The 115,343-nt window shown below is 48.7% G+C and carries 99 protein-coding genes, 3 pseudogenes, 1 riboswitch and 1 other annotated feature (1 of these 104 running past the window's edge); of the genes and pseudogenes, 92 read left to right on the plus strand and 10 right to left on the minus strand.

What is annotated here, in order from left to right; translation table 11 throughout:
* The first annotated feature begins 24 nt into the window (after positions 1 to 24).
* From V8Q34_RS16150 to V8Q34_RS16200, 11 genes are all read left to right on the plus strand, one after another.
* A complete protein-coding gene (locus tag V8Q34_RS16150) occupies positions 25 to 1,401 on the plus strand; it encodes a cobyrinate a,c-diamide synthase (protein WP_335835910.1) in 1,377 nt (458 codons plus the stop codon).
* A gap of 89 nt (positions 1,402 to 1,490) precedes the next feature.
* Positions 1,491 to 2,540, plus strand: a complete 1,050-nt coding sequence (gene cobT, locus V8Q34_RS16155) for a nicotinate-nucleotide--dimethylbenzimidazole phosphoribosyltransferase (protein ID WP_033141818.1) — start codon at positions 1,491 to 1,493, stop codon at positions 2,538 to 2,540.
* A gap of 18 nt (positions 2,541 to 2,558) precedes the next feature.
* Positions 2,559 to 3,122, plus strand: coding sequence for a bifunctional adenosylcobinamide kinase/adenosylcobinamide-phosphate guanylyltransferase (locus V8Q34_RS16160; RefSeq protein ID WP_335835911.1), 564 nt, complete (start codon positions 2,559 to 2,561; stop codon positions 3,120 to 3,122).
* Positions 3,109 to 3,897 carry an adenosylcobinamide-GDP ribazoletransferase gene (gene cobS, locus V8Q34_RS16165; protein ID WP_335835912.1) on the plus strand — a complete coding sequence of 263 codons (789 nt, stop codon included), beginning with the start codon at positions 3,109 to 3,111 and terminating at the stop codon, positions 3,895 to 3,897. The genes V8Q34_RS16160 and cobS overlap by 14 nt, the downstream gene beginning before the upstream one ends.
* Before the next feature lie 93 nt (positions 3,898 to 3,990).
* Entirely contained in the window at positions 3,991 to 4,377 is a 387-nt protein-coding gene (locus V8Q34_RS16170) for a bifunctional adenosylcobinamide kinase/adenosylcobinamide-phosphate guanylyltransferase (protein WP_054351243.1), read from the plus strand.
* On the plus strand, positions 4,370 to 4,987 hold the full coding sequence (locus V8Q34_RS16175) for a histidine phosphatase family protein (RefSeq protein ID WP_103732490.1): 618 nt from the start codon (positions 4,370 to 4,372) through the stop codon (positions 4,985 to 4,987). Before V8Q34_RS16170 ends, V8Q34_RS16175 begins: the two co-directional genes overlap by 8 nt.
* Positions 4,981 to 5,952, plus strand: coding sequence for an adenosylcobinamide-phosphate synthase CbiB (cbiB, locus tag V8Q34_RS16180; protein WP_103732489.1), 972 nt, complete (start codon positions 4,981 to 4,983; stop codon positions 5,950 to 5,952). Before V8Q34_RS16175 ends, cbiB begins: the two co-directional genes overlap by 7 nt.
* 11 nt (positions 5,953 to 5,963) lie before the next feature.
* Positions 5,964 to 7,019 carry a threonine-phosphate decarboxylase CobD gene (gene cobD / locus V8Q34_RS16185; RefSeq protein ID WP_033141812.1) on the plus strand — a complete coding sequence of 352 codons (1,056 nt, stop codon included), beginning with the start codon at positions 5,964 to 5,966 and terminating at the stop codon, positions 7,017 to 7,019.
* 38 nt (positions 7,020 to 7,057) lie between these two features.
* Positions 7,058 to 8,566, plus strand: coding sequence for a cobyric acid synthase (locus V8Q34_RS16190; RefSeq protein ID WP_335835913.1), 1,509 nt, complete (start codon positions 7,058 to 7,060; stop codon positions 8,564 to 8,566).
* A gap of 51 nt (positions 8,567 to 8,617) precedes the next feature.
* Positions 8,618 to 9,268, plus strand: coding sequence for a precorrin-8X methylmutase (locus V8Q34_RS16195; RefSeq protein ID WP_256139844.1), 651 nt, complete (start codon positions 8,618 to 8,620; stop codon positions 9,266 to 9,268).
* 100 nt (positions 9,269 to 9,368) lie between these two features.
* Positions 9,369 to 10,871 carry an NADase-type glycan-binding domain-containing protein gene (locus tag V8Q34_RS16200; protein ID WP_256139845.1) on the plus strand — a complete coding sequence of 501 codons (1,503 nt, stop codon included), beginning with the start codon at positions 9,369 to 9,371 and terminating at the stop codon, positions 10,869 to 10,871.
* 94 nt (positions 10,872 to 10,965) lie between these two features.
* Here V8Q34_RS16200 and V8Q34_RS16205 read toward each other — a convergent pair whose 3' ends face one another.
* The 5 genes and pseudogenes from V8Q34_RS16205 to V8Q34_RS16225 all read right to left on the minus strand — a co-directional run bounded on the left by V8Q34_RS16205 (position 10,966) and on the right by V8Q34_RS16225 (position 14,480).
* Positions 10,966 to 11,754 (minus strand): sirohydrochlorin cobaltochelatase, encoded by a 789-nt coding sequence (locus tag V8Q34_RS16205; protein ID WP_225305384.1) that lies wholly within the window; start codon positions 11,752 to 11,754, stop codon positions 10,966 to 10,968.
* A gap of 273 nt (positions 11,755 to 12,027) precedes the next feature.
* Positions 12,028 to 12,630: pseudogene (locus V8Q34_RS16210) on the minus strand (energy-coupling factor ABC transporter ATP-binding protein); the annotation flags it as partial.
* A complete protein-coding gene (gene cbiQ, locus V8Q34_RS16215; protein ID WP_033141808.1) occupies positions 12,627 to 13,403 on the minus strand; it encodes a cobalt ECF transporter T component CbiQ in 777 nt (258 codons plus the stop codon). The pseudogene V8Q34_RS16210 and the gene cbiQ, both read right to left, overlap by 4 nt.
* Positions 13,404 to 13,432: 29 nt before the next feature.
* A complete protein-coding gene (locus V8Q34_RS16220; protein WP_244806781.1) occupies positions 13,433 to 13,732 on the minus strand; it encodes an energy-coupling factor ABC transporter substrate-binding protein in 300 nt (99 codons plus the stop codon).
* 1 nt (position 13,733) lies between these two features.
* Positions 13,734 to 14,480, minus strand: coding sequence for an energy-coupling factor ABC transporter permease (locus V8Q34_RS16225; RefSeq protein ID WP_244806780.1), 747 nt, complete (start codon positions 14,478 to 14,480; stop codon positions 13,734 to 13,736).
* 198 nt (positions 14,481 to 14,678) lie between these two features.
* A riboswitch (cobalamin riboswitch) is annotated at positions 14,679 to 14,859 on the minus strand.
* A 233-nt stretch (positions 14,860 to 15,092) separates the two neighbouring features.
* Here V8Q34_RS16225 and hemA point away from each other — a divergent pair.
* The 8 genes and pseudogenes from hemA to rnhA all read left to right on the plus strand — a co-directional run bounded on the left by hemA (position 15,093) and on the right by rnhA (position 23,744).
* A complete protein-coding gene (hemA, locus tag V8Q34_RS16230) occupies positions 15,093 to 16,322 on the plus strand; it encodes a glutamyl-tRNA reductase (RefSeq protein WP_033141805.1) in 1,230 nt (409 codons plus the stop codon).
* Complete coding sequence (locus V8Q34_RS16235; protein ID WP_335835914.1) at positions 16,312 to 16,788, plus strand: precorrin-2 dehydrogenase/sirohydrochlorin ferrochelatase family protein; 477 nt, start codon at positions 16,312 to 16,314, stop codon at positions 16,786 to 16,788. Before hemA ends, V8Q34_RS16235 begins: the two co-directional genes overlap by 11 nt.
* Positions 16,785 to 17,648, plus strand: a pseudogene (gene hemC / locus V8Q34_RS16240) (hydroxymethylbilane synthase); the annotation flags it as partial. The gene V8Q34_RS16235 and the pseudogene hemC, both read left to right, overlap by 4 nt.
* Positions 17,649 to 17,678: 30 nt before the next feature.
* On the plus strand, positions 17,679 to 19,220 hold the full coding sequence (gene cobA / locus V8Q34_RS16245; protein WP_225305385.1) for a uroporphyrinogen-III C-methyltransferase: 1,542 nt from the start codon (positions 17,679 to 17,681) through the stop codon (positions 19,218 to 19,220).
* A gap of 25 nt (positions 19,221 to 19,245) precedes the next feature.
* Complete coding sequence (gene hemB / locus V8Q34_RS16250) at positions 19,246 to 20,229, plus strand: porphobilinogen synthase (protein WP_081960389.1); 984 nt, start codon at positions 19,246 to 19,248, stop codon at positions 20,227 to 20,229.
* A complete protein-coding gene (gene hemL, locus V8Q34_RS16255) occupies positions 20,229 to 21,506 on the plus strand; it encodes a glutamate-1-semialdehyde 2,1-aminomutase (RefSeq protein ID WP_335835915.1) in 1,278 nt (425 codons plus the stop codon). The genes hemB and hemL overlap by 1 nt, the downstream gene beginning before the upstream one ends.
* 62 nt (positions 21,507 to 21,568) lie before the next feature.
* A complete protein-coding gene (locus V8Q34_RS16260; RefSeq protein ID WP_335835916.1) occupies positions 21,569 to 23,281 on the plus strand; it encodes a MutS-related protein in 1,713 nt (570 codons plus the stop codon).
* Complete coding sequence (gene rnhA / locus V8Q34_RS16265; protein WP_033141800.1) at positions 23,271 to 23,744, plus strand: ribonuclease HI; 474 nt, start codon at positions 23,271 to 23,273, stop codon at positions 23,742 to 23,744. The genes V8Q34_RS16260 and rnhA overlap by 11 nt, the downstream gene beginning before the upstream one ends.
* Positions 23,745 to 23,817: 73 nt before the next feature.
* Here rnhA and V8Q34_RS16270 read toward each other — a convergent pair whose 3' ends face one another.
* Together V8Q34_RS16270 and V8Q34_RS16275 are read right to left on the minus strand one after the other, a co-directional pair.
* Positions 23,818 to 25,242 carry an MFS transporter gene (locus tag V8Q34_RS16270; RefSeq protein WP_033141851.1) on the minus strand — a complete coding sequence of 475 codons (1,425 nt, stop codon included), beginning with the start codon at positions 25,240 to 25,242 and terminating at the stop codon, positions 23,818 to 23,820.
* Positions 25,243 to 25,509: 267 nt separating this feature from the next.
* A complete protein-coding gene (locus tag V8Q34_RS16275; protein WP_256139850.1) occupies positions 25,510 to 26,430 on the minus strand; it encodes an AraC family transcriptional regulator in 921 nt (306 codons plus the stop codon).
* Between the two features lie 137 nt (positions 26,431 to 26,567).
* Between V8Q34_RS16275 and V8Q34_RS16280 the strand changes: the two genes are divergently transcribed.
* From V8Q34_RS16280 to V8Q34_RS16300, 5 genes are all read left to right on the plus strand, one after another.
* Positions 26,568 to 27,197 (plus strand): YczE/YyaS/YitT family protein, encoded by a 630-nt coding sequence (locus tag V8Q34_RS16280; RefSeq protein ID WP_103732857.1) that lies wholly within the window; start codon positions 26,568 to 26,570, stop codon positions 27,195 to 27,197.
* A gap of 87 nt (positions 27,198 to 27,284) precedes the next feature.
* Positions 27,285 to 29,924, plus strand: a complete 2,640-nt coding sequence (gene alaS / locus V8Q34_RS16285; RefSeq protein WP_103732858.1) for an alanine--tRNA ligase — start codon at positions 27,285 to 27,287, stop codon at positions 29,922 to 29,924.
* Positions 29,925 to 30,069: 145 nt separating this feature from the next.
* Complete coding sequence (gene rpsU / locus V8Q34_RS16290; protein ID WP_004222305.1) at positions 30,070 to 30,246, plus strand: 30S ribosomal protein S21; 177 nt, start codon at positions 30,070 to 30,072, stop codon at positions 30,244 to 30,246.
* Positions 30,247 to 30,321: 75 nt separating this feature from the next.
* Entirely contained in the window at positions 30,322 to 31,857 is a 1,536-nt protein-coding gene (gene cls / locus V8Q34_RS16295; RefSeq protein ID WP_033141796.1) for a cardiolipin synthase, read from the plus strand.
* A 137-nt stretch (positions 31,858 to 31,994) separates the two neighbouring features.
* Complete coding sequence (locus V8Q34_RS16300) at positions 31,995 to 32,591, plus strand: putative ABC transporter permease (protein ID WP_181014550.1); 597 nt, start codon at positions 31,995 to 31,997, stop codon at positions 32,589 to 32,591.
* A gap of 164 nt (positions 32,592 to 32,755) precedes the next feature.
* Here V8Q34_RS16300 and V8Q34_RS16305 read toward each other — a convergent pair whose 3' ends face one another.
* Positions 32,756 to 33,067, minus strand: coding sequence for a hypothetical protein (locus tag V8Q34_RS16305; protein WP_052099523.1), 312 nt, complete (start codon positions 33,065 to 33,067; stop codon positions 32,756 to 32,758).
* Positions 33,068 to 33,243: 176 nt separating this feature from the next.
* Positions 33,244 to 34,068: a GNAT family N-acetyltransferase gene (locus V8Q34_RS16310; protein ID WP_335835917.1), complete on the minus strand. Its 825-nt coding sequence runs from the start codon at positions 34,066 to 34,068 to the stop codon at positions 33,244 to 33,246.
* A gap of 302 nt (positions 34,069 to 34,370) precedes the next feature.
* Here V8Q34_RS16310 and V8Q34_RS16315 point away from each other — a divergent pair, with 302 nt between their 5' ends.
* The 48 genes from V8Q34_RS16315 (at position 34,371) to rpsA (ending at position 95,010) form a co-directional block, all read left to right on the plus strand.
* On the plus strand, positions 34,371 to 35,213 hold the full coding sequence (locus V8Q34_RS16315; protein ID WP_335835918.1) for a hypothetical protein: 843 nt from the start codon (positions 34,371 to 34,373) through the stop codon (positions 35,211 to 35,213).
* 94 nt (positions 35,214 to 35,307) lie between these two features.
* Positions 35,308 to 36,471, plus strand: a complete 1,164-nt coding sequence (locus V8Q34_RS16320; RefSeq protein WP_227211083.1) for a D-alanyl-D-alanine carboxypeptidase family protein — start codon at positions 35,308 to 35,310, stop codon at positions 36,469 to 36,471.
* A 189-nt stretch (positions 36,472 to 36,660) separates the two neighbouring features.
* Positions 36,661 to 38,019, plus strand: coding sequence for an MATE family efflux transporter (locus tag V8Q34_RS16325; RefSeq protein ID WP_033141792.1), 1,359 nt, complete (start codon positions 36,661 to 36,663; stop codon positions 38,017 to 38,019).
* A 67-nt stretch (positions 38,020 to 38,086) separates the two neighbouring features.
* A complete protein-coding gene (locus V8Q34_RS16330) occupies positions 38,087 to 38,938 on the plus strand; it encodes a metallophosphoesterase (protein ID WP_227211084.1) in 852 nt (283 codons plus the stop codon).
* Position 38,939: 1 nt separating this feature from the next.
* A complete protein-coding gene (locus tag V8Q34_RS16335) occupies positions 38,940 to 39,890 on the plus strand; it encodes an AAA family ATPase (RefSeq protein ID WP_033141790.1) in 951 nt (316 codons plus the stop codon).
* A complete protein-coding gene (locus V8Q34_RS16340; protein WP_033141789.1) occupies positions 39,887 to 41,011 on the plus strand; it encodes a DUF58 domain-containing protein in 1,125 nt (374 codons plus the stop codon). Before V8Q34_RS16335 ends, V8Q34_RS16340 begins: the two co-directional genes overlap by 4 nt.
* Positions 41,008 to 42,216, plus strand: coding sequence for a hypothetical protein (locus V8Q34_RS16345; RefSeq protein WP_335835919.1), 1,209 nt, complete (start codon positions 41,008 to 41,010; stop codon positions 42,214 to 42,216). The genes V8Q34_RS16340 and V8Q34_RS16345 overlap by 4 nt, the downstream gene beginning before the upstream one ends.
* 122 nt (positions 42,217 to 42,338) lie before the next feature.
* Positions 42,339 to 43,103 carry a segregation and condensation protein A gene (locus V8Q34_RS16350; protein WP_033141787.1) on the plus strand — a complete coding sequence of 255 codons (765 nt, stop codon included), beginning with the start codon at positions 42,339 to 42,341 and terminating at the stop codon, positions 43,101 to 43,103.
* Positions 43,093 to 43,662, plus strand: a complete 570-nt coding sequence (gene scpB, locus V8Q34_RS16355) for an SMC-Scp complex subunit ScpB (RefSeq protein WP_033141786.1) — start codon at positions 43,093 to 43,095, stop codon at positions 43,660 to 43,662. Before V8Q34_RS16350 ends, scpB begins: the two co-directional genes overlap by 11 nt.
* Before the next feature lie 15 nt (positions 43,663 to 43,677).
* Positions 43,678 to 44,466, plus strand: a complete 789-nt coding sequence (locus V8Q34_RS16360) for a zinc dependent phospholipase C family protein (protein WP_052099522.1) — start codon at positions 43,678 to 43,680, stop codon at positions 44,464 to 44,466.
* A 16-nt stretch (positions 44,467 to 44,482) separates the two neighbouring features.
* Positions 44,483 to 45,724, plus strand: a complete 1,242-nt coding sequence (locus tag V8Q34_RS16365; protein ID WP_033141785.1) for an MFS transporter — start codon at positions 44,483 to 44,485, stop codon at positions 45,722 to 45,724.
* A gap of 116 nt (positions 45,725 to 45,840) precedes the next feature.
* Positions 45,841 to 47,076 carry a D-alanyl-D-alanine carboxypeptidase family protein gene (locus V8Q34_RS16370; RefSeq protein WP_335835920.1) on the plus strand — a complete coding sequence of 412 codons (1,236 nt, stop codon included), beginning with the start codon at positions 45,841 to 45,843 and terminating at the stop codon, positions 47,074 to 47,076.
* Positions 47,077 to 47,143: 67 nt separating this feature from the next.
* Positions 47,144 to 47,659, plus strand: coding sequence for a nitroreductase family protein (locus tag V8Q34_RS16375; protein ID WP_033141783.1), 516 nt, complete (start codon positions 47,144 to 47,146; stop codon positions 47,657 to 47,659).
* A 69-nt stretch (positions 47,660 to 47,728) separates the two neighbouring features.
* Positions 47,729 to 49,033 (plus strand): 4Fe-4S dicluster domain-containing protein, encoded by a 1,305-nt coding sequence (locus tag V8Q34_RS16380; protein ID WP_103731097.1) that lies wholly within the window; start codon positions 47,729 to 47,731, stop codon positions 49,031 to 49,033.
* Positions 49,034 to 49,274: 241 nt separating this feature from the next.
* The gene (locus V8Q34_RS16385) at positions 49,275 to 49,727 is read left to right on the plus strand and encodes an Hsp20/alpha crystallin family protein (RefSeq protein WP_081960386.1); all 453 of its coding nucleotides are present in this window, start codon (positions 49,275 to 49,277) and stop codon (positions 49,725 to 49,727) included.
* Between the two features lie 144 nt (positions 49,728 to 49,871).
* Positions 49,872 to 50,657 carry an arginase family protein gene (locus tag V8Q34_RS16390; protein WP_054351265.1) on the plus strand — a complete coding sequence of 262 codons (786 nt, stop codon included), beginning with the start codon at positions 49,872 to 49,874 and terminating at the stop codon, positions 50,655 to 50,657.
* A gap of 200 nt (positions 50,658 to 50,857) precedes the next feature.
* Positions 50,858 to 58,243: a non-ribosomal peptide synthetase gene (locus V8Q34_RS16395; protein ID WP_335835921.1), complete on the plus strand. Its 7,386-nt coding sequence runs from the start codon at positions 50,858 to 50,860 to the stop codon at positions 58,241 to 58,243.
* Positions 58,244 to 58,263: 20 nt separating this feature from the next.
* Positions 58,264 to 60,084: a histidine kinase N-terminal 7TM domain-containing protein gene (locus V8Q34_RS16400; RefSeq protein WP_103731096.1), complete on the plus strand. Its 1,821-nt coding sequence runs from the start codon at positions 58,264 to 58,266 to the stop codon at positions 60,082 to 60,084.
* 29 nt (positions 60,085 to 60,113) lie between these two features.
* The gene (locus V8Q34_RS16405) at positions 60,114 to 61,628 is read left to right on the plus strand and encodes an HD domain-containing response regulator (protein ID WP_227210645.1); all 1,515 of its coding nucleotides are present in this window, start codon (positions 60,114 to 60,116) and stop codon (positions 61,626 to 61,628) included.
* Positions 61,625 to 63,274: an AMP-binding protein gene (locus V8Q34_RS16410; protein ID WP_033141779.1), complete on the plus strand. Its 1,650-nt coding sequence runs from the start codon at positions 61,625 to 61,627 to the stop codon at positions 63,272 to 63,274. Before V8Q34_RS16405 ends, V8Q34_RS16410 begins: the two co-directional genes overlap by 4 nt.
* Positions 63,274 to 63,525: an acyl carrier protein gene (locus V8Q34_RS16415; RefSeq protein ID WP_033141778.1), complete on the plus strand. Its 252-nt coding sequence runs from the start codon at positions 63,274 to 63,276 to the stop codon at positions 63,523 to 63,525. The genes V8Q34_RS16410 and V8Q34_RS16415 overlap by 1 nt, the downstream gene beginning before the upstream one ends.
* Before the next feature lie 57 nt (positions 63,526 to 63,582).
* Positions 63,583 to 64,449 (plus strand): NAD(P)-dependent oxidoreductase, encoded by an 867-nt coding sequence (locus V8Q34_RS16420; RefSeq protein ID WP_103731093.1) that lies wholly within the window; start codon positions 63,583 to 63,585, stop codon positions 64,447 to 64,449.
* Entirely contained in the window at positions 64,436 to 64,789 is a 354-nt protein-coding gene (locus V8Q34_RS16425; RefSeq protein WP_033141776.1) for a hypothetical protein, read from the plus strand. The genes V8Q34_RS16420 and V8Q34_RS16425 overlap by 14 nt, the downstream gene beginning before the upstream one ends.
* The gene (locus V8Q34_RS16430) at positions 64,786 to 66,075 is read left to right on the plus strand and encodes a vWA domain-containing protein (RefSeq protein WP_244806774.1); all 1,290 of its coding nucleotides are present in this window, start codon (positions 64,786 to 64,788) and stop codon (positions 66,073 to 66,075) included. The genes V8Q34_RS16425 and V8Q34_RS16430 overlap by 4 nt, the downstream gene beginning before the upstream one ends.
* Positions 66,072 to 67,625, plus strand: coding sequence for an ATP-binding protein (locus V8Q34_RS16435; RefSeq protein ID WP_054351269.1), 1,554 nt, complete (start codon positions 66,072 to 66,074; stop codon positions 67,623 to 67,625). The genes V8Q34_RS16430 and V8Q34_RS16435 overlap by 4 nt, the downstream gene beginning before the upstream one ends.
* An 89-nt stretch (positions 67,626 to 67,714) precedes the next feature.
* Positions 67,715 to 69,130, plus strand: coding sequence for an alanine/glycine:cation symporter family protein (locus V8Q34_RS16440; RefSeq protein ID WP_033141844.1), 1,416 nt, complete (start codon positions 67,715 to 67,717; stop codon positions 69,128 to 69,130).
* Between the two features lie 406 nt (positions 69,131 to 69,536).
* Positions 69,537 to 71,420 carry an anaerobic carbon-monoxide dehydrogenase catalytic subunit gene (gene cooS, locus V8Q34_RS16445; RefSeq protein WP_033141773.1) on the plus strand — a complete coding sequence of 628 codons (1,884 nt, stop codon included), beginning with the start codon at positions 69,537 to 69,539 and terminating at the stop codon, positions 71,418 to 71,420.
* Positions 71,421 to 71,438: 18 nt separating this feature from the next.
* Entirely contained in the window at positions 71,439 to 71,885 is a 447-nt protein-coding gene (locus V8Q34_RS16450; protein WP_033141772.1) for a 4Fe-4S dicluster domain-containing protein, read from the plus strand.
* A 1-nt stretch (position 71,886) separates the two neighbouring features.
* The gene (locus tag V8Q34_RS16455) at positions 71,887 to 73,113 is read left to right on the plus strand and encodes an NAD(P)/FAD-dependent oxidoreductase (RefSeq protein ID WP_335835922.1); all 1,227 of its coding nucleotides are present in this window, start codon (positions 71,887 to 71,889) and stop codon (positions 73,111 to 73,113) included.
* A 454-nt stretch (positions 73,114 to 73,567) separates the two neighbouring features.
* Positions 73,568 to 74,791, plus strand: coding sequence for a tyrosine--tRNA ligase (tyrS, locus tag V8Q34_RS16460; RefSeq protein WP_033141770.1), 1,224 nt, complete (start codon positions 73,568 to 73,570; stop codon positions 74,789 to 74,791).
* 367 nt (positions 74,792 to 75,158) lie between these two features.
* The gene (locus V8Q34_RS16465) at positions 75,159 to 76,475 is read left to right on the plus strand and encodes a hypothetical protein (protein ID WP_033141769.1); all 1,317 of its coding nucleotides are present in this window, start codon (positions 75,159 to 75,161) and stop codon (positions 76,473 to 76,475) included.
* A gap of 190 nt (positions 76,476 to 76,665) precedes the next feature.
* Positions 76,666 to 77,331 carry a hypothetical protein gene (locus V8Q34_RS16470; protein ID WP_335835923.1) on the plus strand — a complete coding sequence of 222 codons (666 nt, stop codon included), beginning with the start codon at positions 76,666 to 76,668 and terminating at the stop codon, positions 77,329 to 77,331.
* Between the two features lie 147 nt (positions 77,332 to 77,478).
* Positions 77,479 to 77,767: a binding site (T-box leader), on the plus strand.
* A 75-nt stretch (positions 77,768 to 77,842) separates the two neighbouring features.
* Positions 77,843 to 79,309, plus strand: a complete 1,467-nt coding sequence (gene trpE / locus V8Q34_RS16475) for an anthranilate synthase component I (protein WP_335835924.1) — start codon at positions 77,843 to 77,845, stop codon at positions 79,307 to 79,309.
* Positions 79,306 to 80,910, plus strand: a complete 1,605-nt coding sequence (locus V8Q34_RS16480) for a bifunctional anthranilate synthase component II/anthranilate phosphoribosyltransferase (RefSeq protein WP_227210656.1) — start codon at positions 79,306 to 79,308, stop codon at positions 80,908 to 80,910. Before trpE ends, V8Q34_RS16480 begins: the two co-directional genes overlap by 4 nt.
* 16 nt (positions 80,911 to 80,926) lie before the next feature.
* Entirely contained in the window at positions 80,927 to 81,724 is a 798-nt protein-coding gene (trpC, locus tag V8Q34_RS16485; RefSeq protein ID WP_103732926.1) for an indole-3-glycerol phosphate synthase TrpC, read from the plus strand.
* Positions 81,714 to 82,373, plus strand: coding sequence for a phosphoribosylanthranilate isomerase (locus V8Q34_RS16490; protein ID WP_335835925.1), 660 nt, complete (start codon positions 81,714 to 81,716; stop codon positions 82,371 to 82,373). The genes trpC and V8Q34_RS16490 overlap by 11 nt, the downstream gene beginning before the upstream one ends.
* A 60-nt stretch (positions 82,374 to 82,433) precedes the next feature.
* Positions 82,434 to 83,618: a tryptophan synthase subunit beta gene (gene trpB, locus V8Q34_RS16495; RefSeq protein ID WP_335835926.1), complete on the plus strand. Its 1,185-nt coding sequence runs from the start codon at positions 82,434 to 82,436 to the stop codon at positions 83,616 to 83,618.
* Positions 83,611 to 84,393 carry a tryptophan synthase subunit alpha gene (gene trpA, locus V8Q34_RS16500; RefSeq protein WP_033141765.1) on the plus strand — a complete coding sequence of 261 codons (783 nt, stop codon included), beginning with the start codon at positions 83,611 to 83,613 and terminating at the stop codon, positions 84,391 to 84,393. The genes trpB and trpA overlap by 8 nt, the downstream gene beginning before the upstream one ends.
* A 298-nt stretch (positions 84,394 to 84,691) precedes the next feature.
* A complete protein-coding gene (locus tag V8Q34_RS16505; RefSeq protein WP_227210657.1) occupies positions 84,692 to 86,128 on the plus strand; it encodes an acyl-CoA carboxylase subunit beta in 1,437 nt (478 codons plus the stop codon).
* 14 nt (positions 86,129 to 86,142) lie between these two features.
* Positions 86,143 to 86,910 (plus strand): OadG family transporter subunit, encoded by a 768-nt coding sequence (locus V8Q34_RS16510; protein ID WP_033141763.1) that lies wholly within the window; start codon positions 86,143 to 86,145, stop codon positions 86,908 to 86,910.
* A gap of 18 nt (positions 86,911 to 86,928) precedes the next feature.
* The gene (locus V8Q34_RS16515) at positions 86,929 to 87,300 is read left to right on the plus strand and encodes a biotin/lipoyl-binding carrier protein (protein ID WP_033141762.1); all 372 of its coding nucleotides are present in this window, start codon (positions 86,929 to 86,931) and stop codon (positions 87,298 to 87,300) included.
* Positions 87,301 to 87,416: 116 nt separating this feature from the next.
* Entirely contained in the window at positions 87,417 to 88,574 is a 1,158-nt protein-coding gene (locus V8Q34_RS16520) for a sodium ion-translocating decarboxylase subunit beta (protein ID WP_033141761.1), read from the plus strand.
* Positions 88,575 to 88,615: 41 nt separating this feature from the next.
* Positions 88,616 to 90,028, plus strand: a complete 1,413-nt coding sequence (locus V8Q34_RS16525; protein ID WP_033141760.1) for an oxaloacetate decarboxylase subunit alpha — start codon at positions 88,616 to 88,618, stop codon at positions 90,026 to 90,028.
* Positions 90,029 to 90,195: 167 nt separating this feature from the next.
* The gene (locus tag V8Q34_RS16530; RefSeq protein ID WP_033141759.1) at positions 90,196 to 91,119 is read left to right on the plus strand and encodes a MurR/RpiR family transcriptional regulator; all 924 of its coding nucleotides are present in this window, start codon (positions 90,196 to 90,198) and stop codon (positions 91,117 to 91,119) included.
* 24 nt (positions 91,120 to 91,143) lie between these two features.
* Complete coding sequence (locus V8Q34_RS16535) at positions 91,144 to 92,382, plus strand: NAD(P)/FAD-dependent oxidoreductase (protein ID WP_335835927.1); 1,239 nt, start codon at positions 91,144 to 91,146, stop codon at positions 92,380 to 92,382.
* Positions 92,383 to 92,403: 21 nt separating this feature from the next.
* Positions 92,404 to 93,072, plus strand: a complete 669-nt coding sequence (cmk, locus tag V8Q34_RS16540; RefSeq protein ID WP_335835928.1) for a (d)CMP kinase — start codon at positions 92,404 to 92,406, stop codon at positions 93,070 to 93,072.
* A gap of 11 nt (positions 93,073 to 93,083) precedes the next feature.
* Positions 93,084 to 93,935, plus strand: a complete 852-nt coding sequence (ispH, locus tag V8Q34_RS16545; protein ID WP_335835929.1) for a 4-hydroxy-3-methylbut-2-enyl diphosphate reductase — start codon at positions 93,084 to 93,086, stop codon at positions 93,933 to 93,935.
* Entirely contained in the window at positions 93,916 to 95,010 is a 1,095-nt protein-coding gene (gene rpsA, locus V8Q34_RS16550) for a 30S ribosomal protein S1 (protein WP_033141755.1), read from the plus strand. Before ispH ends, rpsA begins: the two co-directional genes overlap by 20 nt.
* 104 nt (positions 95,011 to 95,114) lie before the next feature.
* Here the strand turns inward: rpsA and V8Q34_RS16555 are convergent, their stop codons facing one another.
* Complete coding sequence (locus V8Q34_RS16555) at positions 95,115 to 96,230, minus strand: ribonuclease H-like domain-containing protein (protein WP_335835930.1); 1,116 nt, start codon at positions 96,228 to 96,230, stop codon at positions 95,115 to 95,117.
* Positions 96,231 to 96,405: 175 nt separating this feature from the next.
* On the opposite strand from V8Q34_RS16555, the gene V8Q34_RS16560 reads away from it, so the two are divergent.
* The 20 genes and pseudogenes from V8Q34_RS16560 to V8Q34_RS16655 all read left to right on the plus strand — a co-directional run.
* Positions 96,406 to 97,305, plus strand: a complete 900-nt coding sequence (locus tag V8Q34_RS16560; RefSeq protein WP_033141754.1) for a putative ABC transporter permease — start codon at positions 96,406 to 96,408, stop codon at positions 97,303 to 97,305.
* 38 nt (positions 97,306 to 97,343) lie between these two features.
* Entirely contained in the window at positions 97,344 to 98,666 is a 1,323-nt protein-coding gene (gene rsxC, locus V8Q34_RS16565; protein WP_033141753.1) for an electron transport complex subunit RsxC, read from the plus strand.
* Positions 98,667 to 98,678: 12 nt separating this feature from the next.
* A complete protein-coding gene (locus V8Q34_RS16570) occupies positions 98,679 to 99,638 on the plus strand; it encodes an RnfABCDGE type electron transport complex subunit D (RefSeq protein ID WP_033141752.1) in 960 nt (319 codons plus the stop codon).
* Entirely contained in the window at positions 99,635 to 100,249 is a 615-nt protein-coding gene (locus tag V8Q34_RS16575) for an RnfABCDGE type electron transport complex subunit G (protein WP_033141751.1), read from the plus strand. The genes V8Q34_RS16570 and V8Q34_RS16575 overlap by 4 nt, the downstream gene beginning before the upstream one ends.
* 1 nt (position 100,250) lies before the next feature.
* A complete protein-coding gene (rsxE, locus tag V8Q34_RS16580; RefSeq protein WP_033141750.1) occupies positions 100,251 to 100,952 on the plus strand; it encodes an electron transport complex subunit RsxE in 702 nt (233 codons plus the stop codon).
* A gap of 12 nt (positions 100,953 to 100,964) precedes the next feature.
* On the plus strand, positions 100,965 to 101,546 hold the full coding sequence (locus V8Q34_RS16585) for an electron transport complex protein RnfA (protein WP_033141749.1): 582 nt from the start codon (positions 100,965 to 100,967) through the stop codon (positions 101,544 to 101,546).
* A 13-nt stretch (positions 101,547 to 101,559) separates the two neighbouring features.
* Positions 101,560 to 102,348 (plus strand): RnfABCDGE type electron transport complex subunit B, encoded by a 789-nt coding sequence (locus tag V8Q34_RS16590; RefSeq protein ID WP_033141748.1) that lies wholly within the window; start codon positions 101,560 to 101,562, stop codon positions 102,346 to 102,348.
* Positions 102,348 to 103,355, plus strand: a complete 1,008-nt coding sequence (locus V8Q34_RS16595) for an FAD:protein FMN transferase (RefSeq protein WP_335835931.1) — start codon at positions 102,348 to 102,350, stop codon at positions 103,353 to 103,355. Before V8Q34_RS16590 ends, V8Q34_RS16595 begins: the two co-directional genes overlap by 1 nt.
* 101 nt (positions 103,356 to 103,456) lie before the next feature.
* The gene (locus tag V8Q34_RS16600; protein WP_335835932.1) at positions 103,457 to 103,828 is read left to right on the plus strand and encodes a NusG domain II-containing protein; all 372 of its coding nucleotides are present in this window, start codon (positions 103,457 to 103,459) and stop codon (positions 103,826 to 103,828) included.
* A 61-nt stretch (positions 103,829 to 103,889) separates the two neighbouring features.
* Positions 103,890 to 104,381, plus strand: coding sequence for a Gx transporter family protein (locus V8Q34_RS16605; protein WP_033141838.1), 492 nt, complete (start codon positions 103,890 to 103,892; stop codon positions 104,379 to 104,381).
* Entirely contained in the window at positions 104,378 to 104,995 is a 618-nt protein-coding gene (gene ruvA / locus V8Q34_RS16610; RefSeq protein ID WP_033141746.1) for a Holliday junction branch migration protein RuvA, read from the plus strand. The genes V8Q34_RS16605 and ruvA overlap by 4 nt, the downstream gene beginning before the upstream one ends.
* 12 nt (positions 104,996 to 105,007) lie before the next feature.
* Complete coding sequence (gene ruvB / locus V8Q34_RS16615) at positions 105,008 to 106,012, plus strand: Holliday junction branch migration DNA helicase RuvB (RefSeq protein WP_033141745.1); 1,005 nt, start codon at positions 105,008 to 105,010, stop codon at positions 106,010 to 106,012.
* 122 nt (positions 106,013 to 106,134) lie between these two features.
* Positions 106,135 to 106,545 carry a cell division protein ZapA gene (locus V8Q34_RS16620; RefSeq protein ID WP_033141744.1) on the plus strand — a complete coding sequence of 137 codons (411 nt, stop codon included), beginning with the start codon at positions 106,135 to 106,137 and terminating at the stop codon, positions 106,543 to 106,545.
* A gap of 102 nt (positions 106,546 to 106,647) precedes the next feature.
* Positions 106,648 to 108,861 (plus strand): U32 family peptidase, encoded by a 2,214-nt coding sequence (locus V8Q34_RS16625; RefSeq protein WP_335835933.1) that lies wholly within the window; start codon positions 106,648 to 106,650, stop codon positions 108,859 to 108,861.
* A gap of 8 nt (positions 108,862 to 108,869) precedes the next feature.
* On the plus strand, positions 108,870 to 110,261 hold the full coding sequence (locus V8Q34_RS16630; protein ID WP_033141742.1) for an FtsW/RodA/SpoVE family cell cycle protein: 1,392 nt from the start codon (positions 108,870 to 108,872) through the stop codon (positions 110,259 to 110,261).
* Entirely contained in the window at positions 110,173 to 111,669 is a 1,497-nt protein-coding gene (locus V8Q34_RS16635; RefSeq protein WP_148392725.1) for a peptidoglycan D,D-transpeptidase FtsI family protein, read from the plus strand. Before V8Q34_RS16630 ends, V8Q34_RS16635 begins: the two co-directional genes overlap by 89 nt.
* Before the next feature lie 279 nt (positions 111,670 to 111,948).
* Positions 111,949 to 112,400 (plus strand): annotated as a pseudogene (locus V8Q34_RS16640) (NUDIX hydrolase).
* A 118-nt stretch (positions 112,401 to 112,518) separates the two neighbouring features.
* Entirely contained in the window at positions 112,519 to 114,045 is a 1,527-nt protein-coding gene (pap, locus tag V8Q34_RS16645) for a polyphosphate:AMP phosphotransferase (RefSeq protein ID WP_103732087.1), read from the plus strand.
* Positions 114,046 to 114,105: 60 nt separating this feature from the next.
* Positions 114,106 to 114,444, plus strand: coding sequence for a hypothetical protein (locus tag V8Q34_RS16650; protein ID WP_033141738.1), 339 nt, complete (start codon positions 114,106 to 114,108; stop codon positions 114,442 to 114,444).
* Between the two features lie 14 nt (positions 114,445 to 114,458).
* On the plus strand, positions 114,459 to 115,343 hold the 5' portion of the coding sequence (locus V8Q34_RS16655) for a hypothetical protein (RefSeq protein WP_335835934.1). 159 nt of this gene lie beyond the right edge of the window; 885 of the gene's 1,044 nt are visible here — the first part of the coding sequence; it begins with the start codon at positions 114,459 to 114,461; the stop codon falls past the right edge of the window.

Here is a 115,343-nt window from a genome sequence, read left to right on the forward strand (position 1 = left end):
GACATCAGATAGGAGAGATATTATATGAAAATACCGCGCATACTTCTTTGTGCCGGTGCCAGCGGCAGCGGCAAAACTCTGCTCACCTGCGGCATTCTTCAGGTATTGAAAAACCGCGGGCTGAAAGTGGCATCCTTCAAGTGCGGGCCGGATTATATTGATCCCATGTTCCACACAAAAGTCATTGGGACAAAATCCAGAAACCTGGACACCTTTTTCACTGACAGGGATATGGTGCGGTATCTGCTTGCAAAAAACAGCCGCTGCATGGATGTTGCAGTTATGGAAGGCGTCATGGGATATTATGACGGGGTCGGAGGGACCACCAGCAGGGCCAGTGCCTATGAGCTGGCAAATGTGACGGAGACGCCGGCAATTCTCATTGTGAACTGCCGGGGCATGAGTGTGTCTGTGCTCCCCTATATCAAGGGATTTGCGGAGTATAAAAAGGACAGCCGGATCGCCGGCGTGATTCTGAATCAAATGACAGCCATGCTGTATCCGAGAGTCCGGAAAATGATAGAGGAGGAGCTTTCCATCCCCGTTCTGGGATATGTGCCGAAGGTGGAGGACTGTGTGCTGGAGAGCCGCCATCTGGGACTTGTAATGCCTGAAGAGGTGGAGGGATTCCGGGAAAAACTCATGAAACTTGCAGGGATACTGGAGCAGACGCTCTGCGTAGACAAAATCCTGGAGATCGCGGAGAGTGCCCCGGAAATCCCGGAGGAAAAGCCCTGGAAGGAGGACAGCGCGTATGCATTTTCCCTACCCGAAAAAGTCAGAATCGGAGTTGCCAGGGATGAGGCGTTCTGCTTTGTCTATGAGGACAACTTAAAGCTGCTGGAGCAGATGGGGGCAGAGATTGTATATTTTTCACCTGTCCATGACAAAAGGCTTCCGGAAGGGGTCTGCGGCCTGATCTTTTACGGCGGTTATCCGGAGCTTTTGGGGAAAGAGCTGGAGGATAATTACCCGATCCGCCGTGCCATTCTGGCAGAATATCAGAGGGGGATTCCTATTCTGGCAGAGTGCGGCGGTTTTATGTATCTGCATGAATCCATGGAGGATATGGATAAAAATCCGTGCGACGGTGTGGGAATCATACCGGGACATGCCTACAGAACGGAAAAACTGGGACGATTTGGATATGTGACACTTACCCAGAGGGAGGGAACCGTATTCGGAAAAAATATTGGGAAAAGTCCTGCCCATGAGTTCCATTATTTCGAGTCCACATCCTGCGGCCATGAATTTTTGGCGGAGAAGCCAATGAGCAGCAGGACATGGAACTGTCTGCATGCATCGGAGCATCTGCTGGCAGGTTTTCCGCATTTTTATTACTATGGAAATCCCAGGCTTCCCCAGGCATTTCTGGAAAAATGCCTGGAATATAAAAAATGAGATATCTATTCAGACGTTCTGCGCAGGGAATGCACTGATCTGCTGATTTGTTACCACAAAATACAGAAAGAGGAAGAGAGGAAAGAAACATGAAACTGGAAGAGGCTTTGAAAAGAATTGAACCGGTCAATGAGGAAGTGATGGAGGAGAGCAAAAAACGCTGGGACAGTATAGCGCATCCCCTTCACAGCCTGGGCAAGCTGGAGGACCTGCTGGTACAGATCACAGGTATCACAGGCTGTCTGGATATCCATCTGGAAAAGAAAGCACTGGTTCCCATGTGTGCGGACAACGGCGTGGTCGAGGAGGGTGTGACCCAGACCGGGCAGGAGATCACAGCTCTGGTGGCAGAGAATTTCCTGCAGACAAAAGCTGTCTCCAGCATCATGTGTAAAACCGTCGGAGCGGAGATCTTCCCTGTTGACGTGGGCGTGGCAAAAGATGTCAGTATCTTAAACCGCAAGATCGCCTATGGAACAAAGAACATGACAAAAGAACCTGCCATGACAAGAGAGCAGGCGGTAAGAGCCATCGAGACAGGCATTGAGATGGTGGAAATGCTGAAAGAGAAAGGATACGGCATCATTGCCACCGGTGAGATGGGCATCGGAAATACCACAACCAGCAGTGCTGTGGCATCCGTGCTCCTGGATATGCCTGTGGAGAATATGACAGGCCGCGGCGCAGGTCTTTCCAGTGAGGGCTTAAACCGTAAGATCAATGCCATCAAAAAAGCGGTGGAGGTGAACAAACCGGATAAAAACGATGCCATCGATGTGGTTGCCAAAGTGGGAGGATTTGATATTGCTGCTATTGCAGGTCTGTTTTTGGGCGGTGCTGCCCTTAAGATCCCCGTTGTCATTGACGGCGTCATTTCAGCCACCGGAGCCCTGGTTGCAGCCGGTATCTGTCCCACTGCAAAACAGTATATGATCGCCAGCCATGTGTCAAAAGAGCCTGCAGGACATCTGCTTTTAGAAGCCCTTGGCAAGGAAGCTTGCCTGCACTGTGATATGTGCCTGGGAGAGGGAACAGGAGCCGTGGCTTTCTTCCCGCTCTTAGACATTGCCACAGCAGTATTTTACGGAATGAGCGATTTCGGCGGTATCGGCATGGATGCTTATGTGCCGTTAGATTAAGGAAAGCGGAGCGAAATTATGATAACTTTGGTGATGGGGGGAAGCGGGAGCGGAAAATCCGCCTATGCGGAGGATGTGCTCACTGGATTTGGCAGTTGTGAAAGGATTTACATTGCCACCATGTACCCCTTTGATGAGGAGAGCAAAAAGCGTGTGGAGCGCCACAGGCGTATGCGCGCCGAGAAGAATTTCACAACTATAGAGTGTTATACAGGACTGAAACATGTGCAGGTGCCAAAAGGCGCCTGTGTGCTTCTGGAGTGTATGTCCAATCTGACCGCCAATGAGATGTTTCAGGAGGACGGCGCAAAGGAGAGGACCGTGGAGGCAGTGCTGGAAGGGATTGAGGCTCTGGATGCGCAGGCAGCGGAGCTGGTGATCGTGACCAACGAAATTTTTTCCGACGGCATAGAGTATGAGGAGGAGACCAGACGGTACCAGAAATACCTGGGTGAGATCAACCGGGAGACAGCACGCCGGGCCTGTCAGGTGACAGAGGTGGTGTATGGCATTCCCCTCACATACAAGAACAGGACAGAGAAAACAGACAGGACGGGGGAAATATCGGATGAGACAGAGTAAAGCGGCACAGTTTTGGAACAGTTTTAAGATTGCATTTTCCATGTATTCCAAGATTCCCATGCCTCAGAGTGAATGGACGAAGGAAAACATGCGGTATGTCATGTGCTTTTTTCCATTGATCGGCGTGGTGATCGGCGGGCTTTCCTGGCTTTGGGGTACATATGCCGGCAGTTTTCTGGACAGCCGTATCTTTATCACCATTGTGCTTCTTCTGATTCCTGTTGCGGTAAGCGGCGGAATCCATCTGGACGGCCTTCTGGACACCTCAGATGCCCTGAATTCCTATCAGCCCAGGGAGAAGAAACTGGAAATTTTAAAGGATTCCAATGCAGGAGCCTTTGCCATTATCGTGGGAATCTGCTATTTCCTTCTGTATTTTGGCGTGTACAGTGAGCTGACCGAAGCGGGGCTTCCGATTGTGTGTATGGGATTTGTACTCTCCAGAGGGATGGGGGCATTTTCAATCGCGTCCTTTCCCATGGCTAAGAATACCGGACTGGCAGCCACTTTTTCAGACGGTGCGCAGAAAAACGCGGTGAGAGTGGTCTCTGTACTTTTTTCACTGGCAGCGGCTGTGCTGATGGTTTTCTATCAGCCGGTGATCGGTGGGTTTGCCATACTGGGTGCGGCGTTGGAATATCTGTATTATTACCGTATGTCCATGAAACAGTTCGGAGGGATCACAGGTGACCTGGCCGGTTTTCATATGCAGATCTGTGAGCTTGTCATTGCCCTGTTCACAGTGATCGGTGAGGTGGTTGTGCGCTGCCTGTAGAAGAAAAGTGACCAAATGCAGCCGGCAGTCAGGCTGAATTCCACAGACAAAGGACTGTGAGGGGACAAAGGAAACAGAATGGAGGAAAGGTATATGCAGCTGATTATTGGCGGAGCATTTCAGGGAAAAAAGGAATATGTAAAAACCATGCAGGGATTTGAGGAGAAAGAGATGACAGACGGGGCAGATGCCTCCTATGAAGATATTTTCTCCTGCGGATGCCTGTATCATTTCCATGAGTGGATACGGGCGAGACTTTTGGAGGGCAGGGACCTGGATGATCTGGAAAAGGAATTATCCGTGAGAAATCCGGACATTGTGCTGGTCTCCAATGAACTGGGGTATGGTGTGGTCCCTGTGGATGCCTTTGACCGAAAATACCGGGAGGCTGTGGGCAGGATCTGCACAAGGATGGCAGCCGCGGCGAAACGTGTAGTCCGGGTGACCTGCGGAATCGGGACGGTGATAAAAGATGCTTAAGATTCTATTGATCCGCCATTCCATGACGGCGGGGAACAGACTGGGGCGTTATATTGGCTCCCGCACGGATGAACCTCTCTGCGAGGAGGGAATCCTTCTTCTTGGTAAGTTTTCCTACCCGCCTGTCCAGCGGGTTTTTGTAAGCCCCATGCGCAGGTGTCTGGAGACAGCCGGGATTCTGTTTCCGGGAACGGAGAAAGAAGAGGAAGTGCTTTTAAAAGAATGCGACTTCGGCATTTTTGAAAATAAGAATTACCAGGAGCTGTCAGGAAATCCGGAGTATCAGGCATGGATCGACAGCAGCGGAACCCTGCCTTTTCCTGAGGGGGAAAGCCAGGAAATGTTTCAGAAGCGGTGCGTCCGGGGATTTGCCCGCTGTGTGGAGCAGTGTCTGAAGGATGGCCTGCACACAGCAGCCCTTGTGGTGCACGGGGGAACGATCATGAGTATCCTTGGCGCTTGTGCAGACGCGGACAGGAGCTATTTTGACTGGCAGGTGAAGAATGCCCAGGGATACGAGGTACTGGTGGAAGAAAAGAAGTGGAGAGAGAGCCAGAAGATACAGGTGGCCGGCAAATATACACAGGAAGGATTTGACAAGACATGGTAAAATGGACAGCACTGGCCCTGATACTGGGCTTTTTGATAGATCTGCTTCTGGGGGATCCCAGATGGCTGTACCATCCGGTCCGTATCATCGGAAATGGTATCTCACTGCTGGAAAAAATACTCAGGCGTATGTTTCCAAAAACCCCCGGGGGGGAGAAGACAGCCGGATTTTTTCTTGTTCTGCTTATCTGTATAGGAAGCGGAGGAGTTCCGTTTCTGCTTCTGTATCTGGCTTACCATATCCACACGGTTCTGGGGATCGCCCTGGAAACCTTCATGTGCTATCAGATGCTGGCAGTGAAGTCTCTGAAGGCGGAAAGTATGCGTGTGTATGAGGCGCTGAAAAAGCCGGACCTGCCGGGTGCAAGAACCGCGGTTTCCATGATCGTGGGAAGAGATACCCGGAGCTTATCCGCAGCCGGTGTGACAAAGGCAGCGGTGGAGACCATTGCGGAAAATACATCTGACGGCATCATTGCACCCCTTTTTTATATGGCTATTGGGGGACCTGCCCTCATGTTTTTGTATAAGGGGATCAATACCATGGATTCCATGGTGGGGTATAAAAATGAAAAATACCTGCATTTCGGAAGATATGCAGCAAAGCTTGATGATATCGCCAATTACATACCGGCCAGGATCAGCGCCTGGCTGATGATACTGGCCTCCTTTTTTGCGGGATTTGACTGGAAAAACGCGAAGAAAATCTTTCTGAGGGACCGCTACAATCATGCAAGCCCAAACTCTGCCCAGACAGAGGCTGTCATGGCAGGTGCTCTGGACATCCAGCTTGCGGGAAATGCTTTTTATTTCGGAAAATTATATGAAAAACCCACCATTGGAGACGCGGTAAGAGAGGTGGAAACAGAGGATATTAAAAGAGCAAACCGCCTGCTGTATGCAAGCGCTGCCCTGGGGACTCTTTTCTTTGCCCTGATCCGTATGGGGATTTTCATGTTACTGTAAGGAGAAAATAGATGAAAAGTTACCACACCCATGGCGGGGATGTCTACCGCCATCAGAATGTGACGGATTTTTCCGCCAACTGTAATCCCTTCGGCACGCCCGAATCTGTAAAGGAGGCTGTAGCCAGAGCCATGGATCAGGTCTGCCATTATCCGGATGTGGAGTGTGAGCGGTTGAGAGAGGCAATCAGCCGGTATGAGGAGACTCCGCAGGAGCAGATCATCTGCGGAAACGGCGCAGCGGATCTGATCTTTGCCCTGGTGCTGGCCCTGAAACCAAAAAAGGCATTGCTTCCCGCCCCTACATTTGCGGAATACGAACAGGCTCTGGAGGCGGTGGACTGTGAGATCAAACGGTACACGCTGAAGGAGGAATGCGGATTTTTGGTGGGAAGGGAGTTTTTGGAGTGCATCACAGAAGAACTGGATATGGTTTTTCTGTGCAACCCAAATAACCCTACCGGTGTGCTTATGGAGCAGGATTTTTTACAGGATGTGCTGCGCCGCTGTGAGAAATCCGGTTGTATCCTTATGCTGGATGAATGCTTTGTGGATTTTGTGGAACATCCAAATGTGCATACCATGAAGCCGTATTTGGCAGAGAGTGAAAATCTTTTTATACTCAAGGCATTTACAAAGCGCTATGCCATGGCAGGTGTCAGACTGGGATATGCCCTGTGCGCAGACAGAGAACTGCTTGAAAAAATGCGGATGGTGACCCAGCCGTGGAATGTGTCCATTCTGGCCCAGGAAGCCGGTATTGCGGCACTTTCAGAGCGGGAATATGTGGAGGAATCCATGAAAGCCATACACAGGGAGCGCATCTGGCTTTTGGATGGCATGAAGCGCCTGGGGTATCAGACCTATGCCTCAAGTGCCAATTACATATTTTTTAAAGGACCCGAAGACCTTTACCGGCAATGTCTGGAAAGAGGGATTTTAATCCGGGACTGCAGCAATTACTACGGACTTTCCAGGGGGTACTACAGGATTGCTGTAAGGCTCAGGGAAGAGAATACAAAACTCCTGCATGTGCTTGAAGAGATTCGGGCGCTGCAGGCAGTCTGAATAGAGAAATACACCGGGAGAAAGGAAGGGAACAGGAAATGGCAAAAGCAATAATGGTGCAGGGGACCATGTCTAATGCGGGGAAAAGTCTTCTGACGGCTGGCCTGTGCCGTATATTTAAACAGGACGGATACAAGGTGGCCCCTTTTAAATCGCAGAACATGGCACTCAACTCTTTTATAACAGAGGAGGGTCTGGAGATGGGCCGGGCGCAGGTGATGCAGGCTGAGGCAGCAGGAATCGCGCCCTCTGTCTACATGAATCCAATTTTGTTAAAACCCACCAATGAGACGGGCAGCCAGGTGATTGTAAACGGAGAGGTTCTGGGAACCATGAGCGCAAGGGAATATTTTGCCTACAAAAAGAACCTGATACCGGAAGTTAAGAAAGCTTATGACAAACTGGCATCGGAATATGATATTGTAGTGATCGAAGGCGCAGGCAGTCCTGCGGAGATCAACCTGAAACAGGAAGATATCGTAAATATGGGAATGGCGAAAATAGCAGAAGCGCCGGTGCTTTTGGTAGGCGATATTGACCGTGGCGGTGTGTTCGCACAGTTGATCGGCACGGTGATGCTTCTTGAGGAGGACGAGAAAGAAATCGTCAAGGGTATGATCATCAACAAGTTCCGGGGTGATAAGACCATTCTGGACCCGGGGATTGCAATGCTGGAAGAAAAGAGCGGCATTCCTGTGGTGGGTGTAGCCCCTTATCTGAACATTGAGGTGGAAGATGAAGACAGCCTGACAGAGCGGTTTGACGGGAAACAGGAAGTGGATCTGATCGATATTGCAGTGATCCGCACCCCGCGTATCTCCAACTTTACGGATTTTAATGCGCTGGAGGTGATTCCGGGCGTGTCTGTGCGTTATGTGAAAACCGTACGGGAGCTGAAAAATCCCGATATGATCGTGCTTCCGGGTTCTAAAAACACCATGGAGGATCTTCTCTGGCTGCGCCAGAACGGTCTGGAGGCTGCTGTCTTAAAAAAGGCGGCAGAGGGAAAAATCATTTTCGGTGTATGCGGCGGTTATCAGATGCTGGGAGAAACACTGTCTGATCCGGATCATGTGGAAGCAGGCGGACAGTTAAAGGGCATGGGGCTTCTTCCAATGGATACCATATTCCAGGGCGCCAAGACAAGGACCAGAGTGCAGGGAAGCTTTCCAAAGGTGGAAGGCGTATTAAAAGGCCTGACAGGCGTTAAGCTGGAGGGCTATGAAATCCATATGGGAGTGACAACCCTGAAAGAAGGAGCCAGCCCCTTTGTGAACATCACGGATACGGTGAAGGGCACATCCAAGGAGGACGGAGCCTGTGCAGGAAATGTCTATGGTTCTTATGTGCACGGTATTTTTGACAAAGAGGAAGTGGCCAGGAAGATAGTGGAAGCCATAGGGGAAATAAAAGGCCTGGATGTAAGCCAGATGACAGGTGTGGAATTTGCAGAGTTTAAGGAGACACAGTACGATATTCTGGCAAGTGAGCTGAGAAAGCATCTGGATATGAAAAAGATATATGAAATCCTGGAAGCCGGCATATAGAAAGGTAACAGTTCAGATAAGCTGAACTGTTATATAGAAAGGGCAGATGAGATGAAGACAGAATTAGAAAATGTAAAACCAAAAGAGATTGAAACAAGAAGCTTTGAGATCATTACAGAGGAGCTGGGAGACAGAAAACTGGTTCCGGGTACAGAGCTGGTCGTAAAACGCTGTATTCATACAAGCGCTGATTTCGATTATGCGGAGAATCTCTGCTTTTCCGAGCATGCAGTGGAGAAAGCCATCGACGCCATTAAGAACGGTGCCTGTATTGTGACAGATACACAGATGGCAAAAGCGGGCATTAACAAGAAAGCGCTGGCAAAGTACGGCGGGGAGGTTTTCTGTTTTATGTCTGACGAGGATGTGGCTTTTGCGGCAAAGAGCCAGGGGACGACACGTGCGGTGGCAAGTATGGACAAAGCCGCTTCCATGGGAAAGCCTCTTATATTCGCCATCGGCAATGCGCCCACAGCCCTGGTCCGTCTGTATGAACTGATCAGGGAGGGAAAAATTTCTCCATATCTCATAATAGGGGTTCCCGTAGGCTTTGTAAATGTGGTACAATCTAAGGAAATGATCATGGAAACAGAAGTTCCCTACATTGTGGCAAAGGGAAGAAAGGGCGGCAGCAACATCGCAGCCTGTATCTGCAATGCGCTTCTCTATATGATTGATAATGAGAGGGACTACTGGAAATAAAATTTCTGTTCACTCTGTGTTATGCAGCACAAACTGCGATACACAGAAAAGAGCACTGCAAAACACATCAGAGTGAAATGGCAGAAAGGGGAAGTATAATATGAAGTGTGAAAGATGCGGCCATGAGCTGGACAACGATGATTTATTCTGCTCAAAGTGCGGAAAAGCGGTGTTCGAGGAATACATGGATGAGGACGACATCTGGGAGTTTTATAAAAGCGACGAAGAGCTGAAGGCCATGAAGACGGAGGCTGCCGCAGCAGCGGATAAGGATACAGAGGATTCCGCTCACAACGTTGCAGCAGCCGCGGCAGCAGGGTATGAAAAGTCTGATAAAGCCTATGTTTCCGAGAATCAGAGGGAGGGGAATGGTTCCGGGAATGTGGATGCGAAAGCAGCAGATGCGGTAAAAGCTGATTATGATGCAGGTGCTAAAGCGGCAGACGTGGTACAAGCAGACTATGATGCAGATTCTAAAGCGGCAGATACGCCAAAAGCTGATTATGATGCAGATGTTAAAGCAGCGGATGCTGTAATAGCAGACCATAATATAGATGGCAGCGCAGCAGATTCCGAAAATACGGATCATGAGGAGACAGATTACAAAGCAGCGGACCCCGTAAGCACAGAGGATTCTGACGCAGAATACAGTGATGCAGATATTATGGATTCAGACTCTGCAGATACAGAGGAACTTCCTTTTGAAAATCTGGTCAGTCAGGCACAGAAATCTGCTGCGAACAAGCCAAAAAAAGAAAAACATCGGGGAGAGCCTGAGAAAAAGAGTCCCATCTGGCTCATATCCGGTTGTATTTTGATCGTATGTCTTCTGATCGGCATTCTGTGGGGGGTGCGCACCATGCAGCAGATGGATGAGGAGAAGAAGGCATACTATGCCAAGATAGAGCCGGAGGACAAAACGTCCGGTGCGCAGGCGCAGAATACAGAGAATAAGCAGGATGCAGCCAACAAGGACACAGACAGCGGCGAAGAGGCAGATAAAGATGCCGGCAAGAAGGACAGCGGTGCTGCAGATGCTGACAAGAAAGATAAGGACAAAGAGCCGGAGAAGGAAGAAAAGCCTAAGGAAGAAAAAAAGGAAGAGAAGAAAGAGGAAAAGAAACAGGAATATTTTAAACAGGTGGATGCAGACAGCATTGACTTTTCAAAATTCCAGAAGGTTTCCATTGCGTCCGCTGACCAGAATTCCCAGCAGTCCTCCGAAAAATATGATTACAGTGCAGCCAGCGCTGTGGATGGTGACACTGCTTCCTCCTGGCAGGAGGGAGAAGACGGACTGGGCGAAGGTACCGGCATCCGGCTGGATTTTGACAAAGCCCGCAAAGTGCGGTACATGGTGCTTTACCTGGGCAACTGGAGAAGTGAAAACATGTGGGAGGCAAATGCCAGACCCGCGTCCCTGACCATCAGCGTGGGCGATTCCCAGAAAAAGGATGTGGAGTTCTCTGATGAGATGAAAGCGTTCTGCCTGTCCTTTGATGAACCCGTGGAAGCTTCCTATGTATCCCTTTATATCAAAAGCGGATATGAAGGAGACAGATGGAATGACAACTGTATCTCCGAAGTTGAGATATATGAATAACAATATAAAAAGGCCATGGAGCAGAAGAGCAACTTTCTGCTTCATGGCCTTTTTGGCAACAGCTCCGATGCCTGAATGGCTGTCGGAGACATATTTATCTGTCAATCGCACGGATGTGGTCAATAAAGAGACTGCGTATGCCTTCATATTCACCGAGACCTTTTAACACGGTCTTCACTTCATATCCCTCGTCTTTAAACTGGCTGTACCAGGATTCCGGGTCATCTCCTGCCATATCATTTTTCGCGTGGTCCCCTGCCACGATCATAAAGGGAGCCAGAACTACTTCCTTTGGCCGGTAAGCCTTCACCATTTTTTTCAGGCTTTCCATGGAAGGATAGGCTTCCACGGTCCCAAGGAAGAAATTGTGGTAGCCTTTATCCTTGAACGTGTAATCAAGAGCCGCATAGATGGAGTTGGCAAAATGTGTGGTGCCGTGTCCCATGAATACCAGTGCCTGATCCTTTGTAATATGGGAAAATTCCCGGGCGATGGCAGCGATCACTTTATGGCTGTCATCCTCTGTGGTGAGCAGCGGATCTCCGAAAGAAATGGAGTGGAAGGAATCCCGGAAGGAGAGGGCGTCCTCCTTCATTCGGTCATTTTCAATGCCGTTGATCACATGGGTGGGCTGTACCAGCACATCCGTGATGCCGTCGGCTGCCATCTGCTCCATGGCCTCCTTTACTGTGGGGACAATAATGTTGTCACGGTTTTTCAGCTTCCGTATGATCATTTTGCTGGTCCATGCCCGGTAGACAGGGTATTCGGGAAATGCCTGTCTCATGGAATCTTCAATGGCGTCAATGGTGACCTTTCTGGTGTCCTCATGGCTGGTGCCGAAGCTGACTGCCAGGATTGCTTTCTTTGTCTCTGTGTTCACTGGTGATATTCCTCCGTAATGTGTAGTATTCATATTGACATCTGCGATGTATTTTTCCAGAGTCTTCAGATTTTTGGGGACAGGCAGTGTGGGTTTTAAAATGCCCTTCATACACAGACTGTCAAACAGCTCCAGAACAGCAGGCGGTTCCAGGTTCGTCCGGGCGAGGACTGCCTTGTTGCTGAATACATCAGCGGGGGTGCCGTGCATGAGAACCTTTCCCTCATGAAAAAGCATGATCTCATCTGCCCACTCATAGGCATAATTCACATCATGGGTGGCCATGAGAACGGTGATCCCGGCCTCTGTCAGACGATTGACGATGTGGTTGACCATGGTGGTGTGTTTGGGGTCCAGAGCCGCTGCCGGTTCATCTAAAATGATAATATCCGGATGCATAACAAGGATGTCTGCAATCGAGACCTGTTTTTTCTGCCCTCCGCTTAGGGAGTGGGTAGGCTTGTGGCGGAAAGGTGTGATCTCCAGATGATCAATAACCTCCTCCACCTCTTTTTTTGCATCCTCCTCGGACACACCCAGATTCAGGATGCCAAAGGAGATTTCCTGGTATACACTGGCTGAGAAGAGCTGGTTGTCAGGGTCCTGGAATACGATTCCTACCTTGCTGCGCAGTTTTAAGAGTCCCTTCTTGTCATAGGTGACCGGTTCTCCGTCAAAGTACAGGGTACCGGAGGAGGGACGGTGAATGCCGTTGCAGCATAAAAAGAAAGTGGATTTTCCGGAACCGTTGGAACCCATAAACGCAACTTTTTGTCCGCGTTTGATTTCCAGACTGAGACCGTTTAACGAATGGGAATTTTCATCGTCATAAGAAAAATATAAATTCTCTGCTTTCAGTATAATGTCATTGTTCATGTGAAGAACCTCCTCCAGATCATGATGGAAAATAAAAAGATTTCAAATAAAACAATCCACACAATCACTTTTTTCTTAGGAGGATAGGTTTCATTCAAAACATGGATGGTGCCGTCATAGCAGCGTGCTTCCATGGCACTGTAGAGGGCATTGGAGCGCTTTACTGCCCGAATCATCAAAACAGAGCCAAGGGAGCCGAAGGACTTTAAGCTTGTCCTGTAATCCCTGTTTCCAAGGCGGCTGTTCTGTGATGTGGAAATATAATACGCAGTGTCCAGCAGCACGAAGATGAACCGGTAGATGAGCAGCATAAGCTCGATCATCAGTTTGGGACAGTGGAGCTTTCCCAGTACATTTAAGATGTCCGGCATAGGTGTTGTCATGGACAGAAAATACAGGCAGGAGACTGCGGAAAGTGCCGTCAGGATCAACTGCAGAGCGTAGAGCAGGGCATCCAGACTTCCTGTGAGATATAAGCTCCCGATTGGGATGGCAAACAGGTCCAGCGGTTCGTGCTTTACATTCAGAACAATGGCAATGGTGCTCAGAATCAAGAAAGCCAGCGGCACAGTCATAAAGTGCAGATAGCGGGAAAAAGGGATTCCCCCCTTATAAACGGTGAGAATCCCTGTAACTGCTAAAACAATGCATGCGACCACGATGGAACGACTCATTACACAAAAAAGAAGTGTAATCATCGCAAACGCAAACTTTTCACCGGCATTTTCATATCTAAGCTTGGAAGTATAGCAAAGCTTATCAATGGTTATCATAAGTTACTCCTTTCGCCGGATGAAAAGTATCATTCGCCTTTTCCCAGCTTCTTTCTTTCTACAAAACGTCCCATAAAGAAGGCCAGAATGCCCACTCCGATGGAAGACTGTACGCAGAACAGAAGACTTTCCACTTCGCCCGGAAGCTCGCGGCCAAGCATTTTTTCAAGGAGCGGTTCCGCGATGGGCTGGAATCCGGAATCCACTTCCTCAACTATTTGGCTGCCGGCATCATCAGAGCCGCCGAAATCCGCATCCTTTAATGCAAAAAGCGGAACAAACGCAATTAAGAGAATCACAACTATTAATCCAATCACTGTTTTTTTCATATTACTTTGCCCCCTTTAAAAACCCGATGGTACGAAGTTCCGGTTTCGCATAGGTTTCAAGACCCATGATAATGAGAACTGTGATGACGCCTTCGATAATTGCCAGAGATAACTGTGTGGGTGCAAACATCAGCAGGAATTTTCCCATGGCTCCCATGATCGTGGTATCTGCATGATGAGCCAGAGCCAGCTGAACAGCAGTAACGCAGTATGTAAATAAATCGCCCAGGGTTGCTGCAAGGAAAATGGAAATATGCTTGTTTACCTTGCATTTTTTACATACGAAGAAAATTCCGTAGGATACAAAAGGTCCTGCAATCGCCATGGAAAAAGTATTGGCGCCCAGTGTGGTGAGTCCGCCGTGTGCCAGCAGGATCGCCTGGAAGAGCAGTACGATGATACCCAGAATGGAAACTGCGCTGGGACCGAAAAGGATAGCACCCAGTCCGGTTCCTGTCATATGGGAACAGCTTCCTGTTACAGACGGGATTTTCAGGGATGAAATAACGAACACGAATGCTCCTGACATTGCCAGCAGAGTGATCAGGTTTCTGTGTTCATTCAGGGTTTTCTTGATGGACATGAATCCTGCGATCAGGAATGGTACGCAGATGACACCCCATGCGATGCAGAACCCTCCGGGAAGATAACCTTCCATGATGTGCATGGCGCTGACGTTGGGCACGATACCAAAGGTCAGTGCGAACATGCTTGCCAGTACAATGATTTTTTTCTGTTTCTTACTCATTTTGTCTTTTCCTCCTTCTGATCGAGTAATAAAGCCTTACCCTTTAACCGGCAAAAGGCCAAAAAGGGTATAAAAAAACCTGGCGGCAGAAATACCGACAGGCCATCAGAAGAACAAACGCGGGGCAGGTGACTTTATACAAAGAATAAATGCCGTATCCGCCTGTTCTTACACAAGGCCATCGTTCGTAACCATTGTGTAAATCGTTTGTGACAGGCAGGTCTTCTGACTCGGGCCTCATCGCTGCATTTTGCCTTCCCAGTTTCCCAGTGACATTATAAAATGCAGCTCTTCCCTCACAGCGGCGTGACCGTGTGAGCTTTTAACTCAACTTTCCTATTCTTCCGCAAAAGCGGACACCTGTGCACACTCAATTCTGTGATTATTGTATCTCCCCGGAAGTTTTTTGTCAATTGAATTCGACAAGAAAAATCAGAAAACTATTATGGCACCAGATCTTCCTGCCGGGTATACGGGGAACAAGATGTTGCACCCGTTTTCATTCTGTGCTAATATGAAAAAACAGCAGGTGCCGTATAAGATTTGGAACAGTCATATTTTATGACCGCGGCATCTAAAAAACGGAAACGAAAGATATGGAGTGTAGGAACTATGAGTATTTCCATGATTGGAATTGATCACAGCAGAGCATCCGTAGATGTCCGGGCCAGATTTTCTTTCACCAAAAAAAATGCGGTGAGCGCTATGGAGCGTCTGAAAGAAGACAGGGACATCTTAGGGTGTATTATTTTGTCGACCTGCAACCGGATGGAGATCTGGGCCAGTGTGCAGGAAGACTGGGAGGGGTCCCTTCTTAGCTTTTTATGCAGAGAAAAAGAAGTTCCCGAGGAGGAATACCGGGAGTATTTTATCACAAGGGAAGGAAGGGAGGCTGTGGAGCATCTGTTTTATCTGACCAGCGGCCTGAAATCCCAGATTCTGGCGGAGGACCAGATCATTACCCAGGTGAAGGACGCACTGACTCTTTCCAGGGATGCCTACTGTACGGACGGTGTGCTGGAGGTGCTTTTTCGGATGGCAGTGACGGCGGCGAAGAAGGTTAAGACAGAAGTGGTATTTTCAAGGGCCAATACCTCTGTCATCCATCAGGCCATTGACAGGCTGGAAAACCAGGGATTTTCCATTCAGGGAAAAACCTGCATGGTCATCGGCAACGGGGAGATGGGAAAGGTGACAGCACTGGCTCTGAAAGAAGCAGGCGCTGATGTGACCGTGACCGTCCGTCAGTACCGGAGCGGCATTGTGACCATTCCCCAGGGGTGTGAGCGTATCAACTACGGCGACAGAATGGAACTGCTGCCAAAATGTGATCTGGTGGTATCCGCCACAGCCAGCCCGAACTGCACCATAACAAAAGAGCTTTTTGAAAACGCAGAGGTTCCCCATCATGTGATACTGATCGACCTGGCTGTGCCAAGAGATATTGACCCGGAGGTGGGAGAGCTGCAGAATGTGACGCTTTATGACATTGACAGCTTCAAGATCGATGCTGCCTCCCCAAGACTCCGGGCCAGCATGCAGAAGGCGGGGGCCATTTTGGATGAGCAGATGTCGGAATTTTATAATTGGTTTTCAGGGCGCGATGTATTTCCGAGAATCCAGGATATCAAGACAGAGGCAGTGGAGGATCTGAACGCGCGGATTCTGAAAATCTTAAAAAAGACGCCCATGGAGGACAGTGACAGGGAAAAACTCCTGAAAGCCATTGACACGGCAGCCGGAAAAGTGGTGAACAAAATGATCTTCGGCCTGCGGGATTCCCTGGAACAGGACGCGTTTATGGAGTGCGTGGCCGGATTGGAGAAGGTTTATGAAGACTGAGAAAAAACTGTTTCCCCTGTATACAGACCTGACACAGAAAAAAGCCGTGGTCATCGGCGGAGGAAAGATCGCTGCCAGAAGGATCAAAAGCCTTCTGGGATTTGTGGGGGAGCTGGTGGTGATCGCTCCTTTTGTACAGCCGGAGATCCGGGAGCTTGCAGAGAAGGGGGAGCTTATCTGGAAACAGAAAGAATACCGGCGGGAAGATCTGTACGACGCGGATTTGGCTCTGGCAGCCACAGATGACAGCAGAGTAAATGATGATATTTACAGTGCCTGCAAGTGTCTGGGCATACTGGTGAATACAGCCAGTGACCAGAACAAGTGTGATTTTCATTTCCCGGGACTTATCTGCCATGATGGCGTGGTCATTGGATTTAACGCGGCGGGAAAAGATCATAAAAAGACAAGACAGATGCGGGAAAAAGTGGAAGAATTTTTGAAAACGCCGGGAGGTAGAGCATGAACAGCAGGACAGTGGTAATCGGCAGCCGGGAGAGCCGGCTTGCTGTGATACAGAGCGAAATGGTGAAGGACTACATAGAGAAGAACAATGAGGGACTGAAGGCGGAGCTTCTCACCATGAAGACAACAGGGGATATCATTCTGGACCGAACCCTTGACAAAGTGGGGGGAAAGGGACTGTTTGTAAAAGAACTGGACCGGGCGCTTCTGGACGGAAGAAGTGAACTTTCCGTGCACAGCCTGAAGGATATGCCCATGGAGGTTCCGGATGAACTGCCTCTTCTGGCCTTTTCAAAAAGAGAGGACCCCAGAGATGCGCTGGTGCTCCCGGAGGGAGTGACCGAGCTTGACAGGACAAAGCCCATCGGCTGTTCCAGTCTCAGGCGTACCCTGCAGCTTCGGGAATTATTCCCGGATATGGAGTGCAGGAGTGTCAGAGGAAATGTGCAGACGCGGCTTCGGAAACTGGACAGCGGGGAATACAGCGCGCTGGTGCTGGCAGCGGCGGGCCTTAAAAGGCTGGGGCTTACCCACAGGATTTCCAGATATTTTGAGCCGGAGGAGATGCTTCCGGCAGCAGGACAGGGCATTTTGACCGTGCAGGGCAGAAAAGGGAAGGATTACTCTTATCTGGACGGCTACGGGGACGCGGACAGTACCTGTGCGGCTTTGGCAGAGCGCTCTTTTGTAAGGTTTTTGGACGGCGGATGTTCCTCGCCGGTGGCTGCCCACGCGGTGGTGGTCCGGGATGAAATCCTGCTTACCGGACTCTATTACGAGGAAGAGACAGGCGCTTATAAAAAGGGCAGTCTGAAAGGGAAAAGAGAGGAAGCAGAGGAGCTGGGCGTGCGTCTTGCACAGAAACTGAGAGAGGAGTGCAGAAGAGAGAATATGACAGCCAGTGAACAGGAAACAGACAATAGATACTGCAAAGGAAAGGTCTGGCTTGTGGGCGCCGGCCCGGGCGACATCGGACTTTTTACCCTGAAGGGCATGGAGACCTTGAAAAACGCACAGGTGGTAGTATATGACAGCCTGGTGGGGCAGGGGGTATTATCCCGGATTCCGGCCGGCGTGCGCCTGATCAACGTGGGAAAACGTGCCTCCCACCATATTATGCCCCAGGAACAGATCAACCAGGTTCTTGTGGATGAGGCAAAAAAAGGTTACCGGGTGGTGCGTCTAAAGGGCGGGGACCCGTTCCTCTTCGGAAGAGGCGGGGAGGAGCTGGAGCTTCTTACAAAAGAGGGAATCCCCTACGAAGTGGTGCCCGGAGTGACCTCACCTTTGGCAGTCCCTGCGTACAACGGGATTCCCGTGACACACAGGAATTACTGTTCCTCCCTGCACATTATCACAGGCCACAAAAAGCAGGGGGAGGCCTATGACATAGATTTTGACGCGCTTGTGCGCACGAAGGGCACTCTGGTATTTCTTATGGGCGTCACCGCGCTTCCGGATATCTGTAACTCTCTGCTGCAGGCGGGTATGCAAAAAGAGATGCCGGCTGCCATTTTACAGAAGGGAACCACAGCGGGGCAGAAGCGGATCGTGGCCACAGTTGCCACACTTGAGGAGGAAGTAAAGCGCCGGGGAATCGAGACACCGGCGATCATTGTAGTGGGTGAGGTGTGTTCCCTTGCGGATACCTTCGGATGGTATGAAAAGCTGCCTCTTGCAGGGTATAAAGTGCTGGTCACAAGACCCAGGGAAACCATTTCCACCATGTCACAAAAACTGCGTCTGATGGGTGCTGAGGTGCTGGAGCTTCCGGCTATCCGCACAGCTCCCCTTGCAGACCAGAGTGCGCTTCATAACGCATTCGGACAGCTTCACACCTATGACTGGCTGGCATTTACAAGTCCTATCGGTGTAAACGTGTTCTTTGAGGAGATGAAAAAAGCCGGGACAGATGTCCGCAGACTAGGCCGCGCGAAGATTGCCGCCATCGGAAAGGGCACGAAAAAGGCACTGGAAGAGAGAGGTCTGTTCGTGGATCTCATGCCTGAAGTGTTTGACGGGGAATCTCTGGGGAAAGCTCTGTGCAGTGTTTGCAGCGGGAATGAGAAGATCCTTCTTCCGAGAGCCAAGATCGGCGGAAAAGAGATCATCCAGGAGCTGGAGAAAAAGCCGGGACTTTTCATCTGTGATGTGCCCACTTATGACACTTTCTATGAAAAACAGGAAGTGATCGATGAGAAAAAAGCTTTTGAGAGCGGAGAGATCAACTGTGCGGTTTTCACAAGCGCATCCACGGTAAGAGGATTTGCGGAGGCGGTAAAAGGGCTTGACTTTACAAAAGTAACGGCTGCCTGCATTGGAAAACAGACGAAAGCCGCGGCGGATGCCCTGGGTATGAAGACATTTATGGCGAAACAGGCCACCATTGACAGTGTGGTGGATTTGGTTGTAGACTTAAAAAATAGCAGATAACAGAGGATAAAAGGAGTGTAGCAACATGGAAATGACAGTCAGACCGAGAAGGCTTCGGAAAAACGATACCCTGCGCAGAATGGTGCGTGAGACCAGGATGGACAAAAGTTCTCTGATCTATCCCATTTTTGTCCGTGAGGGAGAAAATATGGAGGAGGAAATCCCCTCCATGGAAGGACAGTTCCGATACAGCATTGACAGGCTGCCTTATGCCCTGGAAGGACTTATGAAGGCAGGCGTGGATAAAGTGATGTTCTTCGGGATTCCGGATGAAAAGGACGAGGTGGGAAGCCAGGCGTATGCGGAGGACGGAATTGTACAGAGGGCGCTTCGGGAAGCCAGAAAACAGTTCCCGGAAATGTATCTGATCACAGATGTCTGCATGTGTGAGTACACATCCCACGGCCACTGCGGCGTGCTGTGCGGTCATGATGTGGAAAATGACGCGACACTGGAGCTTTTGGCAAAGACAGCCCTTTCCCACGTGGAGGCAGGAGCCGATATGGTAGCACCCTCAGATATGATGGACGGCAGAGTCAGAGCGATCCGTGAGATCCTGGATACCCATCAGCACAAGGACATACCGATCATGTCCTACGCGGTAAAATATGCCTCTGCCTTTTACGGTCCATTCAGGGAAGCAGCAGGTTCTGCCCCTTCTTTCGGAGACAGAAAGAGCTATCAGATGGATTTTCACAACAAGAGGGAAGGTCTGAAGGAGGCGCTTCTGGATGTACAGGAGGGCGCGGATATCATTATGGTGAAACCGGCGCTTTCCTACCTGGATGTGATCAGTGAGGTGAAACAGAGTATACATCTGCCTGTGGCCGCCTATTCTGTCAGCGGCGAATATGCCATGGTGAAGGCAGGGGCAAAGCTTGGCTACATTGACGAGGAGAAGATCATCTGTGAGATGGCAGTGAGCACCTACCGTGCGGGAGCTGACATTTACCTGACTTATTTTGCAAAAGAGCTGGCCGGATATATGGACGAAGGGAGAATCGGGTAATGACAAGATCAGAAGAATTATTTGAGCGCGCCGTAAAACGGATTCCCGGAGGGGTGAACAGCCCCGTAAGGGCTTACGGTGCCATTGGGGAGACCCCGCGCTTTATACAGGGTGCAGTGGGAAGTAAAATATTCGATGTGGACGGCAATTCCTACACGGATTATATCGGGTCCTGGGGACCTATGATCCTGGGACACAACCATCCTGCTATTCGTGAGGCAGTGATCAAAGCCAGTGAAAATGGTCTGAGCTTTGGCTGTGCAACTGCAAAAGAGGTGGAGATGGCTGAATTCATCTGCGAGAGGATTCCCCATGTGGAGATGATCCGTATGGTAAATTCCGGAACAGAGGCCGTCATGAGCGCCATCCGCGTGGCCAGAGGCTTTACGGGGAAAGATAAGATCATCAAATTTGCAGGATGCTATCACGGCCACACGGATGCCATGCTGGTGAGTGCAGGCAGCGGAGTCATGACCAGCGGTGTGCCGGACAGCGCCGGCGTGCCCAAGGGCTGTACGCAGGATACCATGATCGCAGTGTATAATGATCTTGAAAGTGTGGAAGAACTTCTGACAGAGAGCAAAGACCAGGTGGCTGCTGTGATCGTGGAGCCAGTGGGCGCCAATATGGGCGTGGTCCCTCCTGCTGACGGTTTCCTTCAGGGGCTTTGGACCCTTTGTGATGCGCATGGGGCACTGCTTATCTTTGATGAAGTGATCACCGGTTTTCGGCTTAAATTTGACGGAGCCGCGGGATTCTACGGAGTGACACCGGACCTTGTCACCTATGGTAAGATCATCGGCGCCGGAATGCCTGTGGGCGCTTACGGCGGAAGAAAGGAAATCATGGAAAAGGTTTCCCCGGCAGGTCCTGTATACCAGGCAGGTACCTTAAGCGGCAATCCCATCGCCATGGCAGCAGGCCTTGCGCAGCTTAAGATCCTGTATGAAGATCCGGAGATCTATACAAGGCTGTACCAGAAAGGGGAGATGATGTTTGAGGGAATCCGCAGGATTTTCCTTGAGAACAATATTCTTTATCAGGTAAACAGTGTGGCATCTCTGGGATGTATCTTCTTTACAGAAAATAAGGTGACAGACTATGCCTCTGCCAAGACATCGGATACAGATGCCTTTGCAAAATATTTTAAATATATGCTGAACCACGGCGTACATCTGGCACCTTCACAGTTTGAGGCCATGTTCCTGTCAGATGCCCATACAAATGAGGATATAGAAGCAGCACTGAAGCTGATAAAAGATTATTTCTGCGCATGAGCGTGTCATAAGATTGCTTTACGGATACGCTCATAACTGGTAAAAGAAAACGGAGGACAGCTATGAGTGAGACAACCTTGTGGACAGGACTGATCATCATTTTTGTGGCAGTCGTATTTGTGACCATGTTTCAGGAAAACAGGAGAAGACAGCGGGAATTTCTCCAGAAAATAAAAAAGGGCTGGGGACAGATTCCGGATCGGGAATACACCTGGGATAAGCTGGAACAGATCGGGGAGTATTTTCGCAGGAGGAAGGACGGGCGGTTTGTCATTGACGATATTACCTGGAATGATCTGGATATGGACCGTGTGTTTATGCTTATGAACCAGACAATATCCTCACCGGGGGAGGACTATCTGTACTATCTTCTCCGTACTCCTGAATATCAGGAGGAAAAGCTTGCGGAGAGGGAACGGCTGTACACATTTTTTCGGGAACATGAGAAAGAACGCCAGAAGGTCCAGGAGATCCTGGCACACATCAGAAAGCCGCCTTCATCGTCTGTTTACCAGGCTATTCATGTGACAAAAGAGTATGACGCGGGAAAACCGTGGAAGCAGATTCTCATGTGCCTGGCTTTTGTGCTTTCTATTGCTGCGTTCATAGTGGTTCCAAGGTACGGCGTCTTTGCCTTTCTGCTTGTGACCTGTATCAATATGGGAACGTATCTGAAAGATAAGGAGGTCATACAGGTATATCTGACCGGATTTAAGTGCATGCTCCAGCTTATAAACTGTGCAGGTGCTCTGGACAAACTGAAGATAGAGGAACTTCACAGGTATACGGAGCGTCTGAATGTCTGTGAAAAAGGTTTTTCCGGCTTCCGAAACGGGGCAAATCTGGTTTTGGACCGGGATGGATTTGCCAGCGGACCGGAATCCTTTATTCTGGATTATATCAGAATGATGACCCATATCGATCTGATCAAGTTCAATTCCATGATGAAGGCCATGAAGGAGCATAAAGCGGAAGCGGAGGAGATGCTGGAGATATACGGACTTCTGGACGCCTGTATTTCCATTGCATCGTTTCGGGAGGCCATGCCGTATTACTGTGTGCCGGATTTTACGAGGTATCAAAAGGGAAGTGATGTGCGGATGAAGGTGGAAAATCTGTACCATCCGCTGATTCATGAACCTGTGGCAAACAGTATTGATGCGTCCGGCGGCATCCTGGTGACCGGCTCTAATGCCTCCGGAAAATCCACTTTCTTAAAAAATGTGGCGATGAATGCCATTCTCGCGCAGACCGTGTATACCTGTACTGCCACAGAATACGCCGCTCCGTTTTTTAAGATACAGACTTCCATGGCACTTCGGGATGACCTGGAGAGCAAGGAGAGCTACTACATTGTGGAGATCAAGTCCCTGAAGAGAATCCTGGAGGAATCCAAGGAGGAAGCCCCCCTTCTGTGCATCATTGATGAGGTGCTCCGGGGAACAAATACCATTGAGAGAATCGCGGCTTCCTCCAATATTCTGGCGCATTTGAAAAAGCCCCATGTGCTTCCCTTTGCGGCGACACATGATATTGAGCTGTCTTATATGCTGGAGGGAGCGTATACCAACTATCACTTTGAGGAGGAATTCAGGGAGGATGACGTGGAATTCAATTATCTGCTGAAAAAGGGCAGGGTTACCACAAGGAATGCCATCCGCCTGCTCTCCATGGTAGGGTACGACAGAGAAATTGTAGAAGAGTCGGAAGCTGCGGTGGCTGATTTTGAAACCACCGGAATCTGGAAAAAGGTAGGAAATGAAAATGCTTGTTAAAATATATACAGATGGTTCTGCCAGGGGAAACCCGGACGGACCGGGAGGATACGGCTGTGTCCTCCACTATACGGACGCAAAAGGAACGCTGCATGAGCGTGAGTTTTCTCAGGGATATGTGCGCACCACCAACAACCGCATGGAGCTTATGGCAGCCATTGTGGGAATGGAAGCGCTGACAAAGCCGTGTGAGGTGGAGCTGTATTCAGATTCCAAGTATCTGGTGGATGCCTTTAATCAGCACTGGATTGACGGCTGGCTGAAAAAGGGCTGGAAACGGGGAAAAAATGAACCGGTTAAGAATGTGGATCTATGGAAACGGCTCTTGAAGGCAAAAGAGCCGCATAAAGTGACATTTATCTGGGTGAAAGGGCACGACGGACACGAAATGAATGAACGCTGTGACTATCTGGCTACCAGTGCGGCGGATGGTGAAGACCTGCTGGTGGACCCCGGTGTGTAACTGCTTCATTTCAAAAGGGACTGCTGCCCGGCTGAATGGTTTCAGTCGGTGCAGCAGTCTCTTTTCTGTGTGGTTATCTGTTTTGTTTTCTCTTCTCGATTTCTGCAGAATATCCCTCGATATCCTTGCTTGACAGCTTATACCCGAATATCAGAATAAGCGCGCCGATTCCTACTGCAATAGCCGGAATTACGGTAAATCCCATACTGATTCCCCTTGCCAGCTTTTCCGTGACCTCATTGGACTGTACCACTGCAAGTGAAAAACCTGCCATGGCAAGACATGCATTGATCAGGATTCCACGGCTCACTACACCGATCTTCAGGGGGATATTACTCAGTCCCATGATCATACCGGTGGCATTTGTGCCTGTCTTATACTCGCTGTAAATTGCACAGTCTGCGTAGAGTGCCGGTCCGCAGGCGTTGGTCATGGTACAGAAAAACTGTGCAATGCTCACCATGATAAGGACCACCCAGGTACTGTTGTAGAAAAGGAAGCCAAGTACCAGCACCACGACCATACTCAGATAAGCGATGATAACGGTGTTTCTGGCCGAAAATTTTCCGGCTGCCTTTTTCGAGAGATAAGAAGCAGCGACGCCCAGCAGATTGGAAATGAGAATAAAGGTGGCGGTCAGACCGGCATTACCGGCAACATAGGTAAAGTAGTAAACGGCAATACCATTTGCTACAAACATGTAGACATATTTTGCCAGATCCGCAACGATCAGACCCAGAAGATAGGGATTTGATGTGAGGGATTTCAGCATTCCATGTCCTTTTTCTGCATGCTGGTCCTGTTTTGCCTTTTTCTCTCTCTGGAGTCTGGCAATCTCCTCTGCGCCGGTTTCTTCATATCCTTCAAACATTTTGAAATGTGCAAAGTATCCGGCTGCCATCAGAGCACCGAATACGAATGCTGCCGCACCGTATGAATTTTTGGCTCCCACAACGGCAGCCAGTATGGATACGGCACCCGGTCCCACGTAAGAATAAAGAACCATGCCCAGTGCGCCCCATAAAGCTCTCGTTGAGGAGAGGGCCATCCTGTCATCCGGTGTTTTGGAGGCAATATTGATCATTGAAATATTGGCCACAAAAGGAATATTCCAGGCAATATGACTGGTGATCGTAGCCACAATGATTACAACAATACCTGCCGCCCCGTCATTCAGCTTGATGAACTGAAATGCATACAAAAACGGCACCAGCCAGGGAATGACTGCCAGCCAGGAGCGGTAACGTCCCCATTTCATAGGTTTCATGGTATTGAGCAGAACACCGTACACCCAGGACAAGGCCGCGTCCACAAGACTTGTCAGTGTGGCTATCAGAGTTACAACAGGTATTGTATATTTTGCAATATCTGTCAGGAAAAACTGGAAATAATAGGTTTCAATATTCGTCATAAGATTGAAACCAAAATCTCCTACGCCAAAAAAGCGTTTTAACGATTTACTGATTTCCTTGCGCTCATTACTACTGTGATCTTCCATAATCCTTCCTCCCGTGCTGTCCGCCAAAAAAGCGGACTTTGTCATTGGTTACACGTTTTGGCACCTCCTGTCCATTTTTATTTTATGTATTCCGTACATAAGTTTCTGATAGTATTGAGGAGTATTTCTCACAGTTTCAGTTGGAATTTTGTTTTGTATACAAATATAGGCAATCATCGGATTCTTTTTGAGATAATTATACTGCGGCTGTAAGGTTTATACAATGTTTTGAGGACAAAAATTGAATCTTTGTGACATTTTACAATTTTAGCTGCCGCTTATCAGACTGCGCCTGAACGCGGAAGGAGTGATTCCCTTTACACTTTTAAAAGTTTCCGCATAATAGCTGGAGCCGGAAAAGCCGTGTTTCAGTGCGATTTCCGTGATGGACAGATCTTTTTTCAGAAGATCCGGAATGCTTTGTTCCACGCGGTAGGCGTTCAGATATTCAAAGGGTGTCTGATGCAGGAGACGTTTGCAGATACGTCCGCATTCCCCGGTGCTCAGGGCTGCGGCGCCTGCAATGTCTGCCAGGGAAATTTTCTGTGTATAGTGGTTCCGGATGAATTCCAGAATGGATTTTGCCTTACCTGCAGCCTCCCGGCTCCTGGCAGTAGTTTTCCGGTCAGTGCCTTTTTCCGTGAATACGGCAAAAAGAGCACCCCAGCAGGAGAGAAGACTGGCCTTTACATGCAGCTCCCAGGCCAGGTTCTTTTCCTCATACAGATGCATGCACTGAAGCAGAAGCCCGGGTATGATGCGGCTCGCATCCCTGTTTTCCGACTTCAGAGGATAAGCGGAGAAGGCGGCGCTGTCCAGAATAGGGGAGATGTATTTTTCCCGGATCAGGCTGTCCTCATACCCGTACAGAAAACGGGGATGGAAAATGACAGATAAGGTGGAAGCCTGTTCACTGACTGCGGTACCCATATGCAGGCAGTTGGAGTTGATAAAAAGTCCCTCGCCCTCCTTAATATCATAGACTGTCTCATTGACCTGATAACGCATGGAGCCGGAGAGGACGATCATCAGTTCCGATTCGGGATGCCAGTGGCAGACAAAATAGGAGGGCGCGCCCGTTCCCTCTGCCTGGAAAACTTCACTGTGCACATCCACCGGAAACGCATAATTTCCGTGGGATATCTGTTCCTTTAAATTTTTGTCCACCGCAACAACAGATGATTTCATAAAAACTGCCTCCAAAATAGAAAATGATGATATTGTTATAAAATCTGCCGTAATTCTGATAGAAAATACCGCTTTTTGTCATTATACTAGAGTTCGGAAACAAGTACAAGCTACATAAAGCTTCAGGAGGAACGAAAATGGAAAGAAAAAATAAAAGAATCGGAATGGCATTCATCGGCATTATTCTGACAGCTGTCAGCGTGGGAATCTTCCGCTATGCGGATTTCGGAGTTGACCCTTACTGCGTACTGCTGACAGGGCTGGCAAAAATCTTTCATACCAGCTTTACCATGGCGGCAAATGTGACGTGTGCCCTGCTGCTTCTTTTCGCATGGAAAATGAAAAAAAGCCTGGTGGGGGTATCCACACTATTAAATCTGCTCATATACGGTGTGGTGGCAGATGCGGTATTTGCAGCGCTGAAAAGCGTGTATGAGACACCATCCCTTATTGTCAGGATCGTATGTCTTGTCAGCGCCCTTTTCCTGCTGGCCTTTTCAGGAGCCATGTATTACACGGCAGATCTGGGAGTATCCACATATGATGCCATTGCCCTGATCATGGATGACAGAAAGATCGGAAAGTTCAAATACTGCCGAATCGCTGCTGACCTTACCTGTCTGATCGCCGGTATCCTGGCAGGAGGGGAAATCGGGATCGCAACGGTTATCATTGCCCTGACAGTGGGTCCCCTTATCCAGTATTTCCGCACTAATTTGGCAGAACCTTTCCTGGAAGGCCGCAAAATTCCCGCTTTTCTTTCTTGAAACCTGACAATTCCTGTGCTATTATTAAAAACAGTAATTTATAGCGGCAGCATTCGCGTGCTGCCCAATCATCAGGAGGTATGAACCGTGCAGAAATACGGAGTGAACGAACTTCGGAAAATGTTTTTGGAGTTCTTTGAAGGAAAAGGCCATCTGGCTATGAAGAGTTTTTCTCTTGTTCCCCATAATGATAAGAGTCTATTGTTGATCAATTCCGGTATGGCGCCGCTGAAACCATATTTTACAGGCGCTGAGGTGCCGCCCAGAAAAAGGGTGACGACCTGTCAGAAGTGTATCCGTACCGGTGATATTGAAAATGTAGGTAAGACAGCCCGTCACGGCACATTTTTTGAAATGCTGGGCAATTTCTCCTTTGGAGATTATTTTAAGAAAGAGGCAATCCGCTGGTCATGGGAATTTCTGACCGAGGTGGTAGGACTTGACGCGGACCGTCTGTATCCTTCTGTCTATCTTGACGATGATGAGGCATTTGATATCTGGAATAAAGAGATTGGAATTCCGGCTGACCGTATTTTCCGTTTTGGGAAAGAGGACAACTTCTGGGAGCACGGCGCAGGCCCATGCGGACCATGCTCTGAGATCTATTATGACAGAGGTGAGCGCTATGGATGCGGAGAACCGGGCTGTACTGTGGGCTGTGAATGTGACCGCTACATGGAAGTGTGGAATAATGTATTTACCCAGTTTGAAAATGACGGGGAAGGCCACTATGAGGAACTGCAGCAGAAGAACATCGACACAGGCATGGGCCTGGAGCGTCTGGCTGTAGCTGTGCAGGATGTGGATTCCATTTTTGATATTGACACGATTTGTGCCCTCAGAAACAAAGTCTGTGAGCTGACTCACACAGAATATAAAAAAGATGAAAATGTGGACGTATCTATCCGTCTGATCACAGACCATATCCGTTCCGCTACCTTTATGATCTCTGACGGTATTATGCCCACCAATGAAGGCAGAGGCTATGTACTGCGCCGTCTGATCCGCCGCGCTGCCCGTCACGGACGTCTTCTGGGAGTAAAAGGAAATTTCCTTGCCGCACTCAGCAATACTGTCATTGAGGGCTCCAGAGACGGTTATCCGGAATTGGAAGAGAAGAAAGACTTTATCTTCAATGTACTGACAAAGGAAGAGGAACAGTTCAGCAAGACCATTGACCAGGGACTGCATATTCTGGAAGAGATGGAGGCAGAGATGAAGGCTGCCGGAAGCAGCCAGCTTTCCGGTGAAAATGCATTTAAGTTATATGATACTTACGGATTCCCTCTGGATCTGACCAAGGAAATCCTGGAAGATAAGGGAATCTCCATTGACGAGGCCGGTTTCAAGGCAGCCATGGAAGAGCAGAGAGAAAAGGCCAGGATAGCCCGCGGAGTGACAAACTATATGGGGGCTGACGCCACGGTATATGATGAGATAGACCCGAAAATCACCACAGAGTTTGTGGGATATGACAATCTGTCCCATCCGTCCAGAATCACGGTCCTCACCACAGAGAACGAGATCGTGGATGCCCTGACAGAGGATGAGAAGGGAACCGTATTTGTGGAGGAAACTCCGTTCTATGCTACCATGGGCGGACAGGAAGGCGACAAAGGCGTGATCGAGCTGGGGGATGCCCAGTTCGTTGTGGAGGACACCATTAAGCTGCGCGGCGGCAAAGTGGGTCATGTGGGCAGACTGACAAAAGGCATGTTAAAGACAGGCGATGTGGTAACACTGAAAGTCAGCGCAAAGGACAGGGCAGACACCTGTAAGAACCACAGCGCTACCCATCTTCTGCAGAAAGCCCTGAAGACCGTTCTGGGTTCCCATGTAGAGCAGAAGGGTTCCCTGGTAACTCCGGACAGGCTCCGCTTTGACTTTGCCCATTTCCAGGCCATGACTCAGGAGGAGCTGGATCAGGTGGAAGCAATGGTCAACGAAGAGATCCAGGCAGCGCTTCCTGTGGTAACAGAGATCATGAGTATTGAGGATGCCAAGAAGACAGGAGCCATGGCTCTTTTTGGTGAGAAATACGGGGACAGTGTGCGTGTGGTTTCCATGGGAGACTTTTCCAAGGAGCTGTGCGGCGGTACGCATGTATCCAATACAGGAGTGATCACAACCTTTAAAATCGTATCCGAAGCAGGCATTGCAGCCGGGGTACGCCGGATCGAGGCACTGACCGGTGACGGCGTGTTCAAATACTACAAAGAGATGGAGCAGAAACTGGCCCATATTGCAGCACTTTTAAAAACTACCCCGGCAGAAGCAGCGGACAAGATCGTTCATCTGCAGGCAGAGGTAAAAGAGCTTCACGGAGAAAATGAGTCCCTGAAAGCCAAACTGGCACAAGAGGCAGTGGGCGATGTGATGAACCAGGTAAAAGAGGTGAAAGGCACTAAGCTGCTGGCTGTATCTGTAGCAGATGTGGATATGAACGGACTGCGCGACCTGGGCGACCAGTTAAAAGAAAAACTGGGTGAAGGTGTGGTAGTTCTCGCCAGCGTTAACGGCGGCAAAGTAAACCTGCTGGCCATGGTGACTGACAGTGCCATGAAAGCCGGTGCCCATGCAGGGAATCTTGTAAAAGGCATGGCTGCAGTAGTAGGCGGAGGCGGCGGCGGACGTCCGAACATGGCTCAGGCCGGCGGAAAAAACCCGGAAAAAGTGCCCGAAGCCCTGGAAAAAGCGGCAGAATTGCTGGAAGGTCAGTTAAAATAAAATTTAAATAAAATATTTTAAAGAAAATAAGTCAAAATAGTTGACGTACGGCAAAAATCTGATATAATATTTGATGTGCAGTAAAAATACCCAGACAGTTGTATTATGCACAATCTACAACTGGAGGGAGGTTAGGTGTGAGACTATGTCAAATGTAATCGTAAAAGAAAACGAAACTTTGGATAGCGCTTTACGTCGTTTCAAGCGTAGCTGTGCAAAAGCAGGCATTCAGCAGGAAATCCGTAAAAGAGAGCATTACGAGAAACCAAGCGTTCGTCGTAAGAAAAAATCTGAAGCAGCTAGAAAACGTAAATATAATTAATGTGCAGTAAAAGCCTCTGGACAATACCAGGGGCTTTTTTACGACTCCGGAGCCAAAAGAGAGGATGGTGAGAAGATGAAAAAGATTATCGATCTGGTGTCCAGCCGGATCTTTGTATTTGTGCTGGCTGTACTGCTGCAGCTTGTGTGGCTGGTGGCGCTGGCCTGGGGTATGAGAAATATTTCCACCACTGTGGGATGGATCATGGATATTTTAAGTCTGTTTCTGGTATTATGGCTGGTCAATAAGAAAATCAATCCCTCTTACAAGCTCGCCTGGACGATTCTGATTCTTGTCATTCCCGTTTTCGGCGCAATTGTGTACCTGCTGTTCGGCGAATCCCGTGTGGCTAAGAAGATGACAAGGGAATCCGAGGCAGTCCTCAATGAAATCGGCAATTATTTCAAAGAAGATCCCAGGACAAGAACAGAACTTCAGGATATGGACCGGGGAGTATCCATCCAGTCTGCCTACATCCGGGATTACGCCGGTTTTCCCCTCCATAAGAATACCACCACAAAGTATTATCCGGTAGGGGATACCATGTTCGTGGATATGCTGGAGGAGATTAAGAAAGCGGAGCATTTTATTTTCCTGGAATATTTTATTATACATGACGGAAGAATGTGGAGAGAAATCCTTCAGGTGCTGGAGGAAAAGGTAAAGGAGGGCGTGGATGTACGCCTGATTTACGATGATATGGGATGTGTGACCACCCTGCCCCACAGATATTATAAAGAACTGCAGAAAAAAGGCATCAAGTGTGCGGCGTTCAATCCGGTGCGGCCTGTGCTGAACATTATCCTCAACAACCGGGACCATAGAAAAATTCTGGTAATCGACGGGCATACAGGGTTCACGGGCGGCATTAATCTTGCCGATGAATATATCAATGAGGATGTGCGGTTTGGGCATTGGAAGGATACCGGTGTCATGCTGCACGGTGAGGGTGTATGGAACCTGACGGTGATGTTTCTGCAGATGTGGGCAGTGATCACCCACACCAGAAGCCATCTGCCGGCGTACGGACCTTATATCTATCACCCGGAAGAGTTTGAAAATGACGGGTTTGTACAGCCCTATGGGGACAGTCCTCTGGACAATGAGATCGTGGGGGAGAATGTCTATCTGAATATCATCAACCAGGCGAAGCGGTATGTGTACATCTGCACACCATATCTGATCATAGACAATGAGATGATGACAGCCCTGTGCCTGGCCTCCAAAAAGGGTGTGGACGTGCGGATCGTGACGCCGGGAATCCCTGACAAGAAGATGGTGTTCCTTCTCACCCAGTCTTACTATGAGCAGCTTCTGGAGGCAGGGGTGAGGATCTTTGAGTACACGCCGGGATTCATCCACTCCAAATCCTTTGTCTGTGACGATGAAATTGCCTCTGTGGGAACCATCAACCTGGATTACAGAAGCCTGTATCTGCATTTTGAGTGTGCAGTCTGGATGTACCGAAGCAGGGCTGTGATGCAGGTGAAGGAGGACATGGAGGATACCTTCCCAAAATGCAGGGAAATTTGTATGAAATTCTGCCGCAGCAGAAATATCTTTGTGCGTATGGCGCAGAGTATTCTGAGACTTTTCGCCCCCATGCTTTAGGAAAAATAATAAAAGCGGCTATGTGTACAGGATTTTTTCTTTACAAGCCGGGGGCTCCCATGATAGAATGGGCACATAAAACTTACTATGAAGACACATGTTACGAGATGCGCCAATGATATAAGGGGAGATTAAGTATGATTTGGACAAAGAGTATGTTTGGTATAGATCTCTACCATGTCACCCAGTGGTTTTTGGTTTACAGTATCCTGGGATGGGTGGTGGAATCTATATACATGTCAATCTGTAACAGGCGGCTTACCAACAGGGGATTTGTGAGAGGGCCATTCTGCCCTATTTACGGAGTGGGAGCGTTGTCTGTGTTTTTTCTGCTGAGGCCGTTCTGCGGCAACCTTCTGCTGTTATATGTGCTGGGCTGTGTATTTCCCACACTGCTTGAGTATGTGACAGCCAGGGTTATGCTGGCATTGTTCGGTGAAGTATGGTGGGATTATTCGGAGAAACCTTTTAATTACAAAGGTATCCTCTGTCTGGAAAGTACCATTGCCTGGGGGTTCTATACATTGGGCCTGTTTCTGTTTCTCCATGAAGGCGTGGAGCGTTTTGTGGACAGTTATCCGTTTACCGTGGGATACCGGGCCGGATCGCTGATGATCGCATTGTTTACAGCAGATTTTTTACATACCTTATACGAAAAGAAAAAAGACAGTCTGCCTGCCTCCTTGGGTGAGGTGAGAGAAGGGATACGCGCCCTGATTTACGGTAGATTTTAATGTTGAGGGACGCCTGAGGGCGTCCTTTTTAGTTGGTCTTGCGGGAGAAGATTTATGGCAGAGATTTGATCACAGTTCCTCGTGGGAAACGGAGGGAGGATTCGACGTAAATAAAAAAAGTGCAAAGCCATGATAATTCAGCGGGCTTCACACTTATATGGACATTATGCTATTTTGTTTTTCAGTTCGGCAATTTCTTTTTTGAGCTTTTCAACGTCTTCCATCAGATAATTGACTTTAATTTGATAGGCTATTTGCTGGTCAGTAATACTGTTGTTAGCATTGAGTTTTTTGACAAGATTACTGTAATTTTCTGCGAGAAGGGATATGTTTTTGTCACTTACATTTTCAAGATGGAGTCTTATGTCTGTTACCTGATCATCCATGCTGGACATCTTCTCTTCAATTCTCTCAAGATGTGAGTCTGCAGCGGTTACTTTTTGCAGCAACAAGTCAAGCTTTTCATCAACGGTCATTGTATTAACCTCCCTGCTTTATAGTGTATGTATTATACCATATGTATTAGTGTGAAGTCTATGTAAACATTGTTTCACTATTTCCTGATAGTATATATAGTAAGGTATATATCAGCACGGGCAGATTTTCGGTTAGATTTTATCAGGAAAAGGATTCCAGATTGCCTTCTCTAGGATCATAAGGGGAGTCTGTATAATGAATATGTATGGTCCAGATAAAATCCCAGTTTTTCTGCCAGTGACCTTGAAGCGGTATTAGTAAACATACAATCCCAATAAGGCTCGCAGCCATCTTCTAATAATTTAGAAACAAATGATTCTGTAGCCATTTGTGAAAACCCTCTTCTTCTGTGATGTTCTAAGGTTTCAATTCCTATGGTATAAGTATTCTGATATACAAAATTGGTGATACAATAACTTACAATCTTTTTATTTTCTATAACACAAAATCCAAAAGCCTGTTCAAAAAAATAATCTAATGAATCCCACCAGCGCAAAATCTCTGATTCAACAAATTCCGGATTAAGTATCTCTGCTGATTGTATTAAATTCAAATCTATTTTTCGTATATCAGTATCTTTACACAGCCCGTTTGTTTTATGGTATTTCCATTTGTCAAAATCTAACTGATAGACGCATTGTCTGGATTTGATTAGTTCTTTGAAATTAAAGATTTTTTCCAGCACGGAATCCCATATAATACAATCGCCGCTAAATTCAAAATGATTCAGTCCGCTTTGTATTATACGGAATCTCAGGTGATTAATAATAAATTCTATTATTTCGGCATTGAATGTATGATTATCTGGATTGCCAATAAAATAAAACCCTTCAATTCCTTTAGACCATAAAAGTACAGTGGCGGGGGTTTCCAATGAATCTACAAACACCCATCCCGTATTTATACCGCTTAATACAGCCATTATTTCGATATTGTCCCATTGTTTGTGGACTATATCTTTTATACTGTCAAATCGCTCTTTTTTTAGTTCATAAATCATAGGATTCCTCTCTGCTGTTTTAGAAAATAATAATTACATGTCCTTCTCCAGGCTTTTTATTTGTTATTGTATCATGTGGCTCTATGCATGTCTACTTTAGAAAATAATATATCATCTATCTCATCTCCATCAAATAAAAAGTGCATGGGATTGAAAATTTGACTTTGCATTTTAAGGCGCTTTTTATAAGCCGCCTTATATAAATAAAACGAGAAGAGAAGATGATGCAACATTTCGGTCTTTGATTGACACAGTTATATTAGCATAGAGCATTTTACTGTTGAAAAAGGGGGAATTGTTAAATGAGAGTAAGGAAAACAGGAAAAATATTTGTTATATTGGGGAGTCTGCTGCTATTATGCATATTATTTTTATCTGCCAGCGAACAAAAACGGAATGGGTATTTCCAAGGAGAGGAAGAGGATGAGAATACAATTACCGGAAAGATTATAGAAGTCCGTGATACTTCGATTCTTTTATTACATGAGGGAGATGTGAACGAAGGACTCATGGAAGCAGAAATAAAAAATGTCAAAATATATAGTCAAAATAAACAAGAAATAAAAGCAGATACACTGAAACCCGGAATGTATATTCGATTGTCAATTCAGGAAGGCAGTACGGTTATAGAGCGTTATCCCTTGCTGATCAGTGGTGCGCAGGAAATTCATGTTCTGGAACAGGGGAATGATTACATAGGTTTGTATCTGGATATAATAGAGGAGATTTATGGCAGAGATTCCGCCCTAAACGATGGAATGCGGGTTATGGCCCTGGACTTGACTCAGGTGAGAAATCTTTCTGACAGTGAAAAAGAGGCAATCCGGTATTTGCTTGAGCCACTTCTTGAGACCTGGCAAAAAGACAGTATCGGCAGCCCGGGAACTGTGAAGTGTCCGAATCCGAATGTGATTCTTGTAGCGGAGGAGGATTTGATGGAACAAGGGCTGTTAAGTGAAGATGGTTCATATTTTCCGGAGGGAATATTGATTAAAATAAGGACAGTAAGAAACAGAAAAAACAGTTTTACTTTTTCAGCTAAAAAATGGAGTTCCGGTCTTGGGGCAAATGGATATGATGACTGTAAAGCTTCTTTTAAGGAGGGAGCAGGGACATACAAGCTGAATTTTACATGGATTTCCTGAAGATAGCAGCGATAATGAGAAAGAGGCTTTCCGTATTCTATTTTTTATCCCGGTGTAATACAATTCTATAAGAGCATTTCTACGGGAGAGCGGTATGTTTCGGAAAGCATCTGTTTTTCTGGTCTTATTTTCCCTTATTGTCAATATAGCCCTGCCGGTTACGGTGCACGCGGAGGGGGAGGATTTGATCACCGCACCTCATGGGGTTCTGATGGAGGCTTCCACAGGGACCATAATCTACGAGAAGGACAAAGACACCAAGGTCTACCCGGCAAGTATTACGAAAATCATGACCCTGGTGCTGATATTTGACGAGATTGCCAAGGGCACCCTACATATGGAGGATGAAGTGACTACAAGTGCCTACGCCAAGTCCATGGGCGGTTCCCAGGTCTATCTGGAGGAGGGCGAGAAGCAGACAGTGGAGACCATGATCAAGTGTATTGTCATTGCCTCCGGAAATGATGCCAGCGTCGCCATGGCGGAACATATAGCCGGAAGCGAAGCGGAGTTTGTCAAACGTATGAATGAGAGGGCAGCGGGACTTAACATGACAGGAACTCATTTTGAGGACTGCTGCGGACTGACGGAGTCCACCAACCATTATACCACCGCATATGACGTAGCCCTTATGTCCAGGGAGCTGGTGACAAAATATCCCAAGGTTCTGGATTTTTCCTCTATCTGGATGGAAAATATCACCCATAACACGGCAAAGGGGAGCAGTGAGTTCGGCCTTACCAATACAAACAAGCTGCTGCGAAGCTATGACGGCTGTGTGGGCTTAAAGACAGGGAGTACCAGCCTGGCAAAATACTGCGTCTCCGAGGTGGCAAAGAGAAACGGGATCACTCTGATAAGCGTGGTGATGACAGCACCTGACTATAAAGTACGGTTTAAAGATGCTGCGGCGATGCTGAATCTGGGTTTTGGCGCCTGTAACCTTTATGTGGATGAAAACAAAGACAGCCTGCCGAAGGTTCCGGTGAAGGGAGCCATTCAGGATAAGGCGTCTGTATCCTATGAAGAGGATTTCCGTTATCTGGATACAAAAGGGGAGGCTCTTGATAATGTGCAGAAGAAAATTAACCTGAAGAAGAGCACAGATGCCCCGGTGAAGAAAGGCAGTAAAGCCGGGACCGCGGATTATTATCTGAACGGGAAGAAAATAGGCAGTGTGAATCTGCTTTTTAGTGAAAAAGTGGAGAAGGCCGGCTATATGGACTATGTGAAAAAAGTATTCAAAACATTTTTCTGAAAAAATAAAATTAGGGTATTGCAGGATAGAAATGTTTGCATTATAATAGCCCGGTAACAAAAAGACGGAGGGTGCCCGCTGGCACCTTCCTTTTTCGTGAAAAAATGACTTGATGGCAGGAAGAAGGCAGAGCCTGCGCCCTTTTGCCTGCCGGCGGACACATTGTTTACAGAGAGAATGAGGAGAGGCATGCAGAAAGATATGACGGCCGGCAGCCCGGCAAAAGCGATTGTAGGATTTACAATTCCGGTATTTATCGGAAATATTTTTCAGCAGTTTTACAGTATGGTGGACACCATCATCGTAGGAAAATTCGTGGGTACAAAAGCACTGGCAGCAGTGGGTAGTGTGGGTACCATTAACTTTTTGATTATAGGCTTTATGCTGGGACTGACCGCGGGATTTACGGTACTGACTGCCCAGAGATACGGTGCGGGGGATATGAAGAATATGAGACGGACCGTGGGGTCGGCAGCCGTGCTGTCCCTGATCGTTACTATTGTCATGACTCTGGTGAGTATGCTGGGAATGCATGGGCTGCTGGAATTTATGCATACTCCGGAGGATATTTTCGGTGATGCGTACCGGTATATTATGATCATCTGCGGCGGTATATTTGCTACGGTGCTGTATAATCTGCTGGCAAGTGTCTTGAGGGCGCTGGGAAACAGCCAGGTGCCGCTGTATTTTCTGATCTTGTCGGCACTGCTGAATGTGGTGCTGGACCTGCTGTTTATCATTGTATTTCATTGGGGAGCAGCGGGTGCAGCCTATGCCACTGTGATCTCCCAGGGTGTTTCCGGTGTTCTCTGCTTGGTGTATATAGCGAAGAAAATGCCGGAACTGCGGCTTCAGAAGGAGGATTTTCGTCTGTCAGCCCATATTGTGAAGATGCAGGTGGGAATCGGCATTCCCATGGCGCTCCAGTTTTCCATCACCGCCATTGGTACTATGATGGTGCAGTCCGCGCTGAATATGCTGGGCTCCATGGCTGTAGCTGCCTTTACAGCGGCCAGCAAGGTGGAGCAGATTGCCACACAGGCTTATGTGGCTCTGGGAACCACCATGGCAACCTACTGTGCCCAGAACATGGGTGCAGGCAGAATTGACAGGATCCGTATGGGCTTCCGGGCATCTACCTGGATGGGTGTGGTTTACTCCCTGGTGTTTGGACTTCTGACCGCTTTCTTTGGAAAGTACCTGACCTATCTCTTTGTGTCAAGCGATGTGCAGACACTGATGGGGCAGGTGGATATCTACCTGAAATGCGCCTCCCTGTTTTTCATTGCCCTGAATATTGTAAATGTATACCGAAACGGCATTCAGGGCATGGGATATGGTATACTGCCCATGATGGCAGGCGTGGCGGAGCTTTTTGGCCGCGGTATCGTGGCTCTGGCGGCAGGGCTGAACAGGAGCTACCTGCTTGCCTGCCTGGCAAGTCCGGTTGCCTGGGTATTTGCAGGTGTGCTGCTGCTTTTCATGTACCGTCTGGTTATGAAGCAGCAGGAAAAGGTTTTCGGCAGCAGTTTCAAAAAAAGCAGATAGTCTTACTTTTCTTTTTTCTCTTTATGGGGTAAAATAGAGAGAAAAGAGAGAAGAGCAGGGAATATTTGTGAAGAAATTTGTGACGACTACTTACAGGATAACAACAGATAAGATAAAAAGACATCCGCTGAGATTCGTGATGATTAGTGACCTCCACAATGTGGTGTTCGGGGAAAGAAATGATCCGGTTTTTGAAAAGATCAGGGCTCTTAACCCGGATGCCATATTGATAGCCGGAGACCTGGTGCTGGGAAAAGAAGACGCGTCCCTGAAACCGGCTGCGGCATTTTTAAGCGAGGCCGTTAAACTGGCACCCGTATTATACGGGCCGGGCAATCACGAGCAGCGGATGAAATTATTCACAGAGGAATACGGGGGCCGATTCTCTGCGTTTGAAAAGAAAATGAAACAGATGGGTGTCTCCTATCTGGAAAATGAGCGTGTCGTTTGGCAGATAAAGGGGGAAACCGTGGCGGTGACCGGGCTGGATCTGCCTATTGAATATTATAACAGAGGGCCTCAGAAGGGACCGGGAAGAAAAGAACTGGAAGGGCTGATCGGAAGGCCCGACAAAGATGTATATGAGATCCTGCTTGCCCATACACCCAGGTTTGGGGATGACTATTTTGCATGGGGGGCGGATTTGATTCTGTCCGGGCATTACCACGGGGGAATCATGCGGCTTCCGTTTTTAGGCAGTGTTATCAGCCCTGATTTTCGTCTGTTTCCCCGCTATGCTTACGGGGAATACAGAAAGAAAGACAATACGCCTGCAAAAAGGGCGGGAAGAAGACAAAGAGTAACAGGAAAGGAACAGATCATGATTACAGGTGCGGGACTGGGTGAGCACACACTGCCTCTTCGGATCAACAATCCGAGAGAACTGGTGGTGCTGGAATGTCTGCCGAAAGAGGTGTGAAATGGAAGAGAAAAACGGTATGGTAAAAATACGTGAAAATGTGGGGAAGGTGATTGTGGGAAAAGAAAAGGTGCTGGAGCTTCTTCTCACTGCCCTGACTGCCGGAGGCCATGTCCTTTTGGAGGACGTGCCCGGAACAGGCAAGACGATGATGGCGAAATCCCTGGCCCGCTCCATGGACGGGAAATTCTCCCGCATTCAGTTTACGCCGGATCTGCTGCCCTCTGATGTGACGGGGCTAAATTATTATAACCAGAAGGCAGGTGAGTTTCTATTCAAAGAAGGACCTGCTTTCTGCAACATTCTGCTGGCTGATGAGATCAACCGTGCCACGCCGAGGACTCAGTCAAGCCTTCTGGAGTGTATGGAGGAGCACCAGATTACCATTGACGGGGAAACCAGGACACTTCAGGAGCCTTTTTTTGTCATTGCCACTCAGAATCCGGTGGAGACCACAGGCACATTTCCGCTTCCGGAAGCGCAGATGGACCGTTTTTTTATGCGCCTTTCCATGGGGCTGCCGGACAAGGAGGAGGAGCTGGCCATCCTGGACCGTTTTGAGGACAGACAGCCTCTTTTTGAGCTTTCCTGTGTGTGTACAAAGGAAGAACTTCTAAATGCAAGAGAGGCATACAAAAAGGTATATGTGCACCCGGATCTGAAGTCCTATCTGGTGGAGGTGGTGCAGGCCACCCGAACAGCAGGAGATGTGATCGCAGGTGTAAGTCCAAGGGGTACCCTGGCTCTTTTTAACGGCGCGAAAGCTTATGCCTATGTAAAGGGCAGGGATTATGTGGTGCCGGAGGATATAAAAACCGTGGCGGTTCCCATTCTGGCCCACAGAATGATCATGACCTCCGGATACGGACAGGAGGAGAGCGGCAGCCAGGCAATTCAGCGGATCCTGAATCAGGTCCCTGTACCCACAGAGGAGTGGAAGAGAAAAACATGACAATTTTTTTGCTTTTGCTGGGAGCCGTCCTGCTGCAGTTTTTGGCGGAGTGGTTCTACCGAAAGAATTGGGACAGGCATCTGGAGGTAAATGTAAAATTCCAGGAACAGCCCGTCCACGAAGGGGAGAAGGCATACCTGACGGAAACCATTGAAAACAGAAAATGGCTCCTTCTTCCCATGCTGCAGGCAGCCTTTCGGGTACATAGAAACCTCTTCTTTGAGGAGGAGGAAAATACCAGTATCTCCGACTATACCTATAAAAGAGATATCTTCTCCGTACTGTTTTACCAGAAAATAGAGCGGGAAATCACATTTCTGGCAAGGAAAAGGGGATACTACGAGATTGAGCAGGCAGAGATTCTCACAAGAGGCCTTCTTATGAACCGTGAGATGTATCGGACCATGCCTCTTTCCACCCATCTGTATGTATATCCGAGAACGATTCCCGTCTCCCGCATGGAAATTCCCTTTAAAAAGCTTATGGGACAGGTCTTGGTACGGCAGCGGATGTATGAGGACCCTTTTTCCTTCCGCGGCCTGCGGGAATACCAGCCGGGGGACCCTATGAATAAAATCAACTGGAAGGCCTCCGCAAAAGAAGGCGGTCTTATGGTAAATCTGCTGGATTCCACATCCAGTGCCCAGGTCCTCATCTATCTGGATGTGGAGGATGAGACCATATGGAAATACGAAGAGATCCACGAGGCAGGCATTTCCCTGGCCGTCTCCTTAGCAGAACAGCTTCTGCAGAGAGGCATTGCCACAGGCCTTGTCACCAACGGCAGGGATCACATCACAGAGGCACCCATCGCCGTTTTGCCCGGCACGGGAAGAGGACAGCTTGTAAAACTGTATCAGAATCTGGCAAGACTGGATCTGGACCTTCCCGCCGGAAAGTTTCCCGAACTTTTAAGTGCGCAGCGCCGTCTTTTGTCAGAAGGCCGGGGTATCCCTGTTCTTATTTCCAAAAATCAGGGCCAGCCTCTTTTTACAGAGATGGAAACACTTGCGAAGGCCGGGGGCAGCGCCCTGTGGATTTCCACCCTGTACAAGGATATGGAGTGGAAGCTTCCGTGCTCGCCCCACATGGAGATCATACGCTGGGAGGTGCCGAGATGAAAATAGATCTGCTGGTTGTATACCGCTTTTTTCATACATTTCTTCTGACGGACAGTCTGGCACTTTTGATCCTGTCTTTCGGCGGGGATATCATGCCGATTCAGATGATGAAAAGCCTGCTGCTGTTTGTCCCCATACTGCTCTTATACTGGATACAGCGCCGCTTTCAGAGTCTGCTTCTTTTTGCAGTGTCAGGTGCAGTAAGCCTGGCAGTTCTGTATACTGCCTCTCAAACGGTGTGGGAGAGAGCAGCGTTCATGGTCTGCGGAGCTCTTCTTGTGCTTCTGTACTTCTTTGAGCGGGCGGGAAGCGGAGAGAGCCTTCTTGTGCGGCCTTCCTACGCGGGGCTTCTGATTTTTGCAGGTATCTATATCTATACACTGGCATACCATAAGAGCACTCTGGGAACGGTCATCTGTCTTTTCACAGGGGCTTATTGGCTGCTCACCATTCTTTCGGAAAACCGGCGCTCCCTTCTGAAGCTGTATGCACAGAATGAGAAGCTCCACAGATTCCCGAAAAACAGAATCGCGGAGGGGAACAGGATCGCCCTGGGCGGTTTCTGTGTTCTTGTCACTGCGGGAATGATATTTCTGCCCATGTCCGGCTTTGACAAGGTCTTACAAAGAATTGGGCACCTGCTGGTACGTCTGCTTCGGAGACTTCTGGCAGGTCTTGGCGGGGCGGAGGAGCTGATCCAGGAGGAGCCGGAGATGGCGGAACAGATGCCGTTTTTTCCGGGAGAATTTAAGGAGGCTTCCCCTTTCTGGCAGGCGCTTTTTCAAATACTGGAAAAAGTGTTTGTTTTACTGTTTCTGGCAGCAGTTGTTTATCTTGTCTGCCGTATCCTTTATGATTTATATAAAAAATACCATGAAACCGTTCTTACGGACGGGGACCGCGTGGAGTTTCTTTCCCCCGTGAAGGGAGACCGGAAAGAGGGATTGAAAAAGAGAAAGAGAAGCGGCAGCCTTTTCTCTGCCCGCTCCGCAAATGAGATGATCCGCAGATATTATAAAAAGAAGATAGAGAGCACTGCAAAAAAGACCATCCCTGTGTCATTGGCCCCGGAGGAGATTGAGGAGACAGCAGGGCTGTCGGGTGCCGAGGGGATGGAAGAATTCCATGAGATATATGAGAAGGCAAGATACGGGAAAGAAAGATGCGGACAGGATGAGGTTTTGAGGATGAGAGAGCTGAGGTGACAGTTTGGCCGGTCCGGACCAGACCGGGGAAGATGATGCAAGGAATATTCTGGACTTTTTACTGAAAATAGTGTAGAATGTCGTAAGCGGTATGCCCGATACCATGGAAAGGATGAGAATAAATGGGAATCCCGGTAAAGCTTCCGGTGTTTGAGGGGCCTTTAGACCTGCTTTTACACCTGATTGAGAAGAATAAAGTAAATATTTACGACATTCCCATTGTGGAGATAACGGATCAGTACATGGAGTATATTCACCAGATGGAGAGGGAAGATCTGAATATCATGAGCGAGTTCATGGTCATGGCGGCAACCCTCATTTCTATCAAATGCAGGATGCTTCTCCCAAAAGAAGTCAATGAGGACGGTGAGGAAGAAGATCCCAGAGACGAACTGGTGCGTCAGCTTCTGGAGTATAAGATGTATAAATATATGTCCTATGAACTCAGGGACCGGATGGCAGAAGCGGCAAAAAGTATCTATAAGCTCCCCACCCTTCCAAGGGAAGTGGAGGACTACAGGGAGCCTGTGGATACCAGCGAGCTTCTGGACGGGCTGACACTGGGACGTCTTCACAAAATTTTCCAGGATGTATTAAAACGCCAGGAGGATAAAAAGGACCCCATCCGAAGCAATTTCGGCAAGATTGAGCAGGAGGAGGTCAGTCTTCCGGAGAAAATGACCGACGTGGAGGAGTACGCCAGAAGACACCGGCGTTTCAGCTTTCGTGACCTTCTGGGAAAACAGGCCAGCAAATTCCAGGTGGTGGTTACATTTCTGGCGATCCTGGAGCTGATGAAGACAGGAAAGATATCTATCAGGCAGGAGCATATTTTTGACGATATTCAGATTGAGAGCAAGGAGGCAGGGGACCCGTATGGAAATTGAACATCTGGAAGGCGCTGTTGAGGCGCTTTTGTTTGCTATGGGGGAATCCGTAGAGGTTTCCGCCATTGCCAAGGCTATAGGACATGATACGGAAACCACCAGAAAGATCATTCGGAATATGATGCTGAAATATAATGCCGGGGACCGGGGAATCAAGATCATAGAGCTGGAAAATGCATATCAGATGTGCACAAAGGAAGAGTATTATGACTATCTGGTCAAGCTTGCCCTGCAGCCGAAAAAGGCGGTGCTGACAGACGTTATGCTGGAGACACTCTCCATCATTGCCTATAAACAGCCGGTCACAAAACTTGAAATAGAGAAGATACGCGGTGTCAAGTCTGACCATGCGGTGAACAAACTCATGGAATATAATCTGGTACAGGAGGTCGGCCGTCTGGACGCACCGGGAAGGCCGCTGCTCTTTGGAACCACGGAGGAGTTTTTAAGAAACTTCGGGGTTCAGGGGCTGGATGAGCTGCCGGAGCTGGACCCGGTACAGATAGAAGATTTCAAGGCAGAAGCAGAAGAAGAAATTCAGCTTAAGCTGGATGTATAAACGGGGGAAAGAGACATGCCAACAACTTACACACATGACATTTTCGGCAAGGAGGTATATAAAAGACTTCCTTCTGAGATAAAAGAGGCAATCAGGGAATCCAAAAGTATGTATCTGATCGGCCTGCACGGACCTGATATTTTGTTTTACTATCAGCCCCTGATGAAAAACAGGGTGAGCGGGCTGGGACACCAGGTTCACCAGAGAGAGGCCGCAGAATTTTTCTGCCAGGCTGTTGTAAAATACCAGGAGGAGCCGACTGCGCAGATGTTATCCTATCTGCTGGGATTTGGATGCCACTACATTTTGGACAGCACCTGTCATCCCTATGTACGGCGGTTTGAAAAGGAAACCGGTGCGTCCCATTCAGAGATTGAATCTGAGCTTGACCGGTACTATATGCTGCGTGAGGGAAAGGACCCGTTTACCTACAGACCTGCCGTAAATATCTTCCCCACAATGGAGGGCTGCAGGACCATAAGCAGGGCCTTTGGGAAGATCACAGTGAAGCAGGCGGCAAAAGCACTTCACGGTATGAGATTTTACACCGGAGCCCTTGTCTGCAGCAGCAGCCTGAAGAGAAAGGGACTGCTGGGAATCATGAAGCTGTTTGGATGCCGGGACACTCTGGGAGGCCATATCATACCGGCAAAGCCGGACAGAAGATGTGATATGGCAACAGATGTACTGCGTCATCTGTATGAGGAGGCATTGGATGAGGCGGTGGAAGCACTTACAAATCTGTACGGCTGCATGGTAAAGGAAGAGCGGCTGTCGCAGCGCTTCGGCAGAAATTTCGGCTGAGAAGAACGGGGGGCATATGAAGGGATTAACCAAACTGGAGAAACAGTGGGTACTGTATGATGTGGGGAACTCAGCGTTCGTCATGCTGTGTACCACGATCATTCCCATTTATTTTAAGAATATAGCCACAGCGGAGGGGATTTCCCTGGCGGATTCCACAGCGTATCTAAGCTATGCACTGTCTGTGTGTACCATCCTGGTAGCGCTCATGGGTCCGGTGTTCGGAACCCTGGCGGACACAAAAGGGTATAAGAAACCCATGTTCGCCACTTTTTTTGTGATCGGCGTAGTCGGGTGTCTTTCTCTTGCCATACCCAAGGAATGGCTGGCTTTTCTGGTGGTACTGGTGATCGCCAAGACCACATATAGTATGAGCCTGATCTTCTATGATTCCATGCTGGCAGATGTGACTGTGGATGAGAGGATGGACATGGTTTCCTCCCATGGCTATGCGTGGGGGTATATCGGGAGCTGTATTCCCTTTATCGCCTGTCTGCTCCTCATACTTTTTGCAGAGAAGCTGGGTATCTCAGGCGTTACGGCAACCATGATCTCTTTTGGGATCACAGGGATCTGGTGGTTTGCAGTCACGATTCCCCTATTGAAAAATTATAATCAGAAGCATTGGGTGGAGGTAAAGGGCAGCCCGGTAAAGGAGAGCTTTTCCAGACTGAAAAAAGTGCTCTTTAAGATCAATAAGGACAAAAAGGTGCTTTATTTTCTGGGCGCGTTTTTCTTCTATATTGACGGCGTTTACACCATCATCGACCTGGCTACCTCCTACGGAAAGGACGTGGGAATTGATGACACGCATCTTCTTCTGGCACTGCTGCTGACACAGATTGTAGCGTTTCCCTGTTCTCTTTTGTTTGGAAAGTTCTCGGCAAGATTTAAGAGTGAGAAGCTGATCAAAGTATGTATACTGGGATATTTGGGAATCGCACTGTTTGCCCTTCAGCTTGACAGGGCATGGGAATTCTGGTTCTTAGCAGTCTGCGTGGCTGTATTTCAGGGGGCCATCCAGGCGCTTTCCAGATCTTATTTTGCAAGGATCATTCCCAAGGAAAACTCCAGCGAGTATTTCGGGTTTTATGATATATTCGGAAAGGGAGCGGCGTTCATGGGAACCATGCTCATGGGCATTTCCACACAGTTGAGCGGAAGTTCAAGGACAGGAGTGGGAATGCTGGCGGTGATGTTTATCATCGGATTTTTCCTGTTCGGAAAGACAGAGAAAATCAGCCGCAGCGCTGCATGACAAAGAACGGAAGCTGTACTGTAACCGGGGCGGACCGGTTTGGTACAGCTTTTTGTTATAATCCTCCCGGGACAGGCATATAATGTATAAGAAATTTTGTGTGCAGGGATGGAAGCATGAAAAAAATTATAAGTTGGATTTTGGTATGCGCAGTGATAACCGGGTGCTTCGTGGTACATAGAGATACCGTCTGGGCAGAGGAAAATGGACAGGGTGTTGGCAGCCTGTACGCCACCTCAGCGGTACTTATGGATGCGGACTCGGGGAGGATACTCTATGAAAAAAACGGGTTTGAGAAAAGGCCCATGGCCAGTACCACTAAGATCATGACCTGTATTCTGGCTCTGGAGAAGGGCAACGCGGAGGATATTGTGACAGCATCCGCCTATGCGGCATCCAGGCCGAAAGTACATCTGGGAGTGACAGAGGGAGAAACCTTCCGTTTTGGAGACCTTTTGTATTCCCTGATGCTGGAGAGCCACAATGATGCGGCTGTGATGATCGCGGAACATCTGGGAGGAAGTGTGGAGGGATTCGCGGATATGATGAACGCCAAGGCCGGAGAACTGGGGTGTGAGGATACTTGTTTTATCACACCCAACGGCCTGGATGCCGCTGTCACAGTGGGGGAGGAACAGAAGGTGCATTCCACAACAGCGGCAGACCTGGCACGTATCATGAAGTATTGTATCAAAGAATCTCCCTGCAGGGAGGAATTTCTTAACGTGACAAGGACGGCCTCCTACAGTTTCTCGGACGCGGAGGGAAAGCGGAGCTTTTCCTGCAACAACCACAATGCTTTTCTGAACATGATGGAGGGTGCCCTCACCGGAAAAACCGGGTTTACGGCAAATGCCGGTTACTGCTATGTAGGTGCCCTCACCAGGGACGGCAGAACATTCATTGTTGCCCTTCTGGCATGCGGATGGCCGAATAACAAGACCTACAAATGGAAGGATACCACAAAACTTATGAATTACGGGCTGGAAAATTACAGTTACCGTTCCTTTTCTGACGCGGCACTTCCCGATATACCGGCAGCCATACCGGTTCAGAACGGACAGAGTGAAACCCTGGGAGATACAGCCCTTACTGAGGTGGAGGCTGAGACAGCTAAGGACTTCGGTATGCTGATGCGCCGGGATGAGGAAATTGAAGTGAGTTATGAGGGAAAAGAGACTTTGAAAGCACCGGTCAAAGCGGGAACGCAGGTGGGAACCATCACTTACCGGGTGGGAGGCCAGACATTTCTCACCTGTCCGGTGAAGATCAGGCAGTCTGTCAAGAAGATAGATTTTCCCTGGTGTCTGGAAAAGACCATGGACAAATGGGCATTCGGCGCAGCGGGCTGATCGCGGGGCACTTTACAATTTTTGACGTTGTGATAAAATAAAAGAAAAAACAAGGAGGAATCAGAACATGAATGCAGTGATGGAAAATATTTTGACCAGAAGAAGTATCCGGGCATTTCAGAATAAGGAAATTCCACGAGAAGAGCTGGAACAGATCATCCGGGCCGGACTCTATGCGCCCAGCGGACAGAACCGTCAGACATGGAAATTTACCGTGGTGACAGACCGGGAGCAGATCGGGAAGCTGGCGGAAGTCATAGGAAGGAAACTGGGAAGAGACGGGTATGACATGTACAGCCCTCAGGTTCTGATCATTCCGTCCAATGAAAAGGAAAATCAGCATTCCATGGAGGACAATGCCTGTGCTCTGGAAAATATGTTTCTGGCGGCTCATTCCTTTGGGATTGGTTCTGTCTGGATCAACCAGATGCGGGATATCTGCGATGAGCCTGAGGTGCGGGAGATGTTAAGGAGCTGGGAGATACCGGATTCCCACAGGGTATTCGGCATGGCTGCCCTTGGATATGCTGCGGCATCAGAGAAAAAAGAAGTGAAAAAAACAGGAGAGGTACATTTTGTGTAACAGCCAGGCAGGTATCCGCATTTTCCGTGCGGACCGTAAGTTACCATATTGTATGACAGGACATTTAGCATGGGACATATAACATCAAAAGACGCATATAAAAATCTGGAAGAAAGAATCAACTGGTTTACCCAGGGAGCGCCGCCTTCGGAGACTTTTTATAAGATCCTCCAGGTGCTCTACACGGAGAAGGAGGCAAAATGGGTGGCACTTCTGCCGGTACGCCCCTTCACTTTGAAAAAGGCTGCCCGTATCTGGGGGACCACGGAGGCAAAGGCGGAAAAAGTGCTGGACCATCTGTGTGAGAAGGCGCTGCTGGTGGATTCCACCTACAGGGGAGTCCGCCGTTTTGTCATGCCGCCGCCCATGGCCGGGTTTATTGAATTTGCCCTGATGAGGACCAGAGGGGATATTGACCAGAAGTATCTCAGCGAACTGTATTATCAGTATATGAATGTGGAGGAGGACTTTGTAAAAGACCTTTTCTATGCCACGGAGACAAAGCTGGGCCGTGTCTACGTGCAGGAACCGGTGCTTACCACGGAAAATACCCTGCATATCCTGGACCATGAGCGGGCCAGCCACATTGTGGAGGAGGCAGAGTACATTGGCCTGGGAACCTGTTACTGCAGACATAAGGCATATCACGCGGGGCATCCCTGTGAGATTGATGCTCCCTGGGATGTATGCCTGACTTTCGGCAATGTGGCCCGCTCCCTGGCAGAGCACGGCGGACATGCCCGGCTTATCTCCAAGGAAGAAGCCATGGACGCTCTGGAACGCTCCTACGATGCGGGACTGGTGCAGATCGGGGAGAATGTCAGAGAGGACCCGGCGTTTATCTGTAACTGCTGCGGATGCTGTTGTGAGGCTCTGCAGGCTGCCAGAAAATTCTCTCCCATGCAGCCGGTGGCAACCACCAATTATATCCCGTCGGTGGAGGAGAAGACCTGTATCGGATGCGGAAAGTGTGAGAAGGCATGTCCCATTTTTGCCATTTCCATGGAGACGGTCCCGGAGGACGGGAAAAAGAAAAGACGTCCCGTGGTGGATACGGATATCTGCCTGGGCTGCGGTGTGTGCGCATCCAGATGTCCCAACGGTTCCCTGAAACTGGAGCGGCGTCCGGTACAGGTGATAACGCCTGTGAACAGTACGCACAGGTTTGTGCTCCAGGCCATAGAAAAAGGAACGCTTCAGAACCTCGTATTCGACAATCAGGCATTTGCCAACCACAGAGCCATGGCTGCCGTGTTTGGAGTGATCTTAAATCTGCCTCCGCTGAAACAGGCACTGGCAAGTAAGCAGTTTAAATCTGTATATCTGGATAAACTTTTGTCAAGTGCTGTGAATAAAAGCAGGAATAAAAAATAAACGGAAAAAGGATCTTTCGCTATCTTGCGCTGCATAAGGCCGCGGTGCATAGAAAACGGAAGATTCTTTTTTTGATATATCAAACAACGAAGGTAAAATGTGAAAAAAGTGTGAAATTAGCACTCACCTATTGACAGTGCTAATAATGCGTGCTATATTACAATTAGAACAAGGGAAAAGAAAGTATCCCCTGCCAAATGTAACAATTCATTGATTGATATATAGGAAAGGAGAATGACTTATGAGAATGATGCCCAGTATTTTTGGAGAAGATTTATTTGATGAATGGATGGATTTTCCTTTTGAGAAGGAGTTCTTCGGAAGGAAGAATCCGCTGTACGGAAAGAATGAGAAGAATCTGATGAAGACCGACGTAAAAGAGACGGAAGATTCCTTTGAAATTGACATTGACCTGCCGGGCTTCAAGAAAGAGAATGTAACGGCCAGACTGGAGAACGGATATCTCACCATCCAGGCATCCAAAGGACTTGACAAGGATAAAGAGGATAAGGAAGGAAAATATATCCGCAGAGAACGCTACGCGGGAAGCTGCTCCAGAAGCTTCTATATCGGCGAAGGCGTTACCCAGGATGAGATTCGGGCCAGATTTGAGGACGGAATCCTTCGTCTCACGGTACCTAAGAAAGACAAAAAACAGGTAGAAGAAAATAAATATATCTCCATTGAAGGATAAGCTTCTTTGTTACCCCTCCTTTGAGGACCGCCGCTTCGTCTGTAAGCGGCGGTCCTTTTTGGCTTGCCGGGAGACAGACAGCAGCAGTTTACAAGATCTGTCTCTCTGTGCTATGGTAAGAGAAAAAACAGGAGATATTTTAGGATGAAGACAGTTATCATGAATTTTTCCGGTGTGTACCCGGAGGAAGATTTTTATAGACAAAAGGCCGGTGATTATGAGATGGTGGATTTTACCCATGCGGAAGGGGTCAATTGTTACTGTACCTCGGAGGCAGAACAGGAGATAAAGGAAAGGATTCGGGCATATGGCCCCTGCGGCATCCATTTTCTGGATTCCGGCAATTATCACTATTTATCAAAATTTTGGATGGAGATGATTGACACTCCTTTTTCCCTTCTTCTTTTTGACAATCACACAGACATGCAGGAATCCGCATTCTTTGGCCTTCTGTCCTGCGGAAGCTGGGTGAGAGAAGCTATGCTGTCCAATCCCCTGCTGAAAAGTGTGTGTATCATAGGGCCAAAAGAGGCAGATTTTCAAAGGGATATACCGTCAAAACAGGTGACCTGGGTATCTGCCGAGGATCTGCAGGAGGGCAGACTACAGAAGTTCAGAGAATTTTTGGAGGGGGAATCCTGTCCCTTATATCTCTCTGTGGACAAGGATATTCTCCGGGGCAGGGATGCAGTCACAAACTGGGACCAGGGAGAGATGAAACTGGACTGCCTTCTGGGCCTGATCGAGGAGGCGGCAGCGGCAAGGAAATGTATCGGAGGGGACATCTGTGGGGAAAATCCACCCGAGAGTGGTTTCTGTGAAAATAGGGAATTACACATAAACAGTCAGACAAATGAAAGATTAAAAGAGGTAATGGCTAAAGTGATGGTAAATTCTACCAATAATAGTAATTCTTATCAGAAAGATTGACACGGGGAATTGTATGCCTGTATAATAAAAAACAAATTGCAAATGTCGAAATATGTAGAACAGGAAAAGGAAATCTGAGGGGAGAAAGAGACGCGAAAAGTCATGGGACGGGAATGCCGTGGAAGTCTGCACATATGTGCGGAAGGCCGGGCAGTTCGGGGCCTGTGTTTTATTATGTATACGGAGGAAAAAGGGAAAGAATGGAAGAGAGAGCACAAGAGACAAAAGACATCAGGGAATTTCTGCCATTGTCAAACAGCCAGCAGAACATATGGAATTTGGAGATGGCCCATCCGGGTACGCCGATCAATACCATATGCACCGTACTGCGCATTGACGGTAATTTTCATGTGGAGTATCTGCAGGAATGTATCAGGCTTTGTTATGAGGACTATCCTGTTCTGCGCACCAGGATCACACTTCGGGAGGGAGAGGTGTGCCAGTATATTGATCCGCATATACAAAGAAATGTTCCGTTTCTGGATTTTTCCAGGACAAACAAAAAGGGCGCGGATATCTGGGATGTTTCCGTGGCACGGGAGCATATTACGCTTCTGGATTCCCCCCTGTGTCAGATGATACTTTTTAAGAGGGCGGAAAATACAGGCGGAATTCTGACAAAAGTGCATCATATCATAGCGGATGCCTGGTCCCAGACGGTTGTGACCAACCGGATCATTCACAACTATTTCCGCATGTTAAAGGGGGAGGCGCCGGACAGAGAGCCTATGCCGGACTATGCGCTGCATATTGCGCTTGAGAATAAGTATCTCGCCTCAAAAAGCTTTGAACGTGACAGGGAATACTGGAAGTCCATGCTGAAGGATATACAGCCGGCAGCAGCAAAAGAACACCCCTACGCCCAGGTCAGCCCTGTGGGAATCCGCAGGTCTTTTGCAGTCTCCAACCGGATGAACCGTATGATCGCAGGCTTCTGCAGGGAAAAGAAGGTATCCCCTTTTGCCGTGTTTTATATGGCTTTGGCGATCTATCTGCGCAGGATCAAAGGGCAGGAGCGGTTCTGCATCGGTGTCCCCACAATCAACCGTCTGAATTTCAAGGAAAAACAGATGGCAGGCATGTTTGTAAATACTCTGCCCTTTGTCAATGAGCTGGATGCATCCATTTCCTTTCAGGAATTTAATGAAAAGCTGCAGACAGACTGGTACCAGCTTCTCTATCACCAGAGAATGCCGTTTTCGGAGATAAAAAAGCTGGCTGCCCGGAATCAAGAGGGAGCCGCACCGGATCAGCTCTTCGGAATTGTACTGTCCTACCAGAACGGGCAGATCCACCATCTGCAGGGCGCCCAGGTGACCCTGGAAGGGCGCTGGCTCTACAGTGGCTACCAGGCAGAACCTCTGTGTATTCATTTGAGCAGCAGAGATGAGGATAACCGGTTTCAGGTGGATTATGATTATCAGACACAGCTTTTTTCCGAGCGTGAGATCACGACTCTGCATCAGCATTTGATGGACATTCTGCACAGTGCCCTGCTGCATCCCAAGACACCCATAAAAGAACTGTCTGTCATCAGTGAGGAGGAGGAAGAGCGCCTCATCTTTGACTTTAACCAGACAGATACCTGGTATCCGAGAAAACAGAATATAGCCGACCATCTGCGGGAACAGGCAGTCATGAATCCAAAAAGGGCAGCTGTCATATTCAGAAATGAGAGGCTTACCTATGAAAGATTCATAAGGGAGGCAGAGCAGCTTGCAGGGAAAATTGCCTGTTTCTGTCCTGAAGGAGGAAGAAATGTAGCTGTCCTAATGGAGCGCAGTGACAGGCTTCTGGTTGTTATGGCCGCTGTGGCGTTTTCCGGTAATGCATGGCTGCTTATAGACTGCCGCCAGCCGGCTGCGCGTATCAGCGAACTGCTGGAGGGAAGTGAGGCGGTTCTTGTTGTCTCGGACGGGACAGCGGAGATTTTAAATCCCGCCGTACCGGTCTTAACGGAGGAAATGCTTGCAAAGGGAAAGAGTGCCGCCTGTGTTGCTGCAGGACCTGATGACCTGGCCTATCTTGTCTATACATCCGGAAGTACGGGAACACCGAAGGCTGTGGAGGTGGAGCAGCACAGTGTGCTGAATCTGGCGGCTGCCATGGCACCTCTTTATCCCAAAGGGGCGGTTCTGTCCATCTGCAATGTGGGTTTTGATGCCTTTTTGCTGGAGAGCATCAGCGCGCTGTTAAACGGCAGGACCATTGTGATGGCGGAGGAGGCCGTTTGTAACCGGCCTGCAGGTCTGGCAGATCTCATTAACGGTTACGACGCCGGATTTATGGCTTTAACGCCCTCCAGGCTTCTGGAATATCTGAAGGACCCGGCATTTGGAAAGGCCATGTCTCATATAGAATGCGTTGTATGCGGAGGAGAAAGCATGCCTCCGGAGCTTTACCATGCTCTGCGTTTCTGTTCTTCTGTTCAATTATATAACCAATACGGTCCGTCTGAGGCCACTGTGGCAGTGAGTCACAGCGCGGTTACCGGCAATGAGATGATTTCCATCGGGAAACCTCTCGGCAACTGCAGAATTTATATACTGGACGAATCCATGCGTCCCCTGCCTGTGGGTGCTACCGGTGAGCTTTATATCGGCGGGGACTGCCTGGCCAGGGGGTATCATGGAGATGAGGAACTCACCAGGAAAAAGTTCGTGGAGGACCCCTATATTCCCGGTGAACGTCTGTACCGGACAGGTGATATGGGATACTGGACGCAGGACGGTGAGATCATATTTACGGGCAGGAAAGACGGACAGTTAAAAATCCTGGGGCACAGAATGGAGCCTGCGGAGATTGAGGAAAAACTGGTGTCGCATCCAAAAGTAAATATGGCTGCAGTGAAAGCTTTTGACAATCTTCTGATTGCCTATTATACCTCCGGGGAAGGGCTTGAGGGAGAAGAACTTCTCTCTTACGCGGCATTTTATCTGCCAAGATATCAGGTGCCTGCAATGGCGGTGCTTCTGGAAGAAATGCCGGTCACTGCCAGCGGAAAAGTGGATTATAAAAAGCTTCCGAAACCGTATATGCCTGATGTACAGGAGGCACCTGCCGACGAACTGGAAGAAAAACTGCTGGAAATATGGAGGAAATCCCTGCAGCAGCCCGGGCTGAGCATTCATTCCGATTATTTTCTAAGCGGCGGGGATTCCCTGAACGCGGTTGCCATGCTGACGGAAGTGGAACGGGAGTTTTCTGTCCTTCCTGAGCTGACCAGCCTGTATGCCTGCCGGACTGTACGGCGCTTTGCCAATCTGCTGCGCGGCAGCAAGGCAGATGCGTCCTCTTACCACACAGAGATACCAAAGGCCCCTGACGGTGATACATATCCGCTGACGGCTGCCCAGAGAAGCTTTTATGTGCTGGAGCAGACAGATGAGACAAAGACAGGCTATCACATGCCCGGGATTTTTCTCGTGGAGGGTAATCTGGACAGGGAAACACTGACTCGTGCGTTTCACAGAATCATAGAGGAGGATGAGACCTTCAGGACAGGATTTGAGATATCCGGTTCCAGCGTACAGGCCCGTGTACACAGGCAGGTGGAGTTTGAGCTGGAGGAAGTGCAGGGGCGGAATATAAAAGAGGCGGCCGCCGGTTTTATACGGCCGTTTTCCCTTGACAGACCGCCGCTTATGCGGGCCGGATTTTTCACGGAGGGGGAAAAGAAATATCTGCTTCTGGATATACATCACCTGATCTCCGATGGCATGAGCAGCCAGCTTGTTTTTGAACGGCTTCACAGAGCGTGCCTGGGGGAAGAGACGGAAATGCCGAATACTACTTACAGGGATTATGCCTGGTGGGTGGATAAAAGACCGGAAAAACTGCAGAAACGCCAGGAGGATTACTGGAGGGCCAGGCTTTTAGAAGACCGGGAGGAGCTTCGTCTTCCCACAGACAGGATACGCCCCGGTGTGTTTGACGGGCGGGGGGCCAGATATTATTTCCATATGCCGCATGAGATGGAGGAAGCGGGAAGAAAATTTTGTGCCCAGCAGCAGGTGACCCCTTACATGCTGCTTCTGTCCGCATTCGGCATATTGCTCTTCGGCGTGTGCGGACAGGAAAAAATCGTGGTGGGGACTCCTGTTTCAGGCCGGCGCCACGGGGATCTGAGCCGGGTGACAGGTGTGTTCGTGAATACCCTTCCTGTATTTTTGGAGCCGGAGAGAAAGAAAAACTATCTGGAATATCTGCATCAGGTGCGGGAACGTGTGCTGGAAATGCTGGACAATCAGGATACACCCCTGGAAGATATCGTAGCCATGTCAAATGCAGAGCGGAACAGGGACAGGAATCCCCTGTTTCAGGTGCTGTTTTCCCTGACTGCAGCGCAGACCGAAAATCTGCCTCTGGGAGATGCGAAACTCTCCATGGTGCAGATGGAAGAAGTATCTGTGAAGATGGATCTTCATCTGGAAGTGATCCAAAGCGGAGAGGAAAGCCGTTTTTGTTTTGAGTACGCGAAATCTCTTTTTGACAGTGTGACCATTGCGTTTTACAGCCGCTGTTATCTGGAAATCTTAAGACAGATCCTGGAGCTTCCCCATCAGGAGATCGGCAGCATCAGTCTGTTGGAGGACAGTGACAGAATCCGCCTGCTGGAGGAACCGAATTTTGTGAGAATGCCTTATGACGGTACTCTGATCGACCGGTTGATCGACCGGCAGGCACGTCTCTATCCGTCACGCACGGCTGTATGCTGGGGCAGTAATAAGACATATACGTTCGGGGAATTAAAAGAAAAGTCAGATGGTCTGGCAGCGTATCTGGTCAGCAGGAATATTCAGCATGGAGACAGAGTGGCCTTTCTTTTAAAACGGGATGGGGATATGCTGGCAGCCATGCTGGGAATTTTAAAAGCAGGAGCTGTCTATCTTCCCCTGGACCCTGCACTTCCGAAAGAACGGATCTGCTATATGCTGGAAAATGCGGAGGCAAAGCTGCTTCTGTGCAGCAATGAAGTGAAATTGCCCGGTGAGATCCCCTGTCCGGTGCTTCCCCCTGTCTTTGATGGTGACAGGGCAAAACTGCCTGTAAAGGGACGCAGCGGCGGGGATGTGCTGAATGTGATATATACCTCAGGAACAACAGGACAGCCCAAGGGCGTTATGATGGTACACAAAGCAATTTCAAACCTGGCGGCACATGCAGATGCTATTCTCGGAAGGGAGAATAGCTGTGTGCTCTGTGCGTCCAACTGCGTATTTGATGTGTTTACCATAGAGACGCTGCTGGCCCTTGCCAGAGGAAGGCGTGTCAGTGTGGCGGATGAGGAGGAAATGCTTCTCCCCTGGAAGATGGCGGAGCGGATGAGACAGGACGGCGCTGCGGTGCTGCAGCTCACGCCTTCCAGAATACAGATGTGTCTGCAGGAGGCTTCCTTTGCGGAAGTTCTTGCACAGACGGAGGTATTGATCCTCATGGGAGAGCCGTGGACACTGGCACTGAAGGAGAGAATCAGGAAGCTTACCAATGCCCGGATCTTTAATATCTATGGTCCCACAGAGACATCTGTTTACAACTGCCAGGGGGATATTACGGATGACAATGCCATCCACATAGGAAAGCCCATCGGCAACTGCCGCTATTATCTTCTGGACCGGGAGATGCGGCAGGTGATGCCTACCGGGACAGGTGAGATTTACATAGCCGGGGAATGCCTTGCAAAAGGGTATATCAACAGGGATGATCTTACGGAACAGGTATTTCTGCCGGACCCCTTCTTTGCGGGTGAGTTCATGTATAAAACAGGTGATCTGGGACGCCTTCGGGCTGACGGGAACTGGCAGTGCCTGGGAAGAGTGGATTCTCAGCTAAAGCTCAACGGACACAGGATTGAGCCTGAAGAAATCGAGGCACAGATGCTGCAGTCCGGTCTTGTAAAAGAAGCGGCAGTGGTGCCTGTGAAAAGAGAGGGAACCGTATCAGCGCTCTGTGCTTTTGCTGTGCCCCAGGCCGGATTTTCGGAAGGATCCGTAAGAGATTTTCTGGCAGAGAGGCTGCCTGACTATATGGTACCCGGTCAGGTGAGAACTCTTGCGCAGATGCCCAGGACCTCCAGCGGAAAAGCGGACAGGAAGGCTCTGGAAGGAATGGCATGTATTTCGGATACAAAAGAGAAAAACGCACAGGCTGCGGAGGACGAGCATTCCGATGAAACAGTTATCGCACCGAAGGACGAACATTCCGATGAAACGGTTATCGCACCGGAGGAAATCTGGCGTGAAGTTCTGGGCCAGGAGCCGGATCTGGATAAGAGCTTTTTTGTACAGGGAGGAACTTCTCTGACTGCTATTGTGGTCCTGAGCCACTATTACAGCCGGCATTGGGATTTTTCACTCAACGATTTTTACCGGCATCCCACTTTGCGGGAACAGATACAGATGATTGGAAAGAGCGCGGATCATGTCTCCGAAAAAGAGGAGAAAACAGAGGGGCTCGAGTCAAAGCCGGCCGCAGCGGAGGAACGTCTGCCAAGATATGTATGCAGTCTTTCCGAGAAAGCAGATACAGGGAAAAATTTACTGCTGACAGGCGCTGCCGGTTATCTGGGAGCACATCTTCTTCGAGAACTGACGGCAGATGATCAGAAAACCATATATTGTCTTTTGAGAAAAGGCAGAGAGGCAAAGCTTACGCAGGTGCTTTCCTTCTATTTCGGAAAAAGCGGTGCAGACAAAATAAAAAGACAGGTCAGGATACTGGAGGGAGATATTACCCTTCCGGATCTGGGACTTGACAGGGAGATATATGAAAACCTCACAGATACCATAGAAACCGTAATCCATGCGGCAGCGGATGTCCGTCATTATGCACCCATGGAGGAACTGCTTCTGACAAATGTGGAGGGGACAAAGCATATGGTTTCCCTGGCTGAGAAAGCGGACGCGCTGTATATTCATATCTCCACAGTCAGTGTTTCGGGAGAATTTTTAAAGGATGCACCGAAGCTGCCGGCAGTATTTTCGGAGAGAGACCTGGATATGGGGCAGAACTGGGAGGAGAATCCCTACGTGAAAAGCAAGATCCTGGCTGAGGCGTGGGTCTGCCGGGCCATGGACAGGGGATTGAAGGCCGGTATTTTCCGGGTTGGACGCCTCATAGGCAGAAAGAGCGACGGGGTGTTTCAGATAAATCCGGAGACCAACGCGTTTTACCGTCTGGTAAAAGGTATTCTGGAACTTGGGCAGATGCCGGAAGACTTTTACCGCATGCTGCTTGAGGTCACACCTGTAGACCAGTGTGCCCGGGCCGTCTGCAGTCTGATGGGACAGCCGGGCGGTGCCTGGCATATTGTGAATCCGGATGAGGTGTCTTTGGGTGCCCTTCTGGAAGAATGCGGGCAGGTAGAGTGTGTATCTGACCAGGTATTTGAGGAAAATTTGAGAAAACAGGCGTCAGCGTCCAGTTCACCCTATATACAGGCTGCAGCGGAAACTTATTTTTCAGGCAGGGCACAGAGAACTGCCATTTATGTGGATGCGAGAAGGACGGTATGTGAACTGAAACGTGTGCAGTTTGACTGGGACCATACGGACTTATATCAGGCAGTGCGCTGTTTTAGAAGCTGAGAGGAAAGCAGGGAGATTTTATGGAACGAATCATGACACATCTGGTGGATGTAGCGGTCACTATTCTGATTTTCTTTCTTTACAGCTGTATCCGGAAGGGCAGACTGCCGCTGCTGCAGAGGCTCTACGTGGCGGCATCGGCGTTTCTCCTTATCTGGCTTCTGGCGATTGCCGGAATCCTGGGGGGTGCTGACAGCAGTATGCAGGTGCTCACCATACTGGACGCTATCACCTGCGGTGCCTGCGCGCTGATGGTAGTCACTGTGCTGCTTTTGACAATTGCGTTTATATACAATTATGAAAAGCTTCCAAGGATATTTTATTTTCTCTATATCCTGCCGGTGGTGACCTCCCTGATCGTATTTACAAATCCATGGCATCATCTTTTTTATAAACAGTTTTCCATCTATGCCTCAGAGGTGAAATTCGGACCGTTGTTCATCCTGTCAGGCAGTCAGTATTATATTTACTGTATTCTGTCCATTGTGCTGGCCTTAAGGAACGGCATCAGGAAGAGAAATAACAGCGCAGTGTGGCAGTCCATTTTATTTGCATGGGGGCTGATCGTGCCGGTGTGTGTCAATCTTTTAGCAACCCTGAAGATTGTCAATCTGTCCATCGCGGCAACTCCCATTGCTTTCATGTTCACGATCATCTGCCACGGAATAGCAATTTATTATCTGAATTTTTTAAACATCAAGCCCATCGCACTGCAGAATATAATTGACAATATTTCGGATGGTTATGTGATCATTTCCTCAGACAGCCAGATCATCAATATGAATGATGCCTTCCGGGAGAATTTCGGGGAAAGCTACGGTATGAAAAATAACGTATATCTGGACCGGCAGGTGGAAGTTCTGGATGAACAGAAAAGGGATGTGATCTACAATCTGTTAAGTTTTTTTGATATCTGCAGACAGACGGTGAGTGTGATCACCTATGAGCAGGCAGTGATAAAAGACGACAAAAAGATTTATTATTCCGTGGAGCTGACTCCGGTATTCGGAAAACAGAGAATGATGGGCGTGGTGGCGCTTTTCAAGGACGTGACACAGGTAAAAGAGGAGATTCAGCAGCAGCAGCAGAAACTGAGCCAGGAGATGGAGCGGGAGCGGCTGGCCTCCCTGGGACAGATGATCGGAGGCATTTCCCATAACTTAAAGACACCGATCATGTCTGTCTCAGGCAGTGTGGAGTCTCTGGAAAAACTGGTGGATGAATATACGATCAGTCTTGGGGATGAAGATGTGACGATGGAGGATTATCAGGAAATTGCGGGGGATATGAGAGCGTGGCTTGGAAAAATCAGGGAGAGCTGTGCTTACATGTCTGATATCATCACCACAGTGAAGGGACTGGCTACGAATATGAACACCAACAATATTGTGGAATTTACAGTGGATGAAGTGTTCAGAAGAGTGTTTCTGCTGATGAAGCACAGTCTTGCCAAGCACGGCTGTGTTTTATCCATGGAAAATGAACTGCCCGGGGATGCTGTTTTAAAGGGGGATATCAACAATCTGGTACAGGTGGTCAACAATCTGGTGGACAATGCCATGGATGCCATGAAGGAGGAAGGCGGGAAGATCACCCTCTGCGCGGAAAAGAAAAACGGGAATATTCTGATCAAGGTGAAGGACAGCGGACCGGGAATTGCCCCGGAGGTTATGGAACGGCTGTTTCACTCCATGGTGACGACGAAAGGGGCAATGGGAACCGGCCTGGGGCTTTACAGTTCCGCAGGTTTGATACGGGGTAAGTTCAGCGGAAGAATGTGGGCTGAGAATCTGCCGGAGGGCGGAGCTGTCTTCTGCGTGGAACTGCCCCTGCAAAGTTAAGAGAAAAGATTATTTGAGGTGAAGAAGGTATGCGAAAAAATAAGGCAGGACAGCAGAAAAATGGCTTCACCATGCTGGTTCTGGATGACGACAAGAATATTACGGACGCACTGTATTCCTATTTTGAATCCTCCGGCTATACTGTAGAGACGGAAAACGATCCGCTGGGCGCTCTGGAGAAGATGAAGAACAAATCCTATGATATTCTTTTGCTGGATTTTATCATGTACCCCATCTGCGGGGATCAGGTGGTGGCACGTCTGCGGCAGTTTGATACCAGAATTTTTGTGATCATGCTTACCGGGCACAGGGAGGTGGCACCGCCTCTGAACACGATCCGGGAGCTGGATATTCAGGGGTATTTTGAGAAAAGCGACCGTTTTGACCAGCTTGAACTCTTAGTGGAAAGCTGTGTCAAGTCCATCCGGCAGATGCGCACGGTCTACCGTTACCAGGACGGGCTGGGATCCATCTTAGGCTCCATACCCAGTATACATCAGCTTCTCTCCCTGGATGTGGTACTTGGAAGGATTCTGGGACAGATGCTGCTTTTGGGGGATAACAGGCACGGATTTGCCTGGATCAAGCCCAAAAGAATCATATCATCCATGCCTGTGGAAAATCTGCCGGATGATATTTTCCAGGGAAGCGGAAAATATGAAAAAAAACTGGAACAGTTTTTAAAAGAGGATTATCCGCAGCTTGAAAATGCTGTGCAGAAGGCGGGCAGCAGCGGGGATATTCAGGAGTTTGACGGACTTTTCCTGGTTCCGCTCAAGGCAAACCATGATATCTTTCTGGGAGTTTTGGGAATCGGACGGGATTCCGCCTATTCTGATGTGCAGCAGCGTCTTCTGGCTGTCTACGGGGAACAGGTCACCACAGCGCTTCACAACACGATCCTTCACATGCTTCTGAATATTAACAACAGAAAACTCAGTCTGACGTATTCCCGGCTGAAAGAGAGCTATATGCAGACCGTGGAGGCCCTTCGGCTTCTGGTGGATGCCAAGGATGATTACACCCGGGGGCATTCTGACAGGGTCTCCATGTACGCAGAGAAAATAGCCAAGAAGACAGGGATGGAAGAATCCCAGACAGAATGTGTCAGGTGCGCCGGACTGCTCCACGATATAGGAAAAGTAGGAGTCTCTGACGCAATTTTGTGCAAAGAGGATAAACTGACAGAGGAAGAGTTTGCCGTGATACGAAGACATCCGGAAATCGGAGGGAAGATTCTCTCCTGCATAGACATGTTTCACAATCTGGGAGAGATCGTGCGGGCGCACCACGAACGGATAGACGGCCGCGGATATCCGGACGGCCTGAGAGGGGAACAGATTCCCCCGGAAGCGCGGATGATCTCCATTGCCGATGCTTTTGATGCCATGATGTCGGACCGTCATTACAGAAAACGACTTTCCCTGGCAAAAGCAAAAGAGGAGCTGGAAGCGGGGAAGGGCACACAATTTGACGCAGGGCTGGTGGAGGTTTTTCTGGAGCTGATAGCAAATGGTGAGCTGGGAGAACTGGAGGGGACATGAGACTGGATTATCCTTTAAACAATGTAAATACATATGAGACAGTCGGGGAATTTCTGCAGAAGGCAGAGTCACGCTTTGGGGACAGACCGGCGGTCACTGTCTATGACTGGGAGGGAAAGGAACACTGCTATACCTACCGGATGCTTGCAAGGGATGCAAAGGCGCTTGCGCTGGTGCTCCTGGATATGGGTATCGCAGGGAAACATCTGGCGATCGCAGGGGAGAACGGCTATGAGTGGCTTGTGATGTTTTTGGCCTGCTGTTCTGTGGGCGCTGTGGCGCTTCCTGTGGATGTGGAGCAGCAGGATGAGAAAATCCTGCAGTGCATCCGTTACGGTGACTCCTGCATGGCTGCCGTTTCCCGGGAATATGAATTTCTGTTTCAGGATTTTCCCGGCTGCCCTGTGCTCTGTCTGTGGGATGCTCACAGTGACAACAGCTTTCCCTCTCTTCTTTTAAGGGGATACGAGGCGCTTAAGAGCAGGGAGGAAGAGCTGAACCTTGCAATGGATAAAGTACAGGCAGATGAGACGGCTGTCATCATCTACACCTCCGGTACTTTAAGCAGTCCGAAACCGGTCATGCTCAGCCACGGCAATATTATGTTCAATGCCTGCCATGCCCAGGCACTGGTGGAGGCAGGGGATAAGGCATATACCTGCCTGCCTTTATATCATGCGTATTCCCTTGTGTGCGGTGCGTTAAATGTCCTGACACAGGGGCAGCATCTGGGATTGAACGGAAGTGTGAAGAACTGGATGCGGGACCTGCGCCTGTTTTGCCCGGAGATGATACTTCTGGTTCCCATGATGATGGAATCCCTGATCCGCAGCATCCGTCTGGAACAGAAGCGGGACGGCACGCGGGAGGAGGCAAAAAAGGCATTGAAAAGGTACCAAAGCCGGAAAAAATATCATCTGTCCTGCAGTCCTTTTGTGCACGATGCGTTAACACGCGTTCTCGGGGACTCTGTCTCCCTTATCATCTGCGGAGGTGCTCAGCAGAACGAGCGGCTGGCCCAGGAGTTTGGCTGCTACGGAATCTGCGTGCTGCAGGGATACGGGGTTACGGAGTGCGGTCCTCTTATTTCCGTAAACAGAAACCGCAGACACAGGGAAAATTCCGTGGGCGTGCTGCTTCCAGAGACCAGAGTGAAGATTCGGGACGGGGAGATTCTGGTTAAGGGTCCGTCAGTCTTTAAAGGTTATTATAAAGCGGACGGGGAGACAAAAAAAGCATTTTCGGATGGCTGGTTCTGTACCGGAGATCTGGGATATATGGACAGGAAAGGGTTTCTCTACATTACGGGGAGAAAAAAGAATCTGGTGGTGTTCAGCAACGGTAAAAAAGTGGTGCCCGAGGAGTTGGAGGAGCTCATACTGCAGATCCCTCTTGTCAGGGAAGTGATGGTATATGGAGCCAGTAACGGGCAGACAGCCGATGATGTGAAGCTCTCCGCGGTCATTTACGCGGATCCGCAGAAGACCCGGGGCATGACAAGCTATGAAGTGCTGGAGCGGATTCAGGAGGAGATTTATGAGCTGAATAAAAAACTGCCTTTTCATAAAAGAATCCAGCTTATCCGCATGACAGAAGCGGAGTTTAAGAAGACATCCATCTATAAAATAAAAAGGGGGCGTTTTTGATGCGCAGTGAAGCTTACCTGTCTGTTATTGAAGAACTTGTTTATCAGGTGACCGGAATCAGCGAACTGACCCCCGATACGGATTTTATCAGGGATTTGGCGCTGAATTCTCTGGATGTGGCAAACCTTGTCTGTGCCTTTGAGGACAGGTTTCAGGTGGAAATCCCTGTGCGGGATGTATGGCAGTTGTCCCAGGTGCGGGATGTAATAGAATATATGCAGAAAAAAGCAATGCATAAAAAACAGGTGTAAATTTCCCGGAATTATGGTAAACTGTTATAAGTGAAAACCGAGAAGAGGTGTAAAAGAATGAAAAAAATAGGTTTTATCGGTGTGGGAGTCATGGGTAAATCCATGGTCCGCAACCTGATGAAAGCAGGATACGAACTGTCTATCTATACGAGAACCAAAGAGAAGGTGCTGGATATCATCGAGGAGGGAGCCGTATGGTGTGATACCGTAGCACAGTGCGTCAGAGACAGGGAGGCTGTCATCACCATGGTTGGCTATCCCGAAGACGTATGGGAGGTCTATTTTGGCGAGGCCGGAATCATAGCAAATGCCAGACCAGGAACCTATGTCATTGATATGACCACCACCAGCCCGAAGCTTTCCGTGGAGATTTATGAGAGAGCAAGGGATGCAGGGATTTACGCTGTGGATGCTCCGGTATCCGGCGGGGATGTGGGTGCAAGGCATGGCACCTTATCCATTATGGCCGGCGGGGATGAAGAAGCGTTTGAAGCCTGCCTGGAGCTGTTCAAATCCATGGGCAAGACTATTATCTACGAGGGAAAAGCCGGCAACGGACAGCACACAAAAGCTGCCAACCAGATTGCGCTTGGCGGTGTGATCGCAGGTGTGTGTGAGGCCATCACCTATGCCCGCGCCGCAGGCCTTGATGTACAGACTATGCTGGACAGTATCAGTCAGGGCGCAGCGGGAAGCTGGCAGATGAATAATATGGCACCCCGCATGATCAAAGAGGACTATGATCCGGGATTTTTCATCAAACATTACATCAAGGATATGAAGATCGCCCTGGAGGAGTCCGATGCCAGAAAGCTAACACTCCCTATTCTCATGGAAGTACTGGATATGTACAAGAAGCTGGATGAAAAAGGATTGGGTGACCTGGGCACCCAGGCTCTGATAAAATATTATGAAGAACAGTAGCAGGGAACAGGATGAGAAGTTCCTGTCAAGCAGGCAGGAGAACATCCGCCTTGCAATTGCTCTGGAGCGTTTTTTTGAATTATGCCCTGAGGACGGCCTTTTATATGAGCGGTACAGGGAATATCTGAAGAAGCGTTTCCGTCCTGCCATGGAAAAACTGATGAAAGCCAGGGAGACAGAGAAAGTAAAAGTTCTTTTTGGTTTGGATACAGTGACACTGGTGCAGATGGATGAACTTCTGGCACTGGCGCAGAAGTATGGAAGTACGGAAAGTGTTTTATGGCTTCTGTCAAAAAAGGAGGAGCAGTTCGGATTTGGCGGAAAGGATATGGAATTATGAGACAGGCAGAGGAAATTGCACAGGAAATCTGGGCATTGGCCAAGCAGGAAATTTCCTGCGCCTGTCCTTTTTTTGTGCTGGCATGCAGTTATCTGAAAATGGCAGCAGATGAAACATGTGCCTGCACCTGTACAGACGGCAGGGTGCTCCATTATTCTCCCAAAGCTGTTCTGACTGATTTTGCGGAAAAGGGCAGGAAATACATAAACAGAGTGTATCTGCACAGCCTGTTCCATTGCCTCTATCTGCACCCCGCAGACCGTGAGGAACGAGATGAGGAGCTGTGGAATTTGGCCTGTGACATAGTGGCAGAATATACGGTGGATTGCCTTGGCATGCCCTTCCTTACAGGGGAAGCCGGAAAAGAAAAAACGGAAGTTTACCGCCTGTTCTGGAAGGGGAAAAAATCCAGGACCGCAGCACAGATTTATGACATGCTGCGGGAGGGGGAGTTTGGAAAGAGCTGTACAGATGCCTGGAGAAGTCTGTTTTTTACGGACGGGCACAGTCTCTGGAGAATGCTTTCCAAGGGAGAGCTTGCCGGTATCCGGGATGTATGGGAAAAGGCAGCGGCATATACCAGCAGGGATGCGGGAAATGCCGGTAAGAGGGCAGGAAGTGAAAAAGGGAATAGGCAGGAATGGTATGAGCTGCAGCAAAAAAGAAGGTATGATTACCGGAAATTTTTGCGGCGTTTTGCTGTGCAGAGAGAGGAAGTCCAGCTCGATATGGAAAGTTTTGATTATATTTCCTATTGCCTTGGACTGTCTATGTATGGTAACATGCCACTGGTGGAGCCTCTGGAATATACAGAGGCATGCAAGCTTGAGGAAATCGTCATAGCCATTGATACGTCCAGCTCCTGTTCCCGGGAAATGGTACAGCGTTTTTTGGAAGAGACGTATTCCATGCTCAGTGAGAGAGAAAATTTTTTCAGGAAAATGAATGTCCACGTCATACAGTGTGACTGCTACATCCAGGAGGATGTGACCCTGTGCTGCGAGGAGGACTGGCGGGCTTATATGAAGCAGATTCGGATCCAGGGAAGGGGCGGCACGGATTTCCGCCCGGTATTTACTTATGTGGACAGGCTGATCAGAGAGAAAAAGATCAGAAATTTAAAAGGGCTTCTGTATTTTACGGACGGGGACGGCATCTATCCCGCCGGGAAGCCGGACTATGAGACAGCATTTATTTTAATAAAGGAGCCTCCGGGAAATGTGAAAATCCCTTCGTGGGCTATCCGTCTGTATCTGGATGAGAGAAAGGCAGGATCAGGAGTATGAATATCGGGCAGGCAAAACAGGAAATAGAAAATACCGTGCGGGCCTACACAAAAAAGAAGGCTGACGGAACTTACGCCATACCGGCTGTGCATCAGCGTCCGGTGCTTTTGATCGGTCCTCCGGGAATCGGCAAGACAGCTATAATGGAACAGGCTGCAGAAAGCCTGCAGATCGGTCTTGTGGCCTACACCATTACCCACCATACAAGGCAGAGTGCCATCGGACTGCCGGTCATTGAAAAAAGGCAGTTTGACGGAAAAGAATATACGGTGACAGAATATACCATGAGTGAAATTGTGGCGTCTGTTTACCGGTGCATGGAGCGGACGGGGTGCAGAGAGGGCATCTTGTTTATTGACGAGATCAACTGTGTCTCAGAAACGCTTGCACCCACCATGCTCCAGTTTCTTCAGTGCAAGACTTTTGGGAGCCATAAGATACCGGAGGGCTGGGTCATAGTGGCAGCGGGAAATCCTCCCGAGTACAACAAATCCGTAAGGGAATTTGACATGGTCACCCTGGACAGGATCAAGCGGATCGAGGTGACAGAGGATTACGGCGTATGGAAATGTTATGCCAGAGAGCATGGGATACATGCATCCATTCCCGCATACCTGGATGTGCGGAGGGAGAATTTCTACCGCACCGAGGCAAATGCGGAGGGGCATTATTTTGTCACGGCCAGGGGCTGGGAGGATCTATCGCGGATGATGTATGTGTATGAGGAGCTTGGGATTCCTGTCACAGACGAGTTCGTGTTCCAATATATCCAGCAGCCGGAAGTAGCAAAGGATTTTACGGGATTTTACGGACTCTGCAGAAAATATCAGGAAGATTATGCGTTTTCTTCGCTTTTGGACGGGACTATGGATGATGCTGCGGTAAAGGAGAAAGAGGAACGGCTGAAAAGATCCGGTTATGATGAACGTATGGCGGTGATCAGTCTTCTTTTGGGAGCCGTGCATACAGCGCTTGCCCGGTATGCTGCCGGTGAACGGGAGACAAAGGCCCTTTATGAGGAAGCCCGCAGACTGAAGAACGGTCTGGATGTTCAGGAGCCGGAAGAGGCGGCCCGGATGCTGGATCATGAAATGGAAAAGCGGCAGCGCGCACTGGAGATAAAAAAGGAAGCGGGACTGTACCGGGAGGATGAAGCGTATCTTGCCCGGTATGTGACAGACTGGGTAAGGCGTTATCTGTATGAGTGGAAAAAGGTGAGCAGCCGGCAGGAATGCACGGCTTCCTCTGTATTAAAAGAGATGTTTGAACAGGAAAAGAAAAAACTGGATGATGCAAGAGCAGATGTGCAGCGGCTTTTGGAGCGGGCTTTTGCCTTTGCCGGTGAGGCTTTTTCAGGCGGACAGGAGATGGCTGTGTTCACAGAGGAGATTTCCAGGGATGAGACAGTGATGAAGTTCATCTTGGAAAATGGCTGTAAGGCGTACCGGGAAGCAGGAAAGATCCTGCAGACAGAGAAGAGAGAGCGTGAACTGAAGGAGGAAATCCGGGAGTTGTCGGATTGTCTTCAGACAGGAGAAAACATTTTGTGATTTCATAAATATCCAAAAAAAGAAGATACTAAGTAACAATGCATTACCGTAAAGACGGACGGGCAAAGAACTGGAAAGGACAAAACAATATGCTGAATAATATTTTGACTCGTGTGAATGATTTTATGTACACCTACCCGTTATTGATACTGCTTGTGGGTGCCGGCGTGTATTTTACCGTGCGGACCCGCTTTGTACAGGGACGCCTGCTTGGCGAAGCTTTTCGCGTGCTGCTTGAAAAAGCGGAGGTGAAAGACGGCAAAAAACAGGTATCCTCTTTTCAGGCATTGATGATATCCACTGCCTCCAGAGTGGGAACCGGCAACATTGCCGGAATTGCCACAGCCATTGCTGCCGGAGGCCCCGGCGCTGTGTTCTGGATGTGGGTGATGGCTGTGATCGGCAGTGCATCCGCCTTTATTGAGAGTACCCTGGCACAGGTGTACAAGGTGAAAGATGGAAAAGACTTCAGAGGCGGACCTTCTTATTATATGGAGAAGGCGCTTGGGAAGAGATATCTCGGAATTATATTTTCGGTACTGCTGATCATCTGTTTTGCCTACGGGTTTAACGGGCTGCAGTCTTTTAATATGTCCTCTTCCCTGGAATATTATATTCCGGGGTATGCGGACAGTGTTTATCCGGCTGTTATAGGCGCCGTGCTGGCGGCAGCTACGGCTTTTGTTATTTTCGGCGGGGTCCACAGGATCGGATTTATCACTTCTGTGATCGTGCCGGTGATGGCGGGCGGCTACCTGCTCATGGGGCTTGCCACCATGGTGATGAATGCGGGAAGGATTCCTGAAGTCTTTGCGCTGATCTTCAGGGAAGCCTTTGACGGAAGGGCGATTTTCGGAGGGTTTGCGGGTAGCGCTGTGGTGATCGGGATCAAGAGGGGACTTTTTTCTAATGAGGCCGGTATGGGAAGCGCACCAAATGCTTCTGCCAGCGCAGCGGTGAGTCATCCGGCAAAACAGGGGCTGGTGCAGGTGCTCTCCGTGTTTATTGATACGCTGCTTATCTGTTCCGCCACTGCCATGATGCTGCTGCTTTCCGGTGTGGAAGGAAAGTCAGGGGTTTTGGATGGGATTCCCTATGTGCAGCAGGCTATTTCTGCAAATGTGGGGACGTGGGGGATTCATTTTATCACGTTTTCCATTTTTACGTTTGCGTTTTCCAGTCTGGTGGGGAATTATTATTATGCGGAGTCGAATATTAAGTTTATCAAGGATGATAAGAGGCTTTTGTTTGTGTTCCGGGTGAGTTGTCTGCTGGCAGTGTTTTTGGGGGCGCAGGCGGATTTTTCAGTGATCTGGAATGTGGCGGATATTACTATGGGGGGAATGGCTGTGCTGAATATTGTGGTGATACTGCTGCTTGGGGGGACGGCTGTTAAGGTGCTTCGGGATTATGAGGAGCAGAAGAAGAGAGGGGTTGAGCCGGTTTTCAGGGCTGAGGAATTGGGGATTGGGAATACGGAGTGTTGGGGGGAGGAGGGACTTTAAAATAGGGTGGCGGATGTGGCTGATGCCGGACGCCGGACCTGGCCGCAGGTTTCCCTGTACGGACGAGAGCAGAGAACTTTCAAGCTAACACGTAAGCCGCACTAAGTTCATAGCCTTAGGGCTCTTCACTAAGTGCTTGCTAACGTGTGGATCTTGAAAGATTCTCTAAACGCTCTTAAACGTCCGTACAGGGAAACCTGCGGCCAGGTCCGGCTGTTTTTCTGGGATGGGACATGTTGAAAAAATTGGGCGGCAGGTTTAGTAGTACGGATAAAAAGTGAGAAGAAAAATTTTTTACGGTTATACTTGACTAATTTTATCTAGATTGTTATAATATTAACAGTCAAGGAAATATTTAGGTAAAAGGATAGTTATTTAATTATTTATTTTTAGGAGGATATTTAAGATGAATCAGTGTTTTGGTTGTAACACATGTGCTAGTGCGGATAAGAAGCTGGAAGGGTATATCCGGGAGCTGCCGATGGAGACTTCACATCACAGGGTGGAAGGGCAGAGTACGAAGTGCGGGTTTGGTCTGCAGGGTGTCTGCTGCAGGCTTTGTGCAAATGGGCCCTGCCGGATCACACCTAAGGCGCCGAGAGGAATCTGTGGTGCTACGGCAGATGTGATCGTGGCTCGTAACTTCCTGAGGGCTGTGGCAAGCGGGTCAGGGTGTTATATACATATTGTGGAAAATACGGCGCTGAATGTGAAGAAGACAGCTATGGCAAAAGGGGAGATCAAAGGAGAAAAATCCCTGAAGAGGCTGGCTGAGATTTTCGGTGTGGAAGGCAAAGATAAATGGGAGACTGCGCAGATCGTTGCCCAGAAGGTGCTGGATGATCTGTATAAACCGGAATATGAGAAGATGGAGCTGGTTGAGAAGATGGCTTACGCTCCCAGGTTCCAGAGATGGCAGGAGCTTGGAATCCTGCCGGGCGGCGCGAAAGGCGAGGTGTTCCATGGAGTTGTAAAATGCTCTACTAACCTGAATTCAGATCCGGTGGATATGCTGACAGATTGTCTGAAGCTGGGTATTTCCACAGGTATTTACGGACTGACACTGACGAATCTTCTGAATGATGTGCTGCTGGGTGAGCCGGAGCTCAGACTGGCGCCTGTGGGACTCAGGGTGATCGATCCGGATTATATAAATATTATGATCACAGGACATCAGCACACGATCTTTGTAGATCTGCAGGAGAGGCTGACTTCAAAAGAGGCTGTGGAGAAGGCAAAGGCTGCCGGAGCAAAAGGATTTAAGCTGGTTGGATGTACCTGTGTGGGACAGGATCTGCAGCTTCGCGGGGCGCATTACACAGAGGTGTTTGACGGTCATGCGGGAAACAATTACAGCAGTGAGGCTGTGCTGGCTACAGGCGGTATTGATGCGGTGCTCTCTGAGTTTAACTGTACACTTCCCGGCATTGAGCCTATCTGTGAGGAGCTGAAGATCAAACAGATCTGTCTGGATGATGTGGCGAAGAAGGCAAATGCAGAGCTGAAACCTTATGTATTTGAAGAGAGAGAAAAACAGAGTGAAGAGATCATAGATGAGATCGTTGCGGCTTACAAAGCAAGAAGAGGCAGTGTGCCCATGAATCTTCTGCCCGAACATGGAAATGACAACACCCTTACAGGTGTCAGCGAAGTGTCCTTAAAGGAATTCCTGGGTGGTAACTGGAAGCCGCTGATCGATCTGATCGTTTCGGGCGATATCAAGGGTATTGCCGGTGTGGTTGGATGTTCCAATCTTACAGCGGGCGGCCATGATGTACTGACAGTGGAAATGACAAAAGAGCTGATTGCAAAGGATATTCTGGTACTGACAGCAGGCTGTTCTTCAGGAGGTATTGAGAACTGCGGACTGATGACTCCGGAGGCTGCGAAATATGCAGGTCCGAAGCTGCGCGCTGTATGTGAGAAACTGAATATTCCTCCGGTATTGAACTTTGGACCATGTCTTGCGATCGGACGTCTGGAGATTGTTGCTACAGAGCTGGCAGAGGCAATCGGTGTTGATATTCCGAAGCTTCCTCTGGTACTGTCTGCTGCACAGTGGCTTGAGGAGCAGGCTCTGGCGGATGGATGCTTTGGCCTGGCTCTGGGACTGCCGCTGCATCTGGGACTGCCGCCTTTTGTGACAGGAAGCAAAGTGGTGACAAAAGTGCTGACAGAGGATATGAAATCCCTCACAGGCGGGCAGGTTATTATCAATGGTGATGCAAAAGAGAGCGCTGAGATTCTGGATAAAATTATCGAGGAAAAACGTGCAGGCTTAAATATCTGATACAGGGGGGATGCGGTTATGAAGAGAATTATGGTGGATGCCAGCAAATGTGACGGCTGTAAAAGCTGCTCCCTGGCCTGCATGCAGGCGCACCGGGAAACACCGGGGACAATTTACGACCTGGACGTGACAGACATTTCCAACGAGACCAGAAACTTTATATATAAAAATCCGCAGGGCGGCTATACTCCTATTTTCTGCCGCCACTGTGATCAGCCGGAGTGTGTGATGTCCTGTATGAGCGGGGCACTTACAAAGGATGAGAAGACCGGGCATGTGCTGTACAATGAGGAAAAATGCGGTTCCTGTTTCATGTGTGTCATGAACTGTCCGTACGGAGTTTTAAAACCGGATGAAAAGACGCATTTAAAAGTGATCAAATGTGATTTCTGCATTGACAAAGGCGAGGAACCCAGTTGTGTAAAAGCCTGTCCAAAAGAGGCTATCTGGGTAGAGGAGGTGTAGCATGGGATATGTGATTTTAGGCGTGGGTGCTGCAGGCATTACTGCGGCAAAGACCATCCGGAAAGCAGAGAAAGAGGCGGAGATCACCATGATCTCCACGGACCGACAGGTACATTCCCGCTGTATGCTGCACAAATATTTGAGCCATGAGCGGACAGCCGAAAAGCTGAGCTTTGTACCGGAAGGTTTTTTTGAGACCAACAGGATTCACTGGATAAAAGGAAAAACCGTTACAGGTCTCGATACTGCAAAAAAGAAAGTTATATTGGAAGACGGCGGGGAAGTTCCCTATGATAAGCTACTGATCGCCACAGGCGCTGAGAGCTTTATCCCTCCTGTGGGAAATCTGCGGGAAGCTGCCAATGTATTCGGGCTGCGTCATCTGCACGATGCGGAAGCAATTGATAAAATGGCAGAAAGCGCAGAGCAGATCGTCATCATCGGTTCCGGCCTGGTGGGGCTGGATGCGGCTTACGGTCTGATGGAAACAGGAAAGAAGGTATCCATTGTGGAGATGGCAGATCAGATCCTGCCTATTCAGCTTGATAAAACGGGTGCTCTCGAATATCAGAAACGTTTTGAGGCGGCAGGTGCTTCCTTTTACCTGGGAAGAAAAGCTGCTGAGACAAAAATGGATGAAAACGGCAGGATCACGGAGGTGATTCTTGACAATGGAGAGTCACTGCCGTGTGATATGGTGATCGTGGCGGCAGGTGTGAGAAGTGCCACTGCAGGTCTTGATGGTGAAGGAATCGTGGTTGACAGAGGCATGAAGGTCAATGATTATCTGCAGACCAGTGCTGCCGATGTCTATGCTGCCGGGGATGTGACAGGGCTTTCCGGTATCTGGCCCAATGCCCAGAAACAGGGAGAGACGGCTGCCCTCAATATGATGGGGGGAAATGTGGAATATGAGGATCGGTTTGCAATCAAGAATACCATTAATTTCTTTGGGCTGGTATCTCTCTGTGTAGGTCTGATCGTTCCGGAAACTACCGATGTGGTGATCGCCAGAGAAGATGCAAGCAATTATAAACGCGTGATAATCCGTGGCGGAAAAGTAGTGGGTGTGCTTCTTCAGGGAGATATTTCCCATGCAGGTATCTGGCAGTATCTCATTAAAAATGAGATTTCCATTTCAGGGATTGAAAAGGATATCTTTGATCTGAATTTCGGTGATTTTTACGGAATCAGAGATAATGGGGAATATACCTGGCGCACAGCGTGATGATGACCTGTGATTTTTATAAAAAAGGGCTTGACAAACTGAAGTTTTAACGGGTATACTTGGTGACATATACAGAAATGCTGTGATGGGAACAAGTAATCCCCGTGGGCTTCCACAGAAAGCTGCCGGCTGATGAGAGGCGCGGAAGGAAGCGGACGATGAATACCTCCCTGAGCTTCACACCGAACAGTGGTTATGCTGCGGACAGCAGTGTAAGGCTTAAGTAGGCTGTGACGGAGTGGCACACGTTATCGTGCAGATGAGTATCGCCTTGTCAAAAGGCCGTACTTACTGAGGCAGACGATGTGAATCGTCTGTGAAAAAAGGTGGTAACACGGAAGCAGATACAGCTCCCGTCCTTTGTAAAGAGGACGGGAGCTTTTTACTGCGCGCAGGTGTGCGGATACCGCTTTCGTCCGGTTAGAATTTACAGATAAGTAAAGGAGAAAACACTATGAAAATCTATGAAGAACTGACTGCCAGAGGCCTGATCGCACAGGTGACAGATGAAGAAGAGATCCGTGAGCTGGTGAACAATGGAAAAGCAACATTTTACATCGGTTTTGATCCTACAGCCGACAGTCTGCATGTGGGACATTTTATGGCGCTGTGCCTGATGAAGCGTCTGCAGATGGCAGGCAACAAGCCGATCGCCTTACTCGGCGGCGGTACCGGCATGATCGGAGACCCTTCTGGGAGAAGCGACATGCGCCAGATGATGACAGAGGAGACGATCCAGTATAACTGTGACTGTTTCAGAAAACAGATGAGCCGTTTTATTGATTTTTCAGAGGGAAAAGCCCTTATGGTAAATAATGCAGACTGGCTTCTGGACCTCAATTATGTGGAGATGTTGAGAGAAGTGGGCGCTCATTTTTCCGTAAACAATATGCTTCGCGCAGAGTGCTACAAACAGCGCATGGAAAAGGGACTGAGTTTCTTTGAATTTAACTACATGATCATGCAGAGCTATGACTTTTATATGCTGTACAAGAACTACGGCTGTAATATGCAGTTCGGCGGGGATGACCAGTGGAGCAACATGCTGGGCGGTACAGAGCTGATCCGCCGTAAGCTTGGAAAAGACGCCTATGCCATGACCATTACCCTGCTTCTGAACTCAGAGGGCAAGAAGATGGGCAAAACCCAGTCAGGAGCTGTCTGGCTGGATCCCAATAAGACATCACCTTTTGACTTTTATCAGTATTGGAGAAATGTCAGCGACGCAGATGTGCTGAAATGTTTGCGCATGCTTACATTCCTGCCTTTAGAGCAGATTGATGAGATGGATAAATGGGAGGGCAGCCAGCTCAATACAGCAAAAGAGATTCTGGCTTATGAGCTGACCAGCCTGGTACATGGCGAGGAAGAGGCCGGAAAATCCCAGGAGGCAGCAAGAGCTTTATTTACCAGCGGAAATGCAGCAGATATGCCGTCAGCCGTCATTGAACAGTCAGATCTGCAGGACGGAAATATTGACCTTATTTCACTTCTGCACAAGAGCGGATTGGTGGGCAGCCGTTCCGAGGGAAGAAGAGCCATCGAACAGGGCGGCGTTGCCATTGACGGTGAGAAGATCACAGATGTAAAATATCTGGTTCCGGGAGAAAAACTGGACGGGGACGGAATCGTTCTGAAACGCGGAAAGAAAAACTTCCGGAAAGTGACAATAAAATAAAGCCATAAGGATTCGGTCAACAGAGCCGCAGCAGGTATTCGTCCATAAGAATTATCTTATAATAGGACGGATATCTGCTGTGAACTGTGTCAGCCGTTACGTTTTGTGCAAAATCATCAAATTATTTTTTCTTTGTTAATGCCATTGCATTTTAACTCAGAATATGGTAATCTGGATTTACGAAAAGGTCAGCGCTGAACAATCGAAAACGCGCAGAAAACAATTCTAAAATTAAGACAATATGACACACATTTCCAAATTCTATGGAATTCCCATATTATTTCCAATTATAAAGATTCAGAGCAAAGGAATACCAACATTGTTTTTCTGATTGCGAAGCGCCTGCCGGAACAGAGAGGTTATGAGAATGAACAAAAAAGGAATGATATTTGAAGGGCTGAAAGTGCGCAATGAGATTAAAAAGGCAATGTATCAGGAGGAAAATCTGCCGGACCGCATACAGGAGGAGAACCGTTACCTGACAGAAGCGGAAGGCGAGGACACAGGTAAAAGTGTGCTTAAATGTGAGCGGGAACTGACACGTGTTCTTGAAAAGCTGATGAATGAGGATGGGGAGGAAATCTGTCTTGATGTGACCTATTTTCTGGTTTTTGCAGCAGCGCAGAATCCTGTCTGCCAGGAGGAACTGAAGACACTTACACCGGAGCAGATTCTTGAATATCAGAAGATTTTTTTGGACAATGGGTATCATGGAGAGTATTTCTTGTCCTGCCTGGGCTATGAGGAATATTATTATGCACAGGTGCTCTTTGGCATGCTGGAAGTGATGCGGGAGGGAAGCAGAGAGAAAGCGGAGGATGCTTACAGGCTGTTTATGGGGCTTATCCGCAAAGGCTGGCACAGTGCCAGAAAGGAACTTTTTAAAGAAGAGACCCTGGAGTTTCAGTGTATACAGGAATGGGCAGAACCTTATACAGAACAGCCGGCCATGGGAATGAGCCAGATATGTGTTATTTATCTGCTGGCAGAAGCCTGTCATGTGGAGATAAGGAAGAATGTGAATTATTACCTGATACTGGAGTGTATGATTGACAGAAATACGATCTGGGACAGCAAAAAAGAGGAGATTCTGGAATATGAGGTCTGGGGAAGGCAGGGATATGCGGACAGCAGTTTCAGCAGAATGCTGGCGGAGACTGTACGGAATCCGTTTCAGGCAGCGCTGGGATTTCAGGTGGAAGGATATGAAGAGTTCGATTGTTACCTCCAGAATCTTTTCCATTTGGGAGGCATTGACAGAAATGTGCTTGGCGGGGAAGTGCTGGATGAGAGGACACGTGAGATTCTTCTGGAGATTGGTGAATTTGAAGAAAAATCCGGTTTGGAGAAGTACATTTACTCCCTTTACATTGTTTTGCTGTCCGGTTATGTAAAAAAATGCCTGGATAAGATCCTTGAAAATAATCCGGCCAGATGGCAGAGGTGCGTAGACCGGGAGGCAGAAGAAAAAGATACTTTAAAAAAACAGATAAATGAGCTGGAAGTATACTGCAGAAGCGTAAAGAAGAGAAACCGTGAACTGGAAGAAAAATTGGAGCAGGCAGAACGAACCGTACGCCGCAAAGAGAACCAGATGCAGCGCGCAGTAAAGCAGCACCAGTCTGAAAAACAGGAATTGATAAAGCTGAGAGAGCGCCAATATAATACCGGAAAAGCGGGCTGATGACTTTTGCATAATAGTCTGCAAAAGGGCAATGCTGTAAATTGCGAAAGCAATATTTTTAGCAGAATTAACAAAATATTATATGCAAAAATAGGCACTATTTTTTAACGGTATAAATGGATTTTATCAGCAAAGTATGATATACTTTGAATACAAGAAAGGTCAGTAAAACAATATGAGAGAAAACCAATTGTTAGAGTTAATATATGAGGAATTGACTGTCGTAAAAAATAATACGGAATCTATGAAAGAGGACATTGTTACATTAAATGAAAATGTCAGTATTTTGAAAGAGGATGTCAATGAACTAAAGGGAGATGTAAATGCCCTGAAGAAAGATGTCAGTGTCTTAAAAGAAGACGTCAGTGAGTTAAAAGAAGATGTCAGTGTCTTAAAAGAAGACGTCAGTGAGTTAAAAGAAGATGTCAGTGTCTTAAAAGAAGACGTCAGTGAGTTAAAAGAAGATGTCAGTGTCTTAAAAGAAGACGTCAGTGAGTTAAAAGAAGATGTCAGCGTCCTGAAGGAAGACGTAAATGGATTAAAAGAAAATGTTAGTGTCCTGAAAGAAGATGTAAATGGGTTAAAAGAAGATGTCAACGGTTTAAAGGAGGATGTCGGAATCCTGAAAGTAGATGTCAGCGGATTAAAAGAGGACGTGATTCTTCTGAAAAAGGACGTCAATCATTTAAAGGAGGAAGTCACCAGAATAAAAGCAGCGCAGGCCCGTACGGACCGCCGGATTTCTTTCATTTACAAAGAATTGAAAAATATGGATGATGCCATATTGGGAGAGGTTGAAAGAGTACATGAAATCCTGGACCGCCATGCAGCGGACGGGAGTAAACATTTCGCATAATTTACACGTGCACTTCTAAACGGGCAGTGTTTCATTATTCTATGAAATGCTGCCCGTTGTCTCTGCTCTCTGCAGAAAATTAAAATCAACTATTGACAAATAAAACACATGGCATTATAATTGAGAAAAAGTTGAATTGATTAACACTTTAAACCGATGAACAAGAGGAGTAGGTAAGAATATTTACTTCCAGAGAGCCGTTGCTGGTGGGAATGCGGCAGTAAGAGTTTTTACTGAATGGACTTGTGAGGGCAGCTTGAAACCTTTGTGATCCGAATAGGATTTGGGAGAAGGAAGTAGACGCTGACGGGGAGCTTATCCGTTATCAAGGAGCAGTGTATGATAGTACATGAAAGAGCGGTTCATATTACGTAAAGTATATGAGCAATATGGGTGGTACCGCAGGAGTTTTGAATTTACAGCTCTTGTCCCATTGGAGAAATCTGATGGGGCAGGAGCTTTTTTATTTACAGAAAAACCTGATCTCGCTCTTTGGAAAGGGAGGAAAAACATGACGATCACACCAGACTGCAACACAATCCTGAAACTGGCAGAAAAATATTCCATTGTACCTGTATGCAGAGAAATCTATGCGGATGTTACAACACCTATTACGCTGCTCCGCAAACTTACAGGGTTCTCGAAAAGATACTATCTTCTGGAGAGTATCGAGGGCGGGGAGACTTGGGGAAGATATTCCTTTTTGGGATATGACCCGGTCATGCGGGTAACCTGCAGGGACCGCAAAGTATATATAGAAAAGCAGGGGAAGACAGAAACTGTGGAGACAGAAAAGCCTCTGCATGTACTGAGAGAAATCATGAAAGATTACAAGTCTCCGAGGCTTTCCGGTATGCCTCCGTTTACCGGCGGTTTTGTGGGATATTTCGCATATTCCATGGTGGGATATGCGGAACCGGTACTCAATATTAAAAAAGGCACATTTCCGGATTATGATGTGATGCTTTTTGACAAGGTGATCGCCTATGACCATCTGAAACAGAAAATCTGTATCATTGTCAATATGCGGACTGATAAAGTGATGGAGAATTACGGGGAAGCCACAGCGGAGATCGCCAGAATTGCCGGACTGATCAAAAGTGCACCGGTGCCTGCCATAGCCGGTGAACCGGAGCAGATAGATTTCACCTGCAATGTAAGCAGAGAAGAATTCTGCAGCATTGTGGAGAAAACGAAAGAATACATAAGAGACGGAGATATCTTCCAGGCTGTCATTTCCAGACAGTTCAGCAGCCCTATGAAGGGAAGTCTCCTGAATGCCTACCGGGTCCTGCGCACCACGAACCCGTCCCCATACATGGTATATCTCCACTTTGATGAGGAGGAGCTGATGAGTACCTCACCGGAAACACTGGTCCGTCTTCAGGACGGCAGACTGACAACCTTCCCGGTGGCAGGCTCCAGACCAAGGGGCATGGATGCAGAGGAGGATGAAGCTCTTGAGAGGGACCTTCTGCAGGACGAAAAGGAGCTGTCAGAGCACAATATGCTGGTGGATCTGGGAAGAAACGACCTGGGACGTATCAGCCGGTTTGGCTCTGTGGAAGTGACGAAATACATGATGATTCACCGCTACTCGAAAATTATGCACATCTGTTCCCAGGTGGAAGGTTCCATCTGGGAAGATAAGGATGCACTGGATGCCATTGAGGCTGTGCTTCCGGCAGGAACTCTTTCCGGAGCTCCGAAAATCAGAGCCTGTGAGATCATTGAGGAGCTGGAAAGCACAGAGAGAGGTGTATATGGCGGTGCCATCGGTTATTTGGATTTTGCCGGCAATCTGGACACCTGCATTGCCATCCGCATGGCAGTCAAAAAGGACGGAAAGGTCTATGTGCAGGCCGGCGGCGGAATTGTGGCAGACAGTGTACCGGGGCTTGAATATGAAGAATCGGCAAATAAAGCGGCAGCGGTTATGCAGGCCATCCAAAATGCCGGGGAGGTGGATGAGTTATGATAGCATTGATTGACAATTACGACAGTTTTACTTACAACCTGGTACAGATGATAGGAACTATTAACCCTGACATCCGCGTGATTCGGAATGATGAGATGACAGTGGAGGAAATCGCCGCATTACAGCCTTCCCACATCATCCTCTCACCGGGACCCGGATACCCAAAAGATGCAGGCGTATGTGAAGCCGTCATTCAGAGACTGCAGGGCAGAGTTCCCATCCTGGGGGTCTGCCTGGGACATCAGGCAATCTGTGAGGTGTATGGTGCCAGGATCAGCCATGCCAGACATCTGATGCACGGCAAAAAAAGCAGGGTGCACATTCAGACGGAAAGTCCTGTCTTCGCAGGCATGGAGGAGGAGATTGACGCAGCCAGGTACCATTCCCTCATAGCAGAAGACGGTACCATCCCTGACTGTCTGCAGGTATTATCCACAGATGTGGAGAACGGGGAAATCATGGCAGTGGGCCATAGGGAATATCCGGTGTACGGACTCCAGTTCCATCCGGAATCCATACTCACACCAAAAGGAAAAAGCATATTGGAGAATTTTTTAAATATAAAAGCCGGAAGAGGAGATAAGATCATGATCAAAGAGGCAATTCACACACTGATGGACGGTAAGGATTTAAGCTATGAAGTGGCAAAGGCAGTTATGCACGAAATGATGGACGGCATTGCCACACAGGCCCAGATGGGAGCTTTTCTGGCTGCGCTGCGCATGCAGGGCGAGAGTATTGACGAGATCACGGCATTTGCTGAGGTCATGAGGGAAAAAGGAATTAAGATAAAGCCGGAGAGAGAGGTCATAGATATTGTGGGAACCGGCGGAGATGAGGCGGGAACATTCAATATTTCCACAACTGCCGCATTTGTGGTTGCAGCAGGCGGTGTACCCGTGGCAAAACACGGAAACCGCAGCGTATCCAGTAAAAGCGGTGCTGCGGATGTTCTGGAACATCTGGGCGCCAATGTGGCTCTGGATGCAAAGCAGAATGAGACGATCCTCAATAAGACCGGCATGTGCTTCATGTTTGCGCCTGTTTACCACTCCTCCATGAAATATGCCGCTCCGGTCAGAAAGGAGATGGGGGTTCGTACAGTCTTCAATATTTTGGGCCCTCTGTCCAATCCGGCAGCTGCCACCATGCAGCTTCTGGGTGTATATGACAAAAACCTGGTGGAGCCGCTGGCTAAGGTGCTGGGCAATCTGGGCGTGACAAGAGGTGTGGCCGTGTGCGGCGAAGATGGCCTGGATGAGATCACCCTGACCGGGGAAACTACAGTCTGCGAAATACGTTTCGGCGAGACTTCCTGCTACACCATTTCACCGGAACAGTTTGGCATGGAGCGCTGTGAGCTGGCCCAACTGGTGGGTGGTTCCCCTGCAGACAATGCCCAGATCACAAGAGACATTTTATCAGGCCGTGAGACCGGTCCAAAGCGCGACGTGGTTCTTTTAAACGCGGGTATGAGTCTCTATCTGGGAATTGACGGCATTACTCTGCAGGAGGGTATTAATATGGCAAGAGAGTTGATAGAGAGCGGAAAAGCGCAGGCGAAATTCGATGAGTTTGTTAAGGCCACAAGAGAACAGTAAAGGAGGGGACTGCAAAATGATTCTGGAGCAGATAGCAAGAGATACAGAAATCCGCGTGACAAATCAGAAAAAGAAGGTTCCCCTCGGAACACTGAAAAAAGCCGCATACAGCATGGAGACAGAGACAGGATTTCCTTTTGAAAAAGCACTGGCAAAAGAAGGTCTCAGTTTCATTTGCGAGGTGAAAAAAGCGTCTCCCTCAAAGGGAATCATTGCAGAGGATTTTCCTTATCTGGATATTGCCAGGGAATATGAGGCAGCTGGGGCAGACGCCATTTCCTGTCTGACAGAGCCGAAATATTTTCTGGGCCGTGACAGCTATCTGAAGGAAATCGCGGAAACTGTAAAGATCCCGGTTCTCAGGAAAGATTTTGTGGTGGAGGAATACCAGATTTATGAGGCAAAGGTCCTGGGAGCCGGCGCTGTGCTCCTAATCTGCGCCCTCATAGAACCGGAGCTTTTAAAGCGTTATATCCAGGTGTGCGACACCCTGGGGCTTTCCGCTTTGGTGGAGGCCCACGACGAGAAGGAAATCTCCCATGCTGTGTGGGCGGGAGCCAGAGTCATTGGCGTAAATAACCGCAACCTGAAAGATTTTAGTGTAGATGTGGGAAACAGCACAAAGCTTCGCGCTCTGGCGCCGAAAGAAGTTCTGTTTGTGGCAGAGAGCGGTATCAAGGGACCTGAGGACATTGCTCGTTTAAAAGAAAATGAAGTGGATGCGGTGCTGATCGGCGAGACACTGATGAAGAGCAGAGACAAGAAAAAAATGCTCTCTTACCTGAAAGGGGAGGGAACATCCGATGGGCAGTAAAGTGAAGATCTGCGGTCTTGTAAGGCCGGAGGATATTGAAACGGCAAATCTGTGCCGGCCGGATTATATCGGATTCGTCTTTGCGGACAGCCGGCGCCGGGTTTCGATAGAGCAGGCGGAGTGTTTGAGAGCAGGACTGGCGGACGGGATTCTGGCAGTCGGCGTCTTTGTAAACGCCCCGGCACAGGAAGCGGCCCGGATCGCCGAAAAGGGAATCATAGATATCATTCAGCTTCATGGAGATGAGGATGAAGCCTATATTCGGACTATAAAAAAATATACCCGGAAACCGGTCATAAAAGCTGTCCGTGTACAGAGCCGAGAACAGATTCTAAAGGCCGAAGAACTGCCCTGTGAATATCTGCTTCTCGATACATATACAAAGGGGCGGTATGGCGGAAGCGGAAAAGGGTTTGACCTGTCCCTGATTCCAAGCCTCAAAAGACCTTTTTTTCTGGCCGGCGGCCTGAATGCTGAAAATGTATCAGGTGCACTGAGAGAAAGCGGCGCGTTTGCCGCAGATGTAAGCAGTGCGGTTGAGACAGGAGGATATAAGGACAGGGAAAAGGTTGAGGCATTTATCCGGGCAGTACGGGAACAGCAGACAGATACCTGCCGCCACTACTCTTTTGCACGGTCAGCGCAGTAAATGCGCAGACCTGACTGAACAGTTACAAAGGATCAATCATATAAGGAAGAGGATGAAGAGATGAGTAAAGGAAGATTTGGTAATTACGGAGGGCAGTACATTCCGGAGACACTTATGAACGCAGTACATGAACTGGAGGAGGCATATGAAAAATACAGCAAAGACCCGGAGTTTAACAGGGAACTGGACGATCTGCTGAAAAATTATGCCGGACGTCCTTCCCTGCTGTATTATGCAGAGAAGATGACAAAAGATCTGGGAGGCGCTAAGATCTATCTGAAGCGGGAGGATTTAAATCACACAGGTTCCCACAAGATCAACAATGTCCTGGGACAGGTGCTCCTTGCCAAAAAGATGGGCAAAACAAGAGTCATCGCTGAGACGGGAGCAGGACAGCACGGGGTTGCCACAGCTACGGCAGCAGTACTTATGGGGCTTGAATGTGAAGTCTTCATGGGACGCGAGGACACGGACCGCCAGGCTTTGAATGTATACCGCATGGAACTTCTGGGGGCGAAGGTACACCCTGTTGACAGCGGCACCGCGACTTTGAAGGATGCGGTAAATGAGACCATGAGGGAATGGACCAGAAGGATGGATGACACCCTGTATGTGCTGGGGTCTGTTATGGGGCCTCACCCCTTCCCCATGATTGTCCGCGATTTCCAGAAAATCATCGGAAAAGAGATCAAGGAGCAGCTGCAGGAAAAGGAAGGCAGACTTCCGGATGCTGTGATCGCCTGTGTGGGCGGCGGCAGCAATGCCATGGGAGCCTTTTATGAATTTATCCGGGAGGAGCAGGTACAGCTTATCGGATGTGAAGCGGCAGGCCTTGGCGTGGATACAGAAAAGCATGCTGCCACCATCGCCAGAGGTTCAGAAGGTGTCTTCCACGGCATGAAATCCCTGTTCTGCCAGGATGCGTACGGACAGATCGCGCCGGTATATTCCATCTCCGCGGGGCTTGATTACCCCGGCATCGGACCGGAACACGCCAATTTGAATGAGACAGGCAGAGCAGAATATGTGCCGATCACAGACGTGGAGGCAGTGGAGGCATTTGAATACCTCTCAAGGACCGAGGGCATTATCCCGGCCATAGAAAGCGCCCATGCAGTGGCATACGCAAGAAAACTGGCACCGACTATGGACAAAGATAAAATCATTGTCGTAAATATTTCCGGCAGAGGCGATAAGGATGTGGCTGCCATAGCACGATACAGAGGAGTGGAGATCTATGAATAAAATACAGCAGGCATTTGAAAACAAAAAGGCATTTATTCCCTTTATCACAGGCGGGGACCCCACGCTTGACGTGACAGAGCAGCTTCTGTACGCCATGGAGGCGGCAGGGGCTGACCTGATCGAGATCGGCATACCGTTTTCCGATCCTACAGCGGAAGGCCCTGTGATCCAGGAGGCCAACGAGAGAGCTCTGAAAGCGGGATGCACCACAGATAAATTGTTTGACATGATACAAAGGGCGAGAAAGAAAGTCACTGTGCCTATCGTATTTCTGACTTACGTGAATCCTATTTTTACATACGGCAAGGAGCGCTTCATGAAAAGATGTGTGGAGTGCGGGATAGACGGCATCATTGTTCCGGATATGCCCTATGAGGAAAGACAGGAGCTGGCACCTGCCTGCGACGCCTACGGGATTGATATCATCCCCCTCATAGCGCCCACGTCAAAGGACCGCATCACCATGATCGCAAAGGCAGCAAAAGGCTATATCTACTGTGTCTCCTCCTTGGGAGTGACCGGGGTGAGAAGTGAGATCAGGACAGACATCGGTGCCATGGTGGAGCTGGTCCGTCAGGCTACGGATGTACCGTGCGCAGTGGGGTTCGGAATATCTACCCCCGAGCAGGCGTATCACATGGCAAAGGTTTCAGACGGAGCCATCGTGGGTTCTGCAATTGTTAAAATTGTGGCAAAATACGGAAAAGATTGTGTGCCTTATGTGGCTCAGTATGTAAAAGAAATGAAGGCGGCAGTGGACCGGGCAAAGGGTTGAAAACAGCGGAGGATGGGCAGTTCCATCCTCCCTTTTTATGCAGAAAAATCCATATGGCGGAACATTACCTGCGCGTATTATGCAAGTCTGACAAAAAACATACACAATAATTAAATATTTCACAAATTCTTGTTGAAAAATTCCCGGAAAAAGGGTACAATTATAATCGGCAGAAATTGGTTTTGTCTTTTAACTCAACAAAGTAAAACCAGGAGGCGATTTCTGCATGAAAGCCGGATTATCACGCAGATTTTTCGTGCAGAATCCAGGTAAATAATAAAAAATGGAGGGCTGATAAATGAGTAATACAGCACAAAGCTTGGCAAGTAAAAGAATTGCTTCTTTACTTGATGAGAACAGTTTTGTTGAAATCGGCGGCTGTGTCACAGCCAGAAACACAGATTTCAACTTATCTGAAAAGGAAACACCGGCAGACGGTGTCATCACCGGTTACGGTGTCATTGACGGCAGCCTGGTGTATGTGTACAGCCAGGATGCTTCCGTTCTGAACGGAACCATCGGTGAAATGCATGCCAAAAAGATTGTCAGACTTTACGACCTGGCAATGAAGACAGGCGCTCCGGTGATCGGACTTGTGGACTGTGCAGGTCTGAGACTGCAGGAAGCTACAGACGCACTGAACGCTTTTGGCGAAATTTACACCAAACAGGTTATGGCGTCAGGTGTGATTCCGCAGATCACAGGTATCTTCGGGACCTGCGGCGGCGGTCTTGCAATCGTTCCGGCTCTTACCGATTTCACCTTCATGGAGGAGAAGAGCGGTAAACTGTTTGTAAACTCCCCCAACGCTTTAGAGGGAAATGAAATTTCCAAATGTGATACATCCAGCGCAAAATACCAGAGCGAAGAGGCTGGCCTGGTAGATGTTCTGGGAAGTGAGGAGGAAATCCTTGCACAGATGAGACTGCTGATATCTATGCTGCCTTCCAACTACGAAGACAATTCTTCCTATGAAGACTGCACTGATGATCTGAACCGTGTATGCCCGGAACTGGAAAACTGTGTTGGTGATACTGCCATTGCTCTTTCCCAGATCGCGGACAACAATGAGTTCTTTGAGGTAAAAGCTGCATACGCAAAAGACATGGTGACAGGCTTCATCCGTCTGAACGGCGCTACTGTGGGCTGCGTTGCCAACAGAAGCGAGGTTTACAACGATGAAGGGGAGAAGACAGAGTCCTTTGACAAGGTTCTCTCTGTGAGAGGATGCAAGAAAGCAGCAGATTTCGTTAAATTCTGTGACGCTTTTGAAATTCCGGTACTGTCTCTGACAAATGTAAAAGGCTACAAAGCTACAAAATGCGCAGAAGCCAACATTGCCAAGGCAGCGGCACAGCTTACTTACGCATTTACAAATGCAACCGTACCGAAGGTGAACATCGTGATCGGTGAAGCGTTCGGAAGTGCATATCTGGCAATGAACAGCAAATCCACAGGAGCGGACATGGTATTTGCATGGCCGGGCGCTCAGATCGGTATGATGGACGCGCGTCTTGCAGCTAAGATCATGTATGCAGACAGCGATGCTGCTACGATCAATGAAAAGGCCGCTGAATATGCTGACTTACAGTCAAGCGCAATGGCTGCTGCCAAGAGAGGTTATGTGGATTCCATCATCGAGGCAGAAGATACAAGAAAATATGTGATTGGTGCTTTTGAAATGTTATTCACAAAGAGAGAAGATCGTCCCAGCAAGAAACACGGCACGGTTTAGGCGAGGTGAATCATATGAAGCAGACATGGAAAAAATTAATTGGTTTAATCCTGATCGGAGTATGCGTCCTGGCTATGACAGCCTGCGGCAGCAGCAAAGACTCCACAGGCGGTTTGAAAAAGCTGGACGATGCCACCGTTGACTCTCTGGTGGAGAGCTTCGGAAGTGTTGTCGGCAACATTGCCAATCTGGATGAGGAGTCCATCGCAAGCCTGATGGAAGGTGACGATGCCTTCAGTGCTTCCGCAGCCAGCGCATGGGACGGAGCCGGAGAAGATCTGGGAACATACGTTGAGACAACCAAGGGCGAGGTGGAGGACAAAGACGGCAGCTATATTCTTACGCTGACCTGTACTTTTGAGAAACGCAGTGCAGACTGCATCTTTACTTTGGACAAAAACGGCAATCCTCTCAGCGTGACTATTGACCCGCAGTACTCAATGGGCGAAAAAATGGCACAGGCAGGACAGAATACACTTCTGGGTGTTGGTACTGTTTTTGTAATGCTTATCTTCCTGTGCTTTGTTATTTCCTTAATGAAATACATTCCGGGCTTTGTAGAGTCCTTTGGCAAGAAGAAAGCTGTTCCGGAAGAGATTCAAGTTCCGGCTGCCCCGGCTGCTCCTGTTATTCCTGAAGCAGCGGAAGAAGAGGTTGTGGATGACGGTGAGCTGATTGCAGTCATTGCAGCGGCGATCGCAGCATCTGAAAATACATCTACAGACAGTTTTGTAGTTCGTTCCATCAGAAAATCAACAAAAAGAAATTGGCAGAGAGCCTAATCACAGGAGGAAATGGTTATGAAATCTTATACAATTACAGTTAATGGCGTTGCATACGATGTAACAGTGGAAGAGGGCGCAGGAAACGCAGCAGCTCCTGCGGCAGCACCGAAGGCTGCTCCAAAAGCGGCACCGAAAGCTGCTCCGGCAGCAAAACCTGCAGCATCTGCAGCAGGCGCAGTGGCAGTTACCGCATCTGTTCCCGGTAAAGTATTCAAAGTGGAAGCAAGTGTGGGACAGGCAGTAAAAGCCGGCGATAACATTGTCATCCTGGAAGCCATGAAAATGGAAATTCCGGTTGTTGCTCCGCAGGACGGTACCATTGCAAGTATTGACGTGGCAGTTGGTGATTCCGTAGAAAACGGCGATACACTGGCATCCATGAACTAGAATTTGCAAGCATTTGTAAATTCCCGACAGCTAAGAGATAAATCTTGCTGATACAATAGAAAGCACACATCGAGAACTTTCTATTGTCACGAATACGAACAATGGGAGGTAATATAATGTCTAACGTTACAGATACACTGTCTAACCTGCTCCACCAGACAGCGTTTTTCAATCTGACATGGGGAAATTACCTTATGATTTTAGTTGCCTTTGTTTTCCTTTTCCTGGCAATTAAAAAAGGATTTGAACCGCTTCTTCTGGTGCCGATTGCTTTCGGTATGCTGTTGGTTAATATCTATCCTGATATTATGGCACAGCCATACACGGATGCAGCAGGAATCGAGCACGCAGGTGGACTTCTTCACTATTTTTATCTGATGGATGAATGGAGTATTCTTCCGTCCCTGATCTTCATGGGTGTTGGTGCCATGACAGACTTTGGCCCGCTGATCGCAAACCCCAAGAGCTTTCTTATGGGTGCGGCAGCACAGCTGGGTATCTACATGGCGTACTTCCTGGCTATCTTCATGGGATTCAACGGAAAGGCAGCAGCAGCTATCTCCATTATCGGCGGTGCTGACGGCCCGACCTCCATCTTCCTGGCAGGTAAACTGGGGCAGACAATGCTCATGGGACCCATTGCGGTGGCGGCATATTCCTATATGTCCCTGGTTCCGATCATCCAGCCGCCGATCATGAAACTTCTCACAACAGAGAAGGAGCGCAAGATCAAAATGGAACAGCTCCGTCCGGTTTCAAAACTGGAAAAGATCCTGTTCCCGATCATCATCACCGTTGTTGTTTGTCTGATTCTTCCTACAACAGCTCCGCTGGTTGGTATGTTAATGCTTGGTAATCTGTTCCGCGAATCAGGTGTTGTAAAACAGCTGAGCGAGACAGCTTCCAATGCCCTTATGTATATTGTAGTTATCTTACTGGGAACTTCCGTAGGTGCTTCCACAAGCGCTGAGGCATTCCTGAAACTGGACACTCTGAAAATCGTCGTATTAGGTCTGGTCGCATTTGCAGTCGGTACGGCAGGCGGTGTGCTCCTCGGTAAGTTAATGTGCAAACTGTCCGGCGGCAAGATCAACCCGTTGATCGGTTCTGCCGGTGTATCTGCTGTTCCTATGGCAGCCCGTGTATCCCAGAAGGTCGGTGCTGAGGCAGACCCCACCAACTTCCTGCTGATGCATGCAATGGGCCCGAACGTTGCAGGTGTTATCGGTACTGCGGTAGCGGCCGGTACCTTCATGGCAATTTTCGGTGTTTAACAGTAAGAAAACATGTTTTAAAAATTTAGGAGGAAATTAAGATGGCAGAGGTAGTAAAAAAACCGATTAAGATTACTGAAACAATCTTACGTGATGCACATCAGTCCCTGATTGCGACCAGAATGTCCACAGAGCAGATGCTGCCCATCGTAGATAAACTGGATAAAGTGGGTTACCACTCCGTAGAATGCTGGGGCGGTGCCACCTTTGACGCGTCCCTTCGTTTCTTAAAAGAAGATCCGTGGGAGAGACTGCGTAAGTTCCGTGACGGTTTCAAGAACACGAAACTGCAGATGCTGTTCCGCGGCCAGAATATTCTGGGATACCGTCCTTATGCAGATGACGTGGTAGAGTATTTCGTACAGAAATCCGTTGCAAACGGTATTGATATCATCCGTATTTTTGACTGTCTCAACGATTTAAGAAACCTGCAGACAGCCGTAAAAGCATCCAACAAGGAAAAAGGACATGCACAGGTTGCTCTGTCCTATACCCTGGGCGATGCTTACACCCTGGACTACTGGGTAGATATGGCAAAAAGAGTAGAGGATATGGGTGCGAATTCCATCTGTATCAAGGATATGGCAGGCCTGCTTGTTCCGTACAAGGCAACTGAGTTGGTAACTGCTCTGAAAGCTGCTGTAGATATTCCGATTCAGCTTCACACACACTACACCTCAGGGGTGGCTTCCATGACCTACTTAAAAGCAGTAGAGGCAGGCGTTGACGTAATTGACACCGCTATGTCTCCTTTCGCTCTGGGAACTTCCCAGCCGGCTACAGAGGTTATGGTTGAGACCTTTAAAGGAACACCTTACGATACAGGATTTGACCAGAACCTTCTGGCGGAGATTGCTGACTACTTCCGTCCGATCCGTGACGAAGCACTGGACAGCGGCCTGCTGAATCCCAAGAACCTGGGTGTTAACATTAAGACTCTGCTGTATCAGGTACCGGGCGGTATGCTCTCCAACCTGACCAGCCAGTTAAAAGAACAGCACGCAGAAGACAAATTCTACGATGTTCTGGAAGAAGTGCCGAGAGTGCGTAAGGACCTGGGCGAGCCGCCTCTGGTTACACCGTCCTCACAGATCGTTGGTACACAGGCTGTATTCAACGTGATCATGGGCGAGCGCTACAAAATGGTTACAAAAGAGACAAAAGACGTTCTCAGCGGAAAATACGGTGCTACAGTAAAACCGTTCAATCCTGAAGTACAGAAGAAATGTATCGGTGACACAGAGCCGATCACATGCCGTCCGGCTGATTTGATCCCGGATGAGCTGGATACTTTAAGAAGTGAAATGGCACAGTGGTCCGAGCAGGAAGAGGACGTATTGTCTTATGCATTATTCCCGCAGGTTGCTACCGAGTTCTTCAAGTACAGAGAAGCACAGGAGACGAAGGTAGATCCGAAAGCTGCGGATACAGAGAACGGGGCTTATCCTGTTTAATGTTCAGCATAGAAAGGCGAAGGTGCCGTGACTGACGGTGCCTTTGGCCTTTTTTTCTTTTTTTAGTGAAAAATCTTCGGATTTGTGATATTATAACCCATGTATGGGCAAAAACCGCTCATAAATTACGAAATACCCTACGGGTATGTTTTGAAGAGGGGACAGACATGGGTAATGCGGAAAATTTACTCAGTAAGATGAATAAACAGTACCAGAGCTTCAGCAAGGGGCAGAAAAAACTGGCCACATACATCAATGACAATTACGACAAGGCTGCTTTTCTGACTGCCGCCAGGCTGGGAGAGACCGTCGGAGTCAGTGAGTCTACGGTGGTGCGGTTTGCTATCCATCTGGGGTATAAAGGGTATCCGGAGTTCCAGAAGGCTTTAGAGGAGCTGGTGAGGAATAAGCTGAACTCCATACAGCGGATGGAAGTGACTTACGGCAGGGTTCCCCAGTCGGAGATTCTGGATACGGTGCTGCATTCGGATATTGATAAGATCAAGCTGACAATGGAGCATATAGATCACAGTGCCTTTGAACTGGCTGTGGAGACGATTCTCAAAGCGAAAAGTATTTATATTGTAGGGATACGAAGCTGTGCTCCACTGGCAAGCTTTCTGGGATTTTATTTTAATCTTTTGTTTGATCACGTACATCTGATGCATACGAACAGCTCCAGTGAGCTGTTTGAACAGATGATCCATATCAGCGGGGATGATGTTATCATCGGAATCAGTTTTCCGAGGTATTCCATGCGGACTTTGAAAGCCCTGGAATTCGCCAATAACAGGAGTGCCAAGGTGATCACCCTGACAGACAGTATCCATTCTCCGATGAATTTGTATTCCTCCTGTAACCTGATCGCCAGAAGTGATATGGCTTCTATTGTGGACTCGCTGGTGGCGCCGCTGAGTGTGATCAATGCACTGGTGGTTGCGCTCTGTATGAGAAAGCAGAAGGAAGTGGTGGCAACTTTGGAGGATCTGGAGAAGATTTGGGACGAATATCAGGTTTATAATAATGACGAGATCAATATGGCTGACGGACAGGACATAGAACTGAAAAATCCGGGCGGCATGGAGGATTAGATTACGCGAATAAAGGAGCCCGCAATGGCAAAAATAATCATTATCGGCGGCGGAGCTGCCGGCATGTTCGCATCTGTGTTTCTGGCTGAGAAAGGTCATCAGGTGCATGTGTTTGAAAAAAATGAAAAATTAGGCAAAAAGCTTTTTATTACCGGAAAAGGACGCTGTAATGTCACAAATGACTGTGACCCGGAGACGTTCTTTGAATCCGTGGTATCCAATCCGAAATTTTTGTACAGCGCCTACTATGGGTACACCAGCCAGGATGTGACTGCATTTTTTTCTTCCCTGGGTGTTAAGCTGAAGACGGAAAGGGGAAACAGGGTATTTCCCCTATCGGACCACTCCTCGGATATTATCCGGGCACTGGAGGCCAGGATGCGCGAGGCGGGTGTGAAAGTACATCTGCATGCTGAGGCGGCAGGACTTCTCCTCAAGGACGGCTGCGCTGTGGGAATCAGGCTTTCGGACGGAGCAGAGATTTTGGGAGATAAGGTGATCGTGGCATGCGGAGGATATTCTTATCAGGCCACCGGCTCCACCGGGGACGGCTACCGCTTTGCAGAAGAGGCAGGGCATACGGTTACGGAACTGTTTCCCGCTCTGGTACCTCTGGAGGTCAGGGAGGCTTATGCAGGCCGGATGCAGGGGCTGGCGCTTAAAAATGTCCGTTTTACGGTGAAGGACGAGAAAAAGGTGCTCTATGATGAGTTCGGGGAACTTCTTTTTACACATTTCGGCATCTCCGGACCTTTGGTGCTGACAGCCAGCTCAAAGATCGCGAAAAGGCTGAAAAAGAAAGAGCTGCAGGGATATATTGACGTAAAGGCGGCACTGTCCGAGGAACAGCTCGATGCCAGGATCCTGCGAGATTTTGAAGAGAACAGGAACCGGCAGTTTAAAAACTCCATAGGAGGTCTGTTTCCGGCTAAAATGGAACCTGTTATGCTGGAGCTTTCCGGGATACCTCCGGAAAAGAAAGTCAATGAGATCACCAGGGAGGAGAGGCGGCATTTTGTCTCTCTGATCAAGGCGCTGCCGCTGACCATAACAGGGCTGCGGGATTTTAAGGAAGCGATCATCACCCAGGGCGGTGTGAAGACCGGGGAGATTTCCCCGGGAAGCATGGAGTCAAAAAAAGTTAAGGGTCTTTATTTTATCGGAGAGGTTCTGGACCTGGATGCGGTGACAGGCGGATTCAATCTGCAGATTGCCTGGTCCACGGCATTCGCGGCGGCTTCCTCCATAAATGAGAGTATATAAACAAAGGAGATTTAAAATAAGATGGCATTTAACATTGCGATTGATGGTCCGGCAGGTGCCGGTAAAAGCACCATAGCCAGGGCGCTTGCAAAAAGGCTTTCCTACATCTATGTGGATACAGGGGCCATGTACCGCGCTATGGCGCTTTACTTGCTGAGAGAGGGCATATCCGCAGAGGACAGCGGCAGGATAGAAGAGGCCTGTGAACGTGTGGATATCTCTATTATATATGAGGACAATGTTCAGAAGGTGCTTTTGAACGGAGAGGACGTAAGCAGCCTGATACGCAGCGAGGAGGTTGGGGATATGGCCTCCAGAAGCGCGCAGAACGGCAGAGTCCGGGAGAAGCTGGTAGAGCTGCAGAGACAGCTGGCGGCTAAGACAAATGTGGTGATGGACGGCAGAGACATCGGCACCTGTGTACTGCCCGGGGCAGATGTGAAAATATATCTGACGGCCAGTGTCCACACAAGGGCGGTAAGGCGTTATAAAGAATATCTGGAAAAGGGTATGGAAGCGGATCTGGCTCAGATTGAAGAAGATATCGAGAAGCGGGATCATCAGGATATGAACCGGGAGATCTCGCCGCTTAAGAAGGCAGAGGACGCGGTCCTTCTGGATTCTTCTGATATGACAATTGAGGAAGTTTTGGATGCCATGACCGCTGTCTGTGAAAAGAAAAAGAGCTGAAGGAGCTGGGAATGGAAGTAAAAACAGCGAAAAGCGCCGGCTTCTGTTTTGGTGTGAAGCGGGCAGTGGAAAAAGCATATGAGGTTGCCGGGGAGAAAAAATCCGGTGTGTATACCTATGGGTCTATCATTCACAATGAAGAAGTGGTGGGAGATCTGGAAAAGAGAGGCGTCTCGGTTCTGAACAGTGAAGAGGAGCTTAAGGCCCTCTCCGAAGGAACTGTTATCATCCGATCCCATGGAGTGCCGAGAAGGATTTACGAGGTACTCAGGGAAAAAGGACTGGACTATGTGGATGTGACCTGTCCCTTTGTGCTGAAGATCCACAGGATCGTGGAGCGGGAAAGCCGTGCAGGACGTCATATTGTCATCATCGGAAATAAAGACCACCCTGAGGTGGAAGCGACGCGGGGCTGGTGTGAAGGTCCTTCCACGGTCATTGAAACAAGGGAAGAGGCCGAAAAATTCCTTCTGGAAAGCCATGAAAAGGTATGTATTGTATCGCAGACGACATTTAATTACAAGAATTTTCAAGAACTAGTTGAAATTTTAGCCAAAAAGAGGTATGATAGACTTGTTTTAAATACGATTTGCAATGCAACCAATGAGCGACAGGCAGAAGCGGCAGAGATTGCAAAGACAGTAGACGCCATGATTGTCATAGGAGGCAAACATAGTTCGAACACCCAAAAGCTGTTCGAGATATGTAAAGGCGTATGTAAAAACACATACTATATACAGACACTTGCTGACTTGGATTCTGATAGTTTTCGATCCATTCAATGTGTAGGTATTACAGCAGGGGCTTCAACCCCAAATAAAATAATTGAGGAGGTTTCAAAACATGTCAGAATTAAGTTTTGAACAGATGTTAGACGAATCATTTAAGACAATCAGAAATGGGGAGGTAGTCGAAGGTACTGTCATCGGTGTTAAAGAAGATGAGATTATCCTGAACATTGGCTATAAAGCAGATGGTATCATCACAAGAAACGAATATTCCAACGATTCTAATCTTGACCTGACTACAGTAGTTTCCGTAGGAGACACCATGGAGGCAAAGGTTCTGAAAGTCAACGACGGCGAAGGACAGGTTCTCTTGACATACAAGAGACTGGCAGCTGAGAAAGGCAATAAGAGACTGGAGGAAGCTTTTGAAAATAAAGAAGTCCTGACAGCAAAAGTAACACAGGTTCTGGACGGCGGTTTAAGTGTTGTCTTAGATGAGGCAAGAGTGTTCATTCCGGCAAGTCTGGTATCCGATTCTTATGAAAAAGACCTGACAAAATATCAGGATCAGGAAATTGACTTTGTGATCACAGAGTTCAACCCGAGAAGACGCCGTATCATCGGTGACCGCAAACAGCTTCTGATGGCTAAAAAAGCTGAGATGCAGAAAGAGCTGTTCGAGAGAATCCATCCGGGTGATGTGGTTGAGGGAACAATCAAAAACGTAACAGATTTCGGTGCTTTCATTGATTTAGGCGGAGCTGACGGCCTGCTTCACATCTCTGAGATGTCCTGGGGCAGAGTGGAGAACCCGAAAAAGGTATTCAAAGCCGGTGAGCCGATCAAAGTGCTGATCAAAGATATCAACGGTGATAAGATCGCCCTGAGCCTGAAATTCGAGGATCAGAACCCATGGCTGGATGCAGCAGAAAAATACGCTGCAGGCAACATCGTGGAAGGCAGAATCGCACGTATGACAGATTTCGGTGCATTCATTGAGCTGGAGCCCGGTGTAGATGCTTTACTGCATGTATCCCAGATTTCCAGAGCACACGTGGACAAACCGTCTGATGTATTATCCGTAGGACAGATCGTTACAGCAAAAGTTGTAGACTTCAACGGAGAAGAGAAAAAGATCAGCCTGAGTATGAAAGCTCTGGAGCCGGCTTCTGAAGACAGAGAAGAAGCTGCTTACGACACAGAGGAATAAGAAACAGAAATAAAAAAGGCGGGAGTGCTGTGCGCATTCTCTGCCCTGTAACATAAAAGGCCGGCAGCGAAGCACATTCGCTGCCGGCCTTATTTCCCTTTTTATCAGACACGTATCTGGCTTTTCAGATATTCAGACAGAAAAGAAATCTGCATTTCCGGATTTCTGAGAAAGCTGTCTGTCCACTGGATATAGCAGTCGCCAGATTCATAGGAGGATTTTAAAAGAGGGATTTGGGGAGCGCCGAAAGCCCGGAGAAAATAACCGCTCACCCTTTTGCAGCAGTTGGAGGCTTTGGCTTTTTCCCGGCAGGCCGGGTCCACGTATACGCCCACACTTTTGTGGACTGCTTCATCTTCCAGTGGAAGATAGTAATAATTCTTATAGTCAGGATAATAATATTTTAAAGTGCCTTCCAAAAGAGGCATTTTCATTTTGCAGCAGTCCTTTTCCAGAGTAACATAAGCGCAGGGCAGTGAAAAAGAGAGGCGGGTGGGAAAGGAGAGGGGAAGCTGCACAGTAAAGAGGACTTCCTGAAGGAGGCTTCCGTCCATGTCCCTGTCTGTCACTGCCGTTATATCCCGCATCCGGAAGTTCCCCCTGAAAAGGGCCAGAAGGGCGCCGAAGGCTAAAAGGCAGCCCATGCCCTCCACGTCATCATGATTGTGAAGGAACAGGAGGTTTAAAAGTGTCTCCCCGCCTGTTTTGGCATAGGTGCGGTAGACCTTGATCAGTTCCTTTCCGTCCATTGCGTCCTGCCGTCTGTACCCTGCCAGCGGCTCTAAGGATTTCTGGCGGAAATTTTCGGTCTGCAGGATCGTGCGCAGGGGGCGGAGTGTCCGGTACAGATCCACAGACACAGCGTCTTTGAAGGGCGATGTAAGCCGGTAGCTTTGATATTTGTGCTGCAGGTAGGGAATATCAAAGGTGCTGCCGTTAAAGTGCAGGAAACAGCGTTTCCGGGCGCACAGAGACTGAAAGGCTTCCAGCACGGCGTATTCCTCCTTCTCATTCTCCTTTTGGGCGAGAAACTGTATCATTTCCCATTTCCCGTCTGTACAAAGAGCAGCACCGATCAGATACACCCGGCTGTTTCTATGGCTCAGACCGGTGGTCTCAATATCAAAAAATAAAATGTCATCTTCTTCAATATCTGCGGGAAGAAAGAGTTTAGCACTTTCTGGCAGAAATTGATAATTAAATATCTTGTTTGTTAGCATTTTAACAATAACCTTTCTGATTGTATCAAAAATAATACGAAAAATAGCCAAATCATTGTAGCAGTTTTTTGAAAATAATGTTATATTATATAAAGACGTAATAAATACCCAATGGGGCATCTCTGACTTATGTATAGCAAATATGCCCCTGAAGGGACATAAGAAGGAGGCGTCTATGGATTTTAAAGTTGCAGGAATCTCTCTGTATTATATCATAAACTGGTTTTTTATCTATAGTTTTTTAGGATGGGTGTGGGAATCCTGTTACGTTTCTGTAAAATCAAAAAAACCTGTGAACAGAGGCTTTATCAACGGTCCGTTCTGTACCATTTACGGGTTCGGCGCTGTCAGCGTCTATCTGATTCTGAAAGACTTTGATCAGAATCTTCTGGTGCTCTACATAGGAGGCGTGGTGGTTGCCACTGTGCTGGAATATATAACCGGATGGCTCATGGAGACGATCTTCCATACCAGATGGTGGGATTACAGCAAAAAAAAGTGCAACCTGCACGGGTATATCTGTCTCGGTTCTTCCCTTGCCTGGGGTGTCTTCACCGTTCTGCTCTTTGAGGTGTTCCATCCTTTTGTGGAATGGCTGACCAATCTTTACCCTGTTTCCATCGGAAAGATTGCCGTGAGCGTTGTGGCGGTTCTGTACAGTGCGGATTTTGTTACCTCCGCAGTGGCAGCATTCGGCATCAGCAAGAAATTAGCAAAACTGGAGGATATGATGGAGGAGCTGACCGCATACCTGCAGACTACAAAACTATATGAGACAAAAGAAGAAATCAGCGACAGACTGGAAGAAATCAGAGCTTTCAACCTGGCCGAGGCTGCGGAAAAAATCGGTACAAAGAAAGCGGAGTTCTCAAAACTGTTGGAGGAGCGCTTTTCTCTTTCTGAAAACTATCTGGAAAAGAAAGCGGAGCTTGAGAGACGTATGGATGAATTCTCAGAAAAATACTTATCTGCAAGGAAAAAATCCAACATTGTCGGAAAACGTATGATCCATGCTTATCCTGGACTGCGTGCAGAGTTCCGGCGCTATAAAGAAAGAAAAGCCAAAAAACATTAACTGGCTTCTTAATTATTCAATTAAAGGAGGGACTACACATGGCGTTTTTAACCTTTAAGGGCGGCGTACACCCTTATGATGGAAAAGAACTGTCAAAAGACAAGCCTATCACGGATTACCTGCCGAAACAAGAGCTGGTCTATCCGCTATCACAGCACATAGGCGCACCTGCAAAGGCCATTGTGGCAAAAGGTGACCATGTACTGGCCGGGCAGAAAATTGCTGAGACGGGAGGTTTTGTTTCCTCACCCATTCACGCATCCGTTTCCGGTACCGTAACTGCAGTTGGCAAAGTGCGGAACAATATGGGGAACATGGTGGATGCTGTTACTGTGGAGAATGACGGGAAATACGAGAGTATTGAAATGCAGAAAGTGGACTCTCTGGATGCACTTTCCAAAGAGGAGATCATCAAAAGGATTCAGGACGGCGGTGTTGTAGGTATGGGAGGAGCTGGTTTCCCTACCCATGTGAAGCTGTCTCCGAAGGAACCGGACAAAATTGAGTATGTTCTGGTAAACGGAGCGGAATGTGAGCCGTATCTGACCTCAGATTACCGCAGGATGATGGAACAGCCTGAACTGGTAGTGGGAGGGCTGAAATGCATGCTGAAGCTTTTTGACAATGCAAAGGGATGTATCTGCATTGAGGACAACAAACCGGATTGTGTCGCAAAGATGACAGAGATCGTAAAGGATGAGCCGCGCATAGAGGTAAAGACCCTCAAGACAAAATACCCTCAGGGCGCTGAGCGCTGTCTGATCAATGCCGTCACGGAGCGGGAGCTGAATTCATCCATGCTTCCTGCGGACGTGGGCTGCGTGGTGGACAATGTGGATACGGTCTGCGCCATCTGCAGGGCTGTCATGGAGGGACGCCCCGTAATAGAGAAGATCGTCACTGTGACAGGGGACGGTATTGCAAATCCCCAGAACTTCCGGGTAAAGACCGGCACCAGTTTCGCGGAACTGATCGAGGCAGCCGGGGGCTTTAAAGGCTCTGTGGAGAAAGTGATCTCCGGCGGCCCCATGATGGGCTTTGCCATGTTTGATTACCATGTGCCCATTGTGAAGACTTCATCTGCCATTCTGTGTCTGACAAAAGACGTGGTGGCAGCCAATGAGGAGTCGGCCTGTATCAACTGCGGGCGCTGCGTCAGCGGATGTCCCGCAAGGCTTGTTCCGTCCCGTCTGGCAACATATGCCGAGGAGGGACAGGAAGAACTTTTTGTGAAATTCAATGGTATGGAGTGTGTGGAGTGCGGATGCTGCAGTTTTGTCTGTCCGGCAAAGAGGCCTCTGACCCAGTCTGTCCGGTCCATGAGAAAAATGGTTCTTGCCAACAGGAAAAAGCCAAAGTAGGAGGAGAATAACATGAGTGACTTATTACATATTTCATCTTCGCCTCATGTGCGGTCGAAGGTGAGCACCAGCGGCATTATGGGCACGGTACTGCTCGCGCTGCTGCCGGCAGCTTTATTTGGTATCTATAATTTCGGGCCTCACGCGCTTCTGCTGATTCTCATATCCATGGCGACCTGCGTGGCTACAGAGGCCGTGTATGAACACTTCATGCACAAAAAACTGACGATCAAAGACTACAGCGCGGCTGTGACCGGCCTTCTTCTGGCCCTGAACCTGCCGCCGTCCGCACCCTGGTGGATTCCGGTCATCGGCGGTGTGTTTGCTGTCTTAGTGGTAAAACAGCTCTTCGGCGGACTGGGACAGAACTTTATGAACCCGGCTCTGGCGGCAAGATGCTTCCTTTTGATCTCTTTTACAGGCAGGATGACAAACTTTGCCGTACCTGAAAGTGCCTGGGGAAATGTGGTGGATACCGTGTCAGGTGCTACCCCTCTGGCAGCTTTAAAGGCAGGGGAGAGTGTTGATATCATGAGCCTGTTTCTGGGCAATGTACAGGGAACCATTGGTGAGACTTCTGCCCTGGCTATTTTGGTCGGCGCGGCCATTCTGCTGGGAACAAAAGTGATTGACTGCAGGATCCCGCTCACCTATATCGGTACCTTTGCCGTATTTGTGCTGCTGTTCGGCGGACACGGCTTTGATATTAACTATCTTGCAGCCCATCTCTTCGGCGGCGGTCTGATGCTGGGTGCCTGGTTCATGGCAACGGATTACGTGACCACACCGATCACGAAAAAGGGACAGTTGGTGTACGGTGTCTGTCTCGGCGTATTTACCGGACTTTTCCGTATTTTCGGCGGTTCAGCGGAAGGTGTTTCCTACGCCATCATTTTCTGCAACCTTCTGGTGCCTCTCATTGAGCGTGTCACCATGCCGGTTGCATTCGGAAAAGGAGGTAAGAAAGCATGAAAAAGAACACGATTTTAAAAGATACGCTGATTCTTACCGTCATAACCCTGATTTCCGGCCTGCTTTTGGGTCTGGTCTATCAGATCACAATAGATCCGATCGCTGAGCAGAAGGAGAAGGAAAAACAGGAGGCTTATATGGCTGTTTTTGCGGACGCAGACTCCTTTGAGCTGTGTGTTCCGGCGGAAGATGCGGATCTGGCAGCTTATCTGTCAGAGAACGGCTACACAGCCCAGACAGTCAACGAAGTGATGAAAGCTCTGGACGCACAGGGCGAAGTGCTGGGATATGCCATCAATATGACCACATCCGAAGGATACGGCGGAGATATTACCTTTTCCATGGGAATCCAGAATGACGGCACCATGAACGGGATTGAAATCCTGGAGATCGGCGAGACTGCCGGCCTTGGCATGAATGCTCAGAAAGATGATTTCAAGAATCAGTTTAAAGATAAAAAAGTCGATAAATTTGAAGTGACCAAAACCGGATCGCAGTCAGACAGCCAGATTGATGCCTTAAGCGGCGCAACCATCACATCCAAGGCTATGACAGGCGGCGTCAATGCCGGTCTGTGTGCATTCCAGTATGTAGTAGAGGAGGCTAAATAGGATGAGAGAAAATTCACCTGCGGAGCGTTTATATAACGGTATCATCAAAGAAAATCCTACCTTTGTCCTGGTACTGGGTATGTGTCCGACTCTGGCAGTTACAACGGCAGCCATCAATGGTATCGGCATGGGCCTTACCACTACCGTGGTGCTCATGATGTCCAATCTGTTCATTTCCCTTCTTCGGAATATCATTCCGGATAAGGTGCGTATGCCCGCTTACATTGTGATCGTGGCATCCTTTGTTACTGTGGTACAGCTTTTGCTGGAAGGATTCATCCCTTCCCTCTATGATTCCCTGGGAATCTATATTCCCCTTATCGTAGTAAACTGTATCATTCTGGGAAGAGCGGAATCTTTCGCTTCCAAGAATACTCCTGTGGCTTCCATCTTCGACGGTATCGGCATGGGTCTTGGCTTTACCCTTTCCATTACCATCCTGGCAGCTTTCCGTGAACTGATCGGTGCGGGAACCGTGTTCGGATTCCAGGTTATGCCGGGCGCTTATGAGCCGGCAACGATTTTCATCCTGGCACCGGGAGCCTTTTTCGTACTGGCATTTCTGGCAGCCCTGCGCGCCAGAATACAGGATAAGAAGCCAAAAGAAGAACAGCATCCTGTACACTGTATGGAAGGCGGCTGTGCAACCTGCGGCAACAAATCCTGCAGCGGCAAATTTTACGACAACACGGAGAAGAAATAGGAGGATAGGAGCATGAAAGAATTATTGATTATTGCGGTCGGCGCTGCAGTAGTAAACAACGTTGTGCTGAGCCAATTCCTGGGATTGTGTCCGTTCTTCGGCGTTTCCAAGAAAATTGAGACCGCAGCGGGTATGGGCGGAGCAGTTGTCTTTGTTATCACGCTGTCCTCCCTGGTCACCAGTCTGATTTATAAGTATCTGCTGGCAAATCCACATGTGAATATGCAGTTCCTGCAGACCATTGTCTTTATTCTGGTCATTGCAGCCCTGGTACAGTTCGTGGAGATGTTCCTGAAAAAGTCCATGCAGGCCCTTTATCAGAGTCTGGGTGTGTATCTGCCTTTGATCACCACCAACTGCGCGGTTCTCGGCGTAGCGGTCATCAATGTGCAGAAGGAGTACAATGTGCTTCAGAGTACCGTAAATGGTTTTGCCACAGCCGTTGGCTTCACCATCTCCATTGTACTTATGGCGGGTCTGCGTGAGAAGATGGAATACAATGATATTCCGAAATATTTCCAGGGATTTCCCATGGTACTGTTGACAGCCGGTCTGATGGCCATTGCTTTCTTTGGCTTCTCCGGCATAATCTAAGGAGGCGCGAGATATGGTTACAGGAATTGTAATTGCGGCGGTTTTGGTAGGCGGCGTAGGCCTCTTTATCGGAGTGTTCCTGGGAGTAGCAGGAAAGAAATTTGCCGTAGAAGTAGATGAAAAAGAAATATTAGTCAGGGAAGAGCTTCCGGGCAACAACTGCGGCGGCTGCGGATATCCGGGCTGCGACGGCCTTGCGGCAGCGATCGCAAAAGGCGAGGCGCCTGTGAATGCCTGTCCCGTAGGCGGTGCGCCTGTGGCAGCCAAGATCGGTGCAGTCATGGGAGAAGAAGTGGGAGAGACAGTGCGCATGACTGCATTCGTAAAATGTGCCGGTGACTGTGAAAAGACAACGGAATTATACGAATATACAGGAGTTTCGGATTGTAAGATGATCTCCCAGATGCAGAACGGCGGAGCAAAATCCTGCAGCTTTGGCTGTCTGGGCTCTGGTAGCTGTGTCAAGGTTTGTCCTTTTGACGCGATACATATAGTAAACGGCATTGCTCTTGTGGACAAGGAAAAATGTAAAGCCTGCGGAAAATGCGTGGCAGCCTGTCCAAGACATCTGATCGAGCTGATCCCTTATGAGCAGAAGCACGCGGTTGCCTGCAGCTCAAAAGAAAAAGGAAAAGCAGTCATGAATGCCTGCAAGGTGGGCTGTATCGCCTGCAAAAAATGTGAGCGAGAATGTCCGGCACAGGCCATCACCATTGAGGACAATCTGGCGCACATTGATTCTGAAAAATGCACCAACTGCGGCAAGTGTCAGGAAACCTGCCCAAGAAAGATTATCTGCTGATGAATAAGAAACAAATATTTATTTTCATATGTCTGACTGCAGTCTGCCTTTTGGTGGGCGGCTGCGGTCAGAAAAAAAAGGACATGGTGTCAAAAAAGGGATTCTTTTTTGACACCATGATTTCTGTTTCCATCCTTTGTGAGGAGCAGGAGCAGCATGTGCTGGATGAGGCATTTGCCAAATGTGCTGAATATGAGGATATATTCAGCCGGACAAAAGAAAACAGTGAGCTTTACCGTCTGAATCACAGAACAGAGAGCGAGGCAGTGGTGTCCGAGGATTTATATGCGCTGCTCTCCTGTGCGAAGGAGTATTATGAGGTGACAGGCGGAAGATTTGATATCTCAGTGGCGCCGCTGTCGGATCTGTGGGATTTTAAAAATGAAGATCCAAAGGTTCCCGCTGAGGAGGAGATAAAAAAGACACTTGAAAAAGTGGGGTATTCCCGGGTGCATCTGGAAGCAGGGGATAAAGTGAAATTTGATGATCCGAATACCATGCTGGATTTGGGCGCGCTGGCCAAGGGGTATATTGCGGACAGGCTGAAGGAGTATCTGGTATCAGAGGGAATCGAGAGCGGGTATATCAATCTGGGGGGGAATGTGCTGACCATCGGGGAAAAAGAGGATGGGAGTCCCTGGGAGATTGGGATACAGAAGCCGTTTGCCGAGAGGAATGAGATTGTGGCTTATGTGGATGCGGCGGGGAGTTCCGTGGTGTCGTCAGGGATTTATGAGAGGTACTTTGAAGCTGACGGAGAGTTGTATTACCATGTGCTGGACCCGGAAACAGGATATCCGGTGGAGACGGATCTGGCGCAGGTGACGATTTTGTCAAAGAGTTCGCTTGAGGGGGATGCGCTTAGTACCAGTTGTCTGATACTTGGGTATGAGAAAGGGAGGAAATTGATTGAGAATACGGCGGGGGTTGAGGCTGTGTTTGTGAGGAAAGATGGGAAGGTGGAGGCTACGGATGGGGTGGAGCTTAAAGGGGATGGAAAAGACTGACACCCCGCCCTCCCCGTCTTATCCCGTCCACATTGCCACCAAAATCCCCCTCTTGCGAACGTATATTTGCATTTTGGTTCTTCTTATGTTAGAATGTTAAAATGAAAATGAAAAAAAGAGATATAGGACTGATTGGCATTGTATTGCTGATCGCTTTTTTATGCTGGTTTATTCCCTATGTACGGGGGCAGTTTACATATGAAAAGGCACAGCTTCGTATTACCGTGGACGGGGAAGAGTATGGGGTGTATTCGCTGGAGGAAGACCGGGTCATCCGTATAGGGGATACGAATGTGTGTGAGATAAAGGATGGGTATGTGACGATGACGGAGGCGGACTGTCCGGATCATCTCTGTATGAAGCAGAAGAGGATTTCAAAGACCGGCGGTACGATTGTCTGTCTGCCTAACCGGGTAGTGCTGGAGATTGTAAGCAGGGAGTCCTCGGAGGGGCCGGATGTGGTGGCGTCATAGAGAGAGGAAAAGATTCAAGGGCAGCGGTGTAAGACTGTTGAGGATGCAGGGAGATAAGGATATGAAGAAGACAGCGTATATGGGGCTGTTTGCAGCGGTTGCCATTATATTCGGGTATGTGGAGACCCTGCTGCCGGTTTTTGCGGGCATTCCCGGGATTAAGCTGGGGCTGGCAAATCTGGTCACTGTGATTCTGCTGTACCTTTTCGGATGGAGAGAGGCGGCAGTTGTCTCTTTTATCAGAATACTGGTGATTGGGTTTATGTTTGGAAATCTGTTTTCCATATTGTTCAGTCTGGCAGGGGCGGGGCTGAGCCTGCTGGTCATGGTGCTCTTGAAAAAGAACGGCGGTTTTTCCGTGGCAGGTGTGAGTATTGCCGGCGGTGTGACACACAATATCGGACAGATTCTGATCGCAGTCTGCGTGGTGGAGAATGTGAATCTTTTTTACTATCTTCCTGTACTTCTCATAGCAGGGCTTCTGACCGGACTGCTGATTGGTATTCTGTCCGGTGAGATTATGAAACGAATACCTGGAAAGGACTTGACATGATTGCATACTTAAAAGGCGAAGTGGTTGAAATAGAAGAGGAAAAACTGATTCTGGAGTGCGGAAATATAGGATATAATGTCTCCATGCCCGCCTCTGCCCTGGACGGCACCCTGCGTCCGGGACAGGAAGTGAAAATACATACACATCTCCATGTGCGGGAGGATGCCATGCAGTTGTATGGCTTTCTCACGCGGGATGATCTGAAAATGTTCCGGATGCTTCTTGGTGTCAGCGGGATCGGGCCGAAGGCGGCTCTTGGGATTCTCTCCGGGCTGTCCGCAGATGAGCTGCGTTTTGCAGTGCTTTCGGATGATGTGAAGACGATTTCCAGAGCGCCCGGTGTGGGGAAGAAGACAGCGCAGAAGATGATCCTGGAGCTGAAGGACAAGCTGGACTTACAAGAGGCGTTTGATACGAAGACCATGCATGTGCAGGAAGCCTCCCAGACGGAGACCGGGGACCTTGTGGATGCCAAAAAGGAAGCTGTGCAGGCCCTCACCGCGCTTGGGTATTCCGGCAGCGAGGCTTTGCGGGCTGTGAAGCAGGTGGATGTGACTTCCCACATGAACGTGGAGGAGATACTGAAACTGGCATTGAAAAAAATGAATTTTTAGCGGGATGAGAGCATGGATAAAAAAAGAGTGATTACCACAGACGTAATAGAAGAAGACTTGAAAATAGAGGGAAATCTGCGCCCGCAGTACCTGGATGACTATATCGGCCAGGAGAAGGCAAAGAATAACCTGAAGGTATACATAGAAGCTGCTAAACAGAGAAATGATGCGCTGGACCATGTGCTGTTCTACGGCCCTCCGGGACTGGGCAAGACCACACTGGCAGGTATCATAGCTAATGAGCTGGGTGTACATATGAAAGTGACCAGCGGTCCGGCCATTGAAAAGCCCGGGGAGATGGCGGCAATCCTCAATAACCTGCAGGAGCATGATGTGCTTTTTGTAGATGAGATCCACAGGCTGAACCGACAGGTGGAAGAAGTGCTCTATCCGGCCATGGAGGACTATGCCATTGACATTATGATAGGAAAGGGCACGGCTGCCCGTTCCATCCGTCTGGACCTTCCGAAATTTACTTTGGTGGGGGCCACCACCAGGGCAGGTCTTCTGACTGCGCCTCTTCGTGACCGGTTCGGGGTGGTACATCACCTGGAATTTTACACGGAAGAGGAGTTGAAGACCATTATACTGCATTCTGCAAATGTGCTTGGAGTGGAGATTGACGAGGAGGGGGCCTGGGAGATGGCAAAACGTTCCCGTGGGACCCCGAGGCTTGCAAACCGGCTTTTAAAGAGAGTCAGAGACTTTGCCCAGGTGCGGTATGACGGGAAGATCACAAAAGAGGTTGCTGATTTTGCCATGGACCTTCTGGAGGTGGACAGATATGGGCTTGACCAGACAGACCGGCTTCTGCTCACCACTGTGATTCAGCGTTTTTCCGGCGGACCTGTGGGTCTGGATACTCTTGCCGCGGCTATCGGTGAGGATTCCGGCACCATTGAGGACGTCTACGAACCTTATCTGATCAAGAATGGATTTCTGCTCCGTACCCCCAGAGGAAGGGTGGCAAGCGAGCTGGCATACCACCATTTGGGGCTGAATCAGACAGGGGAATGAGAAAAAGGTTGTTTTTCTGCATATTTCGATTATAATAGACAGTGGAAATAAAATGCAGATGATGGAAAGGGCGCTTTGCGGACTTTCTGTTGTCATGAATGAAAATCGGGAGGAGCCCTTGAATGGCAGTAAAGAATACTACACAGGTTTTAATCGGAGGCAAGATTATTACCCTGAGCGGATATGAAAGTGAAGAATACCTGCAGAAGGTTGCATCTTATATGAATAATAAAATGACGGAACTGGGACAGCTCCCAGGTTACAGCCGTCAGTCCGTGGAGACAAAACACACACTTTTGAGCCTGAATGTGGCAGATGATTACTTTAAGGCCAAACGTCAGGCGGAGATTTTCGAGGAGGACCTGGAGGCAAAGGACAGAGAAATGTATGATCTGAAGCATGACCTGATCACCAGCCAGGTACAGCTTGAGAATGCCAGAAAAGACGTGGCGCTGAAGAATGAGCAGATGGATAAGCTGCAGAACAGAATAGAGGAACTGGAAAAAGAACTGGAAGAATTTTTAAAACAATAGTGAGCATGCTTAAAACTTCCGGAACACAGAATGATAGGGCGCGCTTCGGACAGAAGTAACACGCCCTTTTTCTATCAACAGGAATTTTGGAGGAGACAGATTATGAGAGCAGAACTGCTGGCACCTGCCGGTTCTTATGAGGGGCTTCGTGCCGCTGTCCAAGCGGGGGCGGATGCGGTCTATATTGGAGGTCAGATGTTCGGGGCCAGGGCGTACGCCAACAACCCGGACACAGACGAACTGCTTGAAGCCATTGATTTTACCCACCTGCACGGAAAGAAAATATATATGACCGTGAATACTCTGCTTAAAAACAGAGAGCTGGAAGAACAGTTGTACACCTATCTGGCTCCTTATTATGAACAGGGCGTGGACGCTGTCATTGTACAGGACTATGGCGTTCTCTCTTTTATCAGAAGGGAATTTCCCGGGCTGCCCATCCATGTGAGTACCCAGATGGCGGTGACCGGACCGAAGGGGGCAGCTCTTATGAAGGAGGCAGGGGCATCCAGAATCGTGACTGCCCGTGAGCTGTCCCTTCAGGAGATTCGTGAGATCTATCAGGAGACGGGGATGGAGATCGAGAGCTTTATTCACGGCGCACTCTGTTACTCCTATTCCGGTATGTGCCTGTTCTCCAGTATGCTGGGAGGAAGAAGCGGCAACAGGGGAAGATGTGCACAGCCCTGCAGGCTTCCCTATGAAGTGTACGACGGAGAGAAAAGGCTGGGAAGTAAGAAGGAGGAATATCCTCTGAGTCCAAAAGATATGTGCACCATTGACATTCTGCCGGAGATCTTGGACGCGGGAGTCTATTCCCTGAAAATAGAGGGGCGCATGAAAAAGCCGGAATATGCGGCAGGCGTCACAAGGATTTACCGAAAATATATGGATCTGTATAAAGAGAACCCCAAAAGCTTTCGTGTCCTGGACAGCGACAGGCAGGAGCTTTTAAAGTTATACCAGAGAGATGGGTTCAACGAGGGCTATTATAAACAGCACAATGGCAGAAATATGATGGCTGTGCAGAATCTAAAGGCCAGGGACAGCCGGGAAAAGGGACCGGGAAAACGGGATGAAGACTTATTTTCGCAATTGAAAGTTCAATATGTTGACAAGAAATTGCAAGAAAAAATTTACGGAAATGTAATCCTCTTTTGCGGCAGCCCTGCTATACTGGATTTGGAGTACGGAAACCGCCACGTACAGGTGGAAGGGGAAACCGTACAGGAAGCCAGGAAGCAGCCCCTTGACGCAGAACGGGTGAAAAAGCAGATGGAGAAGACAGGGAACACCCCGTTTGTATTTGAACACCTGGATGTGCAGACAGATGAGCAGGGATTTCTGCCCATGCAGAGTCTGAATGAATTGCGTAGAAAAGGCCTGGAAGCGCTGGAAAAAGAGTGCCTGCAGCCCTTCAGACGCGTGCTGGATGTACGGAGGATGGATGGCGGGGAGAAGAAAACATCCCCAAAACCGGAAAAAAGCAGGGGTTCCAAAAAGTTTTACGTGTCTGTGGAGACATGGGAACAAATGGAGGAGGCCTTGAGACGGCCGGAAGTGGATGGTATTTACTGCAGCATATCCATGTTCTGGGGCGATAGTTTTGAGGAAAAGACCAGGTATGCCGTGGAGTATATAAAGGAATTCGGCAAGGAGTGTTATCTGGCATTTCCCTATATCCAGAGAGAGAAAAATCTGGAGAGCAAAGAGGCAGAACTTATGAATCTGGCGGGGTGTCTGGATGGGTTCCTGGTGCGGAATCTGGAAGAGCTGGGGTATGTAAAGAGTCTGGGACTTGCAGAGAAAGCGGTGTGTGATCACTCTTTATATGCGTTTAATGACGCGTCAAAAGCTTTTCTGGAAGACCGGGGTGTGCTGCGCACCACGGTTCCTTTGGAGCAGAACGGCGGGGAGATACGCCGCAGAGATAATGCGGGCAGCGAGTGGATTGTCTACGGGTATTACCCTATGATGATATCTGCCCAGTGTCTGAAGAAGACATATAACGCCTGTGATAAAAAGAGCGGAACTGTGCGGCTGAAAGACAGGTACGGGAATTATTTTACCGCCCAGTGCGTGTGTGATTTCTGTTATAATGTGATTTACAACAGCGTTCCCACAGGTCTTTTAAAGGAGGCAGAGCAGATAAAAGCCTTATCTGTTTCGGCATTCCGTATGAACTTTACGATAGAAGGGAAAGCTGAAACTGGAAGACTGCTCGATTTGTTTCTGGATGTTTACAAGAAAAATAAAGACGTGCCGGATCAGGTGCCTGAATTTACAAAAGGGCATTTTAAACGGGGCGTGGAGTAGGTGAAGATTTGATTAATTTAATTGTAGAACTTTCAAAATATCTGCTGCTTATACTGGCGGCTCTCTATACGCTGGAGAGTTTCAGTGTGTTTAAATACAAGGCTGAGGATGATAAGCGGTATATTTTAAGAAAACAGCTTATTGTGATCTTCTTTATGGATTTTGTGGCTTTTCTTGTTATTTTCCTGAAGACGGAGAAGATGGAGGTCATATATTTCTTTGGAGCACAGCTTTTGTATTTTATTGTGGTTCAGGTACTTTACCGAATCTTTTACAAGAAGGCGTCATTGCTTTTGCTGAACCATATGTGCATGCTGCTCTCTGTGGGCTTTATCATGCTGGCAAGGCTGGATACGGAATCTGCGGTGCGGCAGTTTCAGATCGTGGTGATCGCTACGGTTATTGCCATGGTGATACCGGTCATGATAAGAAAACTGACCTTTTTAAATAAGTGGACCTGGTTCTATGCCGGGGCGGGCATGCTGCTGCTTTTGGTAGTTCTGGTCCTGGGCAAGAATGTCAACGGGGCGAAGATCAATATTTCTCTGGGTGGATTCGCGTTCCAGCCCTCGGAGTTTGTGAAGATCATCTTTGTATTTTTTGTTGCCTGCAGGCTGTACAGGAAAAGAGCTACGTTTCAGGATCATGTGATCACAACGGCAGTGGCTGCCGCTTATGTGCTGGTACTGGTCATATCCAAGGACCTTGGAAGTGCTCTGGTTTTTTTCATCACATACGTGGTCATGCTGTATGTGGCTACCAAAAAGCCTCTGTATCTGCTGGCGGGGCTTGGTTCCGGCTGCGTGGCGGCTGTGGGCGCCTACTTCCTCTTCGGACATGTGCGCCAGAGGGTAGTTGCCTGGAAAAATCCCTTCTCTGTCTATGAAGGGGCGGGATATCAAATTGTGCAGGGGCTGTTTGCCATCGGTACAGGAAGTCTGTTTGGCATGGGGCTTTGCCAGGGTTCCCCCAATATGATTCCCTTTGTTAAGCAGGACTATATGTTTGCTGCGATCTGTGAGGAGATGGGGGTTCTCTTTGCCATGTGCCTGATCCTGATCTGTATGAGTATGTTTTTGCTGGTGGTGAATATCTCCCTGCAGATCAAGAAACCGTTTTATAAACTGATCGCGCTGGGACTGGGAACGGAATATGCGTTTCAGGTGTTTCTTACCATCGGCGGTGTGACAAAATTTATCCCCATGACGGGAATCACCCTTCCCCTTGTCAGCTACGGCGGAAGCTCTGTGTTAAGCACGATCATCATGCTGGCGATTATCCAGGGGTTATATATTTTGAGAGAAGACGAGGATGAAGAACTTGAAAAGCAGAAAGAAAAAAGAAGAGAAGCGTCTCTTAAAGGAAGAGAAGGCGTTAGAGAAAAAAGAATTAAAGGCTAAGAAGGCCCGGAACCGGGAATATGCCATAGTCAGTTATTTTTTCGTATGCATCTTTATTTCTTTGATTGGCTATATGGTTTATTTCCAGGTGGTGAAGCGGGAGGGCGTGATCAGCAGTCCCTATAACACCAGGCAGGACCAGTTCGAGGACCGGGTGGTCCGCGGCAGCATCCTGTCCTCTGACGGACAGACTCTGGCCTATACACAGGTAAATGACGACGGTTCGGAAACCAGGGTATATCCCTACAGCAATGTGTTTGCCCATGTGGTTGGATATGATGCCAACGGCAAAAACGGCTTGGAATCCCTGGCGAATTTCCAGCTCATGACTTCCCATGACGGCTATCTCTCACAGGCGGCTAATGAACTGAAAAGTGAAAAGAACCTGGGAGACAATGTGGTCAGCACCCTGAATGCCTCCCTGCAGCAGACAGCCTATAATGCTCTGGGAGACAACAGAGGCGCTGTTGTGGTCATGGACCCCCGAACCGGAGCGGTTCTGGCATCTGTGAGCAAGCCGGATTTCAATCCCAATACAGTGGCCCAGGACTGGGATTATCTGGTCAGCGACAACTCAAACAGCAGCCTGCTGAACCGGGCAACACAGGGCGCTTATCCGCCGGGGTCCACATTCAAGATCGTCACAGCCCTGGCCTACCTGAAAGCCCACGGCAGCATAGACGGCTATTATTATAACTGTGACGGCAGCATTACCATGGATGACCATACTATCACCTGCTATGACGGGGAAGTGCACGGGGAGGAGGATTTCACCACGGCTTTCGCGGAATCCTGCAACAGTGCCTTTGCCAGCATCGGTGTGGATCTGGGAAAATCAAAGCTGACACAGACGGCGGAGAGCCTTTTATTTAACAGCAAGCTCCCCGTTCCCATTGAATACAACAAGAGCAGATTTGACCTGGGTGAGCATCCGGGCAACCCGCTCCTTATGCAGACCTCCATCGGTCAGGGAAACACCCTGGTCTCTCCCATGCATATGGCCATGATCGTCAGTGCCATTGCCAATGACGGCGTGCTGATGAAACCATATTATGTGGACCATGTAGAGAATGTGAACGGGGATGTGGTGAAGTCCACCAAGCCGGCGGAATACAAACAGCTTATGGAGAGCAGTGAGGCTCGTGTGATGCAGAACCTCATGGAAGAGGTGGTAAACAGAGGAACCGCGTCCTCCTTAAGCGGCGAGAACTACAGCGCCGCCGGCAAGACAGGATCCGCGGAGTATTACGGCGCAGACGGGGACATAAAGACCCATTCCTGGTTTGTAGGATACTCCACCATGGGAGATGCCCAGATCGCCATCGCAGTCATAGCAGAAGGCGCCGGAACCGGCAGCTCCGTAGCAGTCCCCATTGCCCATGAGGTCTTCAATGAATTTTATTATTAGATTTATATAACTTTCCGCCCTGCACCCTTATTTTACCCACTATGAAACGCATACGGGAAAGATAAAAACCAGGAAGAGGGAGGGAGCAGGTTAGCTCCGTGGCAGCGCAACGCTTCGCTCACAGACATTCATCCCCGCTCCCTCCCTCTTCCGTCCGCCTTAATTCCCCCCCATTGCAGTTTCCATTTATCCCTTGCACAGGTATCCAAAAAGAGGTATACTGATAACAACGAAACACAACGCTGGCCCGGAAAAGGGTCGTACAGGAGGACTTGCACTATGATTGAAGCAACGAGCTGTGGCGGGGTGGTAATATATCGGGGAAAGATACTGACCCTGTACAAATCCTATAAGCAAAATATGAGGGCTGGGTTTTGCCAAAGGGTACAGTAGAGGAAGGCGAAGACTATAAGGATACGGCACTGCGCGAAGTGAAGGAGGAGGCAGGTGTAGCAGCTAATATCATCAAATATGTAGGAAAAAGCCAGTATAGTTTTTGTGTGCCGGAAGATACTGTGGAAAAGGATGTCTACTGGTATCTCATGGCCGCCAGCAGCTATTACAGCCGGCCCCAGAGAGACGAATATTTTGTAGATTCCGGTTTTTACAAGTTCCATGAAGCTTACCATCTATTACGATTTTCCAACGAAAAGCAGATTCTGGAAAAGGCTTATAATGAATACCTGGATTTGAAAAAATCAAATCTGTGGGGAAACAAAAAGTATTTTTAGTTATTCAGCTGATGAGAAGGGACTGGTTTTTCCAGCCCCTTTTTGTACTTTTACAGGTGTAGATTCAGACAGTAACTATTAACAGCCGCGCTTTCATAAAAATGGAGGAGGTAGCCAGATGTTAGAACAGATTGATTTGACAAAAGAGATGGGGAAAGAAGAGTACAAAGAAAAGATGGAGGCTCTGGAAGGGACACTTTCGCGTCTGCAGAGGGAATGCAGGGATTTGGGAATCCCGGTCATGATTCTCTTTGAAGGGTTTGGGGCAGCGGGAAAGGGCGTGCAGATCAATAAACTGATACATCCGCTGGATCCCAGGGGGTTTAAAGTTTTTGCTATCAAACAGGAGTCAAAAGAGGAGCGCATGTACCCGTTTTTGTGGCGTTTCTGGACTAAGACGCCGGAAAAAGGCAGGATCGCCATTTTTGATACAAGCTGGTACAGGAGAGTTTCCGTGGACAGGTTTGAGGAGAAGATTTCACCGGAAGAGCTTATGTATGCCTATCAGGAGATCAATACATTTGAGAAGACGCTGACAGATGACGGCGCTGTGCTGATCAAGTTCTTTATGCACATCAGCAGAAAAGAACAGAAAAAGCGTTTTGACGGACTTCTGGATAATAAAGAGACAGCGTGGAGAGTCAGCAAGGCTGATTTGAAGCGCAACGAGGAGTATGGCACCTATAAAGCCATGCTGGAGGAAATGCTGGAGAAGACAGAGACAGAGTGTGCCCCCTGGACCATTATCGAGGCCACGGACCGCCGCTTTGCCACGGTGAAGATTCTTTCCTCTGTTATCGAGAGTCTGACAGAGAAGATAGAGGAAGTTAAGACGGAAAAGCTGGCGAAAGAAGAGGCGCGTAAGGCGGAGGCCGGTGCGGGTGAAGCCGTGAAGGAATACGAACCACTGTCCAGGAAAGTCCTGGAATCCTCCACCCTCAGCAAAGCTGATCTGACACTGTCCTACACAAAGGAAGAATATAAGAAGAAATTAAAAAATCTGCAGGACCGCATGGCAATCCTCCACAGTGAGCTGTACAGCCGCAGAATCCCCGTTGTGCTGGGATTTGAGGGATGGGATGCGGGAGGCAAGGGCGGCGCCATCAAGCGTCTTACAGAGGCCATGGATCCCAGAGGATATGTGGTGAATCCCACGGCGGCTCCCTCTGCTGTGGAGAAGAACCACCATTATCTGTGGCGCTTTTGGAAGGACATGCCAAAGGCAGGCCATGTTGCCATATTTGACCGGACCTGGTACGGAAGGGTGATGGTGGAGCGGATCGAGGGATTCTGCACCAAAGAAGAATGGCAGCGGGCCTACAAGGAGATCAATGATATGGAAGCCCATCTGGCCCATTCCGGAGCGATCGTGCTGAAATTCTGGATGCATATTGACAAGGATGAGCAGGAGCGGAGATTCAAAGAGCGCATGGAAAATCCGGAAAAACAGTGGAAGATCACAGACGAAGACTGGAGAAACCGGGAAAAATGGGACCAGTACGAGGAGGCAGTCAACGAGATGGTCATCCGTACGTCAACCTCCTATGCACCATGGATCATCGTGGAGGGTAATGACAAATATTATGCCCGCATCAAAGTGCTGGAATCTGTTGTGAATGCAATTGAAAGAAGGCTGAAAGAATAGGAATCCGCAGCCATTCCGCTGGCCGGAACGCTGCAGGACTCTGATTAAGGATGGAAATTTATGCTAAACTGGTATAAGAATCTGTATGTTGGCGATAATGCAAAAAAGAAACAAAAAAAGCTGATACGGAAGATCAATCAGGGTGCAGGGGTCATTGATATTTATCTGGTGACCCTTGCAGTCAACCCGGCGAATTCCCTGGAAATTATATCTGCAAATTATTTGCTGCAGAAGCCGATCAGGAGAAATTGTCCCATGATCGTGGGACTCTGTTCGGGATATTACGAGGCTGTGGAGCTGGTGGAACAGATTGCAGAAGAAGTCTATGAGGAGACAGGCGCCATGGATATCCGCGGCTGGCTTCTTGAAAAAGCAGCCCGGGTGAAAAAAAGAGACTGACAGGTGAGAAGATGATGCTGATACATATAATTTTGGGTATACTAAAAATAATCGGAATTCTGCTGCTGGTGATATTGTGTCTGCTTCTTCTCCTTCTGCTGTCGCTGGTCTTTGTACCGGTGCGCTACTACGGAAGCGCTTTCCGGGAGGAGGGAAAGTACGAGGGAAAAGTGAGGATTTCCTGGCTGTTCCATCTGATCTTTGTCACAGCCAGATACGGTTCCGGGACGGAAGGGTTACAGCTTTCCATCCGTTTTTTGGGAATACCCGTGGATGTGGTATTGAAAAAAATCGCTGCCTGGAGGCAGAAACGACAGAAGAAAAAACCTGAGCTGACAGCAGCGGAGGAGAAAAAAACACCACCGGGGGAAGGCACGGAAACAGAAGAACAGGCAGCTATTCCGGCAAAAGAGCCCCGCAGCGCACAGCAGGCCCTGTTGGAGACTGAGAAGGAAAGCAGCGTAAATGCTGTCGGGACAGAGAAGGCCGCTGAGACAAAAAACTCCGCGGAGACAAAAGACTTCGCAGAGAAGAAGAAACTGGCTGAGAAAAAGAATCCGGCTACGAAAAAGAGTCCGGCTGCGAAACTCCGCAGTGTTTTTGAAAAAATTTCGGAGATCATAAAAAAACTTCTTGGGCTTCCCGGGAAAATAAAAGCGGCTTTTGTAAATTTCAGGCGGACAGCCAAAGAGATTTATGGTAAAATAGAGCAAATCAGGGAACTGCTGGCCTCGGAATCCTTTCTGGGTGCCAAGACATTGGTATTTGGAGAACTGGGTATCATAATGAGGCATGTGCGGCCCAGAAAAATAAAAGGCGACATTTATTTTGGATTTGATGATCCGGCGCTTACAGGGCAGGTGCTGGCAGGAGCCAGTATTTTCTATCCTCTTTACGGC

This window comes from Blautia sp. JLR.GB0024 (genome assembly GCF_037000545.1).
GTDB lineage: Bacteria > Bacillota > Clostridia > Lachnospirales > Lachnospiraceae > Blautia > Blautia celeris.

Coding starts and splice junctions, on each gene's coding strand:
- V8Q34_RS16405 (WP_227210645.1), top strand. CDS start 60,114: ATGCGAAAAAATAAGGCAGGACAGCAGAAAAATGGCTTCACCATGCTG.
- V8Q34_RS16335 (WP_033141790.1), top strand. CDS start 38,940: ATGGAAGAGAAAAACGGTATGGTAAAAATACGTGAAAATGTGGGGAAG.
- V8Q34_RS16635 (WP_148392725.1), top strand. CDS start 110,173: ATGAAGAACTTGAAAAGCAGAAAGAAAAAAGAAGAGAAGCGTCTCTTA.
- V8Q34_RS16325 (WP_033141792.1), top strand. CDS start 36,661: ATGCAGAAAGATATGACGGCCGGCAGCCCGGCAAAAGCGATTGTAGGA.
- V8Q34_RS16160 (WP_335835911.1), top strand. CDS start 2,559: ATGATAACTTTGGTGATGGGGGGAAGCGGGAGCGGAAAATCCGCCTAT.
- V8Q34_RS16465 (WP_033141769.1), top strand. CDS start 75,159: ATGAACAAAAAAGGAATGATATTTGAAGGGCTGAAAGTGCGCAATGAG.
- V8Q34_RS16280 (WP_103732857.1), top strand. CDS start 26,568: ATGGAAAGAAAAAATAAAAGAATCGGAATGGCATTCATCGGCATTATT.
- V8Q34_RS16505 (WP_227210657.1), top strand. CDS start 84,692: ATGAGTAATACAGCACAAAGCTTGGCAAGTAAAAGAATTGCTTCTTTA.
- V8Q34_RS16360 (WP_052099522.1), top strand. CDS start 43,678: ATGCCAACAACTTACACACATGACATTTTCGGCAAGGAGGTATATAAA.
- cmk (WP_335835928.1), top strand. CDS start 92,404: ATGGCATTTAACATTGCGATTGATGGTCCGGCAGGTGCCGGTAAAAGC.
- trpE (WP_335835924.1), top strand. CDS start 77,843: ATGACGATCACACCAGACTGCAACACAATCCTGAAACTGGCAGAAAAA.
- rsxE (WP_033141750.1), top strand. CDS start 100,251: ATGAGAGAAAATTCACCTGCGGAGCGTTTATATAACGGTATCATCAAA.
- rpsA (WP_033141755.1), top strand. CDS start 93,916: ATGTCAGAATTAAGTTTTGAACAGATGTTAGACGAATCATTTAAGACA.
- V8Q34_RS16310 (WP_335835917.1), bottom strand. CDS start 34,068: ATGATTTATGAACTAAAAAAAGAGCGATTTGACAGTATAAAAGATATA.
- V8Q34_RS16560 (WP_033141754.1), top strand. CDS start 96,406: ATGGATTTTAAAGTTGCAGGAATCTCTCTGTATTATATCATAAACTGG.
- V8Q34_RS16520 (WP_033141761.1), top strand. CDS start 87,417: ATGTCTAACGTTACAGATACACTGTCTAACCTGCTCCACCAGACAGCG.
- V8Q34_RS16625 (WP_335835933.1), top strand. CDS start 106,648: ATGAGAGCAGAACTGCTGGCACCTGCCGGTTCTTATGAGGGGCTTCGT.
- V8Q34_RS16575 (WP_033141751.1), top strand. CDS start 99,635: ATGAAAAAGAACACGATTTTAAAAGATACGCTGATTCTTACCGTCATA.
- V8Q34_RS16365 (WP_033141785.1), top strand. CDS start 44,483: ATGAAGGGATTAACCAAACTGGAGAAACAGTGGGTACTGTATGATGTG.
- V8Q34_RS16535 (WP_335835927.1), top strand. CDS start 91,144: ATGGCAAAAATAATCATTATCGGCGGCGGAGCTGCCGGCATGTTCGCA.
- V8Q34_RS16390 (WP_054351265.1), top strand. CDS start 49,872: ATGAAGACAGTTATCATGAATTTTTCCGGTGTGTACCCGGAGGAAGAT.
- V8Q34_RS16590 (WP_033141748.1), top strand. CDS start 101,560: ATGGTTACAGGAATTGTAATTGCGGCGGTTTTGGTAGGCGGCGTAGGC.
- ispH (WP_335835929.1), top strand. CDS start 93,084: ATGGAAGTAAAAACAGCGAAAAGCGCCGGCTTCTGTTTTGGTGTGAAG.
- V8Q34_RS16195 (WP_256139844.1), top strand. CDS start 8,618: ATGAAGACAGAATTAGAAAATGTAAAACCAAAAGAGATTGAAACAAGA.
- V8Q34_RS16620 (WP_033141744.1), top strand. CDS start 106,135: ATGGCAGTAAAGAATACTACACAGGTTTTAATCGGAGGCAAGATTATT.
- trpC (WP_103732926.1), top strand. CDS start 80,927: ATGATTCTGGAGCAGATAGCAAGAGATACAGAAATCCGCGTGACAAAT.
- V8Q34_RS16480 (WP_227210656.1), top strand. CDS start 79,306: ATGATAGCATTGATTGACAATTACGACAGTTTTACTTACAACCTGGTA.
- hemA (WP_033141805.1), top strand. CDS start 15,093: ATGAGTATTTCCATGATTGGAATTGATCACAGCAGAGCATCCGTAGAT.
- V8Q34_RS16430 (WP_244806774.1), top strand. CDS start 64,786: ATGAGACAGGCAGAGGAAATTGCACAGGAAATCTGGGCATTGGCCAAG.
- V8Q34_RS16440 (WP_033141844.1), top strand. CDS start 67,715: ATGCTGAATAATATTTTGACTCGTGTGAATGATTTTATGTACACCTAC.
- V8Q34_RS16395 (WP_335835921.1), top strand. CDS start 50,858: ATGGAAGAGAGAGCACAAGAGACAAAAGACATCAGGGAATTTCTGCCA.
- V8Q34_RS16415 (WP_033141778.1), top strand. CDS start 63,274: ATGCGCAGTGAAGCTTACCTGTCTGTTATTGAAGAACTTGTTTATCAG.
- V8Q34_RS16570 (WP_033141752.1), top strand. CDS start 98,679: ATGAGTGACTTATTACATATTTCATCTTCGCCTCATGTGCGGTCGAAG.
- V8Q34_RS16650 (WP_033141738.1), top strand. CDS start 114,106: ATGCTAAACTGGTATAAGAATCTGTATGTTGGCGATAATGCAAAAAAG.
- rpsU (WP_004222305.1), top strand. CDS start 30,070: ATGTCAAATGTAATCGTAAAAGAAAACGAAACTTTGGATAGCGCTTTA.
- V8Q34_RS16400 (WP_103731096.1), top strand. CDS start 58,264: ATGGAACGAATCATGACACATCTGGTGGATGTAGCGGTCACTATTCTG.
- V8Q34_RS16555 (WP_335835930.1), bottom strand. CDS start 96,230: ATGCTAACAAACAAGATATTTAATTATCAATTTCTGCCAGAAAGTGCT.
- V8Q34_RS16530 (WP_033141759.1), top strand. CDS start 90,196: ATGGGTAATGCGGAAAATTTACTCAGTAAGATGAATAAACAGTACCAG.
- V8Q34_RS16515 (WP_033141762.1), top strand. CDS start 86,929: ATGAAATCTTATACAATTACAGTTAATGGCGTTGCATACGATGTAACA.
- V8Q34_RS16305 (WP_052099523.1), bottom strand. CDS start 33,067: ATGACCGTTGATGAAAAGCTTGACTTGTTGCTGCAAAAAGTAACCGCT.
- V8Q34_RS16385 (WP_081960386.1), top strand. CDS start 49,275: ATGAGAATGATGCCCAGTATTTTTGGAGAAGATTTATTTGATGAATGG.
- V8Q34_RS16345 (WP_335835919.1), top strand. CDS start 41,008: ATGAAAATAGATCTGCTGGTTGTATACCGCTTTTTTCATACATTTCTT.
- V8Q34_RS16585 (WP_033141749.1), top strand. CDS start 100,965: ATGAAAGAATTATTGATTATTGCGGTCGGCGCTGCAGTAGTAAACAAC.
- trpA (WP_033141765.1), top strand. CDS start 83,611: ATGAATAAAATACAGCAGGCATTTGAAAACAAAAAGGCATTTATTCCC.
- cobA (WP_225305385.1), top strand. CDS start 17,679: ATGACAGCCAGTGAACAGGAAACAGACAATAGATACTGCAAAGGAAAG.
- V8Q34_RS16150 (WP_335835910.1), top strand. CDS start 25: ATGAAAATACCGCGCATACTTCTTTGTGCCGGTGCCAGCGGCAGCGGC.
- tyrS (WP_033141770.1), top strand. CDS start 73,568: ATGAAAATCTATGAAGAACTGACTGCCAGAGGCCTGATCGCACAGGTG.
- cobS (WP_335835912.1), top strand. CDS start 3,109: ATGAGACAGAGTAAAGCGGCACAGTTTTGGAACAGTTTTAAGATTGCA.
- V8Q34_RS16235 (WP_335835914.1), top strand. CDS start 16,312: ATGAAGACTGAGAAAAAACTGTTTCCCCTGTATACAGACCTGACACAG.
- cbiB (WP_103732489.1), top strand. CDS start 4,981: ATGGTAAAATGGACAGCACTGGCCCTGATACTGGGCTTTTTGATAGAT.
- ruvB (WP_033141745.1), top strand. CDS start 105,008: ATGGATAAAAAAAGAGTGATTACCACAGACGTAATAGAAGAAGACTTG.
- V8Q34_RS16320 (WP_227211083.1), top strand. CDS start 35,308: ATGTTTCGGAAAGCATCTGTTTTTCTGGTCTTATTTTCCCTTATTGTC.
- pap (WP_103732087.1), top strand. CDS start 112,519: ATGTTAGAACAGATTGATTTGACAAAAGAGATGGGGAAAGAAGAGTAC.
- V8Q34_RS16315 (WP_335835918.1), top strand. CDS start 34,371: ATGAGAGTAAGGAAAACAGGAAAAATATTTGTTATATTGGGGAGTCTG.
- V8Q34_RS16510 (WP_033141763.1), top strand. CDS start 86,143: ATGAAGCAGACATGGAAAAAATTAATTGGTTTAATCCTGATCGGAGTA.
- ruvA (WP_033141746.1), top strand. CDS start 104,378: ATGATTGCATACTTAAAAGGCGAAGTGGTTGAAATAGAAGAGGAAAAA.
- V8Q34_RS16425 (WP_033141776.1), top strand. CDS start 64,436: ATGAAGAACAGTAGCAGGGAACAGGATGAGAAGTTCCTGTCAAGCAGG.
- V8Q34_RS16435 (WP_054351269.1), top strand. CDS start 66,072: ATGAATATCGGGCAGGCAAAACAGGAAATAGAAAATACCGTGCGGGCC.
- V8Q34_RS16490 (WP_335835925.1), top strand. CDS start 81,714: ATGGGCAGTAAAGTGAAGATCTGCGGTCTTGTAAGGCCGGAGGATATT.
- V8Q34_RS16225 (WP_244806780.1), bottom strand. CDS start 14,480: ATGAGTAAGAAACAGAAAAAAATCATTGTACTGGCAAGCATGTTCGCA.
- hemL (WP_335835915.1), top strand. CDS start 20,229: ATGACAAGATCAGAAGAATTATTTGAGCGCGCCGTAAAACGGATTCCC.
- V8Q34_RS16410 (WP_033141779.1), top strand. CDS start 61,625: ATGAGACTGGATTATCCTTTAAACAATGTAAATACATATGAGACAGTC.
- V8Q34_RS16420 (WP_103731093.1), top strand. CDS start 63,583: ATGAAAAAAATAGGTTTTATCGGTGTGGGAGTCATGGGTAAATCCATG.
- V8Q34_RS16525 (WP_033141760.1), top strand. CDS start 88,616: ATGGCAGAGGTAGTAAAAAAACCGATTAAGATTACTGAAACAATCTTA.
- V8Q34_RS16350 (WP_033141787.1), top strand. CDS start 42,339: ATGGGAATCCCGGTAAAGCTTCCGGTGTTTGAGGGGCCTTTAGACCTG.
- scpB (WP_033141786.1), top strand. CDS start 43,093: ATGGAAATTGAACATCTGGAAGGCGCTGTTGAGGCGCTTTTGTTTGCT.
- cobD (WP_033141812.1), top strand. CDS start 5,964: ATGAAAAGTTACCACACCCATGGCGGGGATGTCTACCGCCATCAGAAT.
- V8Q34_RS16340 (WP_033141789.1), top strand. CDS start 39,887: ATGACAATTTTTTTGCTTTTGCTGGGAGCCGTCCTGCTGCAGTTTTTG.
- V8Q34_RS16260 (WP_335835916.1), top strand. CDS start 21,569: ATGAGTGAGACAACCTTGTGGACAGGACTGATCATCATTTTTGTGGCA.
- V8Q34_RS16450 (WP_033141772.1), top strand. CDS start 71,439: ATGAAGAGAATTATGGTGGATGCCAGCAAATGTGACGGCTGTAAAAGC.
- V8Q34_RS16605 (WP_033141838.1), top strand. CDS start 103,890: ATGAAGAAGACAGCGTATATGGGGCTGTTTGCAGCGGTTGCCATTATA.
- rnhA (WP_033141800.1), top strand. CDS start 23,271: ATGCTTGTTAAAATATATACAGATGGTTCTGCCAGGGGAAACCCGGAC.
- V8Q34_RS16600 (WP_335835932.1), top strand. CDS start 103,457: ATGAAAATGAAAAAAAGAGATATAGGACTGATTGGCATTGTATTGCTG.
- V8Q34_RS16190 (WP_335835913.1), top strand. CDS start 7,058: ATGGCAAAAGCAATAATGGTGCAGGGGACCATGTCTAATGCGGGGAAA.
- V8Q34_RS16370 (WP_335835920.1), top strand. CDS start 45,841: ATGAAAAAAATTATAAGTTGGATTTTGGTATGCGCAGTGATAACCGGG.
- cooS (WP_033141773.1), top strand. CDS start 69,537: ATGAATCAGTGTTTTGGTTGTAACACATGTGCTAGTGCGGATAAGAAG.
- V8Q34_RS16300 (WP_181014550.1), top strand. CDS start 31,995: ATGATTTGGACAAAGAGTATGTTTGGTATAGATCTCTACCATGTCACC.
- V8Q34_RS16375 (WP_033141783.1), top strand. CDS start 47,144: ATGAATGCAGTGATGGAAAATATTTTGACCAGAAGAAGTATCCGGGCA.
- cbiQ (WP_033141808.1), bottom strand. CDS start 13,403: ATGATAACCATTGATAAGCTTTGCTATACTTCCAAGCTTAGATATGAA.
- rsxC (WP_033141753.1), top strand. CDS start 97,344: ATGGCGTTTTTAACCTTTAAGGGCGGCGTACACCCTTATGATGGAAAA.
- cls (WP_033141796.1), top strand. CDS start 30,322: ATGAAAAAGATTATCGATCTGGTGTCCAGCCGGATCTTTGTATTTGTG.
- V8Q34_RS16380 (WP_103731097.1), top strand. CDS start 47,729: ATGGGACATATAACATCAAAAGACGCATATAAAAATCTGGAAGAAAGA.
- V8Q34_RS16455 (WP_335835922.1), top strand. CDS start 71,887: ATGGGATATGTGATTTTAGGCGTGGGTGCTGCAGGCATTACTGCGGCA.
- hemB (WP_081960389.1), top strand. CDS start 19,246: ATGGAAATGACAGTCAGACCGAGAAGGCTTCGGAAAAACGATACCCTG.
- V8Q34_RS16220 (WP_244806781.1), bottom strand. CDS start 13,732: ATGAAAAAAACAGTGATTGGATTAATAGTTGTGATTCTCTTAATTGCG.
- V8Q34_RS16595 (WP_335835931.1), top strand. CDS start 102,348: ATGAATAAGAAACAAATATTTATTTTCATATGTCTGACTGCAGTCTGC.
- trpB (WP_335835926.1), top strand. CDS start 82,434: ATGAGTAAAGGAAGATTTGGTAATTACGGAGGGCAGTACATTCCGGAG.
- cobT (WP_033141818.1), top strand. CDS start 1,491: ATGAAACTGGAAGAGGCTTTGAAAAGAATTGAACCGGTCAATGAGGAA.
- V8Q34_RS16175 (WP_103732490.1), top strand. CDS start 4,370: ATGCTTAAGATTCTATTGATCCGCCATTCCATGACGGCGGGGAACAGA.
- V8Q34_RS16275 (WP_256139850.1), bottom strand. CDS start 26,430: ATGAAATCATCTGTTGTTGCGGTGGACAAAAATTTAAAGGAACAGATA.
- V8Q34_RS16270 (WP_033141851.1), bottom strand. CDS start 25,242: ATGGAAGATCACAGTAGTAATGAGCGCAAGGAAATCAGTAAATCGTTA.
- V8Q34_RS16200 (WP_256139845.1), top strand. CDS start 9,369: ATGAAGTGTGAAAGATGCGGCCATGAGCTGGACAACGATGATTTATTC.
- V8Q34_RS16170 (WP_054351243.1), top strand. CDS start 3,991: ATGCAGCTGATTATTGGCGGAGCATTTCAGGGAAAAAAGGAATATGTA.